Origin of the sequence: Flavobacterium sinopsychrotolerans (assembly GCF_900110375.1) — a bacterium.
Lineage (GTDB): Bacteria > Bacteroidota > Bacteroidia > Flavobacteriales > Flavobacteriaceae > Flavobacterium > Flavobacterium sinopsychrotolerans.
Map to the genome: position 1 here is coordinate 113,933 of NZ_FODN01000005.1, position 115,343 is coordinate 229,275.

111 protein-coding genes and 3 tRNA genes (2 of these 114 running past the window's edge) are annotated in these 115,343 nt (G+C 33.8%); 61 read left to right on the forward strand and 53 right to left on the reverse strand.

All coding sequences use genetic code 11. The features are described from left to right. Positions 1–135, forward strand: partial view of an ABC transporter ATP-binding protein gene (locus BMX64_RS10460; RefSeq protein WP_091171570.1) — the final stretch only. The gene continues 1,716 nt to the left of window position 1, outside the view; 135 of the gene's 1,851 nt are visible here — the last part of the coding sequence; its start codon lies beyond the left edge, outside the window; the stop codon is at positions 133–135. A gap of 87 nt (positions 136–222) precedes the next feature. Then, positions 223–924 carry a hypothetical protein gene (locus tag BMX64_RS10465; RefSeq protein ID WP_091171574.1) on the forward strand — a complete coding sequence of 234 codons (702 nt, stop codon included), beginning with the start codon at positions 223–225 and terminating at the stop codon, positions 922–924. An 11-nt stretch (positions 925–935) separates the two neighbouring features. On the opposite strand, the gene BMX64_RS10470 is transcribed toward BMX64_RS10465, so the two are convergent. From BMX64_RS10470 to BMX64_RS10480, 3 genes are all read right to left on the reverse strand, one after another. Next, positions 936–1,658, reverse strand: coding sequence for a hypothetical protein (locus BMX64_RS10470; RefSeq protein WP_091171577.1), 723 nt, complete (start codon positions 1,656–1,658; stop codon positions 936–938). 110 nt (positions 1,659–1,768) lie between these two features. After that, positions 1,769–4,237, reverse strand: coding sequence for a TonB-dependent receptor (locus BMX64_RS10475; RefSeq protein WP_091171581.1), 2,469 nt, complete (start codon positions 4,235–4,237; stop codon positions 1,769–1,771). A gap of 12 nt (positions 4,238–4,249) precedes the next feature. Further along, a complete protein-coding gene (locus BMX64_RS10480) occupies positions 4,250–5,947 on the reverse strand; it encodes a M23 family metallopeptidase (RefSeq protein ID WP_091171586.1) in 1,698 nt (565 codons plus the stop codon). 174 nt (positions 5,948–6,121) lie between these two features. Here BMX64_RS10480 and BMX64_RS10485 point away from each other — a divergent pair, with 174 nt between their 5' ends. From BMX64_RS10485 to rny, 3 genes are all read left to right on the forward strand, one after another. Then, positions 6,122–6,412, forward strand: coding sequence for a hypothetical protein (locus tag BMX64_RS10485; protein WP_091171590.1), 291 nt, complete (start codon positions 6,122–6,124; stop codon positions 6,410–6,412). A gap of 8 nt (positions 6,413–6,420) precedes the next feature. Next, on the forward strand, positions 6,421–6,714 hold the full coding sequence (locus BMX64_RS10490) for a cell division protein ZapA (RefSeq protein WP_091171592.1): 294 nt from the start codon (positions 6,421–6,423) through the stop codon (positions 6,712–6,714). 207 nt (positions 6,715–6,921) lie between these two features. Further along, positions 6,922–8,487, forward strand: a complete 1,566-nt coding sequence (gene rny / locus BMX64_RS10500; RefSeq protein WP_091171595.1) for a ribonuclease Y — start codon at positions 6,922–6,924, stop codon at positions 8,485–8,487. A 107-nt stretch (positions 8,488–8,594) separates the two neighbouring features. Here rny and BMX64_RS10505 read toward each other — a convergent pair whose 3' ends face one another. The 5 genes from BMX64_RS10505 to BMX64_RS10525 form a co-directional block, all read right to left on the reverse strand. Further along, positions 8,595–10,082, reverse strand: a complete 1,488-nt coding sequence (locus BMX64_RS10505; RefSeq protein ID WP_244273282.1) for a PAS domain-containing sensor histidine kinase — start codon at positions 10,080–10,082, stop codon at positions 8,595–8,597. Positions 10,083–10,308: 226 nt separating this feature from the next. Continuing rightward, positions 10,309–11,205 (reverse strand): site-specific tyrosine recombinase XerD, encoded by an 897-nt coding sequence (gene xerD / locus BMX64_RS10510; protein ID WP_091171818.1) that lies wholly within the window; start codon positions 11,203–11,205, stop codon positions 10,309–10,311. Between the two features lie 80 nt (positions 11,206–11,285). After that, a complete protein-coding gene (locus BMX64_RS10515; RefSeq protein WP_091171598.1) occupies positions 11,286–11,858 on the reverse strand; it encodes a porin family protein in 573 nt (190 codons plus the stop codon). A gap of 401 nt (positions 11,859–12,259) precedes the next feature. After that, complete coding sequence (locus BMX64_RS10520; protein ID WP_091171601.1) at positions 12,260–12,868, reverse strand: porin family protein; 609 nt, start codon at positions 12,866–12,868, stop codon at positions 12,260–12,262. A 419-nt stretch (positions 12,869–13,287) separates the two neighbouring features. Further along, on the reverse strand, positions 13,288–13,815 hold the full coding sequence (locus tag BMX64_RS10525) for an outer membrane beta-barrel protein (protein WP_091171603.1): 528 nt from the start codon (positions 13,813–13,815) through the stop codon (positions 13,288–13,290). Positions 13,816–14,141: 326 nt separating this feature from the next. Here BMX64_RS10525 and BMX64_RS10530 point away from each other — a divergent pair, with 326 nt between their 5' ends. The 3 genes from BMX64_RS10530 (at position 14,142) to BMX64_RS10540 (ending at position 17,863) form a co-directional block, all read left to right on the forward strand. Continuing rightward, positions 14,142–14,705 carry a porin family protein gene (locus BMX64_RS10530; RefSeq protein WP_091171605.1) on the forward strand — a complete coding sequence of 188 codons (564 nt, stop codon included), beginning with the start codon at positions 14,142–14,144 and terminating at the stop codon, positions 14,703–14,705. Positions 14,706–14,868: 163 nt separating this feature from the next. After that, complete coding sequence (aroQ, locus tag BMX64_RS10535) at positions 14,869–15,282, forward strand: type II 3-dehydroquinate dehydratase (RefSeq protein WP_091171607.1); 414 nt, start codon at positions 14,869–14,871, stop codon at positions 15,280–15,282. A 94-nt stretch (positions 15,283–15,376) separates the two neighbouring features. Continuing rightward, a complete protein-coding gene (locus BMX64_RS10540) occupies positions 15,377–17,863 on the forward strand; it encodes a DUF5686 and carboxypeptidase regulatory-like domain-containing protein (protein WP_091171609.1) in 2,487 nt (828 codons plus the stop codon). Between the two features lie 142 nt (positions 17,864–18,005). On the opposite strand, the gene BMX64_RS10545 is transcribed toward BMX64_RS10540, so the two are convergent. The 4 genes from BMX64_RS10545 to BMX64_RS10560 form a co-directional block, all read right to left on the reverse strand. After that, complete coding sequence (locus BMX64_RS10545; protein ID WP_091171611.1) at positions 18,006–18,875, reverse strand: cation diffusion facilitator family transporter; 870 nt, start codon at positions 18,873–18,875, stop codon at positions 18,006–18,008. Between the two features lie 114 nt (positions 18,876–18,989). Continuing rightward, the gene (gene murA, locus BMX64_RS10550; protein WP_091171613.1) at positions 18,990–20,300 is read right to left on the reverse strand and encodes a UDP-N-acetylglucosamine 1-carboxyvinyltransferase; all 1,311 of its coding nucleotides are present in this window, start codon (positions 20,298–20,300) and stop codon (positions 18,990–18,992) included. A gap of 101 nt (positions 20,301–20,401) precedes the next feature. Next, entirely contained in the window at positions 20,402–21,127 is a 726-nt protein-coding gene (locus BMX64_RS10555) for a DUF4290 domain-containing protein (RefSeq protein WP_091171614.1), read from the reverse strand. Between the two features lie 88 nt (positions 21,128–21,215). Then, on the reverse strand, positions 21,216–21,500 hold the full coding sequence (locus BMX64_RS10560) for a DUF493 family protein (protein WP_091171617.1): 285 nt from the start codon (positions 21,498–21,500) through the stop codon (positions 21,216–21,218). A gap of 147 nt (positions 21,501–21,647) precedes the next feature. Here BMX64_RS10560 and BMX64_RS10565 point away from each other — a divergent pair, with 147 nt between their 5' ends. From BMX64_RS10565 to BMX64_RS10585, 5 genes are all read left to right on the forward strand, one after another. Continuing rightward, on the forward strand, positions 21,648–22,187 hold the full coding sequence (locus tag BMX64_RS10565) for an AAA family ATPase (protein ID WP_091171620.1): 540 nt from the start codon (positions 21,648–21,650) through the stop codon (positions 22,185–22,187). A 59-nt stretch (positions 22,188–22,246) separates the two neighbouring features. After that, complete coding sequence (locus tag BMX64_RS10570; RefSeq protein ID WP_091171623.1) at positions 22,247–24,142, forward strand: RecQ family ATP-dependent DNA helicase; 1,896 nt, start codon at positions 22,247–22,249, stop codon at positions 24,140–24,142. Beyond that, positions 24,142–25,089, forward strand: a complete 948-nt coding sequence (gene fmt, locus BMX64_RS10575) for a methionyl-tRNA formyltransferase (protein WP_091171625.1) — start codon at positions 24,142–24,144, stop codon at positions 25,087–25,089. Before BMX64_RS10570 ends, fmt begins: the two co-directional genes overlap by 1 nt. A 167-nt stretch (positions 25,090–25,256) precedes the next feature. Then, entirely contained in the window at positions 25,257–25,529 is a 273-nt protein-coding gene (locus tag BMX64_RS10580) for an HU family DNA-binding protein (RefSeq protein WP_091171627.1), read from the forward strand. 118 nt (positions 25,530–25,647) lie between these two features. Next, positions 25,648–26,208 carry a YqgE/AlgH family protein gene (locus BMX64_RS10585; protein WP_091171629.1) on the forward strand — a complete coding sequence of 187 codons (561 nt, stop codon included), beginning with the start codon at positions 25,648–25,650 and terminating at the stop codon, positions 26,206–26,208. Here BMX64_RS10585 and BMX64_RS10590 read toward each other — a convergent pair. Together BMX64_RS10590 and BMX64_RS10595 are read right to left on the reverse strand one after the other, a co-directional pair. Next, positions 26,205–27,044, reverse strand: a complete 840-nt coding sequence (locus BMX64_RS10590) for an aminotransferase class IV (RefSeq protein ID WP_091171631.1) — start codon at positions 27,042–27,044, stop codon at positions 26,205–26,207. The two genes, BMX64_RS10585 and BMX64_RS10590, sit on opposite strands and share 4 nt — an antisense overlap. A gap of 54 nt (positions 27,045–27,098) precedes the next feature. Next, a complete protein-coding gene (locus BMX64_RS10595) occupies positions 27,099–27,491 on the reverse strand; it encodes an START-like domain-containing protein (RefSeq protein ID WP_091171633.1) in 393 nt (130 codons plus the stop codon). 154 nt (positions 27,492–27,645) lie between these two features. Here BMX64_RS10595 and BMX64_RS10600 point away from each other — a divergent pair. Further along, a tRNA-Met gene (locus BMX64_RS10600) sits at positions 27,646–27,722 on the forward strand. A gap of 515 nt (positions 27,723–28,237) precedes the next feature. Beyond that, the gene (locus tag BMX64_RS10605; protein ID WP_091171636.1) at positions 28,238–28,447 is read left to right on the forward strand and encodes a hypothetical protein; all 210 of its coding nucleotides are present in this window, start codon (positions 28,238–28,240) and stop codon (positions 28,445–28,447) included. 108 nt (positions 28,448–28,555) lie between these two features. Here BMX64_RS10605 and BMX64_RS10610 read toward each other — a convergent pair whose 3' ends face one another. Continuing rightward, positions 28,556–29,008, reverse strand: coding sequence for a DUF4442 domain-containing protein (locus BMX64_RS10610; protein WP_091171638.1), 453 nt, complete (start codon positions 29,006–29,008; stop codon positions 28,556–28,558). 196 nt (positions 29,009–29,204) lie between these two features. On the opposite strand from BMX64_RS10610, the gene BMX64_RS10615 reads away from it, so the two are divergent. The 6 genes from BMX64_RS10615 (at position 29,205) to BMX64_RS10640 (ending at position 36,153) form a co-directional block, all read left to right on the forward strand. Beyond that, positions 29,205–29,660, forward strand: coding sequence for a DUF4870 domain-containing protein (locus tag BMX64_RS10615; protein ID WP_091171640.1), 456 nt, complete (start codon positions 29,205–29,207; stop codon positions 29,658–29,660). A 240-nt stretch (positions 29,661–29,900) separates the two neighbouring features. Continuing rightward, on the forward strand, positions 29,901–30,230 hold the full coding sequence (locus BMX64_RS10620) for a PadR family transcriptional regulator (RefSeq protein ID WP_073210148.1): 330 nt from the start codon (positions 29,901–29,903) through the stop codon (positions 30,228–30,230). A 5-nt stretch (positions 30,231–30,235) separates the two neighbouring features. Next, a complete protein-coding gene (locus tag BMX64_RS10625; protein ID WP_091171642.1) occupies positions 30,236–31,960 on the forward strand; it encodes a PspC domain-containing protein in 1,725 nt (574 codons plus the stop codon). Between the two features lie 2 nt (positions 31,961–31,962). Beyond that, positions 31,963–32,703, forward strand: coding sequence for a head GIN domain-containing protein (locus BMX64_RS10630; protein WP_091171644.1), 741 nt, complete (start codon positions 31,963–31,965; stop codon positions 32,701–32,703). A gap of 227 nt (positions 32,704–32,930) precedes the next feature. After that, positions 32,931–35,201 (forward strand): M1 family metallopeptidase, encoded by a 2,271-nt coding sequence (locus BMX64_RS10635; protein WP_091171646.1) that lies wholly within the window; start codon positions 32,931–32,933, stop codon positions 35,199–35,201. Between the two features lie 118 nt (positions 35,202–35,319). Further along, the gene (locus BMX64_RS10640; protein ID WP_091171648.1) at positions 35,320–36,153 is read left to right on the forward strand and encodes a GIN domain-containing protein; all 834 of its coding nucleotides are present in this window, start codon (positions 35,320–35,322) and stop codon (positions 36,151–36,153) included. Between the two features lie 128 nt (positions 36,154–36,281). On the opposite strand, the gene trxB is transcribed toward BMX64_RS10640, so the two are convergent. Both trxB and BMX64_RS10650 read right to left on the reverse strand, forming a co-directional pair. Next, positions 36,282–37,229, reverse strand: coding sequence for a thioredoxin-disulfide reductase (trxB, locus tag BMX64_RS10645; protein WP_091171650.1), 948 nt, complete (start codon positions 37,227–37,229; stop codon positions 36,282–36,284). Positions 37,230–37,359: 130 nt separating this feature from the next. After that, positions 37,360–37,434 (reverse strand) — tRNA-Pro (locus BMX64_RS10650). A gap of 419 nt (positions 37,435–37,853) precedes the next feature. On the opposite strand from BMX64_RS10650, the gene BMX64_RS10655 reads away from it, so the two are divergent. The 6 genes from BMX64_RS10655 to BMX64_RS10685 all read left to right on the forward strand — a co-directional run bounded on the left by BMX64_RS10655 (position 37,854) and on the right by BMX64_RS10685 (position 43,332). Beyond that, positions 37,854–38,618 carry a ParA family protein gene (locus BMX64_RS10655; RefSeq protein WP_091171652.1) on the forward strand — a complete coding sequence of 255 codons (765 nt, stop codon included), beginning with the start codon at positions 37,854–37,856 and terminating at the stop codon, positions 38,616–38,618. 7 nt (positions 38,619–38,625) lie between these two features. After that, positions 38,626–39,525, forward strand: coding sequence for a ParB/RepB/Spo0J family partition protein (locus BMX64_RS10660; RefSeq protein WP_091171654.1), 900 nt, complete (start codon positions 38,626–38,628; stop codon positions 39,523–39,525). Further along, positions 39,525–40,085, forward strand: a complete 561-nt coding sequence (locus tag BMX64_RS10665; protein WP_091171657.1) for a DUF5683 domain-containing protein — start codon at positions 39,525–39,527, stop codon at positions 40,083–40,085. The genes BMX64_RS10660 and BMX64_RS10665 overlap by 1 nt, the downstream gene beginning before the upstream one ends. Before the next feature lie 237 nt (positions 40,086–40,322). Beyond that, positions 40,323–41,024 (forward strand): 4-hydroxy-tetrahydrodipicolinate reductase, encoded by a 702-nt coding sequence (gene dapB / locus BMX64_RS10675; RefSeq protein WP_091171661.1) that lies wholly within the window; start codon positions 40,323–40,325, stop codon positions 41,022–41,024. Between the two features lie 58 nt (positions 41,025–41,082). Then, positions 41,083–42,636 (forward strand): signal peptidase I, encoded by a 1,554-nt coding sequence (lepB, locus tag BMX64_RS10680; RefSeq protein ID WP_091171663.1) that lies wholly within the window; start codon positions 41,083–41,085, stop codon positions 42,634–42,636. 69 nt (positions 42,637–42,705) lie between these two features. Next, on the forward strand, positions 42,706–43,332 hold the full coding sequence (locus BMX64_RS10685) for a WbqC family protein (protein WP_091171665.1): 627 nt from the start codon (positions 42,706–42,708) through the stop codon (positions 43,330–43,332). Positions 43,333–43,346: 14 nt separating this feature from the next. On the opposite strand, the gene BMX64_RS10690 is transcribed toward BMX64_RS10685, so the two are convergent. From BMX64_RS10690 to BMX64_RS10715, 6 genes are all read right to left on the reverse strand, one after another. Further along, the gene (locus BMX64_RS10690; protein ID WP_091171667.1) at positions 43,347–44,393 is read right to left on the reverse strand and encodes an endonuclease/exonuclease/phosphatase family protein; all 1,047 of its coding nucleotides are present in this window, start codon (positions 44,391–44,393) and stop codon (positions 43,347–43,349) included. A gap of 46 nt (positions 44,394–44,439) precedes the next feature. Continuing rightward, positions 44,440–45,309: a rhomboid family protein gene (locus tag BMX64_RS10695; protein WP_091171668.1), complete on the reverse strand. Its 870-nt coding sequence runs from the start codon at positions 45,307–45,309 to the stop codon at positions 44,440–44,442. 60 nt (positions 45,310–45,369) lie between these two features. After that, positions 45,370–46,116, reverse strand: a complete 747-nt coding sequence (locus tag BMX64_RS10700; RefSeq protein WP_091171671.1) for a rhomboid family intramembrane serine protease — start codon at positions 46,114–46,116, stop codon at positions 45,370–45,372. Continuing rightward, on the reverse strand, positions 46,113–47,954 hold the full coding sequence (gene mutL / locus BMX64_RS10705) for a DNA mismatch repair endonuclease MutL (RefSeq protein ID WP_091171674.1): 1,842 nt from the start codon (positions 47,952–47,954) through the stop codon (positions 46,113–46,115). The genes BMX64_RS10700 and mutL overlap by 4 nt, the downstream gene beginning before the upstream one ends. Before the next feature lie 163 nt (positions 47,955–48,117). Beyond that, complete coding sequence (gene ribH / locus BMX64_RS10710; RefSeq protein ID WP_091171676.1) at positions 48,118–48,690, reverse strand: 6,7-dimethyl-8-ribityllumazine synthase; 573 nt, start codon at positions 48,688–48,690, stop codon at positions 48,118–48,120. Positions 48,691–48,782: 92 nt separating this feature from the next. Further along, entirely contained in the window at positions 48,783–49,556 is a 774-nt protein-coding gene (locus BMX64_RS10715) for a tetratricopeptide repeat protein (protein ID WP_091171678.1), read from the reverse strand. A 232-nt stretch (positions 49,557–49,788) separates the two neighbouring features. Here BMX64_RS10715 and recF point away from each other — a divergent pair, with 232 nt between their 5' ends. From recF to BMX64_RS10760, 9 genes are all read left to right on the forward strand, one after another. Beyond that, positions 49,789–50,868, forward strand: coding sequence for a DNA replication/repair protein RecF (gene recF, locus BMX64_RS10720; protein ID WP_091171680.1), 1,080 nt, complete (start codon positions 49,789–49,791; stop codon positions 50,866–50,868). Between the two features lie 79 nt (positions 50,869–50,947). Next, a complete protein-coding gene (locus BMX64_RS10725) occupies positions 50,948–51,646 on the forward strand; it encodes a thioredoxin domain-containing protein (RefSeq protein WP_091171682.1) in 699 nt (232 codons plus the stop codon). A 6-nt stretch (positions 51,647–51,652) separates the two neighbouring features. Continuing rightward, positions 51,653–52,324, forward strand: a complete 672-nt coding sequence (locus tag BMX64_RS10730) for a DUF2461 domain-containing protein (protein ID WP_091171685.1) — start codon at positions 51,653–51,655, stop codon at positions 52,322–52,324. Positions 52,325–52,329: 5 nt separating this feature from the next. Then, on the forward strand, positions 52,330–53,406 hold the full coding sequence (locus tag BMX64_RS10735) for a glycosyltransferase (RefSeq protein ID WP_091171687.1): 1,077 nt from the start codon (positions 52,330–52,332) through the stop codon (positions 53,404–53,406). A 97-nt stretch (positions 53,407–53,503) separates the two neighbouring features. Further along, complete coding sequence (murB, locus tag BMX64_RS10740; RefSeq protein WP_091171689.1) at positions 53,504–54,517, forward strand: UDP-N-acetylmuramate dehydrogenase; 1,014 nt, start codon at positions 53,504–53,506, stop codon at positions 54,515–54,517. Positions 54,518–54,611: 94 nt separating this feature from the next. After that, positions 54,612–55,226, forward strand: a complete 615-nt coding sequence (locus BMX64_RS10745; protein WP_091171691.1) for an FMN-binding negative transcriptional regulator — start codon at positions 54,612–54,614, stop codon at positions 55,224–55,226. An 86-nt stretch (positions 55,227–55,312) separates the two neighbouring features. Further along, positions 55,313–56,419 carry a glycosyltransferase gene (locus BMX64_RS10750; RefSeq protein ID WP_091171693.1) on the forward strand — a complete coding sequence of 369 codons (1,107 nt, stop codon included), beginning with the start codon at positions 55,313–55,315 and terminating at the stop codon, positions 56,417–56,419. Next, positions 56,410–56,961, forward strand: coding sequence for an RNA polymerase sigma factor (locus tag BMX64_RS10755; RefSeq protein ID WP_091171695.1), 552 nt, complete (start codon positions 56,410–56,412; stop codon positions 56,959–56,961). The genes BMX64_RS10750 and BMX64_RS10755 overlap by 10 nt, the downstream gene beginning before the upstream one ends. A 267-nt stretch (positions 56,962–57,228) precedes the next feature. Next, complete coding sequence (locus BMX64_RS10760) at positions 57,229–58,050, forward strand: energy transducer TonB (RefSeq protein ID WP_091171697.1); 822 nt, start codon at positions 57,229–57,231, stop codon at positions 58,048–58,050. Positions 58,051–58,145: 95 nt separating this feature from the next. Here the strand turns inward: BMX64_RS10760 and BMX64_RS10765 are convergent, their stop codons facing one another. After that, positions 58,146–59,354, reverse strand: a complete 1,209-nt coding sequence (locus tag BMX64_RS10765; protein ID WP_167543055.1) for an OmpA family protein — start codon at positions 59,352–59,354, stop codon at positions 58,146–58,148. Between the two features lie 278 nt (positions 59,355–59,632). Here BMX64_RS10765 and lipA point away from each other — a divergent pair, with 278 nt between their 5' ends. The 3 genes from lipA (at position 59,633) to BMX64_RS10780 (ending at position 63,767) form a co-directional block, all read left to right on the forward strand. Then, positions 59,633–60,502 (forward strand): lipoyl synthase, encoded by an 870-nt coding sequence (lipA, locus tag BMX64_RS10770; protein WP_091171698.1) that lies wholly within the window; start codon positions 59,633–59,635, stop codon positions 60,500–60,502. A 79-nt stretch (positions 60,503–60,581) separates the two neighbouring features. After that, positions 60,582–61,586 carry a type I glyceraldehyde-3-phosphate dehydrogenase gene (gap, locus tag BMX64_RS10775; RefSeq protein WP_091171700.1) on the forward strand — a complete coding sequence of 335 codons (1,005 nt, stop codon included), beginning with the start codon at positions 60,582–60,584 and terminating at the stop codon, positions 61,584–61,586. A gap of 15 nt (positions 61,587–61,601) precedes the next feature. Next, positions 61,602–63,767, forward strand: a complete 2,166-nt coding sequence (locus tag BMX64_RS10780; protein WP_091171702.1) for a tetratricopeptide repeat-containing hybrid sensor histidine kinase/response regulator — start codon at positions 61,602–61,604, stop codon at positions 63,765–63,767. A 2-nt stretch (positions 63,768–63,769) separates the two neighbouring features. Here BMX64_RS10780 and BMX64_RS10785 read toward each other — a convergent pair whose 3' ends face one another. Both BMX64_RS10785 and lpxK read right to left on the reverse strand, forming a co-directional pair. Continuing rightward, entirely contained in the window at positions 63,770–64,582 is an 813-nt protein-coding gene (locus BMX64_RS10785) for a purine-nucleoside phosphorylase (protein ID WP_091171704.1), read from the reverse strand. After that, positions 64,554–65,579: a tetraacyldisaccharide 4'-kinase gene (gene lpxK, locus BMX64_RS10790; RefSeq protein WP_091171706.1), complete on the reverse strand. Its 1,026-nt coding sequence runs from the start codon at positions 65,577–65,579 to the stop codon at positions 64,554–64,556. Before lpxK ends, BMX64_RS10785 begins: the two co-directional genes overlap by 29 nt. A gap of 149 nt (positions 65,580–65,728) precedes the next feature. Here lpxK and BMX64_RS10795 point away from each other — a divergent pair, with 149 nt between their 5' ends. From BMX64_RS10795 to rluF, 4 genes are all read left to right on the forward strand, one after another. Then, positions 65,729–66,823, forward strand: coding sequence for a Nif3-like dinuclear metal center hexameric protein (locus tag BMX64_RS10795; RefSeq protein ID WP_091171708.1), 1,095 nt, complete (start codon positions 65,729–65,731; stop codon positions 66,821–66,823). 3 nt (positions 66,824–66,826) lie between these two features. Then, positions 66,827–67,606 (forward strand): zinc ribbon domain-containing protein, encoded by a 780-nt coding sequence (locus BMX64_RS10800; RefSeq protein ID WP_091171710.1) that lies wholly within the window; start codon positions 66,827–66,829, stop codon positions 67,604–67,606. Positions 67,607–67,644: 38 nt separating this feature from the next. Beyond that, positions 67,645–68,493 carry an alpha/beta fold hydrolase gene (locus tag BMX64_RS10805; RefSeq protein ID WP_091171712.1) on the forward strand — a complete coding sequence of 283 codons (849 nt, stop codon included), beginning with the start codon at positions 67,645–67,647 and terminating at the stop codon, positions 68,491–68,493. Positions 68,494–68,582: 89 nt separating this feature from the next. Then, entirely contained in the window at positions 68,583–69,395 is an 813-nt protein-coding gene (rluF, locus tag BMX64_RS10810) for a 23S rRNA pseudouridine(2604) synthase RluF (RefSeq protein ID WP_091171715.1), read from the forward strand. 16 nt (positions 69,396–69,411) lie between these two features. On the opposite strand, the gene BMX64_RS10815 is transcribed toward rluF, so the two are convergent. From BMX64_RS10815 to argS, 8 genes are all read right to left on the reverse strand, one after another. Beyond that, positions 69,412–70,821, reverse strand: a complete 1,410-nt coding sequence (locus tag BMX64_RS10815; protein ID WP_091171717.1) for a DUF4153 domain-containing protein — start codon at positions 70,819–70,821, stop codon at positions 69,412–69,414. Positions 70,822–70,875: 54 nt separating this feature from the next. Next, entirely contained in the window at positions 70,876–71,169 is a 294-nt protein-coding gene (locus BMX64_RS10820; RefSeq protein WP_091171719.1) for a winged helix-turn-helix domain-containing protein, read from the reverse strand. 2 nt (positions 71,170–71,171) lie between these two features. Beyond that, positions 71,172–71,786 carry a hypothetical protein gene (locus BMX64_RS10825; RefSeq protein ID WP_091171721.1) on the reverse strand — a complete coding sequence of 205 codons (615 nt, stop codon included), beginning with the start codon at positions 71,784–71,786 and terminating at the stop codon, positions 71,172–71,174. Between the two features lie 355 nt (positions 71,787–72,141). After that, positions 72,142–73,068: a magnesium transporter CorA family protein gene (locus BMX64_RS10830; protein WP_091171723.1), complete on the reverse strand. Its 927-nt coding sequence runs from the start codon at positions 73,066–73,068 to the stop codon at positions 72,142–72,144. Between the two features lie 225 nt (positions 73,069–73,293). Continuing rightward, complete coding sequence (locus BMX64_RS10835; RefSeq protein WP_091171725.1) at positions 73,294–74,175, reverse strand: bifunctional 5,10-methylenetetrahydrofolate dehydrogenase/5,10-methenyltetrahydrofolate cyclohydrolase; 882 nt, start codon at positions 74,173–74,175, stop codon at positions 73,294–73,296. A 77-nt stretch (positions 74,176–74,252) separates the two neighbouring features. Then, on the reverse strand, positions 74,253–75,602 hold the full coding sequence (ffh, locus tag BMX64_RS10840) for a signal recognition particle protein (protein ID WP_091171727.1): 1,350 nt from the start codon (positions 75,600–75,602) through the stop codon (positions 74,253–74,255). 128 nt (positions 75,603–75,730) lie between these two features. Then, the gene (locus tag BMX64_RS10845) at positions 75,731–76,201 is read right to left on the reverse strand and encodes a hypothetical protein (RefSeq protein ID WP_091171729.1); all 471 of its coding nucleotides are present in this window, start codon (positions 76,199–76,201) and stop codon (positions 75,731–75,733) included. Between the two features lie 67 nt (positions 76,202–76,268). After that, the gene (gene argS / locus BMX64_RS10850) at positions 76,269–78,047 is read right to left on the reverse strand and encodes an arginine--tRNA ligase (RefSeq protein ID WP_091171823.1); all 1,779 of its coding nucleotides are present in this window, start codon (positions 78,045–78,047) and stop codon (positions 76,269–76,271) included. A 293-nt stretch (positions 78,048–78,340) separates the two neighbouring features. Between argS and BMX64_RS10855 the strand changes: the two genes are divergently transcribed. Continuing rightward, a complete protein-coding gene (locus BMX64_RS10855) occupies positions 78,341–80,740 on the forward strand; it encodes a TonB-dependent receptor (protein ID WP_091171731.1) in 2,400 nt (799 codons plus the stop codon). A 97-nt stretch (positions 80,741–80,837) separates the two neighbouring features. Here BMX64_RS10855 and BMX64_RS10860 read toward each other — a convergent pair whose 3' ends face one another. After that, the gene (locus BMX64_RS10860) at positions 80,838–81,845 is read right to left on the reverse strand and encodes a 3-oxoacyl-ACP synthase III family protein (protein WP_091171733.1); all 1,008 of its coding nucleotides are present in this window, start codon (positions 81,843–81,845) and stop codon (positions 80,838–80,840) included. Positions 81,846–82,128: 283 nt separating this feature from the next. Between BMX64_RS10860 and BMX64_RS10865 the strand changes: the two genes are divergently transcribed. Next, positions 82,129–84,540 carry an alpha/beta hydrolase family protein gene (locus BMX64_RS10865; RefSeq protein ID WP_091171735.1) on the forward strand — a complete coding sequence of 804 codons (2,412 nt, stop codon included), beginning with the start codon at positions 82,129–82,131 and terminating at the stop codon, positions 84,538–84,540. Positions 84,541–84,599: 59 nt separating this feature from the next. Here the strand turns inward: BMX64_RS10865 and BMX64_RS10870 are convergent, their stop codons facing one another. The 3 genes from BMX64_RS10870 to BMX64_RS10880 all read right to left on the reverse strand — a co-directional run bounded on the left by BMX64_RS10870 (position 84,600) and on the right by BMX64_RS10880 (position 86,838). After that, positions 84,600–85,547, reverse strand: coding sequence for an ABC transporter ATP-binding protein (locus BMX64_RS10870; protein WP_091171736.1), 948 nt, complete (start codon positions 85,545–85,547; stop codon positions 84,600–84,602). A 104-nt stretch (positions 85,548–85,651) separates the two neighbouring features. Next, positions 85,652–86,347: a YiaD family glycine zipper/OmpA-like lipoprotein gene (locus BMX64_RS10875; protein WP_091171738.1), complete on the reverse strand. Its 696-nt coding sequence runs from the start codon at positions 86,345–86,347 to the stop codon at positions 85,652–85,654. Positions 86,348–86,361: 14 nt separating this feature from the next. Next, complete coding sequence (locus BMX64_RS10880) at positions 86,362–86,838, reverse strand: lipocalin family protein (protein ID WP_091171740.1); 477 nt, start codon at positions 86,836–86,838, stop codon at positions 86,362–86,364. Positions 86,839–87,017: 179 nt separating this feature from the next. On the opposite strand from BMX64_RS10880, the gene htpG reads away from it, so the two are divergent. The 3 genes from htpG (at position 87,018) to BMX64_RS10900 (ending at position 91,061) form a co-directional block, all read left to right on the forward strand. Then, positions 87,018–88,919 carry a molecular chaperone HtpG gene (gene htpG / locus BMX64_RS10885; RefSeq protein ID WP_091171742.1) on the forward strand — a complete coding sequence of 634 codons (1,902 nt, stop codon included), beginning with the start codon at positions 87,018–87,020 and terminating at the stop codon, positions 88,917–88,919. A gap of 398 nt (positions 88,920–89,317) precedes the next feature. After that, on the forward strand, positions 89,318–89,803 hold the full coding sequence (locus tag BMX64_RS10895) for a hypothetical protein (protein ID WP_091171745.1): 486 nt from the start codon (positions 89,318–89,320) through the stop codon (positions 89,801–89,803). A 604-nt stretch (positions 89,804–90,407) separates the two neighbouring features. Then, positions 90,408–91,061, forward strand: a complete 654-nt coding sequence (locus tag BMX64_RS10900) for an FEKKY domain-containing protein (protein WP_244273283.1) — start codon at positions 90,408–90,410, stop codon at positions 91,059–91,061. A gap of 292 nt (positions 91,062–91,353) precedes the next feature. On the opposite strand, the gene BMX64_RS10905 is transcribed toward BMX64_RS10900, so the two are convergent. Genes BMX64_RS10905 through BMX64_RS10920 form a run of 4 tightly spaced genes read right to left on the reverse strand, consistent with a single transcriptional unit; the run spans position 91,354 to position 94,442 of the window. Next, a complete protein-coding gene (locus BMX64_RS10905) occupies positions 91,354–92,319 on the reverse strand; it encodes a sodium-dependent bicarbonate transport family permease (RefSeq protein ID WP_091171747.1) in 966 nt (321 codons plus the stop codon). Between the two features lie 29 nt (positions 92,320–92,348). After that, positions 92,349–93,308 (reverse strand): L-threonylcarbamoyladenylate synthase, encoded by a 960-nt coding sequence (locus BMX64_RS10910; RefSeq protein ID WP_091171750.1) that lies wholly within the window; start codon positions 93,306–93,308, stop codon positions 92,349–92,351. A 3-nt stretch (positions 93,309–93,311) separates the two neighbouring features. Beyond that, positions 93,312–94,148 (reverse strand): DUF6671 family protein, encoded by an 837-nt coding sequence (locus BMX64_RS10915; protein WP_091171752.1) that lies wholly within the window; start codon positions 94,146–94,148, stop codon positions 93,312–93,314. A gap of 3 nt (positions 94,149–94,151) precedes the next feature. After that, positions 94,152–94,442: a hypothetical protein gene (locus BMX64_RS10920; RefSeq protein WP_091171754.1), complete on the reverse strand. Its 291-nt coding sequence runs from the start codon at positions 94,440–94,442 to the stop codon at positions 94,152–94,154. Between the two features lie 266 nt (positions 94,443–94,708). Between BMX64_RS10920 and BMX64_RS10925 the strand changes: the two genes are divergently transcribed. Further along, on the forward strand, positions 94,709–95,650 hold the full coding sequence (locus BMX64_RS10925; RefSeq protein WP_091171756.1) for a LysR family transcriptional regulator: 942 nt from the start codon (positions 94,709–94,711) through the stop codon (positions 95,648–95,650). A gap of 154 nt (positions 95,651–95,804) precedes the next feature. Here BMX64_RS10925 and BMX64_RS10930 read toward each other — a convergent pair whose 3' ends face one another. Together BMX64_RS10930 and BMX64_RS10935 are read right to left on the reverse strand one after the other, a co-directional pair. Continuing rightward, positions 95,805–97,355: a DUF2254 family protein gene (locus BMX64_RS10930; RefSeq protein WP_091171758.1), complete on the reverse strand. Its 1,551-nt coding sequence runs from the start codon at positions 97,353–97,355 to the stop codon at positions 95,805–95,807. A gap of 250 nt (positions 97,356–97,605) precedes the next feature. Continuing rightward, on the reverse strand, positions 97,606–99,711 hold the full coding sequence (locus BMX64_RS10935; RefSeq protein ID WP_091171760.1) for a TonB-dependent receptor domain-containing protein: 2,106 nt from the start codon (positions 99,709–99,711) through the stop codon (positions 97,606–97,608). Between the two features lie 292 nt (positions 99,712–100,003). Between BMX64_RS10935 and BMX64_RS10940 the strand changes: the two genes are divergently transcribed. From BMX64_RS10940 to BMX64_RS10980, 9 genes are all read left to right on the forward strand, one after another. Continuing rightward, a complete protein-coding gene (locus BMX64_RS10940) occupies positions 100,004–100,900 on the forward strand; it encodes an EamA family transporter (RefSeq protein WP_091171762.1) in 897 nt (298 codons plus the stop codon). 66 nt (positions 100,901–100,966) lie between these two features. Continuing rightward, positions 100,967–101,320 (forward strand): DoxX family protein, encoded by a 354-nt coding sequence (locus tag BMX64_RS10945; protein WP_091171764.1) that lies wholly within the window; start codon positions 100,967–100,969, stop codon positions 101,318–101,320. 4 nt (positions 101,321–101,324) lie between these two features. After that, the gene (locus tag BMX64_RS10950) at positions 101,325–101,933 is read left to right on the forward strand and encodes an alpha-ketoglutarate-dependent dioxygenase AlkB family protein (RefSeq protein WP_091171767.1); all 609 of its coding nucleotides are present in this window, start codon (positions 101,325–101,327) and stop codon (positions 101,931–101,933) included. A 45-nt stretch (positions 101,934–101,978) separates the two neighbouring features. Next, positions 101,979–102,797, forward strand: a complete 819-nt coding sequence (locus BMX64_RS10955) for a sterol desaturase family protein (protein WP_091171769.1) — start codon at positions 101,979–101,981, stop codon at positions 102,795–102,797. Between the two features lie 128 nt (positions 102,798–102,925). After that, the gene (locus tag BMX64_RS10960) at positions 102,926–103,204 is read left to right on the forward strand and encodes a DUF2805 domain-containing protein (RefSeq protein WP_091171771.1); all 279 of its coding nucleotides are present in this window, start codon (positions 102,926–102,928) and stop codon (positions 103,202–103,204) included. Between the two features lie 200 nt (positions 103,205–103,404). Continuing rightward, positions 103,405–104,259 (forward strand): hypothetical protein, encoded by an 855-nt coding sequence (locus tag BMX64_RS10965; RefSeq protein ID WP_244273284.1) that lies wholly within the window; start codon positions 103,405–103,407, stop codon positions 104,257–104,259. A gap of 121 nt (positions 104,260–104,380) precedes the next feature. Next, the gene (locus BMX64_RS10970) at positions 104,381–104,728 is read left to right on the forward strand and encodes a hypothetical protein (protein WP_091171773.1); all 348 of its coding nucleotides are present in this window, start codon (positions 104,381–104,383) and stop codon (positions 104,726–104,728) included. A 90-nt stretch (positions 104,729–104,818) separates the two neighbouring features. After that, a complete protein-coding gene (locus BMX64_RS10975; RefSeq protein ID WP_091171775.1) occupies positions 104,819–106,681 on the forward strand; it encodes a M61 family metallopeptidase in 1,863 nt (620 codons plus the stop codon). 198 nt (positions 106,682–106,879) lie between these two features. Continuing rightward, positions 106,880–107,590, forward strand: a complete 711-nt coding sequence (locus BMX64_RS10980) for a DUF4369 domain-containing protein (RefSeq protein ID WP_091171777.1) — start codon at positions 106,880–106,882, stop codon at positions 107,588–107,590. 135 nt (positions 107,591–107,725) lie between these two features. Here the strand turns inward: BMX64_RS10980 and BMX64_RS10985 are convergent, their stop codons facing one another. From BMX64_RS10985 to idi, 7 genes are all read right to left on the reverse strand, one after another. Continuing rightward, positions 107,726–108,190, reverse strand: a complete 465-nt coding sequence (locus tag BMX64_RS10985; RefSeq protein ID WP_091171779.1) for a hypothetical protein — start codon at positions 108,188–108,190, stop codon at positions 107,726–107,728. 128 nt (positions 108,191–108,318) lie between these two features. Then, positions 108,319–108,392, reverse strand: a tRNA-Thr gene (locus BMX64_RS10990). Positions 108,393–108,470: 78 nt separating this feature from the next. Further along, positions 108,471–108,737 (reverse strand): hypothetical protein, encoded by a 267-nt coding sequence (locus BMX64_RS10995; RefSeq protein WP_091171781.1) that lies wholly within the window; start codon positions 108,735–108,737, stop codon positions 108,471–108,473. Positions 108,738–108,805: 68 nt separating this feature from the next. Continuing rightward, a complete protein-coding gene (locus BMX64_RS11000) occupies positions 108,806–109,768 on the reverse strand; it encodes a type I phosphomannose isomerase catalytic subunit (protein WP_091171783.1) in 963 nt (320 codons plus the stop codon). A 134-nt stretch (positions 109,769–109,902) separates the two neighbouring features. Then, positions 109,903–110,361: a peroxiredoxin gene (locus tag BMX64_RS11005; protein WP_091171786.1), complete on the reverse strand. Its 459-nt coding sequence runs from the start codon at positions 110,359–110,361 to the stop codon at positions 109,903–109,905. Further along, a complete protein-coding gene (locus tag BMX64_RS11010) occupies positions 110,361–110,771 on the reverse strand; it encodes a 6-pyruvoyl trahydropterin synthase family protein (RefSeq protein ID WP_091171788.1) in 411 nt (136 codons plus the stop codon). The genes BMX64_RS11005 and BMX64_RS11010 overlap by 1 nt, the downstream gene beginning before the upstream one ends. A 12-nt stretch (positions 110,772–110,783) precedes the next feature. Next, positions 110,784–111,344: an isopentenyl-diphosphate Delta-isomerase gene (idi, locus tag BMX64_RS11015; protein WP_091171790.1), complete on the reverse strand. Its 561-nt coding sequence runs from the start codon at positions 111,342–111,344 to the stop codon at positions 110,784–110,786. A gap of 286 nt (positions 111,345–111,630) precedes the next feature. Between idi and msrB the strand changes: the two genes are divergently transcribed. Then, the gene (gene msrB / locus BMX64_RS11020) at positions 111,631–112,191 is read left to right on the forward strand and encodes a peptide-methionine (R)-S-oxide reductase MsrB (RefSeq protein WP_091171791.1); all 561 of its coding nucleotides are present in this window, start codon (positions 111,631–111,633) and stop codon (positions 112,189–112,191) included. Between the two features lie 84 nt (positions 112,192–112,275). After that, a complete protein-coding gene (gene msrA, locus BMX64_RS11025) occupies positions 112,276–112,902 on the forward strand; it encodes a peptide-methionine (S)-S-oxide reductase MsrA (protein ID WP_091171793.1) in 627 nt (208 codons plus the stop codon). A gap of 61 nt (positions 112,903–112,963) precedes the next feature. Here the strand turns inward: msrA and BMX64_RS11030 are convergent, their stop codons facing one another. Next, a complete protein-coding gene (locus tag BMX64_RS11030; RefSeq protein ID WP_091171795.1) occupies positions 112,964–114,526 on the reverse strand; it encodes an NAD(P)/FAD-dependent oxidoreductase in 1,563 nt (520 codons plus the stop codon). Positions 114,527–114,722: 196 nt separating this feature from the next. Here BMX64_RS11030 and BMX64_RS11035 point away from each other — a divergent pair, with 196 nt between their 5' ends. Further along, the gene (locus BMX64_RS11035; protein WP_091171797.1) at positions 114,723–114,962 is read left to right on the forward strand and encodes a hypothetical protein; all 240 of its coding nucleotides are present in this window, start codon (positions 114,723–114,725) and stop codon (positions 114,960–114,962) included. A gap of 79 nt (positions 114,963–115,041) precedes the next feature. On the opposite strand, the gene recQ is transcribed toward BMX64_RS11035, so the two are convergent. Then, on the reverse strand, positions 115,042–115,343 hold the 3' end of the coding sequence (gene recQ, locus BMX64_RS11040; protein WP_091171799.1) for a DNA helicase RecQ. 1,894 nt of this gene lie beyond the right edge of the window; only the last 302 of its 2,196 coding nucleotides appear in the window; its start codon lies off the right edge, out of view; the stop codon is at positions 115,042–115,044.

Sequence of the window (115,343 nt, forward strand, 5' to 3'; positions counted from 1 at the left end):
TCCACCATTCAAAAAGCAGATTTAATTGTGGTAATGCAAAAAGGAAAAATTGTTGAACAAGGAAAACATGAAGAACTCATTGCAATGAATGGCACGTATAACAAATTAGTTACCATGCAATCTTTTGAATCATAATTTATGATTGTAGGTTTTTGATTTAAGATTTTTTTTCAAGTGTAAATCTTTGAATAATTTTATTTTTAATTTCTTTAAATCTAAAAAATGTATATCAACAATCCAAACATAAAGCTTCCTGAAGATCCAAATACTGTTGTTTGGAAATACCTGGACTTATCTAAGTTTTTAGATTTATTAATGTCTGGAAAATTATTCATGTCGCGATCCGATAAATTTGAAGATCAATATGAAGGTACTTTCAGCGAACCTACTTTTGAGGAAATAAAAAAACTTTCCATTGACAATCCTGACTTTTTAAACTATTATAAAACACATCGGGAAAAAGTAGCGATTAGCAGCTGGCATATCAATGAATACGAATCGTTTGCCATGTGGCAGATTTTTACGCAAAACACTGAAGGTTTGGCTATTCAATCCACAATTGGACGTTTGCAGCAATCGCTTGTTCCTGAAATAAATTTCAAACAATATATCGGAGAAGTAAATTATATTGATTACAAAAAAGAATACATTCCGTTTGACGATATGTTTTTTCCTTTTTTATTCAAACGAAAAAGTTTTCAATATGAAGGCGAAGTACGCATCATCACAGACATTGGCAAAAGCGATATAAAAATCAATGAGGGATTGAAAATCAATGTAAATATCAATCAGTTGATCGAAAAAATATACATTCATCCCAAATCCGAAAACTGGTATAAAAATCTGGTCATCCAATTAGTAAAGCAACTAGGATTTGATTTCACTATAGAAAAATCAGATTTAGAAAGTGATATTTTGATATAAAATTAATGCTGCTAAACTGGCTCGTAACCAATTATTTTCCATTCCTTTTTTGATAAATCGATATAGTAATAATTCACCACATCTTTCTTATCAAACTCTCCGTTTTTATTGGTATCCTCAACCGTTCTGTAGTACAAACGATTATTAGAACCAATCAATTTCCAGTCGATTAATTCCTGAAAATCATACGATATCTTCGTGAATTTCTCGCCGCTGATTTCGCTTAAATACAAGGCTTTAATATCACTTGTGTCTAATTTTCCGTCTTTATTCGTATCCATATCAACCATCGTATACACCATAATCTGGTTATTGGTTTTATCAGCAACCGACTTTAAATACGTAGCTGTTTGAATCAAAACAGGTTTGTCTGTCAATTTTCTGATGGAATCCGAATCAACTTTTTGAAATTTCAAATTCTGCAAAAAACCGGTGATTTCAAATTCGCCATAATTAGATATAGTAAAACTCAAATCATTCACGCTGGAAGAACCATATCTCGATTTTATTCCTTTCTCACGAATGCTTAAATCCGCAATAGGATGAATCAAATAATCCGTTCCTTCCATTTGAAGTGGCAAATCGGAAATTTGTATCTGACTTGAATCAGCTTTCGCAATTTCTTTTGCTCTGCTCGTTCCATCGTAAGTAACTTTTGGTTTTTCAACTTCTTCCTTACAACTCGTTAAAAACAAAATTGCGATTCCTATTAATGTAATATGTAGCTTTTTCATGTTGTTGTACTATTAAAATTCAAATGTAATCATTTTTAAAAATGGTAATGGCATTCGATACTTGATTTTAACGAATTAAAATTGGGTTAAACTTTAGTAATTCTTAACGATTATAACTTCGCAGTCAATTTTACATTAAAAACTCTGGTGGTCATATAATTGGGAATTGCATATTGATTTTTAGAATATACATCCCGAACCCAAGTATTTGTAATGGCATTTTGATTGTCAAAAAGATTAAAAATTTCCAATCCTATCGCTAACTCTTTAAAGTCCTTGAACCAACCTGTATCCTTTTTTATTGTAGTGTTATCTATAAAAACTTTAGAGAAACCCACATCCACTCGGCGGTAATCATTCAATCTGTTTTGGTACAAATAAGGATCAGCATACGATGGCGAACCGCCCGGCAATCCAGTATTGTACACCAAATTCAAATACAATTTTATACTTGGAATATTAGGCATGTAATCTTGAAACAAAAGCCCAAATTTCAATCTTTGATCTGTAGGTCTGGCAATATATCCTTTATCATTACTGTTTTCTTCTGTTTTCAAATAGCCAAAACTAAACCACGATTCTGTTCCGGGAACAAATTCCCCATTCAAGCGAACATCTAATCCTTGTGCATACCCTGTTGCACTATTGTTGGCTGCATATCGAATGCGAACGTTGTCAATCGTGTATGTATTCACATCGGTCAGCGATTTATAATACAACTCCGAAACCAACTTGAAAGGACGATCCCACATCTTAAAACTATACTCATTCCCAAAAACAAAATGTACCGATTGTTGCGCTTTGGTATTGGGCTGTACCACCCCATCCGCATCTCTCAACTCTCTGTAAAATGGCGGCTGATGGTACAATCCCCCCGAAAGTCTAAAAACCATATCTTTCTGCCAATCTGGTTTTATGGCAAATTGTGCTCTGGGACTAAATGTGATTTGGGACTTCCCCGATATAGTGGAACCTATAACCTCCCAGTTATGAAAACGTACTCCGGCATTATACCAAACTTCATTTGCACCAATATTCGATTTTAAACTCCACTGACCATATCCTGAAAATCTATTGATGGAGTTAAAATTTGTCGCTCGTATATTTTGGTACGGAACAAGCGGACCAGTGTAAGGCGAATACGGCTGATCATTTTTAGGCAAATCAATAATGGGTGGATTCAATGAAAAACCGGCCGAATCAATAACCTCCCACTCTATTATTCTGTCACGAATAGATTCTCGTGTATATTTTACTCCCCATTCAAATTGATTTTCTTTCCAATCGTGAAATCCTTTTATCTCTGTATTTACAATCAAGGCATCCAAATCGTTTCTGGCATGACTCAGCTGCGATCCAATTCCTCTCGTAAAAGCAACTTCTCCAAAAGTTTCGGAACCAATACTGGAATCCACTTCGCCTAGACGATATTGTGCAAAAATATCAAAATATTCTTGTTCCAAAGTCTGAAAAACAGAACCGATAAATTTCAAAGTGAAATTATCAGAAACATTAAAGGTTGTTTTTAAAGCTCCAAAATACGTATCGTATTTGTCCTTTTCCTGACCTTCATAAAAAACAGTCAGTGCCATAGGATTATCTATGGTTCCAAAATTAGTCTGTCTCGTTAATGGCTGATATTGGTATTTATTTTGAGAAATATTCCCCAGAAAACTCCATTGCCATTTGGCCGAAGCTTGATAGTTTATATTGGTTTGAATATCCGCAAACGACGGTGTAAAATTCGTTTGAGTTTCTTGGCTGTTCACCAGAAGACTGTTGTTGCGGTATCGAACTCCTGTAACCGCAGACCATTTTTTATCTTTAGAAACAGCATCAACAGAAAGGCTTCCGCCAAGGAAACTCGCTTCAAGGCTTGCGCCAAATTTAACCGGTTTTCGATACGTAATATCTAAAACAGACGATAGTTTATCTCCAAACTTCGCTTGAAAACCTCCCGCCGAGAAATCAACATTTTGCACTAAATCCGTATTGGTAAAACTCAACCCTTCCTGTTGTCCCGAACGAATCAGAAACGGACGATAGACTTCAATTTCATTTACATAAACCAAATTTTCGTCATAATTTCCACCACGCACAGCGTATTGCGTACTCAATTCATTATTAGAATTTACTCCAGGTAAGGTTTTTAAAATGTTTTCAATTCCGGCATTTGCTCCAGGAATTTTTCGAATCATTTCGGGCTCAATTGTAGCAACACCCTGAATCAACTTTCGGTTATTCGATGTCACAATAACTTCTCCCATTTGTTCCTCATGATCACTCATAACAGTATTGAACTCCTTTTGTTCATTGGAATCCAAAGAAAAAATTATCGTTATTTTTTTTAACGAGACATGTGTAAAAACTAACGTTACATTTTGGTTCGCGGGAACTTTTATATCGTAAAATCCATTTTGATTGGATTGAGTACCAATACTCGAATAAGAAACATTTACGTTTTCTACCGGTTGATTGTTTTTGTCTAAAATAACTCCTTTTATCCTAGCCGTTTGGGCCAATAAAGCTAGCCTTGCGAAGCAAAAAAAGAAAACAAAAATTAATTTATTAGTATTCAAGTGATTTGGTTTTTATTTTTTTTGACTTCTAAAAAAACGAGTTTCAAAGGTAGTTGAATTTCCTACATTATCCGTGACAACAACTTTTAATTCATTGGCACCATCAACAGCAATTCCATCAGTGAAATAATGGGTTAGTTTTCTGGTTTTGTTATCATATTCAAATAAGATCCATTTTCCGTTTAAATAGCCATTATATGATTTTATACCTGACACGTCATCGTAAATAGAAAGCTGAATTGTTTTTTGCTCGCTGATCCATTTCCCTTCTACAGGAATGGCAACACTTACTTTTGGCGCAACCGTATCAGAAACCAAAGCATATTTGCCTAAAATTTTAACCTTTGTATTAAAGACGCTGTCTTTTCTATAGGTTGGATTGTAACTTACTTTTTTTCCTTCGATTCTACCAATGAACATTTTTTCTCTTTGCGCTTCAGTCGATTTTGTATCTTCAATTGAAACCGTAAAATTAGTGTGAGCAGGAACCGTATCGTCGTGTAAAAACAAGGTGTCATTTTTTACATCAAAATTCAAATCAAAATCTTCATAAAAAGTTCCTGCAGGAAAGAAAACCGACATATTCGATAAAGCAAAATTGCTATCTTTATTAGCTTTCACAAAATAGTTCGATTGCACTGGCTCAGGACTTATTATTGTAGTCAATAAATCATATTGAACAGGAATGGCTATTGTTTTTTTATTTCCAAAGAAATCAGAAACTTCTATGCGATACAGCGAGGCTAAATTTGGCGTTACCTGCAAAACACCTTTGTTTTCATCGGCCTGAATAAAGCTCAAATTATAAGGTGTTTTCATGAATAATTTCTGAACGCGTTGTTGCATTTTCTTATATCTCGAATAATCAATCAGCGCATTGATGTAGCGCATATCGTCAAATGAATACGTATTGAATTCATAACCGAAATTTGGTTTCCCATTATAAAAAGACTGCACTTTATACACCCCGTTATTATTAAACGAAACATCATCAGTATCATAAGCGGAGATACCAAAACCGATTGAACCATTTGTTACTACTTTATCCGATAAATAGGTACCGTCTTTTTGTAAAGAAACATTCAGTAATAAAGGTCGTTTCGAATGATTGACCGTAGTTTTTGCATCCAAAGGATACACATAAACTCCTGAAACAATTGGCTTCTTAGTGTCTTTTAAAAATTTATTGAATCCAAAAAGCATTGGATTGATTATAAATTCTGTTTTAGTATCACGAAATTCAAAATGCAGATGTGGTCCTTCTGAAGCTCCTGAATTTCCAGAAAAAGCAATAATTTCTCCTTTTTTTACCACCATTTCATCAGGCTTCAAAAACATTTCAATTTCAAATGATTTTTCTTTGTAATGCGTTTTCTTGATGTAGTTTTCTATTTCACCGTTGGCTATTTTTAAATGCCCATAAACGGAAGTAAAACCATTCGGATGGTTGATGTAAATTGTTTTTCCGTTGCCAAAAGTAGATATCTTTATTCTTGACACATAGCCATCGGCCACGGCATACACTTTTAATCCTTCTTTTTGTTGGGTTCTTAAATCGAAACCTGCATGAAAATGATTGGGTCTCAATTCCCCAAAATTCCCGGATAATTGCATCGGAATATCTAAAGGAGATCTAAAATAATCTTTTGGATAATCAACTTGTGCAAAAACAGTAGTACAGAAAAATAAAAAATATACAGAAAATCTCATGGTTTACATTTTTGCTAAGATAAAAAAAAGTATTGAAAACATGCTTGAAAAAAAAATTCATAACCATTTGTCCAACTGATATTTAATTTATTTAATGCAAAAAAAATAATAAAATATTGCAAAATTAAAAAGGAATACTAACTTTGTATGATTATGTAATGAATAGGATATATAATGAGTGCAATTGCAGAAATTATTGATACTCTTGAAAATAAAGTCGAAAAACTTTTTATTAAAATGAAAAGTTTAGAGAAAAATAATCAAGATTTGACAAACGAATTAACAAAAACTGCATCCATAATACAAACTCAGTCACAAGAGATTGAAGCGCTAAAAACGCAGTATGAAACACTCAAAGTAGCAAATACATTACTAGGCAGTGACGATAATAAAAGAGATACGAAGCTTAAAATAAATTCATTAATTCGCGAAATTGATTACTGTATAGCACAGCTATCAGATTAATAAAAGATATGGACGAAAAGCTTAAAATTAAAATATCAATAGCAGACAGAGTCTACCCATTAACGGTTGATCTATCACAGGAAGAAGGCCTTAGAAGCGCTTCAAAAAAAATTGATAAGATGATAAAGCAATTTGAAGAAAATTATGCTGTTCGTGACAAACAAGATGTTTTGGCAATGTGTGCCTTGCAATTTGCCTCCCAAACAGAACAAAAACAAATTGACAATACCATTGATGGAGAAGCAACCATTGAAAGAATTAAAAAAATCAATGCGATTTTAGATCAATATCTCGACAAATAAACGTTCTTTACAAAAACTAAGATACTGCCTACATTAGTTCACATTTGGTAAACTCAACACTAACAATTTAGAATGAGCAAATCTTCGTTACTATAGCAAGCCAATTCAGTTTGGAAGCTTGAACAACGAGTTAGCTCAAAACTTGTCTTTTCGAGTTTATTCAATTCACTCTAATGTAGGCTTTTTTATATATAAATTTTAACAACCATGGACAACATATTAACGATTATTATTTCAGGAATTATAGGTATTGCGGGAGGTTTTGCTATCGCCAAACTGATAGAAAAAAGCAATATTTCAAACTTAATTAAAAATTCAAAAAAAGAAGCAGCATCCATTTTGAAAGATGCAAATCTAGAAGCTGAAAACATAAAAAAAGATAAAATTCTTCAAGCAAAAGAGAAATTTATCGAATTAAAATCAGAACACGAACAAGTTATTTTATCCCGTGATAAAAAAGTTGCTGAAATAGAAAAGAGAGTTCGCGATAAAGAATCTCAAATTTCAAACGAATTATCAAAAGCTAAAAAAGTAAATGATGATTTTGAAGCAAAAACTTTAGAATACAGTACTAAAATTGAAAATTTAGATAAGAAACAAGCTGAAGTTGACAAATTACATAAAAGTCAATTGCAACAGTTGGAAGTTATCTCTGGTTTATCTGCTGAAGAAGCTAAAGATCAATTAGTAGAAGGACTGAAAGCGGAAGCAAAAAGCAAAGCAATGTCTCACATTCAAGACACTATTGAAGAGGCGAAATTAACGGCACAACAAGAAGCTAAAAAAATCATCATCAATACCATTCAAAGAGTTGGTACAGAAGAAGCAGTAGAAAACTGTGTTTCGGTATTTAACATTGAATCCGATGACGTAAAAGGTAGAATCATTGGTCGTGAAGGTAGAAATATCCGCGCACTGGAAGCAGCTACCGGAGTAGAAATCATTGTTGATGATACCCCTGAAGCTATTATCCTTTCTTGTTTTGATCCTGTACGTAGAGAAATTGCGCGTTTAGCATTACATAAATTAGTAACTGACGGAAGAATTCACCCGGCTCGTATTGAAGAAGTAGTTGCAAAAACTGCTAAACAAATTGACGATGAAATTATAGAAGTTGGTAAACGTACCGTTATCGATTTAGGAATTCACGGATTACACCCTGAATTAATTAAAGTGGTAGGACGTATGAAATACCGGTCTTCTTACGGACAAAATTTATTGCAACACTCGCGAGAAGTTTCTAAGCTTTGTGGAATCATGGCTGCTGAACTTGGCCTAAACGTAAAACTGGCTAAAAGAGCTGGTTTATTACACGATATTGGTAAAGTTCCAGATGCCGAAAGCGATTTACCACACGCATTATTAGGAATGCAATGGGCTGAGAAATACGGTGAAAAAGAAGAGGTTTGCAACGCAATTGGAGCACACCACGATGAGATTGAAATGAAATCATTATTGTCGCCAATTATTCAGGTTTGTGATGCTATATCAGGAGCAAGACCAGGAGCAAGAAGACAAGTATTGGATTCTTACATTCAACGTTTGAAAGATCTTGAAGAAGTAGCTTATGGATTCAGCGGTGTGAAAAATGCTTATGCCATTCAAGCCGGTAGAGAACTTCGTGTAATTGTGGAAAGCGAAAAAGTTTCGGATGAAAATGCCGCTAACTTATCTTTTGATATCTCACAAAAAATCCAAACGGAAATGACCTATCCAGGACAAGTTAAAGTAACTGTAATTCGTGAAACAAGAGCAGTGAATATTGCTAAATAATTTTTTGAATTTTACATATAAAAAAACTTCTCAGTGATGAGAAGTTTTTTTTGTACTATAAGCGAATCACTTTAAAAGATACTTTGTTGTCTATAGAAACCTTTTAATTAATCATTCAAACTGTCGTTAAAAGTGATTTTAAAAGTAGTTCCTACTCCTACTTCACTTTCGACTGAAACCGTACCTTTCATCGATTCAATCTGGTTCTTTGTTATGTACAAACCAAGACCATGGGCTTCCTTATGATTGTGAAATGTTTTATACATCCCAAAAAGAGAATCACCATGTTTTTTCAAATCGATGCCCAAACCATTGTCGGAAATTGATACCGTTTTCTTTCCGTTTTCTAATGAAAAAGTAAATTTTATAACAATTGGTTTTTCTGGATTTGAATATTTTATGGCATTTGTTGTTAAATTCAACAAAATACTTTCTAAGTAGGCTGGATTAAAATCAACAAAAACACCATCCGGAATATCATTTATAATAGTGACCTGATTCTGATTCTTTAAATCTCGAATCAAATCCAATGTCTTATTCAAATATAAATTCAACTCTAAAGATTTAATTGGAATATTCGAATTGCTTTGTATTTGGACTAATTGAGTTAAATTTACTATCGTTTCGTTTAAGTCATTCGATACTGTTCTCAGATAAGACAACATTTCTTTATTGGTCTCTAAATCATCCTCAGAATCAATAAAATCTAATATCGATTTGATGTTTCCCGCCTGAGTATTTAGATTATGGGATACAATATGTGAAAAATTCAATAGCCTACTGTTTTGCTGACTATATAATTCCATTGTTTTTATTAACTCTAATTCTTTTTCTTTTTGGGAGGAAATATCAGTGTGCGTACCTATAACTCGAAGTGGTTTCCCATTATTGTCACGTTCAATGACTTTCCCTCTGTCCAAAATCCATTTATATTTTCCACTTGAAGTTAAAACACGATGGTAATTTTCATAAAAAGGTGTTTTATTGTCTAAATGATCCTGAATTTCAGAATAATATTTTGCTAAATCATCTGGATGCACAATTTCATCCCAACGTTCCGGATTATCAAAAATGTCCAACGATTCCTGTTCGAGGATTTTCATCGATTGCGAAGAATAAAAAACTTTATTAGTTGTTAAATCCCAATCCCAAACTCCTGCTGTTGAAGCTTCAAGAGCAAATTTAAAACGTTCTTCAGATATTTTAAGTTTGGTTTCCTGTTCTTTTAAATCGGTTATATCAGAAATTCTTCCATAAAAAGCCACATTCCCATTCGGATATAATTCCGGTTTTGATGAAACTTTTAGCCATCGCAATCCCTTTTCAGGTAATAAAACCCGAAACTCAAAATCCCATCTTGTAATGTTTCTTTTTGCATCTACCAATGACTGAAAAAACGATAATCGATCCGCTTCAAATATCCTTTCATAGACTTTGAATTTGTCACTATCCGAAAAATGATCTGAAGACAACTCAAAAAAATCCATCACCGATTTACTCACTATCGGAAATAAATAGGTATTGTCAGGAGCAATAATAAATTCAAAAATCAAATCTGGAATTTCTTTAAATAATTTAGTGTAAAAATTATTCATCTCTTGGCAATTTTCGTTTTGGGAAAAATCAAAAACCATAGCAACTTATTATATCATTTATATAAAATAACAATTTATAGGATATTTTTAATTAAACCATTAAAAAAACTATATAATAACAAAAATTTAATGAGATATTAAGACAAATAGTTAGAAATGCCATTTTAAGTTCAATCCGTGACTCTTTTCATTCTTCAATAACTTGAAATATAAATGAACCAAAATGTTATTTTCTGGGATGAAATGAATTTAGAACTTGCGTCAGAAATGTTCTGTCAAGATGCACATATATTTCTGTTGTAGTGATGGATTCATGACCGAGCATCAACTGAATAGAACGTAAATCAGCTCCATTTTCTAAAAGATGAGTTGCAAAAGAATGCCGTAAAGTATGTGGACTTATCCTTTTATTCAATTCAATTTTTACCGCTAAGTTTTTAATAATGGTAAAAATCATAGCACGTGTCAGTTGTCTCCCTCTTCGATTTAAAAAGAGCGTATCTTCAAACCCTTTTTGTATAGTAGTATGTGTTCGAATAGAATGCTGATATATCTGGATGTATTTTTGGGTTAAATCACCAATAGGCACAAAACGCTGTTTATTTCCTTTTCCGGTTATTTTAATAAAACCTTCCTCAAAGAATAAATCGGAAATTTTTAAGGCCACTAATTCGGAAACCCGAAGCCCACAACCATAAAGGGTTTCGAGCATGGCACGATTGCGCTCCCCTTCGTTAGTGGCTAAATCAATAGCCGCAATAAGATTATCAATCTCATCTACAGACAAAGTATCCGGAAGTTTTCGACCTGTTTTGGGAGTTTCAATTAGTTCTAAAGGATTGTCTGTTCGATAATCTTCAAAAATCAAGTAACTGAAAAAACTTTTAAGACCCGAAATTATTCTGGCCTGTGAACGCGGATTAACCTGTTTTGAAACATCATAAATAAACTGCTGCACTGTTTCTTCTCCAATTTGAACTGGCGAAACTTCTATTTCATTTGTACTCAAAAAAAGACACAACCGCTCGATGTCAAAAGAATAATTCTCTATGGTATTCTTAGACAATCCACACTCAATTTTTAAGTATGATTGATAGCTTTTTATGTAAGTGTTCCAGTTCATGATTACAAAGAAACGCTTTTTTTTAGGCATAAAAAAACCTCCTTTTTTAAGAGGAGGTTTAAAATTCATTTTTTATACTACTAGAATTTGTAAGCTAGAGAAAGAGAAAAAACAGAGTTCTGTACATTCACATCTTCTTGTAAAGCATCTTTAAATTCGTCACTAAAAATGTTTGAAACTCCCATGTTATAACGAACTCCAGCAGAAAATTTCTCAGTAAAATCATAACCAGCACCAAAATTAATTCCGAAATCAGTAGAGTTAAATAATCTTTTAGAATCTATAGAGTTTCCATCCATCTTTATTTTTGCAGATGTTAAAAAACCTATTTGAGGACCTGCTTCTAAATTAAATTTATCTGCTACATAATATTTTGCCATTAAAGGAACATTGATGTAGGTCAAATTAAAACTTCCTTCATCACTATCTGACCCTTGTCCTGAAAACAAAACCTCAGGTTGCAATGCAAATTTATCAGATAATTTAATTTCTGCAAATCCACCAATATTCACACCTGTTAAATTAGATCCATCCTCAATATCACCCGAGAAATTAGCAAGGTTTAATCCACCTTTAACACCAAATTTTGTTTCTTGCGCATTAGCAAATCCAAAAGCAAATACAGCCGCAACTGTTAAAATAATTTTTTTCATGTTTGTTAGTTAAAATTAATGCGGCAAATGTAAATAACATCGTATTAAAAAAAAATATTTTTAAACAAAAAATTAAAATTAATCTGACAATAAATAAATTTATTTTTATTTAAAAATAGTAAAAACAACTAATAATCAATATATTAAAAAATAACTTCTCACTAAATTTAGTGAGAAGAATTTCAATTAAAAAAATATTTATTTGAAAATTAATACTTATTAATTAATCATAAGAAGTGTTAAAACTAAAGGAGAAAAAAGTATTAGTTTATGAGTATGTAATTTAACCAGAAGATTTTTGTGAAAGAAAAATATTTCGGAAAAAATGAATTAAAACGGAAAGCACATCAAATAAAAAAACCTCCCAAATTGGGAGGTTTAGAAATCTATTTCTAGAAATATTAGAATTTATATCCTAATGATACAGAGAATACATTGTTTGAAAGTTTAAAATCATCTCCAGAATCTGTTTTAGCGATATTAGATAAACCAAGGTTGTATCTTAAACCTGCAGATAAATTTTCTGTAAAATCATATCCAGCTCCAAAATTAAAACCAAAATCAATTGATTCAAATTCGTCTTTAACATCTTCGTCTCCTGATACAGTAATTCCAGATTCAGTAGCTGTGAAATCACTTTTTGCTGTTGTTAAAAATCCAATTTGTGGTCCTGCCTCAAGACTAAATCCCTCTGCTACATAATATTTAGCCATAACGGGAATATTTAAGTAAGATAAATTCAGATTACTTTCATAAGAATAGTTAGTACCAGATTCCTCAAGCTTTGTCCCCTGAGTAGAGAACAATAATTCCGGTTGTACAGAAAATTTATCTGAAACCTTAATTTCTACAAAACCTCCAACATGGAAACCTACTTTTGAAGAATTATCTTCAATATCTCCAGAAAGGTTAGCAACATTTAATCCACCTTTTACTCCAAATTTTGTTTCTTGCGCATTAGCAAATCCAAAAGCAAATACAGCCGCAACTGTTAAAATAATTTTTTTCATGTTTGTTTGTTTGTTAAAATTAATGCGGCAAATGTAAATAAGATCGTATTAAAACACACTATTTTTTAGTAAAAAATTAAAATTAATCTGATACTAAAGAAATTTATCTTTATTTAAAAATGATAAAGTGCTTATAATCAATATATTAAAAATAAGCTTCTCACTAAATTTAGTGAGATGAATTTCAATCAAAAAAAACATTTATTTGAAAGTTAATACTTATTAATTTGATTGTAAGAAGTATTAATACTAAAAAAATATTTTAGTAAAACGTATTAATCCATGAGTAAAGCAATCCAACCAGAAGATTTTTGCAAACGAAAAAAAATATCTCGAAAAAAATGAATTAAAACGGAAGGCACATCAAATAAAAAACCTCCCAAATTGAGAGGTTATTTACTGCTATACTTTTAAAAACATTAGAAATGCAACACAAAACCAATGTTAAATTGAAATGTATCTTTGTTACTATAATCCTCATTCAAACTGATATTATATCGTATTCCGGGTTCAACACTTACATTAGAACCCAAGAATATGGCATACCCCGCCTGAACACCAAAATAGGAAGGATCTTCATCAAGATCTTCAATTATACCACCTGAATAATCAACCTGTACGGGAATCATACTTAGAATATAATATTTCAATCCAATTTTATAAGAGACAACATTTGTATCAAAAAGATCTGTATTTATTCCTCCGTACCCTAAACCTCCTTTTATGGCTAAATCATCAATTACAAAATAACCAACCTCAGCACCAATATTGTATTCAGAATCTCCATCAGTGTTGGAATAACTAAAACCGGTATTGGAACCCGCTGCAACTCCAAAATTAGTGTTGGCTTCTATTAACCATTTTCCAGCAGCTGTTTGTCCAGTATCCTGAGCGTTTACAAAACTAAAAGCAAACACCATTACTAATGTTATTATAACTTTTTTCATGACTTATCATTTAAAATTTATAAATCAAAGTTAAAAAAACCAAATATGGGATTCCATATTTATCTGAAATACTCGTCAATAAACAAATAAATCAGATTAAGAGCATCAAAACACAACAATCACAAACAATTGAACTTCAATGTAATACATTTTAAACCTCAAATAAACAACTTCAAAAATGCATTAAAAAAGCATTTATCAAAATTTTGGACTAATTTTTGTCTTTGGTTTATAGTAAAAAAACAAAACAATAAAAATTAAACAAAACAGTTTTAAGTACATGTTCTAATTCAATTAAATAATAATCAATATTAAAAAAACAAATTATGAAAAGAATAATTTTAGTAGCAGTAGTTCTACTCGCAGCGTCAGTAGACATGCAAGCACAATTGGTTAAATTTGGTATAAAAGCAGGTTTAAATTACGCTAATCAAACTGGAAGTGACATTACACTTAATAGCGATAATTACAATACAGATGCCATAACGAGTTATCACGCTGGTCTAGTAGCAGAGATTAAAGTAACAGATGGTTTTTCTGTTCAGCCCGAATTGTTGTATTCCACTCAGGGTGCAACATACAAAAATGCTGCTGAAGAATTCAAAAATGAATTGGGCTACCTATCTATTCCCGTTTTGGCAAAATTTCATTTGAACAAAACAGTTAGTTTAGATCTTGGACCGCAAGCCTCTTTTTTATTGAGCGAAAGAAATGAATTTGACGTAAAAAATGCTGAAACTTTTGAGTTTGGAGTAGCAGGTGGCCTTGGATTTAATATCACTAAAAACTTCTTTTTACAAGGTCGTTATGTATTAGGACTGACTGAAGCTTCAAAAGATGCAGAAGTTAAGAATTCAGTAGTTCAAATATCTGCTGGATTTACTTTCTAATCCCAATAAAAAATTAAATTACTAAAACCGTTCTATAAATTGGAACGGTTTTTTTATTTTTACCAAAACAGGAATTATGAAATGAGCATATCGAATATGTAATAAAAACCAGATAAGTCATATGCGAATTCCATATTCAAATAAAAACAAATATTAACTACGTATGAAAATCAGTATCATCAACGGACCAAACCTAAATCTTCTAGGCAAACGTGAACCAGAAATTTATGGAAGTCAAACTTTTGAAGAATATTTTACCACTTTACAAATAAAATTTCCCACTATAGAATTCTCCTATTTTCAGAGTAATATTGAAGGCGAATTAATTGATAAAATTCAGGAATTTGGTTTTTCATTCGATGGCATTATCTTGAATGCCGGAGCGTACACGCATACTTCCATAGGAATTGGCGACGCTGTCAAAGCCGTTACTACTCCAGTTGTTGAAGTCCACATTTCGAATACTTTTTCCCGTGAAAGTTTTAGACATCAATCCTATATTTCAGGAAATGCCAAAGGAGTTATTCTGGGTTTTGGTTTAAAGAGTTACGAGCTAGCGATTCAGTCCTTTTTATAATTTTAAAATATAATTATCTACCAAAGAAATCTTTAACAAATAATTAATACGCCCTTTTTAAACTTCTTCTATTTTTGTGAAAGAAAAAACTTTCATGAAAAAATATTACTTACTACTGCTTTTCTTAGTTTCATTTGTCAGCAATGCACAAATAAAAGGAACTGTCTCTGACGAAAAAGGAAATCCCTTGCCTTTTGTTACTATTTTTCAGGAAGACACCTATAATGGAACCACTTCAAACGAACAAGGAAATTACGAGTTCAACTTAAATAAAAAAGGAAAACAATCCGTTGTTTTTCAGTTTTTAGGTTTTAAAACCCAAAAAGCAGTCATACAAACTGATAAATTGCCTTATGTTTTGAACATCAAAATGATCGAAGAAAGTTTCTCGTTGAACGAAGTAATCATTAGCAAAAAAAACAATCCGGCCTTAGCGATTATAAAAAGTGCGATTGCCAGCAGAAAACGAAACACCGAAAAAACAAATCGATTCAACGCAGACTTTTATTCCAGAGGTATTTTTAAACTAAAAAATGCACCGAAAAAAATATTAGGGCAAAAAATTGGTGACTTGGATGGTGCTTTGGATTCAACCGGAACCGGAATTATTTCATTGTCTGAAACCTTTTCGAAAATAGCATTTGAAAAACCCAACAACTTAAAAGAAGTCGTTACTGCGTCAAAAGTAAGTGGCAGCAACAATGGCTACAGCTACAATACGGCTAGATCTTCGTTCTACGATTTCTATGACAACACTATCGATTTTGGCATCCAAATGATTTCTCCAATAGCGAATAACGCTTTTAACTACTATAATTACAAGTTAGAAAGCACGTTTAATGACGAGAATGCCAATATGATTAACAAAATAAAAGTGACTGCAAAGCGTGACAGCGAACCCGTTTTTGAAGGATACATTTATATCGTGGAAGATTCCTGGGCAATTTACGCTGTTGATTTGGATATAAAAGGCTACCGAATAAAAGAAGAATTTCTTGATGTGATGACCTTAAAACAAAATTTCGGCTACAACAACAGCAATAAAATTTGGGCCAAAAACACCCAAAGTCTCGAAATCACAGCAGGCGCTTTTGGCATAAAATTTAACGGAAAATACAATTACGTGTATAGCAATTATGAATTCGTAGATGCTTTTGCTCCGAAAACATTTACAAATGAAATTACGCGCATCGAAATAAATGCCAATAAAAAAGACAGCTTATTTTGGAATACCAACAGACCCATTCCGTTAACAATGGAAGAAAGCACGGATTATATTAGAAAAGACAGTATTTACAAAGTCCGAAATTCTGAAAAATACTTAGACTCAATTGATGCAAAAGAAAATAAATTCAAACTATTAAAGTTGCTGACGGGCTACACGTATAAGAATAGTACTGAAAAACACAGTTTTAGTTACGAGGGATTATTAAATCTTGGTTCGCTAAGTTTCAACACCGTTCAAGGTTATAATTTTGATTCGGGGTTTCGATACACCAACTGGAAAAATCAGGAAAGTAAAGGAATATACACTTCCATAAGTACAAAACTCAATTACGGTTTTGCTGAAGATCGATTGCGTGTCACCGGGCAATTTATCCACCGTTTCAACAATCAGAATTATGCCACTTTATATATGACAGGTGGTAGTTCCGTAAAGCAATTTAACCCAAATGAACCTATCAGCAAAGCGATAAACACGATAAGTTCCTTGGCTTTCAAGAACAATTTCATGAAATTGTATAATTTGGAATCGGCGGCAATTGGCTACAGCCAAGATATTGCAAATGGAGTGAATCTAAATGGAAAGATAGAATACCAGCAACGCAAACCATTATTCAATAACACTGATTTTTCTTTGTTTAGCAAAGACGATTTATACACGTCGAATAATCCGTTGGCACCAAACGATTTCACTACTGCAGCTTTTAAAAAACACCATTTGACAAAAATTAATTTGCTGGCAAAAATCAATTTTGGAAATAAATATTCTTCCCGTCCTGATGGGAAATTTAACATCAGAAATGAAAAATATCCAACTCTTTATTTAGGCTATGAAAAAGCAGTTGCTACTAACGAAAAGAAGTATGAATTTGACCATTTCAATACCCGATTAATGTACGATTTGACATTGGGAAATAAAGGAATTTTAGGGATGAATCTAAAAGCAGGAAAATTTCTGAATGCGGATAATATTGCTTTTATAGATTACAAGCATTTTAATGGCAATCAAACCCACATAGGACAAACAGCGCGCTATTTGAATGTATTTAACTTATTGCCGTATTACTCTAATAGTACGAATGACAGCTATTTTGAAGCACATACGGAATACAACGACAAAGGTTATATCATGAATAAAATACCATTGTTGAACAAACTCAAATCAACTTTAATATTGGGAGCTCATGCACTGTCTACGCCCAATAACAAACCTTATACTGAAGTCACAGTTGGGTTGGACAATTTAGGTTTTGGAAAATTTAAAATGCTCCGTGTCGATTATGTACGTTCCTATCAAAATGGTTTTCAAGGTGACGGGGTTGTTTTTGGACTAAAGTTTTTAAATATATTGGAATAAAAAAAGAATCTATTTGTCAGTTCCAATACAGTCGGAAAATATTACGGCATCTCGAATGCGCTCGATGTGACAAAATCATAACGAATTAAAAAAGGCACCAAAAATAATTTCGGTGCCTTTTTTAATTTTATTGGATAAAAATCTAGTCATTGGGTTCCACATGAATTAACACATGTCCCAATTCTGGAATCTCTTCCCGCAAGGTATCTTTTAGTTTATGAGCGAGATCGTGTCCTTCTTTCACGGTAATATTTGAATCAACCGTTGCATGTAAATCCACGTGATATTGCATACCGGCTTTTCGAATGAAACATTTCTCGGTATCAATAATTCCATCCACCTGAATAGAAACCATTCGAATTTGTTCTATTAAATCATCATATAAATGCTCATCCATTATTTCGCCCAAAGCGGGTCTAAAAATAAGGTAACTGTTATAAAGTATGAATCCCGAGGCAAAAAGTGCTGCCCAATCATCAGCAGATTCGTATCCATTCCCTAAAATTAAAGCAACCGAAATCCCAAGAAATGCCGCCACAGAGGTTATTGCATCGCTGCGATGGTGCCAAGCATCAGCTCTTAGTGAGGAACTATTGGTTTGAATGCTTCTTTTCATCACGATTCGAAAAGAATATTCTTTCCAAATGATAATTGCAGCCAGAACGATTAATGTCCACGGTTTTGGCAATTGATGTGGCGTTCCAATATTGATGATACTTTCATAGGCAATAATCGTAGCCGAAGTGATCAAAAAACCTACAACTAGAAAAGTAATCAAAGGTTCTGCCCTACCATGACCGTAAGGATGGTTTTTATCAGCTGGCCTGTTTGAATATTTGATTCCAAATAACACCAAAAAAGAAGCAAAAATATCAGTCGTTGATTCAATTGCGTCGGCAATTAGTGCATACGAATTTCCAAAAAAACCGGCTAAGCCTTTTATAATTGCCAGACAAGTGTTTCCTATGATACTAAAATAAGTCGCCTTGATTGCCGTTTGTTCGCTTGACATGTATTTTATTTATAGGTGAAGTAAAACTAAAATCGTTTAAGTAAACCGAATTGAATTTTAGATTTAAATCCTTTCTAGCTTACTTAAACGATATTTTTTTATGATTTATGTTATTTACGCGCGTACAATATTCGCTCCAATAGCTCTCAATCGTTCGTCAATGCGTTCGTATCCTCTGTCGATTTGTTCAATGTTTTGAATGGTACTCGTTCCTTTTGCAGAAAGCGCAGCAATCAATAAGGAGATTCCGGCACGAATATCTGGTGATGACATTGTTGTTGCTTTGAGTTGTGATTTAAAATCATGTCCCATAACAACAGCACGGTGCGGATCACACAACATAATTTTTGCTCCCATGTCAATTAACTTGTCTACAAAAAACAATCTGCTTTCAAACATTTTTTGGTGAATCAAAACATCGCCTTTTGCTTGAGTAGCAACTACTAAAACAATACTCAATAAATCCGGAGTAAATCCAGGCCAAGGCGCATCAGCAATTGTAAGAATAGAACCGTCAATATCCGTTTTTACTTCATACCCATCTACGTGAGCAGGAATGTAAATATCATCGCCGCGACGTTCCAGGGTAATTCCAAGTTTTCTAAATGTGTTGGGGATTAAGCCAAGATTATCCCAACTTACATCTTTTATCGTAATCTCTGATTTTGTCATTGCAGCCAGACCAATCCAACTTCCGATTTCAATCATATCAGGAAGAATTCTATGCTCGCAACCGCCTAAACTTTCAACCCCTTCAATAGTCAATAAGTTAGAACCAACTCCTGTTATTTTAGCTCCCATGGAGTTCAACATCTTACACAATTGTTGCAAGTAAGGCTCACAAGCAGCGTTATAAACTGTTGTTTTTCCTTTGGCCAAAACTGCAGCCATAACAATATTTGCAGTTCCGGTAACGGATGCTTCGTCTAATAACATATCGGCACCTTTCAATCCTTTTGGTGCTTCTACACCATAGAAATGATCTTCTCTGTTATAACGGAATTTAGCGCCCAGATTGATGAATCCTTCAAAATGCGTGTCCAATCTTCTACGTCCAATTTTATCACCACCTGGTTTTGGAATATATCCTTTACCAAATCGTGCCAATAGTGGTCCAACAATCATAATAGAACCTCTTAGAGAACCGCCTTCTTTCTTGAATGCTTCGGTTTCCAGATACTGTATATTCACCTCATCGGCTTGAAAAGTATACGATCCTGATCCTGTTTTTTGGATTTTTACACCTAAATTTCCTAAAAGCGTAATTAGTTTATTGATATCTATAATATCGGGAATATTATTGATAATCACTTTTTTAGGCGTTAAAAGAACGGCACATAAAATTTGTAACGCTTCATTTTTAGCTCCTTGTGGCGTGATTTCTCCTTTTAGACTAATGCCTCCTTCTATTTTGAAAATTCCCATTTTTTACAGTTATGAGTTATAAATTATTAGATATAAGTTAAAAATTGACGAGTTAAAAGTTACTAAAATTCATAACTAAAAACCCCTGATTGATAACTGATTTACAAAGGTTTTCTATTTTGGTTTTTGTGAACTGGATTTGGTTTTCCCGTTTTTATATTCTTATTGCTAAGAATTTTGGGTTGACCAACCGGCAAGATTTTATTTGAAACCCGTTTGTTGGTTCGCAATAAATCTGTGGTATTTAATAATTCCTCTGTACTTTGAATCAAATTCAATTTCCCATCGGACAGTTCGTATAAATGTTCGAAAATTACATCATCTTTCACCGTGTCTTTATTCCAACTCAAGTATGATTTTTTCATGTGATTCGCAATCACTTTCACCAAAGCACTTTTCATCTCGCCATCTTCCCATTTATTGGCCACATCAATCATATATTTGATGTTATTGCCGTAAAATCTGTATTTTGGAAAATTCTGTGGGTATTTTAAAACATCCGGTTTCAATTGCAACACTTCACGCGAAGGAATTGGATACGGTGAATCAGCCACTAATTTAAAATCAGACATAATAAAAAGCTGATCCCATAATTTGTGCTGAAAATCAGGAACATCGCGCAAATGTGGATTCAAACTACCCATCACCTGAATAATGTATTTTGCCGCTTTGTTGCGTTCTACATCATCTTCAATTTTAGTTGCCTGATCAATCAATTTCTGCAAATGACGGCCGTACTCCGGAATAATCAAATGCGATCTCTCGGCATTATATTCCAAATGATGCACGACATCGTTCGAGTTTTCTTTAATGTATTTTGAATTCATATTCGAAAGTATCTGTTTTGATTCCTAATGCCTTTTTTTCGAATCGTAATACCATTCGAGCTTAGCACACCAAAATCTTGTGTTGTATTTAAAGGGAAATAATACCTTTTATTGTAGAAACTTCTAGGTATTTATCTACTATTTCTTGTGAATCTTTCACAGTGACATCAACAGATATGCTCGTAAACTTTCCTGTCTTGGATTTTGTGGTTTTGATAACCGCCCCCATACAATCAAAAGCCAACTCCACTCGTTCTACATTATCACTTTCTGTTGGTACAATAAATTTAAATAAGTATTCTGCTGGCCATGTATTGCTCATATCCAACTCCACTTTTAATCTATCATAAAATTCTTCAGTCTTCTTATCCATTTTCTATTTAAAAATAAAGGCAAATATACGGTTTCAAACGTAAATTATGAATTTTGAATTATGATTTTTTGTCTAATCGCATTTTAACCGCAATGATTTTTTCAAATCCCGATAAGTTTAAGTAAATTTGCCCCTTATTTTTTAAAAGTGCAAAAAGAAATCATAGTTATCATTGGCGGTCCAGGAACAGGTAAAACCACTATTATCGACGGATTGGTCGCTAAAGGACATTGTTGTTATCCCGAAATTTCCCGAGAGGTGACTTTGGAAGCAAAAAAACAAGGAATCGAGCAATTGTTCCTTGAAAAACCTTTGTTATTCAGCGAATTACTTCTTGAAGGAAGAAAGAAACAATTTCAAAATGCTTCAAAAGAGCCACATGAAGTTGTATTTATCGACAGAGGAATTCCGGATGTTTTGGCTTACATGCATTACATTGGCGATAGTTATCCTGCTACTTTTGATGCCGCTTGCCGGGAACATACCTATTCAAAAATATTCATTCTTCCGCCTTGGGAAGAAATTTACATCAGCGATCACGAACGTTACGAAAACTTCGAACAAGCGAAACTCATCTACAATCATCTTACGGAAACCTATCAAAGTTATGGTTATGAACTTATAGAAGTTCCAAAAGACACCATGGATAACAGAATTCTTTTTATCTTAGATGAAATTTCTAAATAGTCTGCAGGTTTAGGATTTAAGCTTTGGACTGTTTTTCAATGAAATGAAATCTATACTTTATGCAAGAAGCAGTTGCTATTCTTCAAAAATATTGGAAGCACGACAAATTCAGGTCGTTGCAAAAGGAAATTATCGATTCCGTTTTAAGCGGACATGACACCTTTGCATTGATGCCAACCGGCGGCGGAAAATCAGTTTGTTTCCAAATCCCGGCTATGATGAATGACGGAATTTGTCTAGTCATTTCACCTTTGGTAGCACTGATGAAAGATCAAGTCGCCAATTTGCAAAAGCGAAACATCAAAGCCATAGCATTAACAGGCGGAATTCGATCCGAGGAGATAATTGATTTACTGGACAATTGCCACTTCGGAAATTATAAATTCCTTTATTTATCGCCAGAACGTCTTCAATCCGATTGGATTTTGGAACGAATAAAAAATCTCCCCATCAATTTAATCACCATCGATGAAGCGCATTGCGTCTCACAATGGGGACATGATTTCCGGCCAGCTTATTTAAAAATTTCGGAACTAAAAAAGCATTTTCCATCAGTACCATTTTTAGCATTGACCGCTACTGCTACGCCAAGGGTCAAAGAAGACATCATCAACGAATTGGGATTACATAAACCACAAGTTTTCGAAAAATCATTCGCTAGAGAAAATATTGCTTACATGATTTTTGGGGTCGAGGATAAACTTTTTAGAATAGAACAAATTCTGAAGAAAAACCCACAACCTTCCATAATATATGTGCGAAACAGAAAATCGTGTCTGGATATTTCTTCCCAACTGAATTCGTTAGGATTTAAAGCTACCTATTATCACGGCGGACTTTCGTCCAAAGAAAAAGACAAAAACATGCAATCCTGGATGAACGAAGAGGTGCAGGTTATTGTGGCTACGAATGCTTTTGGAATGGGAATTGACAAAGCCAATGTAAAAACGGTCATTCACATTCAACTTCCTGAAAACATGGAAAATTATTACCAGGAAGCCGGACGTGCGGGAAGAAATGGAGAAAGAGCCTTTGCTGTTTTATTGACCAGTCCTTCTGATGTTATTCAGGCTCAAAGCCAATTTATCAATATTCTTCCCGATAAAAAGTTTTTGAATCTCATGTATGTTAAGCTCTGTAACTATTTTCAAATCGCTTACGGAGAAGGAATCAATGAACAGTTCAACTTCAATTTGCATCATTTTTGTTTAAAATATGAATTCCCAACACTGAAAACGTACAACGCCATGCAATTTCTCGACCGACAAGGAATAATTAGTCTGTCCCAAGAATTTTCGGAAAAAATTACGCTGCAATTTCTAATTCCTTCCAAAGAAGTGATTCGGTATATGAGTTTAAATCCAAACGACGAGGAAATCATTTTAGCCATTTTACGCACATATCCGGGAATTTACGAAATGCAAACTGCTTTCAACCTCCAGCTGATTGCCAAAAAATCAAATCATAAGGAAACTGAAATCCAAGCAGTTTTACATAAATTAAAAGAAAAAGAAATCATAGATTACCATTCGAAAAATAATGATGCCACATTAATTTTCAATGAAGTTCGTGAAGATGACAGAACCATCAATCGGGTTTCAAAACATTTAGAGAATCAAAATCAATTAAAAAAAGAGCAGCTTCAATCCGTAATCCACTACATTAGTGAGAAAAAAGTGTGCAAAAACAAGTTGATTCTAAATTATTTTGGCGAAAAGACAACCGTAGATTGCGGTATTTGCTCCTTTTGCATTACCAAGAAAATAAAGAAAAAAGATGTATCGCTGCTTTCTACAGCAATAATTACTTTATTGCAAGCCGAAGATCTAAATTCGAGAGACATTCAAAATAAAACTAAAAATAGTCCGGACGAAGTTATTGGCGTACTTCAGGATTTATTAGAAAACAACACAATTTTGGTTAAACCAAATAACAAATATACTTTACGATCATAATGGAAAAATTACGAATTGTTTTTATGGGTACGCCCGAATTTGCAGTGGGAATATTAGACACAATAATCAAAAACAACTATGAGGTTGTAGGTGTCATAACTGCTGCAGATAAACCAGCAGGCCGCGGACAAAAATTAAAGTATTCTGCAGTAAAGGAATACGCGCTGGTTCATAATCTAACTTTATTACAGCCTTTAAACTTAAAAGACGAAACTTTTTTAGCTGAATTAAAAGCGCTGAATGCTAATTTACAAATTGTAGTTGCGTTTAGAATGTTGCCAAAAGTTGTTTGGGAAATGCCATCCTTAGGAACTTTTAATCTTCACGCTTCACTCCTGCCGAATTATCGCGGTGCCGCACCAATAAATTGGGCAATCATCAATGGAGAAACTAAAACGGGTGTCACCACTTTTTTTATCGATGATAAAATTGATACGGGGGCAATGATTTTAAGTTCGGAAATTCCAATTGATGAAACCGAAAATGCAGGACATTTACACGACCGATTAATGGAATTAGGAAGCAAGACCATTATTGACACTTTGAAAATGATCGAAACAGGAAACGTATCGACAGAAATCCAAAAAGATACCGCTGAAATTAAAACAGCCTACAAACTCAACAAAGAGAATTGCAAAATTGACTGGACAAAATCAGCTCAGGAAATAAACAATCTGATTAGAGGTTTGAGTCCCTATCCAGCAGCTTGGTGTTTCTTTAGCGACAACAATGAAGAATGGAATGTAAAAATATATGAAGCCAAAATAATTTCTGAGGAGCACTCCATCGCGATTGGAAGTTTAATTTGCACCAAAAAAGAAATGAAAATTGCAGTAAAAAACGGATTTGTCCAAATACTTAATTTACAGTTTCCGGGTAAAAAGAAAATGAGCACACCAGAATTATTGAATGGGATTGCATTTTCAGCAGATGCAAAAGTCTATTAACATCAATAAAAACGGGCTTTTTTAAATTTTGACATTGATTTATCAACAAAAAAATTAAGTTATCAACAAAACAAACTAAATTAACACAAAACACTTGCAAGGAACGTATTTCCTACTAAATTTGTGTATTAACAATTTTTTTTAACCAACAATTAATAACTTTTATTATGAACAAATCAGAATTAATCGATGCTATCGCTGCTGATGCAGGAATCACAAAAGCTGCAGCAAAATTAGCTTTAGAGTCATTTTTAGGAAATGTAGGAGATACTTTGAAAAAAGGAGGAAGAGTTTCTTTAGTAGGTTTCGGATCATGGTCAGTTTCTGCTAGAGCTGCAAGAGATGGTAGAAACCCTCAAACAGGTAAAACTATCCAAATTGCTGCTAAAAACGTAGTGAAATTTAAAGCAGGTGCAGAATTAGAAGGTGCGGTAAACTAGTTTTAACCCCCTTAATATAATCAAAACCTTCCATCTGGAAGGTTTTTTTATACATTTAGACGATTTTATTTGGCACTATTATAATAAAAAACTTAAATTTAATAAAAAATAAAATCCAATGATTACAGAAAAATTAAAAAAAGGATATTTGCTTATTGCAGAGCCTACGATAATTGGGGATTTATCATTTAATAGATCGGTAATTTTATTAGCTGATTATAATCAAGAGGGATCCGTTGGTTTTATAATTAATAAACCTTTGAAATATACCATCCATGATTTAATTCCAGATATTGATGCTAGATTTAAAATTTACAATGGAGGCCCTGTAGAACAAGACAATCTTTATTTTATTCATAATAGACCAGATTTGATTTCTAATAGCATTGAGATCTCAAATGGGATATATTGGGGAGGTGATTTTGAATCTACGAAAGAACTCATCAATGAAGGAAAAATAAGCAAGAATAATATCCGATTCTTTTTAGGATATACGGGTTGGGATGAAAAACAATTAGAATCCGAGATGGAAAACAACTCATGGATCATTACTGCAAATAGCTATGAAAATAAAATAATTGGAAAATCAGCCACTCATTTCTGGAAAGAACAAATCATGGAATTAGGTGGTGAATATCTGATCTGGTCGAATGCTCCAGAAAATCCATACTTAAATTAAGTACTACTTATCATTTCGTTGAGTTTCGCCAACAGTTGAAGAGATATTTTAGTGGCGAAAGTTTTTTTACGATATTGTGTTATTGGTTGTATCCCTTTTATAACATTAGTTATAAATAATTCATCTGCTTTTTGAAGATCAAATGGAGAGATCACCTCTTCTACAACGTCTAAATTTTCTATCTGTTTAGCTAAACTTAGGATCTGCTTCCTCATAATCCCATTTAAGCAGCCTTCAGAAACCGGTGGCGTAATCAATTTATTACCCATTAACATAAAGATATTTCCTTGCAGTGCTTCAATTATATTCTTACTGTCATTAAGTAACAAACAATTATCTAACCCATTTTCATTTGCAAAAATACTTCCTGTTATATTGATGATTTTATTAGTTGTTTTGATAGAGGATAACAATTGTTTTGTGACATAAAAGTCTTTGTATAAATCTACTTCATACTCCTTTTTTTCGAAGGAATACAAGCTGTTTTCGAGCGCTAAAGCATGAATTAAAAAAGACACAGTATTATCTTGCGGCAAATAATAACCACCGTCGTTTCTATACACTGTAATTCTGGCACGAGAAGAAGACGTCAATCCATTTTTATTAACTAAAGCAAGGATTTGTTCTTCCAGAAACTCCATGGTAAAATTCATTGGAATTTCCATTCGAACCACACGCATAGAAGACATTAATCTAAAATAGTGATCCTCCAGAAAAAGAATTTTATTGTTTATTATTTTAACTGTTTCAAAAACTCCATCACCATATAAAAAAGCACGATTTTGAGTCAATATATTGGCATCCTGAGACACTATAGTTCCATTAAAATTAATCATAAAAAAAGCCCTAAATTTTATTCAGGGCAAATATAAGTTATAAAAAATGATTTTCTATACAGAACCAATCAGATGTTTCAAATCAGAAATTTGATTTTCCCACAGTAGTGTTGCTTCATCGACTTCATCTTTATGAGCAAAATCAACTACCATTAAAGAAACGTCTTTCGTGAGCTCATCGACTAAGATATGCAATTCAAAAAAGTACTCGGTATCTTTACTATTTTCATCTACCCACTTGAATTTTACTTTTTCACCGGTTTTCTTAGAAGCTAGTCTTGCTTTTTCTTCAGAGTCATTCCAAATAAAAGTAAAAAATTCACCACGAGAATTGACATTGTCGGCAAACCATTCAGACAAACCTGATGGTGTCGATATATATTGATACAACAATTGAGGCGAGGAATTTATGGGGAACTCGATTTCGTAACGTACTTTTTGATCCATGAGCTACATTTAATTTTTCGGAAATATATAGAATATAACTACAAAAAAAAAGCATTTTTAAAAATATTTTTTTTTATTAAAAATATGCTTGCAAGCTCTAATATTATTTTTATATTTGCACCCGCATTCAGGGGTGGATTTCCACCCTAATCATGGCGAGATAGCTCAGTTGGTTAGAGCGCAGGATTCATAACCCTGAGGTCCCGAGTTCAAATCTCGGTCTCGCTACCAAAGCAAAAACCCTAACATCAATATGTTAGGGTTTTTTATTGGAATTATATTTCGAAAATAAAGACTTTAAAACGCTCAAGTGAGGACTTCAGTGAGGAAAGGGAGTGAGGAATTTTATAAATTGAGATACAGATATTACTAAGCATTAAACAGAAAAGGTATAAATGAAATGTAGTTTTTCATTAATTCTTTTAAACTTTAGCCAAATATTTTAATTTCCGCTTCAGTTTTGGTGGCGATTTGTAGCTCTAATTAAAGCTGAGTACATCAAATGATTTTTATTATTCAAATTATAAAGCCCCAGAACTTTACGTGTTTTGTTTAACAATTAAAAATTCTAGAAATACTTAATAACTAATTATAAAGTTGTTTACGAAACATCCCACAAAAATCAAAGTAAAAAATTAAGTAAAAATTAATACAGCTATTAAATTTGATTTAAATTATTCTTTATATTTGAATTCAATTTTAGATTTATATCTAAAATAAAAAAACAAATTTAAACTTTATAGAAAATGAAAAAAATAGTAACATTTGCAGTAATCGCTTTATTTACCATTAATTTAAGTGCACAGGAATCAAAACCTGTTGTAAAAGAAAAAGCTAAAAAAGAATCCTGTTGTGCAAAAAAAGACACAAAAACTAAAGCGATGACTGCCGCTGAAGTGGCTAAGTGTAAAGCGAAATGCAAAGCAGAAGGAAAAACTTGCAAAACAGCTTGTTAAGTAAAAGCTGATTTAAAATACATTTAAATTACCTTTAAATAGAAAACGCCTCTAAAATTTAGAGGCGTTTTCTATTTAAAGGTAATTCATGGGAAAATTGAGCTTTTATTATTTTACCCTAACACTCCATTCAAAATCCATTTCAGATACCTGAACTCCAGTTTCGTTCATTCCGATAGATTTCATCCAAAACGTTTGTCCTTCTCCGGTTGCAATTGTTTCTTGAATTGCTTTTTCTATTAAATGGCCGTCATTACAGGTAAAAGTTATTCTGCCTGTCGCTTTTTTTGTGAAATTTCCTTTATTATTAGCTACCAGCATCGAAATTTTCCGTCCGCTTTTTGCAATTTGATACATGACCAGAGCACCTGTCGAAAGTTCAGCTGCCATGGCTTGCACTGCAAAATACATAGAGTTAAACGGATTTTGATTAATCCACCGGTGTTTTACTGATACTACACATTTGTTTGCATCAATTTCTTTTACACGTACACCACAAAAAAATGCCGACGGTAATTTGAAGAGTAAAAATTTATTGAGTTTAGATACGGTAAGTTTCATTATTACAGGTTTTTTTGCTAAAATACAAAAAAATAGTATGCGTACATATAAAATTAATTTGTTAATTTTATGTTAATATTTGGTACTATGCGAAACAAGATACTGTCTTTTAGACATATATTTGCATAAGAAATTACTAGGTAGCACATTTAGTAAACAATCTAAAAAGTTTTAATCATCATCAAAATCAAAAAAAATGGAAACAACTACTGAAAAAAATATTGCAACATTTACACATTTGAGTTCCTTAACGCAATACTTCATTCCTTTTGGAAATTATATTTTTCCAATAATTCTATGGAGTAGCAAAAAAGAGGAATCTGAATTTGTAGATCACAACGGAAAGCAAGTCCTGAATTTTCAATTAAGTTTATTACTGTACTCTTTAGTACTGATTATGATTGCAATTCCTTCATTTATTATTTCGGTGTTTAAGGATACTTCATTTGAAACATTAGTGCATCATCATGACATTACGCTTTCAAATTTCAACATTGAAAATAATATTGGAATGTTAACAGTTGGATTAATTTGTGTTTTGCTTTTTGGACTTTTGAAAGTGGCTGAATTCTTTTTGATTATTTACGCTTCAATCAAAACATCAAATGGAGAAAGATATAAATATCCAATAACGATTCCGTTCATTAAATAAGGAAGCAATAAGGTTAAAAAAAAATAGACGTAATAGGTAAAGCGAACGAATTAGCCCTGACTGAAACGACATCCTTTACTTGCTTTCTTTAAGCAAGTAAAGATAAAGTGGAAAGCAGGAATAAGCTTCAAAAAATAAAAAGAGTATCAGGCAATACGAGATTGCTTCGTTTCTCGCAATGACAAATCATCAATCAAAAAATGAACTGTTTAATCAACACAAAATCAAAAAAAAGAAATTATGAACATTGAAAACACAAAAGCCCAGATGCGAAAAGGTGTTCTCGAGTTTTGCATCCTATCTGTTTTAAAAGAAAAAGATGCCTACACATCGGAAATACTGGACACTTTAAAAAATGCAAAATTATTAGTCGTGGAGGGAACCATTTATCCGCTGCTAACACGACTAAAAAATGATGGATTACTGAACTACCGTTGGGAAGAATCCACATCAGGACCACCAAGAAAATATTACGGTCTAACCGAAATAGGACAAACTTTTTTAAATGAACTAAATGGTACCTGGACTGAATTATCCGATGCCGTAAACCTAATAACCAACCAAAAATAATAGTCATGAACAAAACTGTAAATATAAACCTAGGCGGAATGTTCTTTCATATCGATGAAGATGCATACCAAAAAATGACACGCTACTTTGACGCTATAAAACGTTCTTTATCCAATTCATCAGGACACGATGAAATTATTAAGGACATTGAAATGCGTGTTTCGGAATTATTGAATGAGAAGCAAAAAACCGACAAATATGTTATTGGTTTAAAAGACGTAGATGAAGTGATTGCTGTCATGGGACAACCGGAAGATTACATCATTGAAGATGAATTGAAAGGAACCAATTCCTATAGTAACAATACAAACCGAAGAACAAAAAAACTATACCGTGACAGGGAAAAAGGGATGATTAGCGGTGTTTCAGCAGGATTAGGACATTACTTTGGGATTGATGCTGTATGGATCAGAATCGCACTTATTTTATTAGTTTTTGCTGGATTTGGAACTGGAATTCTGATCTACATCATTCTTTGGATTGTAACTCCTGAAGCGGTCACTACGACAGAGAAACTGGAAATGACAGGAGAACCTGTTACCATTTCAAACATTGAAAAAAAAGTCCGTGAGGAATTTGAAAATGTTTCTGATAAAATAAAAAATGCTGATTATGACAAATATGGAAATCAAATAAAAACGGGAGCTGAAAAATTGGGCAGTTCTTTTGGAGATTTTATCATAACAGTTTTCAAGATTTTTGCAAAATTCTTAGGAGTGATTTTAATCATTACCGGAATAACAGTATTATTTTTTTTGCTAGTAGGTATTTTCACATTAGGATCCGGATTATTTATTGATTTTCCTTGGCAAGGTTTTATAGAAGCTGGTAATTTCACGGATTATCCTATCTGGGCTTTTGGACTTTTGATGTTCTTTGCTGTTGGAATTCCTTTCTTTTTCCTTGCGTTATTAGGGTTCAAGCTTTTAGCTCCAAATATGAAATCTATTGGAAATATTGCAAAATACACGTTGTTAGCACTTTGGTTAATTGCAGTTTCAATAGCGATATCAATTGGAATAAAACAAGCCAGTGCGTTTGCCGTAGACGGACGAGTGGTTAAGAAAGAAATTATTACTTTGAATCCAAATGACACGCTATTCATCAAATTCAAACACAATGATTATTTTGCAAAAAATGTTGAGGACCGCAATGATTTCATGGTCACCCAAGATTCTACAGGAACTGATATTATTTATTCAAATGAAGTTAGTTTTAAAATAGAAAATACTGATGAAAAACTACCTTACATCCAAATTGAAAAAGAGGCAAGCGGAAAATCATTATCAGAAGCCAAAAAAAGAGCCGAAAAAATTAAATATGCTTATAAAATAATTGGAAATCAATTAATTTTAGACAACTATTTAGTAACCGATTTAAAAAACAAATACAGAGATCAAGAAATTGAAATAACATTATATTTGCCTAAAGGGACTCTGATAAAACCAGATGCTTCCATGAGACATTATGATCGTACTGATGGAGATTACTTCTTATGGAATCCAGATTCCAACAACGACATCTACAGAGTTGAAGATAATAAAATAAAATGCTTAAATTGTCCTGCTGATGAAAATGAATATAACGACAATGAAAACGACAGTACTGAAACGTCAGTTACCATCAATGAAGACGGGGTTTCTGTAACAAATGACACTTTGATTAATTCAAAAAATAACATTAAAGAATTAAAAATAAATAAAGACGGTATCATCATTAAAACGAATTAGTTATGTTAAAAATCATCACGTTAATCACAAAATTCATTCTGGTTGCCTTAACAGCTTTGTTATTCGCTTCGTGCAACCACTCCATTAATTTGAATTCAATAGAAGGAAGTGGCAACATAACCACGGAGAAACGTACTGTTGAAGGTAATTTCAAAAGCATAGAAGTCAACAATTCCATTGACCTTGTCATAGAACAATCAGATAAAATGGAAATAGTGGTTGAAGCTGATGATAATTTGCAAAAACACATCACTACCAAAGTTGAAAATGGAACTCTTGTTATTTCATTTGATAAAAATTCTTTTTCAAATGCAGGTTCTAAAAAAGTAACGGTAAAAATGCCTGTAATTGATGAATTAGAAGCGACAAGCAGCGCAACAATCACGAGCAAGAATACACTGAAAGGCGAAAACATAAGATTGAATACGTCCAGTGCCGCCTCAATTGATATCAATATTGAATCTGATATTATTACGTGTGATTCCAGCAGTGGAAGCAGCATCACCATCAATGGAAAAGCATTAAAGATGGAAACAACCGCATCAAGTGGAAGCGAAATTAATGCTACAAAATTACTAGCCAACGAAATAACAGCTGATGTTTCCAGTGGTGCCTCTATAAATGTTCACCCAATTGTGAGCTTACTTGCCGAGGCTTCCAGTGGTGGTGAAATAAGCTACGACATACAGCCAAAATCGATTCAAAAGAAAACGAGTTCAGGAGGAACTATTAGCCAAGAATAGAATCCTAATTTTACTTAAAGCAAAAAAACATCCACCAATCATGGGTGTTTTTTTTGACCTAATTTTATTGAAAAAAGTATAATTAACCCGCTATTTATTATAAAAAAATTAATATGAATTTACAATTAACATCTTTTGCAAACCACTAAAACATAATAAAGCAAAATCACTAAATAGTGAATCATAAAACTGCACTTTTAAAATCATCAATCAAAATCAATCAAATTATGAAAAAAAAATTCTTCAAAGCTTCAGCCTATTTAGCTTTATTTTTCGGAGTTACATCACTACAGGCACAACAAAATCCAGTTGCTGTCCCATCAAACAGGTCAATCTCAAAGTATAATTATCATGATACTTTTGGCCCTAATTTTTATACTAAAAACGGGACTGATTCGCATTCAGCAAGTGGTCAACCCGGAGCAAAGTACTGGCAAAACAGGGCTGACTACCAATTGACTGCAGTATTAAATGAAAAAAACAATGAAATTATTGGTTCCGAAATTTTAACGTACACCAATAATAGTCCTGATAAAATTTCGTTTTTATGGATGAATGTCGATCAAAATTTGTTTAAAAATGATTCTCGTGGAAAAGCTATAATCCCAATAACTGGCAGTCGTAATGGAGACAAAGGACAAGTTTTTGACGGAGGCCATAAAATAAAATCGATCAAAATAGTTACTGGTAAAAACGGTAAAACTGTTGAAAATGAAGCTAAATTTCAAATAATCGATACGCGGATGCAAATTTTTCTTCCTCAGGATTTGAATCCAAACGGAGGAAGTATCAAACTTAAAATTGATTTTTCATTTATTTCTCCAGACTTTGGTTCAGACAGAATGGGCGTTTTAGAAACTAAAAACGGTAAAATATTTACCATGGCACAATGGTATCCAAGAATGTGTGTTTATGACGATGTAAAAGGTTGGAATACCTTACCTTATTTAGGCGCAGGTGAATTCTATCTTGAGTTTGGTGACTTTGATATCAACATCACTGCTCCAGCAAATCATATCGTAGTAAGCTCCGGTGAATTAATGAATCCTTCCGAGGTATACACCGCTGAACAACAAAAACGTTGGACAACAGCTTCACAAAGTGACAAAACAGTAACAATTCGTTCTGCAGAAGAAGTAACGAATACTGCTTCAAGACCTACCGGAAAATCTACATTGAACTGGCATTTTAAAATAAAAAATGCTCGTGATGTTTCCTGGGCCTCATCGGCTGCTTTTATTATTGATGCCGCAAAAATCAATTTGCCAAGTGGTAAAAAATCATTAGCCATTTCAGCATATCCTGTTGAAAGCGCGGGTCAAGATGCTTGGAGCCGTGCAACGGAATACACAAAATCATCCGTTGAAAATTATTCTAAAAGATGGTTCGAATATCCTTATCCTGCAGCGACCAATGTAGCTGGAAACGAAGGCGGAATGGAATATCCTGCAATTGTTTTTTGCGATTGGAAATCAAAAGACAGAGAGTTATGGAGAGTTACGGATCATGAGTTTGGACATGGATGGTTTCCAATGATTGTGGGCTCTAACGAACGATTATTTGCCTGGATGGATGAGGGATTTAATACTTTTATCAACTCACTGAGTGCCGAAGATTTCAATAAGGGAGAATATAAACCCAGACGACCTTCAGATATGCAAAGAATGGCGAATATGTTAACCAATCCGAAATTAGAACCCATTATGACCGCTCCTGACGGGATGAAAGAAGGCAGTTTAGGATTATTAGCTTATGAAAAACCATCCTCAGGATTAATTATGTTGCGTGAGCAAGTGCTAGGCAAAGAACGTTTTGATAAAGCCTTTAGAGTGTATACGGAACGTTGGGCTTTTAAACATCCAACGCCAGATGATTTTTTCAGAACTATGGAAAATGTTTCCGGAGAAGATTTAAATTGGTTTTGGAGATCATGGTTTGTAAACAATTGGAGTTTAGATCAAGGGATTACGAAAATCAAATATTTAAAAAATGACCCGAAATTAGGAGCACTTATTTACATTGAAAATTTGGAAAAAATGGCTATGCCTGTGGTATTAGAAATTAAAACCAAAAGTGGAATGACTAACCGTGTACAACTCCCTGTAGAAATCTGGCAACGCAATACGAATTGGACATTTAAAAATGCTTCAACGGAAGAGATTGAATCGATTACTATAGATCCAGACCATGCTTTCCCTGATATTAATCCTGCAAATAACGTTTGGAGTTCAGACAAAAGTGAATTGGAAAAAGCAGTAATTTTAGATCGCTATCTTGGTAGTTTTTCCAGCAAACAAATTCCGGTAGAAATTATTTTAACGGAGGATAATGGAAATCTTACTGCAAATGCAACAGGTCAACCGACGCTTACTTTTGACTCAATCGGTAAAGACAAATTTAGTTTTGAACCAGCAGGAATTGAAATTCATTTCAATGAGGCTAAAAATGAATTTACATTTAAAGTAAATGGTCAAGAATTCTTGTTTACCAAGGTATAAAGAAAATACGTTAAGAAAGAAGTTGTCCATAAATAAAAACATTTTACTAAAATAAAGAAATCATCCATCACAAGTGGATGATTTCTTTATATTTGTGTATACTCTAATCCAAATGACTATGAAAAAATATACAGTAATACTCCTACTCCTTTTATCAACCACATTAAGTTTCGCACAGAAAAAGGAAAAAGTCAAAGGTTCAAAAACAGTTACTGTAGAGCTAAGAGAAATTGGTCCTTTCGAAAGTCTTGAAATAGAGGACAATCTTGAAATATATTTGGAAAGAGGTGATAAAAACGAAATCAAAATTGAAGCCGATGAAAATCTTCAGGACCTTATTATTTTAGATTTAAAGGATAAAACACTTCGCATTTACACATCGAAACATGCAGTCAATTATAAAAAACTGATTGTAAGAGTAACCTATACCAATGATTTAAATCTGGTAACTTCAAAAAATGAAACGACAATAAACGCAATACAAGAGATTTTATTAGAGAACATAACCTTTAAATCTCATGATTATTCCCAACTTTTTTTGAATGTCAATGCGAAAAATTTCATACTACAGGCTGATGACAAATCAAAAACGGAACTTAATTTAAAGTCCGAAAATACAAGTATAGAAATGAGTAAAAATGCTACACTTAAAGCTTTAGTCAGTACAATAGATTTGAAAGTGGATTTGTACCAAAAAGCTACTGCAACTATCGAAGGTACTGCAACTAATGCTATAATACGATTGGACAACAACTCGGAATTAACAGGGAATAAATTAACTATAAAAAATATTGATGTTACCGCGGAAAGTTATTCCAATTGCAGTATAAATGCGGTAACAACAGTCATTATAGACGTTGCAAATAAATCAGAAATCCAACTTGTGGGCGCCCCAAAAATTGAAATTAGAAGATTTGCCGATGAAGCAAAATTGATAAAAAAGTTGAAATAATCCTCTCCCCGACCCTCTCCAAAGGAGAGGGAGAAAAACTGGATTGATACTATATATAATAACCAACAAAAAGTCCCACTTGCTAAAGCAAATGGGACTTTTTTTATATTGAAATTTTCTAACTAAGATTATTCTTTAGCAGCCAAATATCTTTCGGCATCAAGAGCAGCCATACAACCTGTTCCGGCTGCTGTTATCGCTTGACGATACACATGATCCGCAGCATCACCTGCTACAAAAACGCCATCAACATTGGTCTTTGAAGTTCCTGGAGTATTGATAATATATCCTGTTTCGTCTAACGTGATATACTCTTTGAAAATATCTGTATTGGGTTTGTGACCAATAGCCACGAAGAAACCAGTTGCAGGAATATCAAAAACTTCATTAGTAGTTTTATTTAAAGCCTTTACCCCAGTAACCACTTGTTCGTCCCCTAATACTTCAACAGTATCGTGATTCATCAATATAGTGATATTCTCTGTTTTGCGAACGCGCTCTTCCATGATCTTAGAAGCTCTGAATTTTTCGCTACGCACTAGCATTGTTACTTTTTTACAAAGTTTAGATAAATAGTGTGCTTCTTCACAAGCTGAATCTCCAGCCCCAACAATTACGACTTCTTGATTTCTATAGAAAAAACCGTCACAAACAGCACATGCTGATACACCACCACCCATTTTTAAATAATGTTGTTCTGATGGCATCCCTAAATATTTAGCCGATGCTCCGGTAGAAATAATAACTGTTTCACAATGCAATTCTTTAGTATCATTAATCCATACCTTATGAATATCCCCCGAGAAATCAACTCTTGTAGCCCAACCATCACGCACATCAGTACCAAAACGTTGTGCTTGAGCTTGTAAGCCCACCATCATTTCCGGACCAGTTATTCCTTCTGGATTACCAGGCCAATTTTCTACTTCATTAGTAGTTGTCAGCTGCCCACCAGGCTGCATTCCTTGGTACAAAACTGGATTCATGTTTGCTCTAGCGGCATATATTGCTGCAGTATAACCTGCTGGACCAGAACCTATAATAAGACATTTAATTTTTTCGATTGTATCAGACATAACAAGTGTGGATTATAATTTTTAACAGTGCAAAAATAAGATATATTTACCGCACAACAGAAGATGTTGCATCAGTTTTAATTATTCGGTAATAAAAAAATCCTTTCTGTAGATACAGAAAGGATTTTTGTCGGGGTGGCAGGATTCGAACCTGCGGCCTCCTGCTCCCAAAGCAGGCGCGATAACCGAGCTACGCTACACCCCGAAAGCGGGTGCAAATATAGTACTATTTTTGGCTTATGCAAAACTATTACAGAAATAAGAACTAAATTTATTTCTTGCGAAAATAACTTCAGAAATTTAAAATAAATTTATTTTTCATAGCATTATTCAGCCACAACTCCCCTAGCCCAGATGGCAGTGAAAAGCTTCACCGAGCTGCTCCCGATTTTTTCTTGACAGAAAAGAGCGACCAAAGGAAGCTCCTTTTATGGCTTTAGAAAAAACTGGGACCAGCTCAAGAACTTGAAGCGCACAGCTGGAATAGCTCCTATGCAATAAAATCCATTTTAAAAATGGGAATTGTCAAACTGCCACTAATCAGTCTTTAACAAATGTTAACAAAATAGATTTTCAAAAACCATAAATAATTGTATTTTTACGGTTCAAAATTTAGAAAAATAAATGGGCAAAATCATCGCGATTGCTAATCAAAAAGGTGGAGTTGGTAAGACTACAACGTCAGTAAATCTTGCTGCTTCATTAGGGGTTTTAGAAAAAAAAGTGTTACTAATTGATGCCGATCCTCAGGCAAATGCCACCTCTGGCTTGGGAATTGATGTTGAAACTATCGAAATAGGAACCTATCAAATTCTCGAACATAGCCATACTCCAAGAGAGGCTGTCATAAAATGTTCTGCACCAAATGTTGATGTTATTCCGTCGCATATTGATCTTGTTGCCATAGAAATCGAATTGGTTGATAAGGAAAACAGAGAATATATGCTCAAAAAAGCATTGGAAAGTATCAAAGATGAATACGACTTCATTATAATCGACTGCGCTCCTTCACTTGGTCTACTTACATTGAATGCTTTGACTGCCGCTGATTCAGTAATTATTCCTATTCAATGCGAGTATTTTGCATTAGAAGGTTTAGGGAAATTATTAAATACAATAAAGAGTATCCAAAAAATTCACAATCCTGATTTAGACATTGAAGGATTATTATTAACCATGTTTGATTCCAGACTGCGTTTATCAAACCAGGTTGTTGAGGAAGTTCAAAAACATTTCAACGATATGGTTTTTGATACCATTATTCAACGAAATGTAAAGTTAAGTGAAGCCCCAAGTTTTGGTGAAAGTATCATTAATTATGATGCTACAAGCAAAGGAGCAATCAATTACTTGCATCTCGCTCAAGAAATTATAAAGAAAAATAGCTAAATTAGTTATGGCACAAGCAATAAAAAAACAAGCCTTAGGAAGAGGATTATCGGCATTATTAAAAGATCCGGAAAACGACATTAAATCAGTTAATGATAAAAATGCGGATAAAGTTGTAGGAAATATTATCGAGCTTGAAATAAATGCGATTGAAATAAATCCGTTCCAACCAAGAAGCAATTTCAATGAAGAATCATTGAGAGAATTAGCTACTTCTATTAAAGAATTAGGAGTTATCCAACCCATTACTGTACGTAAATTAGATTTCAATAAATACCAATTAATTTCCGGTGAGCGTCGTCTTCGTGCGTCGACTCTTGTAGGATTGACAACTGTTCCCGCTTACATTCGTATCGCAAATGACAACGAGTCACTGGTTATGGCCTTGGTTGAAAATATTCAGCGTCATGATTTAGATCCAATTGAAATTGCACTTTCGTACCAACGCTTGATTGATGAAATTCAATTAACACAGGAACAAATGAGTGAGCGTGTAGGAAAAAAACGTTCTACTATTGCCAATTATTTGAGACTTTTAAAACTGGATCCAATTATCCAAACCGGTATTCGTGATGGTTTCATCAGTATGGGTCATGGTCGTGCGATAATAAATATTGAAGACTTAGATATCCAAACCGATATTTATCAAAAAATCGTGAGTCAGAATCTCTCAGTACGTGATACCGAAGCATTGGTGAAAAACTATCAGGAAAGTTTAAAGCCTAAACCTGCAGGTAAACCAAAAGCGGCGTCGTTTGAAGTTGCAGAGACTCAAAAAAGCACTTTTACAAATTATTTCGGAACCAAAGTTGATGTAAAAGTAGCCGGAAACGGTAAGGGAAAAATCACTATTCCATTCCACTCTGAAGAAGATTTCAACAGAATCATTAAACTAATAAACGGATAGTGTACAAAATCATTTTCATCGGTCTGTTCCTTTTTATTTTAGGAAACAACACTGTTTTTGGGCAATCGAAAACAGAGGCGGTGCTGATAGCTAAAGATACTTTGAAATCGAATGATATTGATCCGCTAACGCCTGCAAAAGCTGCTTTTTATTCAGCAGTTTTACCGGGACTGGGTCAAGCTTACAATAAGAAATACTGGAAAATACCGCTCGTGTATGGAGCGTTGGGAACAAGTATTTATTTTTATATTGATAATAACAAAAAATACCATCAATACAGAGACGCTTACAAAAGCAGGCTGGAAGGCTATACCACTGACGACTTAGCTTTCCTAGACAATAACCGTTTGATTGCAGGACAGAAATTTTACCAACGCAACCGCGATTTATCCGCTTTGGTCACTTTGGCATTTTACGCATTAAATATTCTAGACGCCAATGTAGATGCCGCTTTAATTCAATTCAATGTGGATGAAAACTTATCTGTAAGACCTGTTCTTTATCCAAATGATGTAACATTAAAGACTAATGTAGGACTAACTTTTAATTATAGTTTCTAGTTTAAAAGATTAAATAAAGAAAACAAAGCAGTATGTCATTAATCAATAGAATTGGGAAGAAATATTTTTTTATTGGAACTACAATTTTATTACTAATCACTTTAGTAAATTATTCAGAAAATAAAACGTTCGATCCAATCCGAATGAACTCCTTCTTTTCAGGATTCATTGCGGGATTTTTAATAGCATTATTAGTTGCAGGTCTCGTTAATTATTCGAAATTTAAAAAATAAACAAATGAAAATTGCGCTTTTAGGATACGGAAAAATGGGCCAGGTAATTGAAAGAATTGCGCTGGAAAGAGGCCATGAAATCGTTTTGAAAAAAGACGAGACTAGTTCTTTTGAAGGTCTTTCAAATGCTGATGTGGCGATTGATTTCAGTGTTCCGACAGCAGCCGTGAGTAATATCTCCAGTTGTTTTCATGCAAATGTCCCTGTGATTTCAGGTACAACTGGCTGGTTAGAACATTATGATGAAATAGCAACACTTTGCGCAGCAAAAAACGGTGGATTTATCTCTAGTTCCAACTTTAGTTTAGGTGTAAATATTTTCTTTGAACTCAATGACTATTTAGCTAAAATAATGTCAAAATTTGACAGTTATAAAGTAGAAATGGAAGAAATTCATCATACCCAAAAACTGGATGCCCCAAGCGGTACTGCGATTTCATTAGCCAAAGGTGTGATAGAAAATAGTTCGTACAACGATTGGACCATAGAAAACCCCGAACAAAACCAGATTCATATTGAATCTAAAAGGATTGGGACTGTGCCGGGTACTCATACCGTGACTTACAACTCTTCAGTAGATGCAATAGAAATTAAACATACCGCTCACAATCGAGAGGGTTTTGCTCTAGGAGCCATAATTGCAGCAGAATGGATTGTGGGTAAGCAAGGTATTTTCACAATGAAAGATGTTTTAAATTTAAAATAAACTTTATAAAGTTTGAGGTTCTATTAAAGAGCTTTAACTTAACTCTAAACAAAAATTTATGTCAGTATATCAATGGTTTGTTTTTTTTCTGATTGTCCAAATAATTCACTTTTTAGGAACCTGGAAATTATACGAAAGTGCAGGAAGAAAACGATGGGAAGCAGCCATTCCTGTTTATAATGCAATCGTTTTAATGAAAATTATCGGTCGCCCTACATGGTGGACGATTTTATTATTTATTCCCATTATCAATTTAATCATCTTTCCGGTTATCTGGGTAGAAACGTTACGAAGTTTTGGAAAACGATCTGGATTAGATACATTTTTAGTACTAATAACTTTGGGCTTGTATCTGTATTATATCAATTATACACAACAATTAAATTACATTTCGGATAGAAGTTTAAGCCCACAAAACAAAGCTGCTGACACCGTTAGTTCTTTACTTTTTGCTATTGTTGTAGCTACAATCGTGCACACTTATTTTATTCAACCGTACACAATTCCAACTCCTTCATTGGAAAAATCATTATTGGTAGGGGATTTTTTATTTGTGAGCAAAATGAACTATGGTGCGAGAGTTCCCATGACAACTGTTGCTTTACCAATGGTGCATGACTCCATTCCTTTGACAAAAAGCAAATCCTACCTGACTTGGCCTCAATTACCTTATATGAGATTGCCAGGAATTCAAAATATAAAACGTACTGATATTGTTGTGTTCAACTGGCCGGTGGATACTGTTTACAGGTTTTTTGACACTTCAAAAAGACGCGCTTACAAACCTGTCGACAAAAAATCGAATTACGTAAAGAGATGTGTTGGAATTCCGGGAGATAATTTATCCATAAAAGACGGGATGGTTTATATCGATGGAAAACTGTTGCAGTTACCTGAAAGAGCTAAACCTCAATTCTCGTATAAAGTGGCCTTGGATGGAAAAACACCAATCGATTTTGAATCTCTGTTTAAAGATTTAGATGTGACGGATCCTGCTGGCTTTATGGATCAGACGAAAAGAGACACACTTTTCATGAGTGCCTTGACCGAAGCCGGAGCAGAAAGATTGAAAAACATACCTGGCATAACTGCTGTAATCCGACAAATATCAAAAGAAGTTGATAATGGAGTCTTCCCGCATATCAACAAATGGAATCGTGATAATTATGGACCTGTATATATTCCAGAACAAGGAAAAACAGTTCCTTTAACTATAGAAACATTGCCTTTTTACAAAGCAATCATTACTGATTATGAGAACAATGATTTAAAAACTAACGGTTCAGAGATTAGAATAAATGGTAAAATTGCCAATACGTATACTTTTAAGCAAAACTATTACTGGATGATGGGTGACAACCGTCACAACTCCGAGGATAGCCGTTATTGGGGATTTGTACCTGAAAACCACATTGTAGGAAAACCTATTTTTATATGGCTAAGTATCGATCCAAATGGAAAAGGAATAAATAAAATTCGTTGGGACAGAGTTTTCACAACAGTTAGCGGTGAAGGTCAGCCTCAATCTTATTTCAAATTATTTTTACTTGGATTGGTTATCTTCTTTGTAGGAGAATATTTTTGGAAAAAAAGAAAAGAGCAAAAAGTTTAAATAAAAAAGGTTTAAAGTTTAAGGTTTAAAGTTTACTGAGCCTTAAACTTTAAACCTTAAACTATCAATATGAATACAATATTACATCCCTCCTATTTCCCATCGATAAGTCACTTTGCAGCGATCGCACAATCCGAAAGCATAACTTTTGAGGTAGAAGATAACTTTCAAAAACAGACCAATCGCAACCGAACTTATATTTATTCTCCTAACGGGATTCAGCTATTGAATATCCCTGTAAAACATTCGAAAGAAACCCACCAGAAAACAAAAGACATCAGAATTGAAACTGATTTTGACTGGCAAAAGCAACATTTCAAATCTCTTGAAGCTGCATACAGAAGCTCCCCCTTTTTTGAATTTTTTGAAGATGATATCCGAATAATTTTCGAAAAAAAACATGATTTTTTATTGGATTTAAATTTTGAAACTTTAGCTATTGTGACTAAATGTTTTCGGATGAAATTAGAATTTGATACCACATCAGAATACGTTCATGACGTAGATACAAATAAAACGATGGACTTCAGGTCTTTGATAAATGGAAAAAAAGATCTATCCATTTTTGAAAGCTACAAACAGGTTTTTGATGACAAACATGGCTTTATCAACAATCTGAGTGTTTTAGATTTACTATTTAACGAAGGAAAATATGCTATGGATTATTTAAAAAAACAAGCTTTAATTATGAAGTAATTTTTACAATCTGCTTATTCATAAGACAACCTTGCCATGATAGGAAAATGATCTGAGTTAATAAATTTCGGGAAATTTTCAAATTTCTTAACGGTCATTTTTTCATCAGCAAAAATATAGTCAATTCTGGCAGGATAATACCTAAATTTATACGTCTCTCCAAAACCTTTTCCTGCTTCTTCAAAGCTATCTTTCAACTTTCCTTTAATACTTCGGTACACGTAAGAAAATGCGCTGTTATTCATGTCCCCGCAAATGATAACTGGGTATGTACATTTCATTTTATGTTCCTTAAAAATCTCTGCTTGTTGTTGTTGTTGTTTGAATGCCTTACTGATTCTTATAAAAAGCATTTGTGATTTCTGCTGATTAATGGCGTCAATGTTTTCATCAATTTCATTTACATCCGGAGAAATCTTGATCGATTGCAGGTGCATATTATACACTCTGATAATGTCTTTTCCTTTTTTTATATCTGCAAATACTACGTTATTGCTAGAATTTGGAAAAATAATATTTCCTTGATCAATAATGGGAAATTTAGAAAAAATGGCTTGTCCGGTTTTAATTTGGTTTCCTTCTGTAAAAATATAGCGATGCGGATATACTTTCAAATCAATATTGGCTGAAGGAGAATATTCTTGCATGCATAATATATCCGGATTCTTTTCATTTATAAAATTTAAAATATCCGAAGGAACATCATCTCTCTCAATCCATTTAAACACATTGAGCAAGCGCACATTATAGCTCATTATGGTAAAATCCTTTTCTTCTTTAGGTAATTCAGGAGAAGAAAATTTATAGAATTTATTTATAAAAGTAATTCCAATCAATAAAACTAAACCTGAAACTATTAATTGCTTTTTGAATTGCAGCATCCAATAAATAAAAAACATGCCATTAAAAATAAAAAAAAGTGGCATGAAAAGTGTCAAAACGGACAAAAGAGGAAATGATTTTGGCGCTAAAAAAGGCAAAACATAGGCGATAAAAGTGACAAGTGTAAGAACGATATTCAGAAGAAACATTCCTTTATTAAACCATGAAAGATTTTTCATTTACTATATTTTTATTTTGGCAAACTATTAAAAGACCTGCAGTTATTTATTTACCTACTTTAAACAAGAATTCTTTTTCTTCTTTCGTCAAACTATCATAACCCGACTGACTGATTTTATCTAAAATCTCATCGATTTGTTGTTGAGATTTATCCTTTGTAATTATCTTCGAAATATTTTTTTCTACCGGTTTTTGGTAGTTTTTATGTACTTTTTTAAATGGAGTTGATGGGCTTTTCTTAAATATATTGGCAAAAAAATCTAAAACACGAGATACTATTTTACTTAAATCTGTTCCATTTTGAAGCAATTTAATGAAAATAAAACCAAAAAAAGCACCTGCAAGATGAGAAATATGTCCGCCCATGTTCCCGGAACGCAATTGCATCAAATCCACAATAATAATAACGGCAGTTACATGCCATAATTTCACATTTCCAATAATTAATAATCGAAGATTCATCAAAGGATAATACGTAGTAGTAGCGACTAAAATAGCCATAATCGCAGCAGAGGCGCCTACAATTGGAGCATTTATATTTAAAACATAGAATACCAGAACATAACAAATTCCAGCAAAAATAGCACTCAACACATACAAGCCTAGCAATTGCTTAGACGTAAAATACGTCATAAATAATCTACCCGAGAAATTCAAAACAATCATATTAAAAACGATATGCATGATTCCACTGTGAAAAAAAGCATACGAAAGCAACGACCAAGGTTTCCAAAGCAAATGTGCCGGATTAGAAGACAAACTCACATAATGCATATAATCGATATCGACACCCAATAAAGATAACAGAGTAAAAAACAACCACGGAAGAACAAACAAAGCCGCATTCCAAAAGATTAGCTGAGTCACTATTCCTCCCATTTTGTATTGTAATTTCAGGTCGTCAATAATATTCATAATTTAATTGGGATTTAAAAGCTGCTATTTAGGTCGTACTACTTTAAAAGGCGTTAGATTTTAATTCCAACGATTTTGATTAAACTGGTTTTTCTTCCAATACCACATAATAATAAAACCGAAGAAAGCACCGCCAACGTGCGCAAAATGGGCAATTCCACCACCGCCAAAAATTGATTTTCCAGAAATTCCTAAATACAAATCGACTAAGACTAAACCAGGAACAAAGTATTTGGCCTTTATTGGAACAGGAATAAACATTAAAGCCAATTCAGCGTTAGGAAACATAAAAGCAAACGCTACAATAATGCCATAAATTGCCCCCGACGCACCAACAGCAGTTCCCATAAATGCACTTGTAAAATTCTGAAAATCAGAAGTTGATAGAATCTCCTGCCATCTTGTATCGATTTTACCCTCATTTAAAAGTTGTAAAATCTCCTGTTTTTCAAATCCATTGCCAATAAGTGTATTCAAGCTATCTTGAAAATAGTAATAATTAACTCCGGTATGCAACAAGGCAGCTCCTAATCCACACGAAATGTAGAAAAACAAAAACTTCTTGCTTCCCCACATTTGCTCTAAAGCAGATCCAAAAGAATACAAGGCAAACATATTGAAAAAAATATGCATAAAACCTCCATGCATAAACATGTGCGTCAGTGGTTGCCAAAGTTGAAAATCTGAATTTTCTGGGAAATACAATGCCAATATTTTATAGGCAACATCGCCTATTACCAGAGTTCCTACAAAAAACAATATATTTATAATAATTAATTGTTTTACGGTTTCAGTTACGTTTCTCATATTGCAAATTTTTTATCTAAGTCTTCCACACGCATGGTGATGAAAGTGGGTTTATGAAATGGGGAAACATTTGGGTCTTTACAGGCAAAAAGTCCGTTTACCAAATTTTCCTGTTCTTTTTCTGAAAGATGCGTTCCTGTTTTCACGGCTAAACTTTTGGCCATGGATTTAGCAATAGTATCATTCTGACTGAAACTACTTTCGGGAATTCCGTCTTGTAAATCACTTAATAATTGTTCTAAAACCAATGAAACTTCACTCTCCGTAACATTTACAGGTATTCCAGAAATAACGATATGATCAATATTATTTTCTTCAAAAACAAATCCAGTGTTCATCAACGAAAGTTGCAACTCACCAATAAGTTCCATTTCGCTTGACGAGAAAAATAAGTTCAAAGGAAACAATAACTGCTGGCTTGATGCTTGATGAACTGTCATATTTACCAAAAACTGTTCATACAAAACACGTTGATGTGCCCGTTGCTGATCGACAATTACCATCCCAGATTTGATCGATGAAACAATGTATTTTTTATGTATTTGATAGGTTTTATGAACGGAGTGTTCCACTTCCTCATCATTAAATAAAGAAGAAGTTACTTCTTCATTTTCAAAAGTGATATGCCCTATTTCATCCGTATCTTGTTTCAAGCCTACGTATAAACTTTCCCAGTTTGCTGTTGGTTCCGGTTTTCTATAACTTGAAAATTGTTTGCTTGGTTTTTCTTCAGAGAAAGGATTGAAATTCCCATCAACTTGAATTGTTGGCGTTTCTCCCGTTAAATCTTTGTAATGATACGGCGTGTCTAAATTAGAATCGCGATCAAAATCCAAAACTGGCGCTACATTAAACTGACCCAAACTGTGTTTTATGGAAGCTCTTAAAATAGCATATAAAGCGTGTTCATCATCGAACTTGATCTCCGTTTTTGTCGGATGAATATTGATATCAATTGTATTTGGCGGCACCGTTAAATATAAAAAATAACTGGGCTGAGCACCGTCTTTCAAGATTCCGTCATAGGCGGCCATAACAGCATGATGCAAATAACCACTTTTTATAAATCGGTCATTGACAAAGAAAAACTGTTCCCCACGATTCTTTTTGGCAAATTCAGGTTTGCTGACAAATCCTTGAATGGCCACTATTTCTGTTTCTTCCTGAACGGGTATTAATTTTTCATTGGTTTTACCCGAAAAAATATTGACAATTCGTTGTCGCAAAGTAGAAGGCGGCAAATTGAACATTTCACTACCATTATGATAAAACGTAAAATGTATTTTTGGGTGAGCCAAAGCCACACGCTGAAACTCATCAATAACATGACGGTATTCCACGGTATCTGATTTGAGGAAATTGCGTCGCGCCGGAATATTAAAAAATAAATTTTTAACGGCAAAAGAAGTTCCTTTTGGCAAAACAGCAACATCTTGGGACACGAACTTACTACCCTCAATAATAATATGTGTTCCCAACTCCTCTTGCTCTTGCTTGGTTTTCATTTCTACGTGCGCAATCGCGGCAATAGATGCCAAAGCTTCTCCTCGAAAACCTTTTGTATCTAAAGAAAATAAATCTTCTGCCTGACGAATTTTGGAAGTGGCATGACGCTCAAAACACAAACGAGCATCGGTTACACTCATCCCCAAACCATTATCAATTACTTGTACCAATGCTTTTCCTGCATCTTTAATAATTAACTTGATATCTGTAGCCCTGGCATCCACTGCATTTTCAAGCAGTTCTTTAACAACTGAAGCTGGTCTTTGAACGACTTCTCCAGCAGCAATTTGATTGGCAACATGATCAGGAAGTAATTGAATTATACTCGACATTAAAAAATTTATTTGATGTTTAAGGTTTAAAGTCTATAAAACCAAGAAATACAAATTTAATGAATTTCTATTGGGAATGGTAGCTTATTTAATCATAAAAAAAACAAAAAACCTATACTATTTACGAGACAGTATAGGTTTTTAAATTATTTATTTTAAATTTTTATTCTTCTAATTCCAAAGGCAAATTTTCAATTTGTAATGCACCGGAAGACAACAATTGTTGGTTATTAAATTGATGACTAAGAGAAGCCTGCTGACGAATATAAGCCATCTTTATGGCAGCAATTGCGGCTTCAGTTCCTTTATTTCCGTGAATTCCTCCACTTCTATCAATAGATTGTTGCATGGTATTATCCGTTAGAACACAAAAAATAACCGGGATATCCGTTTGAACATTCAAGTCTTTAATACCTTGCGTTACACCTTCGCATACAAAATCAAAATGTTTGGTTTGCCCTTGAATGACACATCCAATAGCAATTACAGCATCAACATTTTGAGTTTGCAACATTTTTTTGGATCCATAAATAAGTTCAAAGCTTCCAGGAACATTCCAACGTAAAATATTTTCAGCTGGAACTTCGTTCTCTAATAGTGTTTTGAATGCACCATCAAAAAGTCCTTCAGTAATTGTCTCATTCCATTCAGCAACAACAATTCCAAAACGAAAATTTTTCGCATCTGGAACAGCGTTTTTGTCGTACTCGGATAAATTTTTATTTTCGGTAGCCATTTGATTTTAAAGTTTTCATTTCAGACATTAAAGGTAGAATTTTCAAATCAAAAATCTACAATCTTAAATCAGTAATCTTAAATCATTTTTTACTATTGCGCTAATCCTATCAAAACGTCAACTGAAGCAGCTTCTGGAGTTCCTTCATAATTTTCTTTAATATCTGTAAAATATTTCAATGCATCCGCTTTATTTCCAAGAGCCAAAGCCGTTTTTCCAGCTTTCAATAAGAAACGTGGCGTTGTGAAATCATTTTTATTTGATTCAGCAGCTTTTACGTAATTCTCTAAAGCTTCTTTCGGCTGATTTTTTTGAGAATAAGCATCTCCAATTGCTCCTTTTGCTAAAGCGCCTAAAACAATATCATCTGATTTAAATTTGCTTAAGTAATCAATAGCTTCTGCATATTTTCCTGTGTTCAAATAAGCAATTCCAGCATAATAGTTCGCTAAATTTCCTGCATCAGTTCCAGAATATTCATCAGCAATTTTTAAGAATCCAAATTTTCCTTCTGAACCATTCAAAGACAACTTATATAATGAGTCACTTGCAATACCATCAGTTGCTTTTTGAAAATTTTGTTGTGAAACAAACATTTCATTTGCTGCTTCATCTTGTTGTGGAGCTGCAATAAATCTTTGGTATGCTAAATATCCAATCGTAAAGATGGCGGCGGCGGCAACTAACCCAATAATGATTTTTTGATTTTTGGCAACCCAATCCTCTGTTATTGTAGCGGTTTCATCTAATTTTGAAAACACTTCTGCTGTTGTGCTATCCTTATCATCTACAATTACCGTTTCAACTCCGTCTTTTACTTCTTTTTCTTTTGGTGCTTTATATCCTCTTTTATTGTAAGTAGCCATTTATTTTTAATTTAGTGAGTCGCAAAAATAAAATTTTTATTCAAACCCACACAAAAAATATGCTTTTATATTCAAAAAAAATATCATTGGGTATTCTTTCTTTCCAAAGGCAAAATAATCAACATAGAAAAAATGGAAAAGTCATTTTTATCAATATTTTTCAATAATTTGCACCCACTTTAGAAAACCCATTCTAAAAGTTTAAAGTTCTCAATACCAGCAAGCCTTACCCATGTATTTAAAAAAGATTTCATTATTCAATTATAAGAATTTCTCCGAAGCAAATTTCGATTTTGACAGCAAAATAAATTGCTTTGTAGGCAAAAACGGAATTGGAAAAACAAATGTTTTGGACGCTATTTATCATTTATCCTACGGAAAAAGCTATTTCAATCCGTTAGCGGTTCAAAATATCAAACATGGAGAGGAATTTTTCGTGATTGATGCTGAATTTGAAAAGAACGAAAGAACGGAACAAATCGTCTGCAGTCTTAAAAAAGGCCAAAAAAAAATATTGAAACGCAACGGCAAAGCGTATGATAAGTTTTCGGATCATATTGGGTTTATTCCATTGGTAATTATTTCTCCAGCTGACAGGGATTTGATTGTGGAAGGCAGCGAAACCAGACGAAAATTCATGGACAGCGTCATTTCGCAACTGGATCCCCATTATTTACAGCAACTCATTCAATACCAAAAAGTAATGAGCCAGCGTAATGCATTACTAAAATATTTTGCGTTGAATCATGTTTTTGAAAACGACACCTTATCTATATATAATGAGCAACTTAATGGTTTTGGAAACTATATTTTCGAAAAAAGAAAAGAATTTATTGACCAGTTCATTCCTATTTTCAACACGCATCATCAAGCCATAACCGGCTCACAAGAAACCGTTCAACTGGTGTATGAAAGTCATTTATTTGAAAAAGACCTGTTGACCCTTTTGCAGCAAAACATCAATAAAGACCGTGCTTTACATTATACCAGTGTAGGGATTCATAAAGATGATTTAGCCTTTGAAATTGATGAGCATCCAATAAAGAAATTTGGATCACAAGGACAACAAAAATCATATTTAATCGCTTTAAAACTGGCACAATTTGAATTTTTAAAAAAACAAAGCGGTGTAAAACCAATTCTGTTATTTGATGATATTTTTGACAAATTAGACGAAAGTCGGGTGGCCAAAATAATCGAAATGGTCAACAGCGATACTTTTGGACAACTCTTTATTTCGGACACGCATCCGGAGCGCACGGAAGTTATTGTAAAATCGACCCATCAGAGCTATAAAATTTTTAACTTATAACTTTTATTTAATAGTTTTTATAGCGTTCAAAAATCGAAAAAAAACTAATTTAGCCTATTCAAATTTAAATCAAATCACAATGAAATTCAGTTCAATATTCCTATTAATCATATCTTTTGCTTTTTTGTCTTGTAACGGACAAGTCTCAAAAGAAAGCCAAACTATCGATGCAAAAGCGTTTAGCGAAAAAATTGCAGCAACACCAAATCCACAAATTCTGGATGTACGAACGCCTGCGGAATTTTCGTCAGATCATATCGACAAAGCCGTAAATGTAGATTGGCTCGGAGATAGCTTTGTTGCAGGCACCGAAAAACTGGACAAAACAAAACCTATTTTCGTATACTGCAAAAGCGGTGGAAGAAGTCAAAGTGCCGTTAAAAAACTGGAAGAACTTGGCTTTAAAAATGTTTACCAATTACAAGGCGGAATTTTAAAATGGGACGCTGCAGGACTGTCTAAACCAAGCAACAAAATCACAGGAATGACGTTGCAGGACTATAATAAATTAGTAGATTCTGATAAAAAAGTATTGGTTAGTTTTTATGCAGAATGGTGTGCGCCTTGCAAAAAAATGACACCTTACATCACAAAAATGCAAACTGAACTAGCAGATAGCGTAACCATCATTCGATTGGATGCGGATAAAAACAAAACCTTAATGACCGAAATGAAAATCAGTGAACTTCCTACTATATTATTGTATGAAAAAGCAGCAGTAAAATGGAGAAAATCCGGTTTCATTAGTGAAGAAGAATTAAGAAAACAAATACAATAGTACAAGATGCTTTCAAAAGAAACACTGCAATTTCTGAATGATTTAAAAGCCAATAACAACCGGGACTGGTTTTTAGAAAATAAAAAACGCTACGAAGCTTTCAAGAAAGACTACCAACAATTAGTTGCTGATTTACTGGATGCCATGAAACCGCTTGATCCATCGCTGGAAATGCTGGAAGTTAAAAATTGTACGTTCAGAATCAATCGCGACATTCGGTTTTCTAAGGACAAAACGCCTTACAAATCGCATTTGGGAATCTGGCTTTCGTCTGGTGCCAAAGGACTGAATCGTTCCGGTTATTACATTCACTTAGAAAAAGGCGCGAGTTTTATCGCAGGAGGATTGTATTGTCCGGAATCCGATGATTTAAAAAAAATGCGCAAAGAAATTGCTTATTTTCATGATGATTTGGAAGCTATTCTTGAGGAAAAAGATTTTAAAAGGGAATTTGGTGATTTTGATAGAAATGAAAAAGACACTTTAAAAAACCCGCCAAGAGGCTATGACAAAGAACATCCGGCGATAGAATTATTAAAACTAAAGAGTTTTGAGTCTTCACAGAAAATTGAGTTTTCAGCTGCTGCAAAAAAAGATTTTGTTGCCGTAATGAGTCAAAAACTGATTGTGCTAAAACCATTAAACGATTTTATCAATCGAGCCTTAACTTCCGAGTAATTCAAATGATATCGACAAAAAAGAGAAGGATACTTTTTTTGGGAGAAACCTACAGAGCCGATGCCATCACGTGGATAAATGGCCTTAAGGAATTTGGCGATTTTGATATTATCACTTGGGAATTAAAAACATCAAATAGTGGTATTTTTAACCGAATAAAGAGAATTTTCGAATTCAGTCTCGCTTTTTTTAAAATCAAAAAAATAATCCAACGGCAAAAACCGGATATGATTATTGCAGAAAGAACCACCAGTTATGGGTTCCTTGCTGCACTATCTGGTGTAAAACCAGTTGTTATAGCACAACAAGGCAGAACTGATTTGTGGCCTGAAAAATCAATTTCACTGCCGTTAAAAAAACTTATTCAGCATTACGCTTTCAAAAAAGCAGATTTAATCCATGCCTGGGGACCTGTGATGACTATTTCTATGATCGAGTCCAATGTTGACATGACTAAAATTTTGGTTTTACCTAAGGGAATTAATTTGACTCAATTTGGAGCTGAAAATAATGACAATCCCGAAAAAATTTGCGCTATTGTGACGCGTTCTTTATCGACAGAATACCGTCATGATATCATTTTGAAATCATTTGCAATTTTAAACCAAAAGGGAATTGATTTCACACTTACCATTATAGGAGATGGCGCTCAACTTTCTAAATTGAAAGATTTAGCAAAAGAGTTAGGCATTAAAAACAAAATTAACTTTACTGGAAGGGTTCCAAATACAGCATTACCAAAACTATTGCAACAAGCCAACATTTACATTAGTATGCCAATAACGGAAGGGGTTTCAGCTTCCTTATTTGAAGCGATGGCTACCAATTGCTATCCAATTGTAAGTGACATTGCAGGAAATCAAAGCTGGATCGAGCACAGAAAAAACGGCCAATTGATTCCAATTGACGATTATGAAAAGCTTGCAGAAGAATTAATCTGGTCCTTTGAGAATACAGAACACAGACAACAAGCCGTTTCTAAAAACAGAAAATTTGTTGAAAAAAATGTGGATTACAGTATTAATATGAAGATTATTGCCGACAAATACCATCACTTAATTGATGGATCAAAAGCAGAATAAGCTGTTTTAGAATTAATAGATTTTCTATGATCAAACAACCAATTTATAATTCTTACTTTTGACACGACATTAAACAATTCAAAAAGCACTTTCTTTTATGGAAATAGTACCTGATTTCTCTTTAAAAAAACACAATACTTTTGGCATTGAAGCCCAAGCAAAACAGTTCGTTGCTGTACATTCTGTACAGGAATTGAAAACTATTTTACAAGAAAATAAAACGCAGCAAAAATTTATTTTAGGCGGAGGCAGCAACATGCTTTTGACAAAAGACATTGATGCGCTTGTCATTCATATCGATTTGAAAGGCAAAAAAATCCTTGAAGAAAATGAAAATTTTGTTTGGGTCGAAAGTCAGGCTGGAGAGAGCTGGCATGAATTTGTGCTTTGGACCATCAACCAAAATTTTGGTGGTTTAGAAAACATGTCCCTTATTCCAGGAAATGTTGGAACAACGCCGGTCCAAAATATCGGAGCATATGGAACCGAAATAAAGGACACTTTTGTTTCCTGTGAAGCGATGACCATAGAAAGTCAGGAAATGAAAACGTTTACTAAGGAAGAATGCCATTTTGGGTACCGAGAGAGCATTTTCAAAAACGAAGCAAAAAATCAATACATTATTACTTCGGTTGTTTTTAAATTGACAAAAACAAATCATAAAATCAATACTTCTTACGGAGATATTTCATCTGAATTAGCCAAAAATAATATCACAAATCCTACTTTAAAGGACGTGAGTAATGCTGTAATTGCAATTCGACAAAGCAAATTACCCGACCCGAAAGAATTAGGAAACAGTGGTAGTTTTTTTAAAAACCCAATTTTATTGAAATCGGATTTCGAAAAAATTCATCAGCAATTTCCTGAAATGAAATATTTTGATATTTCTGAAACCGAAGTAAAAGTCCCTGCAGGCTGGTTGATTGAACAAGCTGGTTTCAAAGGAAAACGTTTTGGTAATGCCGGAATCCATAAAAACCAAGCTTTGGTTTTAGTGAATTATGGAAATGCGACGGGTCAAGAAATTTTGAATGTTTCAAAAGATATTCAAGAAACTATTTTTAACATGTTTGGCATCAATATCGAAGCCGAAGTGAATGTGATTTAATAAAAAAAAATTGTTCGGCTACTTATATTATTAGATAACTTATTGATTTGTTTTATCTTTAATTCTAATAGTAATAAATCTAAGTTATCAAACCATGTATACTCCAGAAATCTACAAAAACGAGAATCAAGAAGAAATCAAAAAATTTCTGCAAGAGAACAGCTTTGGTATTTTAATAAATCAAACCAATGGAAAATTGTGTGCCACACATATTCCTTTGGAATTAGACATTAATAAAGAAGGTAAGGACATTTTATGTGGACATATTTCTAAAGAAAATCCACAATGGAATGGTTTTACAGACAATGACCAAATTTTAGCAGTATTCTCAGGACCTCACAGTTATATTTCTTCCTCTTGGTACGATCATGAAAATGTACCTACATGGAACTATATTGCCGTTCATGTGTACGGAAAAATCAAAATTATTGAAGGAGAAGCCGTCATCGAATCCTTAAAAAAACTCGTGGATAAATACGAACAAAATTCTGAAAATCCGGTTCGTATAGAAAATTTATCTAAGAAAACCATGATGCAATCCCGTGGTATTGTGGCATTCGAAATTGAAATTACTGAAATCCAAGCCACGAAAAAAATATCTCAAAACAGAGACGAAAAAAATCATCAAAACATCATTTCCGAGTTAGAAAAAACCAATACAAATCAGTCAATTGCTATTGCGAATGAGATGAAGAAATGTCCAATATAAATTCTTTCGAAATTCACACATTGTATTTAACAATTCACAATTCTATTCATACCTTTGCACTCGATTTAAAAACTCATTAAACTCAGATGCTTATACTAATTCTTTACTTTTTTATTTTTATTGTTGTTGTTCAAATTTCGTATTATCTAGGTGTTTTTGGAAAATTTGCTTTCGCCAAAGCACAAAAAATAACACCAAAAAGAATCCCGATTTCGGTGATTGTCTGCGCCAAAAATGAAGAAGAAAATGTAGCTAATTTTATTCCTCTGCTTGCAGAACAAAACTATCCTGATTTCGAAATTGTTCTGATTGACGATGCTTCAAGTGACGCTACTTTGGATGTTTTTGAAAGTTTTGAAAAGCAATATACAAATGTTCGCTTGGTAAAAGTGAAGAACAACGAAGCTTTTTGGGGAAACAAAAAATACGCTTTGACATTAGGAATAAAAGCCGCCAAAAAAGAGTATTTATTATTCACAGATGCTGATTGTTACCCCACTTCGAAAGAATGGATAACAGCTATGAGTTCTCAATTTACCATGCAAAAAACTATTGTTTTGGGGTATGGCAAATATGAAAAAATCCCTAATTCGTTTCTGAATAAAATAATTCGTTTTGAAACTTTATTAACGGCAATTCAATATTTTTCATGGGCAAAAATTGGACATCCATACATGGGCGTTGGAAGAAATTTAGCCTATAAAAAAGAAGAATTTTTCAATGTAAATGGATTCATCGAACACATGCAGATTCGTTCTGGCGATGATGATTTATTTATAAACCAAGCAGCAAAAGCTAAAAACACAACTATCGCCTACACACCCGAAAGTTTTACGCTTTCTAAACCAAAAACTACCTACAAAGATTGGTTGATCCAAAAAAGAAGACATATAGCTACGGCAAATTATTACAAACCTCTTGATAAATTACAATTAGGAGCGTTTTATTGTTCACAATTACTATTTATTTTATTACCCATTATATTGTTAGCCTTCCAATTTCAATGGATATTAGTTTTAAGTTTAATCGCATTGCGTTATCTTGTGGCATGGATTGTGGTAGGATTCTCAGCAGGTAAACTTAAAGAAAATGATATTAAATTCTGGTTCCCTATCGTTGAGATAGTACTTATCTTAACACAAATCAATATCTTTATAACTAATATATTCTCAAAACCAGTACATTGGAAATAAACAAACAAATAGAAAAAGCAAAACAAGGCGATCAGGTTGCCTTTACTTTTCTATTGGATTATTATTGGAATGAAGTGTATGGTTTTATGCTGAAACGCACCGAAAACGAAACCAATGCCGAGGATATTACCATCGAAACGTTCTCGAAAGCTTTTGATAAAATAGCCACTTACAACTCGGAATTTCAATTTAACACTTGGCTTATTGCCATTGCAAAAAATGTACACATCGATTTATTACGAAAAAAGAAATCAAGTCTTTTTGTCGAAATTACCGATGAACAAGACCAGCAAGCCTACAACATTGCCGACACTACTCCATCTGCAGAAGATGAATTGATTACCGAACAAAATCTTTCTCGCTTACTGCAATTCATCAAAGAATTGAAACCACATTATCAAGAAGTGATTCAGTTGCGCTATTTCCAGGAAATGAGTTACCAGGAAATCGCCAATAAAATCGATGAACCTTTGAGTAATGTGAAGATCAAATTGCTTCGCGCCAAAAAACTTCTGGCAGAAATCATTCAGAATAGAAGGTAGCTTTATTTTTAACAAAATAATAAAGCTATTTACATACTCAACAAAGCGCATTCATTGATCTGGATGCGCTTTTTTTTGTGAATATTTAACCTTAAAATCAACAAAACAAACAATTAATCACCATAAAAGTTAAATAAACAAACATAATCTAACTAAAATCAAAAATGATTATTAAATTTATATACTAAAAATATTATTTTACACGTTATAAAATAAAAACAGCTCTGCTTATGATTTAATTGTACTTAACCTCTAAATCCATAAATTATGTCAAAACTAAGCATTTACGAAACCGGTTGGATTAACCTTGTTTTTCAAGACCGAAACAAAGAATATGGTGCGTATCAATTGCGTCAGGAAAGTACTAAAACAGCATTAACAGCACTTTTTATGGGTGTATTATTTTTATCAGCGGCTTTAAGTATTCCCGTAATCATTACCTATTTGAATCCCAATAAAGGAATCACGATAAGTATTCCTGAACTTACAAATACTGTCGTCCAACTTACTGACATAATTCCGAATCAGCTTGAAGAAAAAAAATCTCTTCCTGAGATAAAAACTAAAAGTGTAGAAGTCCCCGCTAAAAGCGACCAACTTGTTAATCCTGTAATTGTTCAGGCTTCGCAAGCAAATCAGGACATTGCAAAAAACACCGATAATACTAGCGTAACAAATACAAGCTCTGAAGGAACTGGAACTGTGGGTATAAACCCAACTTCTTCTTCGGGAACAGGAACTGAAACCGTAACGCCAGTTGACCTAGGAAATACTATTGTCAATAGCGTTTCGCTGGACAAACTCCCTGAATTCCCCGGCGGAATTAATAAGTTCTATACCTATGTGGGCAATAATTTTGAGAAACAAGAAATAGACGGCAGTGGTTCGATTCGAGTGTATGTTTCTTTTGTAATTGAAAGAGACGGAAGCATGACTGACATTCAAGTAAAAAGAGATCCTGGTTATGGCTTGGGAAAAGAAGCTGTTCGTGTATTGACATCCTTGAAAACTAAGTGGGCACCGGGAATGATTGCCGGAAAAGCAGTACGAACTGCCTATAATCTCCCAATTACGGTACAAATGAATTAAGTTCAAAAACAAAAAGCAGAATCGTTTGATTCTGCTTTTTTATTACATTAGTTTTACCAGAATTCGTTATTAAATTATACTCAACAACAAGTACATTATTTTTTGGTAACCCGAACTGCAATTCTTCTATTTTGAGCTTTTCCTTCTTCGGTATCGTTTGAAGCAACCGGAAATAGCTCTCCATATCCTTCTGATTCCAAACGATCTTTGGCAATACCCATTTTGATCATTTCATCCATGACTGATTTTGCACGGTCACCAGAAAGTTTCAGATTAAAAGCAGGATCTCCCACATTATCCGTATAACCACCTAATTTGAGTTCAACAGTTGGATATGCTTTTAAAATTTCAACCATGTTTTTCAATTGTTCTTGAGACTCCGGTCGTAAAGTCGCTTTTCCGGTATCAAACAACAAACGGTCAAAGTTAAACCAAGTCGTTTTATCAACCACTTTCGTTTCGTCCATTAACCAAGTATTTAATTTGTTTTCGATTCCAAATTCGGGTGCATTCAATTCTATTCCATTTGGTAATTTAAACTTGAAAAAATTACCCAAAGCATCTTTTGGTTCTTCTACAACTTCTTCGGTTTTTGTGGTTAGTGTGTCTACCGTTTCTGTGGCAACAGCAGGCAAAGCTTCTTTCCTATTACAACCTTTGCTGAAAAAAAATAATGCAAAAAGCCCTGCACCCACCAATAATAATGGTATTAACCATTTTGCAGAGGAACTTTCTGCTTTTCTAACGTCATGGATTTTTCCTCTGATGTCATTGTCTATAGTACTGCCAAAGCCTAAATTCAACCCTGAAGGTGCTGCAGATAGAATATTCTCTTTTTGCGAAGACAACAAACTCTTTAAACTAGATAATGTCATTCCAGATTTTGCAAAATAACTCAACAGCATTGGAGCAGCCATTCCTAATAAAGAAGCTGCAGAAGAGTCTTTTATTCCTGAAGTCCGCGCAATTACATCTGTAGTATCTGATTGCTTATTTTTAAACAATAAAGCCATTAATTTAGATCCTGAATCTAAGGCAGTAGAATTTCCATAACCTGTCAATAAAGAAGGAAGATTTGACAAAACATTATCGTAATTTGAACTATTCTCATTTATTAAATTCATTACACTTTCCATTGTGCTTGAGTCATTTGATTTATGAACTAATCCACTCAACAATGTTGGTATGGAGGCCGAAACACCTTTATAAACACCACTTTCTGATTCGCCTAACATAGTACTTGCTTTCGAAATAACATCTGGGGTAACATACCCTTTTAAAATATCCACTAAATTTGTTTCCATGATTTTATGATTTTAAATTCCTATCAAATTTAATAATATTTTTTACCAAATACCTCATTTTCAGTTAATTAGTTTAAAATATATTGTTTAAATAGAAATTATTTGATTAATACAAAACACAAATAAGATTTCATTGTACAACTTCAACCTCTTAAAACAAAGTCTATTTTATTGAAATTATTTTTTGGTTTAACCAAATCAAAAAAAATCAAACAAAACCAATACAGTCAAAATCTTCAGCCAACTTTGCTTATCTTTGTGCTTCGAAAAATTGATATATGGAAACTGTTTTAGAAAATACTTTACCTGTAGGAAAACCGAAATGGTTAAAGGTAAAACTCCCAATTGGCCAAAAATATACAGAGCTCCGCGGCTTAGTTGATAAATATAGTTTGAACACGATTTGTACTTCTGGAAGTTGCCCAAACATGGGTGAATGCTGGGGCGAAGGAACAGCAACATTCATGATTTTAGGAAATGTGTGTACGCGTTCTTGTGGTTTTTGTGGTGTAAAAACTGGAAGACCAGAAACGGTAGACTGGGATGAGCCTGAAAAAGTGGCGCGTTCTATTAAAATCATGAACATCAAACATGCCGTAATTACTAGCGTTGACAGAGATGATTTGAAAGATGGTGGTTCTATCATTTGGATTGAAACCGTAAAAGCCATTCGCAGAATGAACCCAAATACAACGCTTGAAACTCTGATTCCTGATTTTCAAGGTATCGAAAGAAATATTGATAGAATCGTGGAAGCGAATCCGGAAGTGGTTTCGCATAATGTGGAAACCGTTCGCAGATTGACACGTGAAGTACGAATTCAGGCAAAATACGACCGAAGCCTGGAAGTGTTACGTTACTTGAAAGAAAAAGGAATCAACAGAACAAAGTCGGGAATTATGCTTGGTCTTGGTGAACAAGAGGAAGAAGTGTATCAAACAATGCGAGATTTGCGTGAAGCCAATGTAGATATTGTAACGATAGGTCAATACTTGCAACCGAGCAAAAAACACTTGCCAGTGAAGGAATTTATAACCCCAGAACAATTTGCAAAATACGAGCAATTTGGTTTGGAATTAGGATTCCGCCACGTAGAAAGCGGACCATTGGTTCGTTCCTCTTACAAAGCACAAAAACATATATTGTAGTCGAATGTCATAAAGTCAGAAAGTCGAAAGGCTTGATATCTTGACTTTCTGACTTTGACACTTTAAGACTTTAAGACTTATGATAAGAATTGCCATAAATGGTTTTGGAAGAATCGGCAGGAATTTATTCCGATTACTTTTAAACCATCCCTCAATAGAAGTTGTTGCCATAAATGATATTGCTGATAAAAAAACAATGGCGCATTTAGTGAAATACGATAGTATTCACGGCGTTTTACCTTTTACAGTAAACGATGATGAGAAAGGAATTCTGGTAGATGGAAAACATTTTTTATTTTTTCACGAAAAAAATATTTCAAATCTGGATTGGAAAAGTCTAGACATTGATTATGTTGTGGAATCTACAGGGAAATACAAGACTTTTGAAGAACTCAATTCCCATATTATTGCTGGGGCAAAAAAAGTAATTCTCTCCGCACCATCAGAAGTTGACACTATAAAAACGGTAGTACTTGGTGTAAATGATTTTATATTGGATGGCTCGGAAACTATTATTTCGAATGCTAGTTGCACGACGAATAATGCAGCCCCAATGATTAAAGTAATCAATGAACTTTGTGGTATAGAACAAGCTTATATTACGACTATTCACTCCTACACAACAGACCAAAGTTTGCACGATCAACCGCATAAAGATTTGCGTAGAGCTCGCGGCGCAAGTCAATCTATTGTTCCTACAACAACAGGTGCAGCAAAAGCATTGACAAAAATATTTCCTCAGTTCGAAGGTAAAATTGGCGGTTGTGGTATACGAGTGCCCGTTCCTGACGGTTCTTTGACTGATATTACTTTCAATGTAAAACGTGCGGTGACCATTGATGAGATTAACGCAGCTTTCAAAATTGCCTCACAAACAAATTTGAAAGGTATTTTAGATTATACCGAAGACCCAATAGTTTCTGTTGATGTGATTGGCAATAAAAATTCATGTATATTTGATGCACAACTAACTTCTGTAATCGATAAAATGGTAAAAGTAGTTGGCTGGTATGATAATGAAATTGGATATTCATCAAGAATAATTGATTTAATTCTTTTAACAAACATGAAACACAACCAATAAAAAAATCGGCTACGAATGAAATATTTTTTCGTTTATGTACTTTTTTTTAATATGTTACTGTACTCTCAACCCAATGAGAAAACAGATAGCACTGCTTATTACAGCAGTTTGAGTAACTCCAATATTCAAAATAATAATTATAAAAATGCATTATCGTATACTCAAAAAGCCATTCTTTACGCTACGAAAAATAAAAACATTAAAGACCAAGCACATCAAAACTTAAACCTCGGCGAAATATATTACAGTTTAAAAAAGTATGATGACGCCATCGAATCTTTTCTCAAAAGCGCTACACTACTTAAAAATTTTGACCCCACTCCAGATCATGCTGCTGTATATTACCATCTTGGCTCCTGTTACATGAAAAAAGAAAATTTTGACAGTGCTTCAATGTACTTTCAAAGAGCCAAATCTGCAAATGACATATTAAAAATTCCCGATACTGCTGAATTATTCAATCTCCAAAAAGGGCTGATTTACAAATCAAAAAACAAATTAAATTCTGCTTTATCCGTTTTCAAAACCATAATAGTAAAACCTAATACTCTGGATTTATTGAATACCAAAGCAGAGGCGTTATATCAAATTGGAAGCATTGAAGCTACTAAAAATAGAAATAATTTAGCATTAAACTATCTCAATAAAGCGTTACAATTAAATGGTAAAACGCAAAATCCAGAACAAAAATCTAACATCTTGCTTGCCCTAAGTTCCATTTATGAAAAAATGTTAGATAAAAACAATGCTTATTCCTATTTAAAACAACACCTTAATCTGAAAGAGAGTATCACGATTTTGAACAATGAAAGACTCGGGATTGACGACTATCAAAAGTTTAAAGCTACCGAAAGGTTAAAGGAAATTGCCCAAACCAATTATGATAACAAGGAGCAAGAAAAAGCGAGTAAATTTTCTAAACTGATTAGTATCCTTGCTATTGCGTTGATTTCTATTTTATCCTTATTAAGTTTGTCTTTATACAAAAATAATATCATCCGAAATCAGTCCAATTTATTGTTAAAAGAAAAAAATAAAGAATTAGAAGTTGCGAAAGACAAAGCCGAAAAAGCTTCGAAAGCAAGATCCGAATTTCTATCAACCGTTAGTCACGAACTTCGTACGCCATTGAATGCCATCAACGGAATCACTCACTTATTATTAGAAGAAAACCCCAAGAAAACACAAATGGACTATTTGTCTTCTTTAAAATTTTCAGGAGATTATTTAACAAAATTTATTAATGAGATTTTAGAAATCAATAAAATCGAATCCAATAAATTTGAAATCGAATATACCAGTTTTAATCTAAAACAACTTTTAATAAACATCCAAAATTCGTTAAAAGAATTAGCCTTTATCAATAATAACAATTTCAAACTTGAAATAGATCCTGCCATACCCGATTATCTGATTGGCGACACCACAAAATTATCCCAGATCATATTAAATTTGATAAACAACGCACTAAAATTCACGAAAAATGGTGTTGTTACGGTAATTGCTAATCTGGACTCGATAGAAGACAAAAAAGCTACCATCTATTTTGAAATTACAGATACAGGAATAGGAATACCCGAAGATAAATTACTGAGCGTTTTTGATAGTTTTTCACAAGGCTCAATTGAGGTCAACAGAAAATACGGCGGAACTGGTTTAGGATTAACCATCGTCAAAAAATTAACTAAAATTCTAGGTGGACAAATAAACCTAAAAAGCACAGTAGGGAAAGGTTCTACATTTTCATTTCATTTACTATTTCAAATAAGCGCACAACCTTCACTCATTGAAGCAAAACCAAAGACAAACTATCAAGCAAAATTATTAAACAAAAAAATACTACTTGTAGAAGACAATAAGATCAATCAAATGATTTCTAAAAAAATGCTTGAGAGAAAAGGCATTAATTGTACTATAATAGATTGCGGAGAAGATGCCATTGAAATAGCAAAAAACAATAAATTTGATTTAATTCTGATGGATGTTCATTTACCGGGAATCAATGGAACAATTGCCACACAAGAAATAAGAATATTTGATCCTACAACACCAATAATAGCTCTTACAGCTATTTCATTGAATGAAAATCGCGACATGCTATTATCATTTGGCATGAACGATGTAATTACTAAACCGTTCATACCAGAAGAATTTTATACTGTGATTGCTGAATATATTTAGATTTAATAATTCAGAATCAATTCCTTTATAAGGCTTCTCACTTTTGGTTCCGCTTCTTTAGCAGCTTCCAAAACTTCATCATGAGAGATTGTTCCAATACTTTCTTCGTTACCCATATCGGTAATTACGGAAATACCAAATGTTTCCAAATCCATGTGACGTGCCACAATTACTTCTGGAACGGTTGACATTCCCACACAATCTGCACCCAGAATTTTCACCATTTTGTATTCTGCCAAAGTTTCAAAAGTTGGACCTTGTAACCCCAAATAAATTCCTTCATGAACCTCGATACTCAATTCTTTAGCTAATTCAGTAGCTTTCGCAATCATTTTTCTCGAATACGGTTCGCTCATATTTACAAAACGAGGTCCAAAACGTTCGTCATTTTTACCTCGCAAAGGATGTTCCGGCGTCATATTGATATGATCTGTAATCATCACAACAGATCCTACTTTGTAACTTGGATTTACACCACCTGACGCATTTGAAACTACCAGTTTCTCCACACCTAAAAATTTCATCACTCTTACCGGAAAAGTAACTTCGGTCATCGAATAGCCTTCATAAAAATGAAAACGTCCTTGCATGGCTACAACTTTCTTGTCTCCTATTGTTCCAAAAACTAATGCGCCTTTGTGTCCTTGCACTGTTGATACCGGAAAATTTGGAATTTCATTGTACGGCAGCGTAAATTCTACTTTCATTTCGTCCGTAAAACTCCCTAATCCTGAGCCTAAAATCACACCGTATTCTGGTGTAAAATCAATTCTTTCCTTAATATAACTAACGGTTTCTTGTACTTGTTCCCACATAATCTAAAATTGTTTTATTAAAATTTTCACTTCCTGAAATGAAAGAGCTTTGTATTGGCAAATAGAAAAGTTGTTCGTTTGGCAAACTTCCCTTTAAACGCACATAATCTTTTTCGGTAGTGATAATAATGTTGTTTTGAGCTAAATTTTTAATTTCTAAAATGTCTTTATCGGTAAAATTATGATGGTCCGGAAAAGACAAACAGACATCATTGGTATCTTGTAAATAAGCAAAAAACGGTTCCGGTTTTGCAATTCCTGCAACCAATACTTTAGCAGCAGCTTGAATTTCATTTACATTTATTTTTCGGTTTTTCCCGTAAATAAATTCTTCGTAAGCTATAAAAGTAAAGTACAATTCCTGATTTGCACTAACTTTTAACCTCTTTTTAATCATATTCTGTTCGTCAAGCGAAAGATTAAATGGACATTTGGTTACAATAATGGTATCAGCTCTTTTTGCTCCTTTTCGGCTTTCGCGCAAATTTCCGGTTGGCAACATCCAATCATCTGAATACAAATCGCCGTACGAAGTGAGTAAAATGTAAAAACCCGCTTTTACTTTTCGATGTTGAAAAGCATCATCAAGCAAGATAATTTCTGGTTTTTCTGTTTGCGAAAGCAATTGTTCTATCCCGTTCTTTCTATCGGCATCAACTGCAACTTTTATCGATGGGAATTTTTGAAAAAATTGAAAAGGTTCATCCCCAAGAATTTTTGCATTTGTACCGGCTTGCGCCAAAATAAAACCTTTTGATTGTCTTTTATAACCACGACTTAACGTGGCAATTTTATATTTATTCGAAAGCAACCGAATCAAATATTCGATTTGAGGTGTTTTTCCGGTTCCGCCAACGCTGAGATTTCCGACAGCAATAACAGGCAAATCAAAAGAGTACGATTTTAAAATCCCTTTATCAAAAAGAAAATTACGAATACTCGTTATGAGACCATATAAAATGGCAAACGGAAAGAGTATTTTTCGCAGTAAATTCATTTTACGAAGATAAATTTTTAGCTACGAATTACACGAATTACCACCAATTAATTTACGGTAAAATAATAAAGCTTTATCTTTGATTATAATTTAAAAATTGAATTTTCACTTTTTACTTCATGAAAATTCGTGTAATTCTTGGCTAATCTATGAAAATCAAAGAAATAATTTCCGTGCTCGAAGAAATGGCGCCACTCGCCTATGCTGAAGATTTTGACAATGTCGGATTGTTGGTTGGAAACCAAGATGAAGAAGCAACCGGAATTTTGGTTTGCCATGATGCTTTGGAAAATATAATTGACGAAGCGATTGTAAAAAATTGTAATCTGATGGTTTGTTTTCATCCGATATTATTTTCTGGTTTGAAAAAAATTACGGGAAAAAACTACGTGGAACGAGCCGTCATTAAAGCTATAAAAAATGACATCGCCATTTACGCCGTTCATACCGCACTAGACAATCATCAAGAAGGCGTGAATAAAATATTCAGTGACGCATTAGGATTAGTAAATACTAAAATCCTGATTCCGAAGCAAAACTTCATTCGGAAATTAGTGACTTTTACCATTACTGAAAATGCGGAAGAAGTGCGAAATGCACTGTTTGACGCCGGAGCAGGAAATATTGGCAACTATGAAAATTGTAGTTTTAATTCGAAAGGAATTGGAACATATATGGGAAATGAACACAGCAATCCGCAAGTTGGAGAGCGTTTTGAGTTTGTTCAGGGAGACGAAATTAAAATTGAAGTCACTTTCGAAAAGCATTTGGAAAACAAAATCCTGAAAGCATTATTCAAAAGCCACGCGTACGAAGAAGTCGCATACGAGATTTATGAGTTGCAAAACCAACATCAAAATATTGGTTTGGGAATGATTGGCGAATTAAAAAATCCCATGAGTGAAAAAGAGTTTCTGCTTTTCGCAAAAGAAAAAATGCAATGTGGCGGAATTCGACATTCAAACTTTATAGGAAAGGAAATTAAAAAAGTCGCAGTTCTTGGCGGAGCAGGAAGTTTTGCGATAAAAAATGCGATTCAGGCTGGAGCCGATGCTTATTTGACTGCCGATTTGAAATACCATCAGTTTTATGAAGCTGAAAACAAGTTACTTTTGGCCGATATTGGACATTTTGAGAGCGAACGCTATACAAAAAATTATATTGTAGAGTATCTTCGAAAAAAAATCCTTAATTTTGCAGTTATTTTATCAGAAGAAAATTCAAATCCAGTTAAGTACTTATAGAATATGGCGAATACGAAAGAATTAAGTGTTGAGGACAAGTTAAGAGCAATTTACGATTTACAACTTATTGACTCTAGAATTGACGAAATCAGAAACGTAAGAGGAGAACTTCCTTTAGAAGTAGAAGATTTAGAAGATGAAGTGGCTGGTTTAAGCACACGTTCAGAAAAATTGAAAGGAGAACTTGAAGTTATCGAGGATCTAATCAAATCAAAAAAGAATGCAATTGATGAGCACAAAGAAGCTATCAAAAAATATACTAAGCAACAAGAAACTGTTCGTAACAACAGAGAATTTAATTCGTTGACTAAAGAAATTGAATTTCAAGAATTAGAAATTCAATTGTCAGAAAAACAAATTAAAGAAATGAAAGCTTCTATCGAACACAAGAAAGAAGTAATTTCAAGTTCTAAAGAAAGATTAGAAGCAAAATCAAATCACTTAAAGCATAAAAAGTCTGAGCTAGATGCTATCATGGCTGAAACTGCTAAAGAAGAAGCATTCTTGTCTGAGAAATCAGCAGAATTCCAAGCTTTAATTGAAGAAAGATTATTGAAAGCTTACACAAGAATCAGAAGTAGCGTTCGTAATGGTTTAGCTGTAGTTTCTATCGAAAGAGGAGCATCTGCAGGATCATTCTTCACTATTCCACCACAGACACAAGTAGAAATTGCTTCTAGAAAGAAAATCATAACTGATGAACACTCCGGAAGAATATTAGTCGACAGTTCATTGGCTGACGAAGAAAAAGAGAAAATGGAACAATTGTTTTCTAAATTCTAATTACATTTAAGTCCCGATACACATCGGGACTTTTTTTTATGAAAAAAACAGCATTTTTTATATTCACTAAATCTATTGGTTTATACATTAACATTTTGAGTTTTGTATTTCCAAAAAAAGCATCGCAACTAGCGTATGCTTTTTTTAGTGAACCCCGAGAAGGGAAATTATCTAAAGACAAACTTCCGGGAATTCTGCAAGAAGCACAGTCTGAAATGTTCCAACTTCAAGAAGATTCCTTTCATACGTATACTTGGAAAGGAAATGATACTGTAATACTTTTGGTTCACGGTTGGGAAAGCAATGCCTCACGCTGGGAAAATTTACTTCCTTATCTTAAAAAATCAGGAAGCACCATCATTGCCATCGACGGTCCGGCTCACGGGTTATCCAGCGGAAAAGAATTCAACATTCCCCAATATGCTGAATTTATTCATATTGCTGTTGAAAAATTCAAACCACAATATCTTATTGGTCATTCTATAGGTGGAAAAACCTGTTTGTATTATCAATCCGTTTATCAAAATGATGCTTTAAAAAAAATGGTGATATTGGGAGCACCAAGTGATTTCAAAATTATCTTAAACAATTATATTACATTATTAAGCCTGAATAGTAAAATTTCTAAAGCATTAGAAAATCATTATTTAGATGCTTTTAAACTTAAGCTCGACCTTTTTTCAGGAAAATTATTTGCTTCAAAAATCAAAACCAAAGGCTTCATCGCTCACGATGTAGATGATACGGTCGTTTTATTTGAAGAAGGCAAGAAAATTGCAGGAGCTTGGGAAAATGCAATTTTTATAGAAACAAAAGGGTTGGGACATAGTCTGCACGATGATGAATTATACAAGAAAGTCTCCCACTTTTTATTTGAAGAAAAATAGACTCCTCCCATTTTTAGATTTCTTAGATCTAGAAATCCAAAAATCTAAGAAGTCTAAAATCTAACAAACAAATTCATTACTTTTGCAGTATGGAAGAAAATTTAAAACGCCTCAATAAATTCATTGGAGAAACTGGTTATTGTTCCCGCCGCGAAGCAGATAAAATCATTGAAGAAGGTCGTGTGACAATCAATGGAGTTGTTCCGGAATTAGGTACAAAAGTTTCACCGAATGACGAAGTGCGTATTGACGGTAAACTAATCCGTGAGCAAAATGAGAAACCTGTTTATCTTGCTTTCTATAAACCCGTAGGAATCGAGTGTACCACAAACCTTGATGTTCGCAATAATATTGTGGATTACATCAATTATCCGAAACGTATTTTTCCTATCGGACGATTGGACAAAGCCAGTGAAGGCTTGATTTTTATGACCAATGACGGTGATATCGTCAATAAAATATTAAGAGCCCGAAACAATCACGAAAAAGAATATACGGTAACCGTAAACAAACCCATCACCGATCGTTTTATAGAAAGAATGGGCAATGGAGTTCCAATTTTAGACACCGTTACCCGAAAATGTAAGGTGGAACAAATTAGTAAATTCACTTTCAAAATTATCTTGACACAAGGTTTAAACCGTCAAATTCGTAGAATGACAGAGTATTTAGGCTATGATGTTACAGCGCTAAAACGCATCCGAATCATCAATATTTCGCTTGATGTTCCTGTTGGAAGATACCGCGATTTGACCGATGCCGAAATCAAAGAACTGAACGAATTGATTGAACCTTCCAGCAAAACAGAAGAAGCGAGTTTGCCCAAAACGGAAGCACCAAAAAGAAGAACGGAATTTATAAAAAGAGATGATCCCAGATTTAAAGGACGAGGAGATTATTAAAAAATACAAATCCCATTCAGAAACGAATGGGATTTTGCTTTTTTTCACTAGGTAAAAATTCATAATACAAAGCTTTTGATAAAAAGGACCTTGATTGCATTCGACTAATCTCCTTCTCTCTTGAAATTTCAAAGTATTGTCCATCTAGTTTATTTTGTAAAAAATAGGCTCTACGCACTTCATCATTGAAGTTTAATCCGGATAAAAAGGTAGGCTCTACTCCTTTGTTTACCGAAATATTATAATTGGTAATCAGATTTCCCCAGTTGACAAAACTGCATAGTAAAATTGTTCCGTAGAAATACCAAATCATTTGATTGAAAAGAAAAGCATTTGTTTTTTGCTTGGTGATTTTTATAAAAGAAATAACCAATCCAATTATGGCTAGAATCAAGAAAGCATAAACACCCAATCTTTTATAAGTCAATCCGAAAAAAGAAACATATTCTGAGTTTTTAATAATTGTACTAAGGATTAAAACTCCGTTTAAGAAAATCCAAATCTTGGCTAACTTTTTAAGGTTTTTAGCTTTTTCATCAAAATTAAATCCTCCTTTAAAATAGAATAAAAGAACGCCAACCGCCATTATAATTGAAAAAATAACGGCAGTAACTCTTTCATGTGTATCAGAACTTAAGTTAGATTTTTTGACCACTTCAAAAAACTGTTCATAATTATAAGTTGCAATGAAAACCAAAAGAAGCACATTCAAAAGAAATAATGTAATTTCTCCACTTCTTCTTTCAAAATCAATATCCAGAAATGAAAATGAATTTTGATTTTGCGTTTTGGCTTCTTGCTTAAAATCATTATCCAATAAATCATTCTTTTCATAACAAACCTCAGGAATCCAATAATTCCAGAAAGTGAACGAAATGAAAAATCCTAAAGCGGTCAGTACAAATGCTTGCCACACATCAATATCTAAATAATAACCGGTAAACAAAGACGAAAAATGATCGCTTCCAAAAGAATATACGATTAAAAATAATCCAAAAAATAGGACTGGAATAACGAAATAAGCAATCAGTTTTTTAGCAAAACCGTTATTGACTTTTCGCTTAGGAAGATATTGACTGAACATCAATATGCGACCTAACGAAGCGATTCCGTTGATCAACACCAAAGGAAGAGCTTGTAACAATTTAAGTTTTGGTTCCTGGGTTTTGAATTGTAAAAATATAATTGACAAAAGCATGGCAAAAAAAGATGGAAAATCTCCGTACCAAGCAAACGCAAAGCAAGACAGAACCGATGTGACCACTAAAATCAAATGCAACCTACTGGTAAATTTCTCTTGAAAGAAATAACATATTAAGGCGGTTTGCATCATACCGAAAATGGCCCAATTGAGACCCAAATCTTGGTTGTAAAAAAGCAGCGTAAAAACCAAACTGCTGACTAAAATAAAATGTAGCTTTTTCATAATTAATAATTTAAAAGTACTTTGTATTTCAAAGTATAAAGTTAAAAAAAAGGGTTATTTCGATTTGATTAATTTTTCCAGACTATTCAAGTGTGAAACAAAAGCAGTTCTGCCAATATTGGTAACTCGATACGACGTTTTTGGTTTTTTACCAACAAATTCCTTTTTTACTTCTATGTATCCAGATTTTTCTAACGCCGAAGAATGACTTGCTAAATTTCCATCAGTGATATTCAATAAAGATTTCATTTCAGTAAAATCAATCCAATCGTTTACCATCAGAACAGACATAATGCCTAATCTAACCCGACTTTCGAAATCTTTATTTAATTTGTCAATGATTCCCATTTCTATTTGTATTTTTTGAACACAATTATTCCGTAAAGAATATGCAAAATTCCAAATCCAATTGCCCAAAAAACAAGACCAAAACCAAGATAAAAAAGGGAAATACATCCTAGAACAATCTCACAAGCGCCTAAATATCTAATGTCAGAAAAAGTATATTTCCCAGCATTAATAAGTGCTAAACCATAAAACAATAAAGTAACAGGAGCAATCAAAGCGAATAACTGGTGGTATAAGAGCGCCATGCAAAACACGCCTCCAACAAGTAAAGGAATTGCTAAATTCAGTAACATTTTTTTTGTAGTATTGGTCCAAACCGGTAAATCAAACTTTTTACTTTTTCTCAAAGTAAAAAATATACCCGACCCCAAAGCTAAGACTAAAATTCCGCAAGCAACGAAAACTAATTCGATTATCAAATCATAGCTATACATCTTTTGGTTACCATCAAAATATTCAATACCACTATTTTTAAATAATTGATACGCATAAATTGACCCGGCTAATGCGAATAAGCCCGCAAATACTCCCGAAAGACCACTTAACGAAATAAATCTGGAAGAGCGCTCCATCATGGAACGAATATGCGATAAATCTTCTTGAATTTTTTGACTCATATATAAAGTACTTTGAATTACAAAGTTATTTATTAATTTCAGATTTCAAAATAGAAAGGGAATTATTTTTAATAAATATTTATTAAAAATAATTCCTCATTTATTTAAAAGAAAAGATTGGTCTAAAAGATTAGTTTGCTCAGAATCTATTTTGAGCCTGCTTCCCAACCTCTTTGAATCTCACCAATAGTAGAATCCCAGTCGTAGATTGTTTGCATGATGAAAAGTGTAGCAAATCCTAAGAAAAATATTTTTATGTCTCTGTTTGAAATTTTTATTTTTATAGTATTTAATTATTTGCTTAAATATATAAAATTAATTGAATCAAAAACCAAAAAAGTAAGATTAATATTAATTAAAACCATCTTTTTCTTTTGAATAAAAACACACCAAAAGCAGATAACAAAACAGATACGGAAATGACAATCCATATTCCAAAGCGATTATCTTCTAAATCATTAGGAACGTTCATTCCATATAAACTGGCAATCAATGTTGGAATCATCAGAATAATCGAAATCGAAGTCATCTGCTTCATAATCGTATTCATATTATTTGAAATCACAGAAGCATACGCATCCATAGTTCCTGTTAAGATGTCACTGTAAATATTAGTGGTTTCCTGCGCCTGACGCAGTTCAATCTCAACATCTTCCAGCAAATCTAAATCAAAATGCTCTTTTTGGGATTTAATGTTCTTGATTCGGTGCAACAAAATATCGTTCCCTTTCAAGGAAGTCATAAAGAATACTAAACATTTTTCTATTTGAAGTAACGCCTGCAACTCTTCATTTTTAATTGACTTTTCTAAATTGTCCTCGGCTAATTTTATTTTTTGGTTGACTTGTTTTAAGTATTTCAAAAACCAAACACTGGACGACAGCAATAACTTCAACACTAAATCGAAGTTGTCTTTAATGTTGATATTCTTGCGCTTGGTATAGGTTACAAAATCGGTAAGCATTTCAGTTTTATGAAAACTAATGGTGATACAAACTTCACCTTTAAAAACAACTCCAACAGGAATCGTATGAAAAGGCAACTTCACATCGTTACTCTTCACAGGAATTCGCATGATGATCAAAGTCCAACCATTTTCAATTTCTATCCTTGGTCTTTCGTCAATATCTTCAATGTCGTTATAAAATGCTTCGGGAATTTGTAAGTCTTCGAGTAAATATTTTTTTTCTGCTTCAGTAGGACATTCAATATTGATCCAGCAGTTTGGAGTCCAATCAGCAGTGGCAATTAATCCGTTATTGTTTTTGTAAAAAGCTCTCATTTCAAAATTCTATAGGTTTATGTATAGCCTCTTGAAAAAGTCAAGTGCTATATTAGTTCAACATTTCCGAATAATAATCGTCCATTTTAAAGGTCTTTTTTAAGTGGTGCAAAAGTATTCTTTTAAATTCCATTTTAGCATCAATTACCAGAATTTTATGCGTTTATTAAGATAAAAAAAGCCTTAAACGTATGTTTAAGGCTTTCGATCAAAACTATTTTGTCTTTATTTATTTCTTTTCATTTCCCTTGCCAAAAGCGTGTTTTTCAACAACATTGCGATGGTCATAGGTCCTACTCCACCGGGAACCGGAGTAATAAATGATGATTTTTTACTTACATTCTCAAAATCAACATCACCGGTGATTACGTATCCTTTTTCGTTTGTTTCATCTGGAACACGAGTAATACCTACGTCAATAACTACGACTCCCTCTTTTACCATATTTGCTTTCAGGTAATTTGGAACACCCAAAGCCGTAATAATGATATCCGCCTGAATGGTAATTTCCTCAATGTTTTTAGTATAACTGTGCGTCAAAGTAACTGTTGAATTTCCAGGAAAACCTTTTCTACCCATCAAAATACTCATTGGTCTTCCTACAATATGACTACGACCAATAACTACGGTATGTTTACCTTTGGTTTCTACTCCGTATCTTTCTAACAATTCTAAAATTCCAAAAGGTGTCGCAGGAATAAAAGTAGTCATGTCTAAAGCCATTTTTCCAAAATTCTCAGGATGAAATCCATCGACATCTTTGCTTGGATCTACCGCCATCAATACTTTTTGCTCATCAATTTGTTCCGGAAGCGGCAATTGAACGATAAATCCATCAATAGCATCATTTTCATTCAATTCTTTAATCTTCTTTAGCAATTCAACTTCAGTAGTAGTACTTGGCATTTTTACTAAAGTTGATTCAAAACCTACTCTTTCACAGGCTTTTACTTTACTTCCTACATAAGTCAAACTAGCACCATCATTTCCAACAATCAGGGCTGCTAAATGAGGAACTTTCTCCCCATTGTCTTTCATTTTTTGTACTTCTACAGCGATTTCACTTTTAATATCCTCCGCTGTTTTTTTTCCGTCTAGTAGTTGCATTGTTATTGGGTTTAATATATTAAAGCCGAAAGTCTTAAAATCATTACAACTTTAAGACTTTCGACTTTTGACTCATTTTATTTCATTCCTGGCATTCCGCCTTTCATACCACCCATCATTTTCATTAGGTTTTTCCCTCCTGGACCCTGCATCATTTTCATCATCTTGCTCATTTGGTCGAACTGCTTCATCAATTGGTTGACTTGCTCGATTTTGGTTCCCGAACCTTTAGCAATTCTGGCTTTTCTTTTTACATCAATCAAAGCCGGCTTGCTTCTTTCAATTGGAGTCATCGAATGAATAATGGCTTCAATATGTTTGAAAGCATCATCTTCAATCTCTACATCTTTCATGGCTTTTGAAGCACCTGGTATCATTCCAACCAAATCTTTCATATTACCCATTTTCTTTACTTGTTGAATTTGAGAAAGGAAATCATCAAAACCGAATTCGTTTTTGGCAATTTTCTTTTGGATTTTTCGTGCTTCTTCTTCGTCAAATTGCTCTTGAGCTCTTTCTACCAAAGACACAACGTCTCCCATCCCCAAAATTCTTTCGGCCATACGAATTGGATAGAACACATCAATGGCGTCCATCTTTTCTCCTGTACCTACAAATTTAATTGGTTTATTAACAACCGATTTAATCGAAATTGCAGCTCCACCACGTGTATCACCATCTAATTTGGTTAAAATAACCCCATCAAAATTTAATCTTTCGTTGAAAGCTTTTGCAGTATTTACAGCATCTTGACCGGTCATTGCATCCACAACAAATAAGGTTTCTTGCGGCTGAATGGCTTTATGAACGCGTTCTATTTCGTTCATCATTTCCTCATCAACAGCTAAACGACCTGCTGTATCGACAATCACTACATTGAATCCATTTGCTTTCGCATGTTTGATTGCGTTTTGAGCAATTTCTACCGGATTTTTATTTTCAGGTTCTGAATAAACCTCAACTCCAATCGAATCTCCAACTACATATAATTGTTGAATCGCAGCAGGACGGTAAATATCACAGGCTACTAAAAGTGGTTTCTTGTTCTTTTTTGTAAGAAGATAATTCGCTAGTTTTCCAGAAAAAGTAGTTTTTCCTGATCCTTGCAAACCTGCCATCAAAATAACCGATGGATTTCCCGAAAGATTGATTCCGGCAACATCGCCACCCATTAATTCTGTCAATTCATCTTTTACTAACTTCACCAATAATTGGCCTGGTTGAAGTGTCGTCAATACATCCTGACCAATTGCTTTTTCTTTTACTTTGGTGGTAAAATCTTTGGCAATCTTAAAGTTAACATCCGCGTCCAGTAAAGCTCTACGCACTTCTTTTAGCGTTTCGGCTACATTTACTTCAGTGATTTTTCCGTGACCTTTAAGTATATGAAAGGCTTTATCTAATTTATCGCTTAAATTATCGAACATAGTATTGATTTATTTTGAAATGCAAATTTAAGCATTTGATTTTGAAGTTGTATTCATAATATTATAAAAAAAACAGCCTTTTTTGAGACTGTTTCTAAAGTTTTATGAAATTGTTAAACGATATAAATTTATTTTTTTTCGAAAGTCAAATAATTGATTCCATCGACATTGCCAGATTTACTTTTTAACCGAACCTTAGTTTCCGCAATTTCAGTAACATCCCAATGCTCCGATACCTCCATTAGTGTTTCAGGACTTGAAAATGAAATGGCAAAATCCAAATCATTATCCGGATTATCATCAATACTATTCGATTTTATAATGGACCAATTTCCAATGAAAGTATTTGAACCAGTGTCAGAAGTCAAAATTTCATTCGTTCCAAAAGTGAAATTATATCCTAAATATTCATTGGTCGTATTGCTGTTTTTATCAAGAAAATACGTCACTTCCCAATTGCCTTCACTTATAATAGCGTTTAATTGTGTCCAATCATTTTTTGCAATAGACACCACATCGGGATCATCAGCACAACAAGTTCCTGCTACATTCAGCAAAAAAACACCAAACAAAAGTGGATATAAAAACAACTTCTTCATGATTAAAATATTTATTTTATACTAAAAGTATTAAATAAATATTGTTTTCACAATAAATAAGCTAAAATTACATTCTCTCCGGAACGTTAATTCCCAACAATTTAAATGAAGCTGCAATTGTATCCGCTACTTTTTTAGACAATTGAACTCTGAAAATTTTCTTTTCTAAATCCTCTTCGCCAAGAATAGGAACCGCCTGATAGAATGAATTGTATTCACGAACTAAATCATAGGTGAAATTTGCCAGCAAAGCAGGACTGTGATGCTGCGCCGCATTTTGAATAACTTCAGGAAACAACTCTAATTGTTTTACCAATTCTTTCTCTTTTTCGTGCAGCGTTGTCATTTTTGATTTATTCGAAAAATCAAAATTTGCTTTACGAATAATAGATTGAATTCTTGCGTATGTATATTGAATAAACGGCCCAGTATTTCCAGCAAAATCTACCGATTCTTCCGGATTGAAAAGGATTCGCTTTTTAGGATCTACTTTTAGAATATAATATTTCAAAGCACCTAAACCAATCGTGTTGTATAATTTTGCTTTTTCATCAGCAGAATAAGAGTCTAATTTCCCTAAATCTTCGGCTATTTTTTGTGCAGTATCGGTCATTTCCTGCATCAAATCATCGGCATCAACAACCGTTCCTTCACGGCTTTTCATTTTCCCGGAAGGCAAATCTACCATTCCGTAAGACAAATGGAATAAATTTTTAGACCAGTCAAAACCTAATTTTTTCAAGATAAGAAACAACACTTTAAAGTGATAATCTTGCTCATTTCCTACCGTATAGACCATTCCGCCTACATCCGGATAATCCTTCACACGCTGAATTGCAGTTCCAATATCTTGCGTCATGTAAACCGCAGTTCCATCTGAACGCAAAACAATTTTACGGTCTAAACCTTCGTCCGTTAAATCAATCCAAACAGAACCGTCAGGATCTTTTTCGAAAACGCCTCTGTCCAAACCAATCTGAACCACATCTTTCCCTAATAAATAAGTGTTACTTTCGTAGTAAAAACAATCGAAATCAACACCAAGATTTTTATAAGTTTTTGCAAAACCATCGTAAACCCATTGGTTCATGGTTTTCCAAAGCGTGATTACCGCATCATCTCCAGCTTCCCATTTTAGCAACATTTCCTGTGCTTCCAAAATAATTGGCGCTTGTTTCTTGGCTTCTTCTTCCGTTTTGCCTGCGCTCATTAATTGCGCTATTTCTTCTTTGTATGCTTTATCAAAAGCTACGTAATAATTTCCAACTAATTTATCTCCTTTTAAACCTGTACTTTCCGGCGTTTGTCCGTTTCCGAATTTTTGCCAAGCCAACATCGATTTGCAAATATGGATTCCTCTATCATTAATGATTTGAGTTTTATACACTTTCTTACCCGAAGCTTTGATAATTTCCGCTACTGAATATCCCAAAAGATTATTACGTACGTGACCTAAATGCAAGGGTTTATTAGTGTTTGGCGAAGAATATTCCACCATTACCGCTTTATCTTCTGGATTTGGAGTAACGAAACCAAATTTAACATCATCTTTTATTTCTCCGAAGAAATCCAAATAGTAGTCATCTGAAATAACAATATTCAAAAATCCGGAAACTACATTAAAACGACTTACCTCAGCTACATTTTCAACTAAATAGTTTCCTATTTTATTTCCCAATTCTACTGGATTACTTTTAACAACTTTCAACAAGGGAAAAATAACCATTGTAATATCCCCTTCAAATTCCTTGCGTGTAGTTTGAAATTCAACTTTATCAATCGTAACGTCGAACAAGACTTTTACAGCTTTTTCAATAGAGGGCGTAAGAATTTGTGGTAATGTCATTTCGTGTATTGGTTTTAAGGCTGCAAAGATAGTCATATTGCAGTAATTTGAAAATTGGAAAACAAGATAATTTACACCTAAAAATGAAGTATTTAACCTTGTTCAAGGTTGAAATCCATATTTTTTTCAAAAATCCATGTAACAAAATCCATGTTCAGAAGTCTATTAAGTAAATTTTAATATTTCGTATTTGTTAAAAAATGTTAAATATTATTAAAAAAGGTATTATGTTTAACATAGTATTATATAAAAGGATATATTTGCATTATCAATCAATTAAATCAAACTCAATCATGAAACTTAAATTACTTTTAATCTGCTTTATTGGAACGTTGTTTTCGATGCAGGCCCAAACTTCTGTCAAACCGACAACTCTGGAAAACACAGGTACAATTTCTGGAAAAATCACTGACAAAAATACTAACGAACCGTTGCCGTATGTAAATATTGTGGTAAAGGAAAATAACAAAGTCATTACTGGTGACATCACATCTGACAAAGGAACTTTTCAAATAAAGAATTTAGCCTTAAAAGATTATATTGTTGAAATCCAATTTATGGGTTACAAAACAATTTCAAAATCAGCAAAATTATCACAAAATAATAGCATCAATTTTAATACAATTGCATTAGAGGAAGATGCTGTTCAGTTGGCTGGAGTTGAAGTTGTAAGCGAAAAATCAACCATTGTACAAAAAATCGACAGAAAGATTATTAACGTGGGTAAAGATTTAATTTCTGCCGGAGCAACTGCCGGAGAAATCATGAATAATATTCCTTCGGTGAGCGTGGATCCGCAAACGAATGCCATCAGTTTAAGAGGAAATTCTAATGTTCGCATACTAATCGACGGAAAACCAACTACAATGGATGCCGCGCAGGTTTTGCAACAAATCCCATCAGCTTCTATAAAACAAATTGAATTAATCACCAATCCATCGGCAAAATACAATCCCGAAGGAATGAGCGGAATTATCAATATTGTTTTGAATAAAAACAGTAAACTTGGATTTAACGGAAGTATTAATAATGGTGTAACCTTTGGTAAAACTCCAAAAGTAAATTCATCTCTTGACTTAAATTACAGATCTGGAAAGTTTAATTTCTTCGGAAATTATGGCATTAATCATGGGAAATATTCAAACAACGGCTTCATAAACAGTAAGGAATTGAATAATGAAAACACGCAGATCTTTGACATGAATTCTAAAAACACGTCTCATTTAGCAAAACTTGGATTTGATTTCAACATTAATGACAAAAACACATTCTCTTTTTATACCAATCAAAATATTTCTCAAGGCAAAGATTTTGGAAATACCAAAGTTGATTACGTTTCTTCGGGTACCAATGACCGCTTCCAATTATTTGACAATAAAAGCGAAAACCATTCTGAAACTTATAATTTTGATTACAAATTAGATTTTAAAAAAGAAGGACATAATTTAGAATTAGAAGTAAATTACAATAAAAATGACAGCCCTGAAAACGCATTGTACACCAATGTAAATGGCGCTACAAACTCTTTTACAAATGATGTAAAAACGTTTGGCAAAAATACAATTGTAAATCTTGATTATGTAAATCCACTTTCTGAAACGACTAAACTGGAATTAGGATTGGAAAGCAGAAATGAAAATACGGACAACAACTTATTTTTGAATGACGCCTACAACTCTGATTTCACTTATGAAAGAACATTATATTCAGCGTATGCAACCCTTGGAAAACAATGGAAAAAATGGAATTTTCAAGCTGGAGCTCGTTTAGAACAATATAACGTTGAGGCTTTATTTAGAAAAGTAAATGAAGTAGATTCAAAATTTGAAGATGATATTCTAAGTATTTATCCATCTGCTTTTATCACTTTTAATCCAAGTGAAAACAACTCTTTCAACTTGAATTATTCACGAAGAGTGGACAGACCAAGTATTTCACAAGTAAATCCGATTAGAGAATGGAGCACACCAACGATTGATTCTGAAGGAAATCCATTTCTAGTTCCTCAATTCACAAATTCATTTGAATTAAATTATACTCGAAAAACTAAAATTGGTTCTATTACTTCCGGAATTTTTTACAGAAGAATTCAAGACGAAATAACACGAGTGATTTTTACAAATCCAAACGATTCCAACAGGCAAATCATATCTTACGATAATTTTGACAATAACAATGCCTACGGGATCGAAGTTTCCGGAAACTTAGATTTAAAAAAATGGTGGAGTGCGAATGTAAGTTTCGATGCATACAATAAGAAAACTAAGGGAACTATTGAAGACACTCCCGGAAATTACGAATTTGTAGAAATAGATGTTACAACCTTTAATGCCCGAATCAACAATACGTTTAAAGCGACAAAAGACTTGCGTTTTCAATTATTTGGAATGTATAGAGGAAGAGATTTGAGTCTTCAGTTTGACAGAAGCCCAATGTGGAAAATGGATATTGGAACCAGTTATAATGTATTGAAAGGAAGCGGAACTATCAGCGCCCGATTCAGTGATATTCTCAAAACCATGCGATTTGCTTTTGATGGCGAACGTCCTTACAGAACAAACGGAGAATTCAACTGGGAAAGCAGAACCGTATATTTAGGCTTCAATTATAGATTTGGAAGCGGAAAAAACAAAGCAGCCGTAAGAAAGCAAAGAGATAAAAATGAGACCCAAGGAGGCGGTGGTCTTTTATAATATTAGTTTTAATAATTTGTTACCAAAGAAAAACCCGGAGTATGCCAACTCCGGGTTTTTTGATTTTAAAAATACTTTTTTAATCTAGAGAATTATTTTACCATTTAATAATAGCACTTCCCCAAGTAAAACCACTTCCAAATGCGGCTAATACAACAGTGTCCCCTGATTTTATTTTGCCTTGCTCCCATGCTTCGGTTAAAGCAATTGGAATGGAAGCTGCGGTAGTATTTCCGTATTTCTGAATGTTATTATAGACCTGATCATCTGTCAAGTTGAATTTCTTTTGGATAAACTGAGAAATTCTCAAATTAGCCTGATGCGGAATCAACATATCAATATCCGAAACCTGTAAATTATTCGCTTGTAATCCTTCATTAATTACTTCGCTGAAACGAACCACTGCATTTTTAAATACAAACTGTCCATTCATGTACGGGAAATAACTTTCATCATCCGGATCATTGTCAGCCAAAATATCCGTTACCCAACGGCCTCCCATTCCTGGAGCTTTTACAATTAGTTCTTCAGCATGTTGCCCTTCAGAATGTAAATGTGTGGATAAAATCCCTTTGGTCAAATCCTCTTCTCTACTCAAAACAGCGGCTCCTGCTCCGTCTCCAAAAATTACCGAAACACCTCTTCCACGTGAAGTCATATCCAATCCTGATGAATGAACTTCCGATCCAATAACCAATATGTTTTTATACATTCCGGTCTTGATATATTGGTCTGCCACAGATAAAGCGTAAATAAATCCTGAACATTGATTTCTTACATCCAATGCACCAACGGTTCTTAAACCCAAATCACGTTGCACTAAAACTCCAGGACCAGGGAAATAAAAATCAGGACTTAATGTCGCAAAAACTACAAAATCAATATCGTCCTTAGCAACACCAGAACGCTCAATCGCAATCTTAGCCGCTTTTACGCCCATCGAAGTGGTTGTATCTTCTCCTTTTATGATGTGTCGTCGTTCTTGGATTCCAGTTCTCTCTTGAATCCACTCGTCATTGGTATCAATAATTTTTGATAAATCGTCATTAGTGACCACGTTTTCGGGAACATAATAACCCAATCCTGCTATTTTTGAATGATACATAGTAATGTTATTTTATTAAAATAAGAATGCAAATTTAAATATACTTTAAAATATTAGGCCACAAAATACTATTTTTTTATCAATTTACAATTATTACATCTTTTACAGTAATTTAGAACACCCATCCTAAATAAAATTTACTGGATAAAAATTAAATCACAATCGAGCAAACTAGATTAATTTCAAACGTTAAAAAGAAGTATTTGTTTTCAAATGTAACAACATTGAATTATGTTAGACCAATAATTAAGAATATAGTTGCTAATTTAAAATCATTCAAACTATGAAATTAAAAATTCCGTTTTTTCTTTTTCTGGGCCTAAGCTTAACCACTTTTGCACAAGAAAACCTAACCTATCAAAAACCATCTCAATCCATATTGGATTTGGCGGATTATGAAAGAGCCCCTTCGGTATCGATGGACACCAAAAAAGAATACATGCTGTTGACGTACAGAAATACTTATAAATCACTGGACGATTTAAACCAAGACGAACTGCGTTTGGGCGGATTGCGGATTAATCCAATTACAAATATTTCCAGTACAGTTACGTATGTAAACAACTTGAAATTACGCAAAATAAAAGACTTGAACGAAGTACAGGTTGCAGGTTTGCCAACAAATCCTCGCATCAGTAATATCGCTTGGTCACCAAATGATAAAAAAATATCATTTTCCCACACTACCGCTTCCGGAGTTGAACTTTGGTTTATTGATGTTGCTTCGGCGAAAGCCACAAAATTAACGGAGGCGACAGTGAATGCAAATTTAGGAAGTCCGTTCAGCTGGATGAATGACAACGAAACTATTTTGGTAAAAATGTTACCGAAAAACAGAGCAGCACTTTTGGATGCCAAAAAAGATTTGCCAACCGGTCCAATAATTTCGAATGCCGATGGTGTAAAATCCCAAAATAGAACCTATCCGGATATGTTGAAAAACAAGAATGATGAAATCAATTTTGAGAACATCATGACTTCTGAATTGTACAAAGTAAACCTCAACGGAACTATCACTTTGTTCAAAAATGCGGATATGTATGCCGGAGAAAGCTTCTCTCCTGATGGAAATTACCTAATGCTGACTACCATCCAAAAACCATTTTCATATATTGTCCCATTAAGTCGTTTTCCATTAAAATCAGTAGTCTACGACAAAGCTGGAAACGAAGTAAAAGTAGTGAATGAAGTGCCGCTGACTGAAATTATCCCTAAAGGTTTTATGGCCGTTCGAAAAGGAAAAAGAAACATGAGCTGGAGAGCAGACAAGCCTGCAACATTAGCGTATGCTGAAGCTTTAGATGGTGGAGATCCAGTAAATAAAGTAGAATTCAGAGATGAAGTTTTTCTTTGGAACGCACCATTTGATACAGCAGCCACTTCATTGGTAAAAACTCCACAACGCTACGACCGAATGATTTGGGGAAATGACAACGTTGCCATAATTTCAGATGAATGGTATGATACGCGTAATACAAAAACATATATTATCAATCCATCAAATCCAAGTCAGGCTCCAAAAGTAATTTTCGACAGAAACTCACAGGATGTATATTCTGATCCGGGGAATTTTGAAACCAGAAAAAACCAATACAACAGGTATGTTTTGGCTATCGAAAATGACAATGCGTATCTTATTGGGGACGGATTTACAAAGAACGGTCAATTCCCTTTTATCAGTGAATTTAATTTGAAAACAGTACAAGCAAAACGTTTGTACACTTCAGCTTATAAAGATAAAAAAGAGGATCTATTGGAGATTGAAGACTTCAAAAAAGGAACTGTTTTAGTACAAATCCAGTCTAAAAATGAGTATCCGAATTATTACCTTAGAAACATCCAACAAAAAAACAAACTGACTCCAATTACAGCATTCAAAAACCCTTTTGAAAGCATCAAAAACGTGAGTAAGGAAGTGATTAAATACAAGCGTAAAGATGGTGTTGAATTATCCGGAACGTTGTATTTACCTGTTGGTTATGATAAGGCTAAAAAAGAGAAAATGCCATTGTTGATTTGGGCGTATCCAGCAGAATACAAAGACAAAAATTCAGCGGGACAAAGTACACAAAACCAAAATGAATTCACCTTTCCTAGTTATGGTTCGTTCGTATATTGGGTAACCAAAGGCTATGTTGTTCTTGATGATGCTGCTTTTCCTATCATTGGCGAAGGAACAACGGAACCAAATGATAATTTTATGACCCAATTAGTTGACAATGCTGAAGCGGCTATAAATGCCGTAGATGCTTTGGGATACATCAACAGAAAAAAAGTTGCCGTGGGTGGTCACTCGTATGGTGCTTTTATGACGGCAAATTTATTGACGCATTCTAATCTTTTTGCTTGCGGAATCGCTCGAAGTGGTGCGTACAACAGAACGTTGACTCCTTTTGGATTTCAAAGTGAGCAACGCAATTACTGGGAAACTCCTGAAGTATACAACACGATGTCGCCATTCATGAATGCGGACAAAATGAAAACGCCAATGCTTTTGGTACACGGGGAAGCCGATAACAATCCGGGAACATTTACTTTGCAAACCGAACGCTATTTTCAAGCTTTGAAAGGTTTAGGCGCTCCGGCAAGAATGGTAATCCTTCCAAAAGAAAGTCATGGTTATGCTGCCAAAGAGAATATTTTGCATTTGCTTTGGGAACAAGACCAATTCTTAGAAAAATATTTGAAGAATTAATTCCAACTTCAAATAAAAGCAAAACCCCGAAATCAATATGATTTCGGGGTTTTCTATTTTTAAGATAACATCAAGAACACTTCCTGATTGAGTTCTAATTCCGAATCGTGTTCAAAGAAAATCGCTCTTCGTTCAAAAGCTGCTTTAACTAAATAATGACTTCCTTTGAAATAACATTGTTTCACGACTGCTTTCATAAGAGCGTTGTCCACTACTTTCAATTGATGCGGATACAATAAAAGTAAGGCATCTTCATCGCCTTCAATGTCTATTAACTGCGATAATTTCAATTCGTTTACTTCCCCAAAAAGAGACGCAATGTATTTATTAGCCGGGTTTTCATACAAGGATTTGGAATCTCCTTTTGCCACTACTTTTCCGTTTTGAACCACAATTGTTTCATCAGAAAAAGACAAAGCATCGGTGCTATCATGCGTAGCAATAATACAGGTAACGCCTTTGTCTTTTAAGTATCGGAATAAATTGCGGCGCAACGAATTCTTTCGGAAAGAATCAATTTGACTGAATGGTTCGTCCAGCAAAATAATTTCGGGTTCCAAAGCCAAAACTCTAGCTAAAGCCACTCGTTGTTGCTGTCCACCGCTTAGGAATTTTGCTTTTACTTTTGCAAAAGCGGTCATTTCGACCATATCCAATAATTCTTGAACACGGGCTTTCTTCTCCTCGGGATACATATTCGACAAGAACTTGCCTACATTTTCTTCAACAGTTATGTACGGCATCAAATCGAAATCCTGTGCTAAATATTTAATGTAATCTTCTCCCGGAACCAGATTGTATTTGGGACCCAAAATAGGGTTTTCATTATAGGTTATCGCTCCGCTATCCAAGTCATATAATCCGTATATCAGTTTCAATAAGGTGCTTTTACCGCAACCACTTTCGCCAATAATAGCGGTGTTTTGACCTTTGGCAATTGTGAAACTAACATTTTCAATAACTGGTTTGTCAATGTAAGTGAAGGAAATATCTTTTATCTCAAGCATCATCTGTATTTAAGAGTGCAAATTTACAATGTTTAATTCAAATTTAGACACAAAAAAAGGCTGCTTCTTGACGAAACAGCCTTTGTTTTTATGGTATTTTTTGCTTAGTTTTTCACTTCAGCTTCGGCATCTTTAATCATTTTTTCATTTGCAGTAATAGCAAATTCAACACGACGGTTTTGGCTTCTACCTTCAACCGTTTCATTGGAAGCAATTGGATCAGCAATTCCTAAACCAGTAACTTGAAATCTACTTGAAGAAACACCTTTGCTATTCAAATAGTTTCTAACAGATGCTGCTCTTTCTCCTGAAAGTTTTAAGTTATAATCAGCTGGACCAGTACTGTCTGTATATCCGTAAATGGTAATATTAGTATCTGGATATTCAGCAAAAACAGGAACTAATTTATCTAAATTTGCTTTTGCAGCAGCAGTCAAAGATGATTTATTAGTATCAAAACGCACAGCGTTTTCATTCAAAACTAATTTAATACCTTCCCCTACACGAACTACTTCAGCTCCTGGAAGTGCAGCATCAATTTCTCTTGCTTGTTTGTCCATCTTGTTACCGATAACTCCACCGGCAACTCCACCAATAACACCACCTAACACAGCTCCCATTGCTCCTTTACCACCTTTACCAAGATTGTTTCCAAGAACTCCTCCAAGAACAGCTCCGGCAACAGCACCTATTCCTGCACCTCTTTGTGTTTTATTTGTGTTTTTTACTGCTTCACAACTAGTAAACATTGAACCTATAATCATTATTGTTGCCATTGCAACTATTGAAATCTTTTTCATATCTATATTATTTATTAATTAACTTTTTGAAATTGGTACACTACATCAGTCATTTTTCCTCCAACATCGATTTTATCAATCAACTGAAAAGAAGTCTCAGTTTGATTTTTCAGATATAAAATATATCCTTCTCTCACTTTTCTTGCTTTTTCACCCGCATCAAGAATTTTTAAAATAAATTGCCCATCATTATTGACAAACCAAGTAATTGGTGAACTGAATGAAACACATCCTGATTTTGTCAAAGCCATTTCTCCCTTGTTGTTATTTGAAACAAACTTCCATGTACTTCCTATAAAACACTCGGAGTCTGCAAGTTGAAAAGTATTCACTTTGATATACTGTGAACCTGGATACGTAACTGAACTGATTACCCAATTTCCTTTCATGGCAACCTGAGATTTTCTATCGGTGTTTGTACTTGTTGCTGATGTTGACTTACATGCAAACATCAAAACTGCTAATGTGCATAATAAAATAACTTTTTTCATTTTCTTAAATTTAATGAATTAATACTTACACAAATATACGAAGCAATTAAACACGTTTGTTTCAGAATTAAATTATTTTATATCATAATTAACGCTTGCGACAATTTGTCACTCCCATTATAATTGGTATTACATTTGAAAGAATTATAACCATCAAAACAAACTAAAAAATTCATAATATGACAACAGGTAAAATTAATGTTTCGGTAGAAAACATCTTTCCCTTAATCAAGAAATTCTTATACAGCGATCACGAAATTTTCTTGCGTGAATTGATTTCGAACGGAACAGATGCAACGCTTAAATTAAAGCATTTAACAAGCATTGGCGAAGCCAAAGTAGAATACGGAAACCCAATTATCGAGGTAAAAATCGACAAGGAAGGCAAAAAACTGCACATCATCGATCAAGGTCTGGGAATGACGGCTGATGAAGTAGAGAAATACATCAACCAAGTAGCGTTTTCTGGTGCTGAGGAATTTTTGGACAAATACAAAGATTCTGCTAAAGATTCTGGAATTATTGGACATTTTGGTCTTGGTTTCTATTCTGCTTTTATGGTTGCCGAAAAAGTGGAAATCATCACTAAATCGTTCAAAGATGAACCTGCTGCACACTGGACTTGCGATGGAAGCCCAGAATTTACATTAGAGCCAGCTGACAAAACTTCCCGTGGAACAGAAATCATTTTGCATATCGCCGAAGATTCTTTGGAATTCTTGGAAGAATACAAAATAAAAGAACTGTTGAACAAATACAATAAGTTCATGCCGATTCCTATTAAATTTGGAACAAAAAAAGAAAAAATAGAGCAAAAAAAGGGTGAAGAAGTTGCTGAAGAAGATAAAGACAAAACTTTTACGGAAGTTGAAGTAGACAACATCATCAACAACCCAAATCCGGCTTGGACGAAACAACCAACAGAATTATCTGCGGAGGATTACAAGAATTTCTACCATGAATTGTACCCAATGCAATTTGAAGAACCGTTATTCCACATTCATTTAAATGTAGATTATCCGTTCAACTTAACTGGTATTTTGTATTTCCCAAAATTAGGTTCTGATTTACAAATTCAGAAAGACAAAATCCAATTGTACCAAAATCAAGTGTACGTAACGGATAATGTAGAAGGAATTGTTCCTGAGTTTTTAATGATGCTAAAAGGTGTTGTGGATTCCCCGGACATTCCATTGAACGTGTCTCGTTCTGGATTGCAAGCTGATGCTGCAGTGAAGAAAATCTCGAATTACATCACGCGTAAAGTTGCCGATAAATTAAAATCATTATTCACTGAAAACCGTGAAGATTTTGAACAAAAATGGAACGACATCAAAATCGTTTTAGAGTACGGAATGCTATCTGAAGATAAATTCTACGAAAAAGCAGGTGCGTTTGTTTTGTACCCAACAGTTGACGGTAAATATTTTACCTTAGAAGAATTAAAAGAAAATCTTGCTGCAAATCAAACTGACAAAGACGGAAAATTAGTGGTTTTATACGCTGGAAACAAAGAAGCACAACACTCGTATATCGAAATTGCAAAAGACAAAGGATATGAAGTATTGTTACTGGATTCTCCAATTATCTCGCATTTAATTCAAAAAATTGAAGGCGATAACAGCAACATGACTTTTGTACGTGTGGATTCAGACCATATTGATAATTTAATCAAGAAAGAGGAAACGACTATTTCTAAATTATCCGAGGAAGAGCAAACCAACTTGAAAACAGTTCTGGAAGCTATCGTTCCTAAACAAACCTATTCCGTTCAACTGGAAGCTTTAGACAGCAATGCTTCGCCATTTATCATCACGCAACCAGAATTTATGCGTAGAATGAAAGAAATGAGTCAGTCAGGCGGTGGTGGAATGTTCGGAATGGGAAATATGCCGGAAATGTATAATTTAGTGGTGAATACGAACTCTGAATTGGCAACAAGCATCCTAAACAACAAAGACAAAGACGCTCAGGAAAGTTTGGTAAAACAAGCACTTGACTTAGCGAAATTATCTCAAAACCTATTAAAAGGAGAAGCATTAACCGCTTTCGTAAAAAGAAGTTTTGAGATGATTAAATAAGCAGAGAACCCATTTTATGAAGTAAAATGGTGTGAATCGCTTATTCCGAACTTGCTTCGGAATATCCAACATACTAAAGCTGTCCAACCTTGGGCAGCTTTTTTTTTGGAGCAGAACGATTATTTTCCAGAATCCCTTTCGTCCCGCTATGCGCTGCAATCTTTGCTTTTGACTCCTGCCACAGCAAAGGATTTTCACTCCTATCGGGGCTATTAAGGATGTTTTTGTTTTCATAATAATATTCATCAAAACCACTCAAACCAGTTCACTTATTAAATAATCCTTTTAACTATTTGTAAAGAATTATTTATATATTTGAATTAAATAAAGTATGACTGTTATCATACATATATACTAGTTAGCAAACATATTACTAAAAACTAAACGCCGAATTAAGTATGGAAGAGAACTTAGTCCAAAATTGGATTGATACTGATAAAATGATTTACGATATGATTGTAGAGATTGAATCTACGGGTAAATCTTTCCCTGAACAAGCTGAATTAGCCTTTGAAAAATTGTCCAAATTATATAATATCCCAAGAATGCCGAATGATATTGACGATGAGGAGCTTGAAGATGACGAAGAACTTGATGGTGTGACTGATAAAAGGTCTCTTTTCGAGGAACACGCATTGATTAAATATCTTGCAGAAGAAAAAGAAGATCCACGTAGCCTTGTATTATCAGCAGCTTTTCATTTACTAAATGATTACCGAGTTGACTTATTCCAAGTTGCTGAAAAGGAGTTTGGAGAAAATATCCCTGAAAAATGTAAAATTGCAATAAAAGGGGAAGGATTTAACGGAGAAGTTGTTTTTCCTCAAAAGGAATCTAAAAGTTGGTTCGAACTTGGTTGCAAAATAATGAAACAAATTAATTAAATACGTTTGCTAACAGCGGTTTTGAGCTAGCTTGATTTTCCTATCTTTGAAAAGTCAAAATACTCAACTAATCGCAGATTGGGTTTGGGAAAAAAGTTTTTATTTTTAAAACATTATGCTTTTGAATTTGAACAATATACGGCAGTTAACCCCGCTCGTGAACATTCTCAAGAGTAAAAAACTATAAATTGCAATAGGCACAAAAAGAAATTAATTATATCATACTAAAAACAAATAAATTTTGTCAAGAATTGTAATGGCAATAGGTTTAGTAATCGCTTTTATAGGTTGGATTTTATACCGACTAATAATTAAAAAAGACTTAAGTAAAAATTTAAATAACTTGTACCTTGGACTATTTTTTATAATAATATGGGCATTATTTTATTTTTTTATTGTTGAATATTTTTAAAAATCGTTTGTTAATGGCTATGCACTCTGATAAGCCAGATCGCGAGGTATATTTGTTTCCATAATGAAATCCGGCAAATGCGATAACAAGTGTAAGTTGTACAATATTCGGAATCAACTAATAAACTGTTCTACTATCTAAAAATGGCAAGTAATCATTTACGAATTGTAAAAAAAAATAAAAATTAAATATATGAAAAATATAAAACCAATACCGATGAAAAAAATAATGTTAACTCTGATTTTAGCTTTGACTTTTACAATTTCTAAAGCGACTGAAAAAGAAATAATAGCAGAAGTAGTTTTTGAGAATTTGACGGGTGAAGAATTAAGGGTTGGCGAATTTTTCATAACCGAAACTAATGAGAGAATCGAAATTAATAACACTAAAAGTTTCCAAATAACCTTGCCTAGTAAAGGCAAATATCAATTCGGATTCTCAACAGAGGATTTTACAGCATACACCTATTATCCGTCGAGAATTACAAACAAAAAAAACACAATAACAATACGTTTAGTAAAGAAGAAGGAATTGACTTTGAACAGTGGAATTTTCTCTCTTCCTATGAATTTGGACACAAATCTAACAGATGAACAAATTGAGAAAAGAATTTCTACAGGCAACTTAAATTTCATTAGTCACGGAATTGACAGCTCAATACCTCAAGAATTTTCTGATTTCAAAGAAAAATATGGTATTGGCCTTATAAAGGAAAGTTGTGTAATTGACCCTATGTCTTTTAAAAAAGCTACTGAAAACAATATAATGATTGCAGATTATTTAAATAAAAAATACGGAGAGGATTGGCTGAAAGAATTACCGACAAAACCTTTTGGAATAAAATAAAAAAACTTTCTAAAAAGTGTATTAAAGCTATGGTTTCTTTGGAACTCCTTAACACATCAACACAAGAAATCTGCAATTCAAGAAGAGGATTATAAAATATATTGCAATTGATTAATGGGATGGGAATGTAATGCAAATCTTCCATTTATTAACAATAGCTTTTTAAACAAAAAACCAAACCTGCAAGTTTACGCTTGCAGGTTTGGTTTTTTTGTAAAACAATATAAAAGGTCTAAAATATTTTTTTAATTAAAAGCAATTAGTCGGAATCTCAATTCCACAACGCAACTATTTAAAGATGACACAATACAATTGAAAAATAAATAGGCATCCCAAAAGTAATATTAAAAGGAAACGTAACTGCCAAAGCCATGGGCAAAAAGATACCTGGATTCGCCTTTGGAACTGCTATTTTCATGGCTGCCGGAACTGCAATGTAAGAAGCGCTTGCCGCTAGTACAGCAAAAATAAAACGGTTCCCAACATCATCTGTAATAAATTGACTCAAAAAAGCGACGATACAACCATTGATCAGCGGAAAAACAACTGCAAAGAAAATGCTGAACCAGCCACTCTTGAAAAAATCATTTAATTTTCGGCCACTTACAATTCCCATATCCAATAAGAATAAGGCTAAAAACCCTTTGAAAATATCAGTCGTAAAAGGCTTAATTCCTAAGGCTTGTTGTTCGCTCGCTAAAAACCCAATTACCAAACTACCCAAAATCAAAAGTACACTTCCATTAGTGAACGAATGTTTAATAATAGAACTCATCTTGGTTTTTTGAACTTCTTCCTTACTGAATAACCGTATTAAAATTACTCCTATGATAATCGCAGGAGCTTCCATCAGCGCCATTACTGCAACCATGTGCCCACTAAAAGTATAGTTTTGAATTTCTAAAAAGGAAATAGCTGTTACAAAAGTTACGGCACTCACGGAACCATAAGCCGCTGCTATAGCCCCAGAATTCTCAATGCTAAACTTCCTCTTCAAAATAAAAAAAGTATATAGCGGAATTAATCCTGCAATAATTATCCCAAATGCAATAGACCAAAGTATGTCTATGGTAAAATGACTGTGAGCCAATTCCTGTCCGCCTTTAAAACCAATTGAAAAAAGAAGGTATAGCGATATAAATTTAGAAGTGTTTTCCGGAATTTCTAAGTCACTTTTTACATAAACGGCTACAATTCCCAAAACAAAAAATAATAAGGCTGGATTGGTTAAATTCTCGAACAATAAACTGAAATTCATCTATTTTTTTATTTTAAAAAATTATTATTTTATTTTTGAGTGGCTCTTTTTAATCGGTCATTTATTGTTTTACCCAAGCCAAAATCTGGAAATCGTTCGGCAATAATGCAATCGAGATGGGAATTATCCAACCGATGCAAAGCAGCGTACAATTGTGAAGCTGCTTCTGCTAAATTTCCTGTCGGAGATAAAACTTCTTGTTGCGCAATATTTGAATCCTCAATCCTTTTTTGGAATACTAGCACTCCTATTTTTTGATTCGGAATCGATATCAGTTTCTTTTTTACATCAGCTGCCAAAAAAGTCGTAGTCAAAGGAGCATAATGTTTCGAAAGCATGCCTGGTGCCACTGGAGCGATATCATCATGGGTAATCATTTTCACCGACCCCACAACTGCTTCAATATCCTCTACAGCCAAAGAACCCATGCGATATAAAATAGGCTCCCCATTTTCAAATCCTATGATAGTTGACTCTATTCCTCTTTGACAAGCTCCCCCATCTAAAACCATCGGCAATACCTCTTCAAAATAGTCCGCGACATGTATTGCCGTAGTGGGACTTATAGAGCCAAAAGGATTGGCACTTGGAGCCGCTAAAGGATAGGCTAACTGATTCAGCAGGGCTAAGATTACTGGGTGATTTGGAACTCTCACCGCCACTGTATCTTTACCACCGGTAACTAAATCCGGAATAGTAATATGCTTTTTTAAAACCAAAGTTAAAGGTCCTGGCCAGAAAGCTTTTGCTAACAAGGCCGCTTTTTCAGGAATGTCTCTCGCAATTTCAAAAAGGACGTCTGCGGATTTTATATGAACAATCAGCGGATTAAAAAATGGTCTTTGTTTCATCGTAAAAATACTCTCAATGGCTCTTGAACTATAGATATTTCCTGCTAATCCATAAACCGTTTCGGTAGGAATTGCTATGATTTGCTCCTGATTTAAAAGCGTAACAGCTTTTGGAATCGAATTACTAATTATACTCATAAATTAAGGGTTACAGGAATCACAAAATCCTGGATCTTCGGTTGTTTTTTGACGGGGATACATTTTTTCGGAACTAAAAGAACACTTCTTGCAGCTATAAATAAAACTCAATGTGGAACGAGTAGGCGCTGCACACCAAGAACAGGGCAAGCCCTGTTTCGCATCTGTCACACAAAAACCAGGCGTTTTACAGCTTGGGCATTCGCTTTTTATCGCGTCTAATAATTTTTGTGCAGCAATTTTGATGACGCCCATTCGAGTGGGATTATACATCGCACGCATATCCGTTTCTGCATAGACACTTCCATGAGCAGACATCAAAAGCTGGAATGAATCCTCCAAATGACTTTTTGTCGTAATTCCTTTAACTAGTCCTATGACGTCATCTGGCTTGATCCTCAATAGTATGGCATGAGACGGGAATTGTACTTTATTTGCAAAATCCAAGAGCATTTCTGTATTGAGGATGTTTTCTCCATAAAAATTAGTATCCAGACTCAGTTCGCGGACCACTATTTCCAAATCATTTTTTTTATCGATAAAAATTAAAAATTCGTCGTCTGCTTGTGCAAAAAAAATAGAAGGATGTGAACCAAAAGAACCTTCACTGGCAATGCCCAGATTGCAATCAAATTGTTCCATAGCTGCTAGACACTTTGCCCTAACAGTTGCCAATACTGTATCTTTTCGCTCTATTTCTCCGGAAAAAGTTCCAAAAATATCCGAGTCATAGTTCTCAGGTACAAAGCATTGTACTCCTAGTCCTTCCTCTAAAATTGGAGTGATCACTTGTTCTTTTTGATGCTTTGTTGCAATCAATAATCGTCTGCCTTCAAACATTGCTTAATCCTTATTTCTTGGTTTAAGTACGAGTTGAATAACACCTTCAATTTCTAAATCCATATCCTTTAGTGCCGCTTCCTTTATAAGCTCCTTAATGTAGGCCGATGCATCTAAAAGTGTCTCTTGTCTTATTTTTGAATGTGGATTCTCTTTATTGAACCGAATCTGATTGCTAAATATTTCTAAATTATGATAGTTAATCTTACTATTTATCAATGAAAACAGTACTTTGCCTGCTTCTGATGGCGAAAACTGCCCTTCAACCAGCTTAAATTGATATTCTTTCTTCATAGCGTTTTATAATAAAATTTTATTTTTTTGTAATGTGTAAGTCGTAAAAAATATTCCTGAACCAAGAAACAGGGTAAAAAACAAATTGTTAGGTTCTAGGAATGTCAATAGTATTCCAACGATTAGCCAAATCACCGCAACGAGTAAACTAATTCCTTTATTTTTGATTTTATGTATCATAGCGACTAATTTAATTTCTCCAAAGGTAAAATCACTGATTCATAAATTTTTATTTATATTTGTAATGATATACATAAAAAATATTTATGAATTATACACTCCATCAGCTACAAGTATTCTTAAAAATAGCACAAAACGAGAGCATTACTAAGGCTGCGGCAGAACTTCATCTTACGCAACCCGCAGTTTCCATTCAATTAAGAAATCTTCAAGATCAATTTGATGTTCCATTAACGGAGGTAATCGGAAGAAAGCTTTATGTGACCGATTTTGGAAAAGAAATTGCCATGGCAGCTGAAAAAATTCTTAATGAAGTACATGCCATCAATTATAAAACAATGGAATTCAAGGGGCAACTCACCGGGAGATTGAAAATTTCCGTCGTATCCACAGGCAAGTATGTTATACCCTATTTTTTATCTGATTTTCTAAAAAAGAATCAAGGTGTGGAATTAAGTTTGGATGTAACTAATAAAATTAAAGTACTCAAAAATTTAGAAAGAAATGAAGTAGATTTCTCTTTAGTATCAGTATTACCTGATTCTCTGCAAATTGAAAAAGTGGAGTTAATGCCAAATTCGCTGTACCTTATTGCTAATAGTGACCAAAAAACAGCAACAGGAATTCAAGATAAAAGTATTATCGAAACCCTATCCATAATCTATCGGGAAGAAGGATCAGGGACACGTTTCGTAATGGAAAAATTCATTGAAAACAATCAGTTGACGGTTCCAAAAAAAATGGTGCTCACTAGTAATGAAGCTATAAAACAAGCTGTATTGGCTGGACTTGGATGTTCTATTATGCCTTTAATTGGAATTAAGAATGAACTCAACAATCGTGATTTACAAATAATCCCTGTAAAAGGTTTACCAATTCAGTCCAACTGGAATTTAATATGGTTAAAAGGCAAGAAGTTTTCACCGGTCGCTGCTGCCTATTTAAAATTCATACAAGAAGAAAAAATAAGAATTATCGAGCAAAAATTTAATTGGATAAATGTAATAAAGGATGTTAATCACGCATAGAACAAAATGATTTTGCACCTGAGAACTTTGGCATTTTTTTAGTTTTAAATTTGTATTTCTGTCTCAAAATCGATTTTGGCTATCGCAGCTAGTTAAGACCATAGAATAGGCACCAATCTCGCTAATCGATAGCAGCTTTCTTCATCTAAACTTTTTATGTTAATTCATTTCCATTGTAATAAATAGTATCGGCTACCGTTTTGTAAGCTTTAAGATAATCAATAGCTTCAATTTCAGCAGTTGTAATTTCTAAATTATCCGAATAATGATTTGTCTCGTAATGATTTAAAATTCCTTTTAGTTCCAATGCTTTAATTTGTAACTGAGCTTTTTGTCTAAATCGAGACAATTCCTTTTCAACAATTACTAATTTTTCTTTTGATATTTTTAGCTTCCCTTTTTTGTATTGTGTCAAGTTATAAATTTCAAGTAAATCCATTTCTTCAACTTGCTGAATTAAAATTTTCAAATTGAAAGGATTTTCAACTAATGGTAAAACAATCCGGATTGATCTAATAATTCTCTTCACAACAGTAGGATCTTCTTTTCCCCACTGAAAAATCTGATCGTAGCAAAAGTCAATGAATTCCTCAAAATTAAATTCATTTACCTGTATTTTTTTGGAACCCAAAGTCCTGGAATCCGAAGAAGGAAATTCTCGTATGGCTAATTCTTTTGCTATTTCCCCTATTTGGTCTATACAATTCAAACAAGTCGTTGGATCATTCACCGCAGGAGAAATGGCTTTTATCGCAATATCTACTAGTTTCCTAACACCAAAATTCACATCTTGCGTGTGACTTCTGAACAACTTAACTTTAAAAGTAGTACTGACAATCGCTCCTATTTCATTCTTCAAACGAAGTATCTGATTCATTTGGAGTTCCTCGTTAAAAACTAATACGATAAGCGTAGTAGTATCTTTCATAATAAATTCCCCTACAATAGGTTTTTGATAGGCGTTTTCAAAAAGAACGCCCACATCAGAACTACTGATATATTCCGTTATTTTTTCTAGTTTTTTATAATTTACGCTATCCAAATAACCGGTTTCAAAGGGACTTACAATTTTTACTTGAAATTTATCCGGGTTAATTTTGGAACGTTTGTAGAGGAGATTCTTTCCCACACTCCAATTTTCCTGATACAAATCATTGATTTCTTCAACCATTTCCGATTTGATTCCATTTGTAATACTGGAAACATTCATGTTTATACTTAAATAGCTGATCATATTAGGATAAGACCATACCAGACAATAAAAAGCAAGCAGAGAACCAGTAGTAAGTGTTAAAAGAAAAGAAGTTTGGTAAAAAACGGAAGCCAATTGAGGTAATACACACAACGAAATAGTACCCACAAACAATCCGATAAATTGTTGCATCTTGATATTATTTGACAAAAAATGTCTTAAAATTCGGGGTGAAAACTGAGAGGATGCCAGCTGCATCACAACAAAAATAACAGAGAAAGTAGTTAATGAAATTCCAATAAGAATAGAGATTAGAATAGCAGAAACCGGAATCAGCCGATTGTAAATTTCCATTTCATTGATTTTGAATTTCATTCCAAAATCAACATAATAGTCAATTGTCAATAAAACAGAACCAATAATAAACGCATAAATACCACTGGTAAAGGTACCCATATGTTTTATCTGATGTTCCAATATATTTTTGACTCGCTGTCTTAATTTTTGTATCATAATTTAAATTTCAATAGGTAAATTTAGCTTAAATATGTCTTTTTCAGAATGATTTAGCTTACTTTATACATCAAACAGAAAAGTAGTTGAGACAGTAAACTTAGCAAAAACTTATCAGAACTCATAAAAAGGGAAAATATTGGCGTATTTCGTAAAGAGAAGTTTCCAGATTATTTGATTAAATTTTAAAGCATAAAAAACCTGCAAGCGTAAACTTACAGGTCTTTGTGTTTAGGAATAAAATTGTACGTTATTGATTCAAGATATTTCCTTCTTCTTTTTTCTCTTTATTTAATAAATTAGGATCCTCTTTTGCCAATTTGTTTTTTGTTGGAATTTTGTAATTTACACTGAATCCAAAACGACGTGTATCGTTTTTATTTGCCAATAACAAAGGCGTACCAACAGAACTAAACACAAATCGGTTCGAATTAAGGATATCATCCGCACTTATTGAAACCGACAATTGGTCCTTGAAAAATTTTTTAGAAAACGTTAAATCAAGCGTATTATTAAAAGGTTTCTCAGCAATGAAATAAAAATAATTCCCCTTCGGCATGATGTAATTAAAGTTAGCTACAAACTTGATGTCTTTTGGCAACAGAATTTGAGACATCAAATTAAACATCCAAAAACCATTGGTCTTAATTTCGGGAATTTGATGAAACTGATACGCCGTATACACATATAAAAAGTTCATTTTATCCGGATTAATATTCATTTTCATAGTTTCTTTAAGTCCTTCTGTAAAAAGCATATACGGAATTGGCAATCCCACATTAAAGTTATGAATTTTTATTTGAGGGACATTTATATTGGTATTTGCAACACCATCGTCTGTTAGCAATACTCTGTTGATTACCTGATTTTGAGCAGAACTTACATTGTATCCGATAAAAGCATAATCAAAAGCACTCAATTTTGCTTCGTAATTATCAAAAATAGTAGGTTGCAAATTCGGGTTTCCGGAATATTCAATATTTGGATTTTGATAATTGGTGTTGTTTGGATTTAAAGCAGAAGTGCTTGGCAAACTTATTTTCTTATTGTAATTGACATTAAAATAAACAGAATTACTGAAATTATATTGAGCACTTGCATTTGGAAAAAAACGGAATTGTTTAAACGGAATTAAATCCGCAGTGTCGGTTTTTCCAGTAATGTTGTAATCCTCGGCTCTACCGCCCACAATAAAATTGAACTTATCAAATTTAGTTTGTAACTCACCGTAAGCTGCTGCTGTTTTCCGTTGATAATCCAAGTTCACAATTTCCATGTTTTGGGTTTCAAAAAGAAGCGCTTCATATAAACCACCAAAGCTTATTTTCCCTTCATCAGAAAATGCAATGGGTTGCGAATAATCAAATTTAGCGTTATACAATTGCTGTGTCGAAGCATTATCTAATAGTGTAGCATTATTAGTTCTAGAATTCAGTGTGAAATCGTTTTGGTTGTTATTGTAATTGAATCTAAAATCCAATTTTTTAGATTTATCCTCAAACTTTTTTTGGAAAGTAACAACAAAATCCTGACGCAAAGCATCCGTAAAGGAATCATCATTGGTACTAAAACTGGGACCATTTCCTAATGTATTGCTATTATTGTTGCTGTAGTTCACATCGTAATTAAATAACAATCGGTCGTTGCCAATATCAAACGTAAGTGCAGATTTTGCAAAATTAGTACGTCCGAAGCGATCTGCCTCAGTTGTGGAAAGTAACGAAGTCGTATTATTTTCATTTTTAGTCAGTGAAGTCCACACCGCTGATTCTCTATAATTTTGTCCAACATTCAATTGCCATCCAAAATATTTATTCTTAGCGCTCAACAACAGACTATTATTTATTCTCCATCGCAAATGATCGTAACTAGTAATATTAGTACTATTGGTATACGTAGCGCTTAGATAATTTTTAGCGTTTTTATTCGTGATGATATTCATGATCGCACCACCGGAAGTAGCTGGAAACTCTGCTCCTGGTTGCGTGATGATCTCAATTTTTTCAATGGCATTCGCAGGCATTCCTTCTAGAAAAGAATTTAGTTCATTTGAAGTAATATTAAGCGGTCTTCCGTCCATAAAAACATCCAACTGTTTGCCTTGATACATCATCCCAGCCACATCTGAAGCGATAAGTCCAGGTAGTTTTTTAATCCCTTCTAATACGGATCCGGAATTCAAACTGGGCTGACTGGAAAAATCAAATATGGTTCTGTCCGCTTTTTGCTCAATAGCTTTTTTAGTTTTTACAATTGCAACTTCGTTCAATTCTACTGCTTTTTTGGGTTCTTCTTGAGCCGAGAGTGTGAATATCGCTCCCAAAAAAAACATACTCAATAAATGATTCTTTTTCATCGTTTCTATTTGTGTTACTCCTTTAGTAGTGCAAAGGTTCTAAACGTTACCAAAAAACGAAATGATTTTAGAAATGATTGTTTCCGAATCAAGTTTATACCTTAGACAACTCAGAAAAAAGAACTAAAATTTTAAACTTTATTTCAATCGAACATCCTATCCATTTAGCCTTAATCTCCTCATTGCAAAGCAAAATCAAAACAGAATTAAAGTCTTAAACATTAACTCCTCTTTTAGTAGCCAGAACTAGGAACAAAATCCTATCTTTGCCCGCTTTTTAAAATTGAAAAAAATGATAAAGAATAACGTATTAAAAGGAGTTTTCCTGGTAGGTCTTGGCGCAACGAGTTATGGAATGCTGGCTACTTTTGTAAAAATAGCCTACGGAGAAGGTTTTACAACACCCGAAGTTACCATTGCGCAATTCGTATACGGAATCACGGGAATGCTGCTTATTAATATGTTTCAAAAAGCTAAAAAGGGAAATGACGTTATAAAAGCATCCAAGAAAAACATTACGCAACTAATGCTGGCGGGAACTTCGCTGGGAATGACGAGTATTTTTTATTATTTGGCCGTTAAATACATTCCCGTTTCAATTGCAATCGTTTTATTGATGCAAACCGTTTGGATGGGTGTTTTATTCGAAATGATTTTAGAAAAGAAATTACCTTCCACTCAAAAAATCATATCGGTAATCATCGTATTATTTGGAACGGCGCTTGCCACAAATCTGATTCAAAGCAAAGTAGAATTAGACTGGCGCGGCATCGTTTTGGGACTATTGGCTGCAACTTCCTTCACCACAACCATGTTTACCGCTAATCGAGTAGCCACACATGTTTCCTCAGCGCAACGCAGTTTATACATGCTTCTTGGTGGTGCTGTTATTGTAACCGGATTTGCAATTGCGACACAAACTACTCCTTTCAATTTTGAGATTTTCATGAAATGGGGAATCATACTGGCTCTTTTTGGAACCATAATTCCACCTTTATTGTTCAATGCTGGTTTCCCACTTACCGGAATTGGTCTGGGAAGTATTGTTTCTGCACTGGAACTTCCCGTATCAGTACTTATGGCATACTTTCTTTTGAGCGAAAATGTGAGTTTAATCCAATGGATTGGAATTATTTTAATCATCTTGGCAATTGTCATTATGAATGTGAATTTTAAGAAATCAAACTAATTTGTATTCAAATATTTGTGTTGATTATATCAAAATTTTTATAAATTCGTAACAAATAATTTTATTATGAATTTACCTTGGCATTTATATGTGATGGCTTTTGTTTACTTTATTGCAGGATTAAACCATTTCAGAAACCCGAGATTGTACCTGAAAATCATTCCGCCTTATTTCCCGAATCCCAAATTACTAAACCAGATTAGTGGTTTAGCGGAAATAATTTTGGGAATTGCATTGTGCATTCCGGTGCTTTCAAGCTACGCCGCTTGGGGAGTAATCGCTTTATTGATTGCTATTTTCCCGACACATTTGTACATGTATTTTGATGAAAAAGCAAGAATGGGTTTGCCAAAATGGGTTTTGCTTTTGCGAATGCCTTTACAATTAGTTCTCATTTTCTGGGCGTACCAATATACATAATCCGGTGAAATCACTTTTCGAATCCACATCCGAACCCCTATTTCTTGATTTGCCGGATGCTAAAATCATCTATTATCCTCAGTTTTTTGACAAAGAGCAAGCGGATATTATTTTTTCCGCATTACTAAAAGATATTCCTTGGCAACATGACGAAATTCGGGTATATGGAAAAATTCATCCGCAACCCCGTTTGACGGCTTTGTTTGGAAACGAAGGAAAACCCTACACCTATTCGAACATAACCATGCAACCGCATCCTTGGAATTTGCTTTTGCAAAAGCTGAAAACAGAAATCGAAAGAGTTTCGGATACCATTTTCACAACCGTTTTACTCAATCAGTATCGCGACGGAAAAGACAGCAACGGCTGGCATGCCGATAACGAAAAAGAATTAGGGATAAATCCTGTTATAGCTTCGTTGAGTTTTGGTTCAGAACGCACGTTTCAGCTGAAACATAATTTAGACAAAGACCAGAAAAAAAGCATCGTTCTGGAACACGGAAGTTTACTCCTGATGAAAGGAACCACACAACATTTCTGGAAACATCAAATTCCAAAAACTGCAAAGCCCATTGGTCCCAGAATAAATGCTACTTTTCGGGTAATCAAATAGATATTTTATAAAAAATTTATTAGATTTGGAACAAATACTCAAATTATGGATGCTATCATTGCTTATTTTTCTACGATTCCGTCTTCACACCGAAGTTTAATTCTTGTGGGTGGAATCACTTTTTTTTGGCTGATTGAAAATGCTTTTCCGCTTTTTAATTTCACCTATAAAAAATGGCATCATGCGGGTATTAATATCTTTATGACGTTTACGACTATTGTAGTGAATTTTTGTTTGGCCTTTATATTGTTGAAATCAGCCGACTGGACAATTGCCAACAATTTTGGAATTCTACAATGGCTGCCGGAAATGTCCTTGTGGCTTTACGCATTAGTCGGATTACTTTTATTGGATTTTATTGGCGCCTATTTGGTACATTTAGTAGAACATAAAACCAAATTCTTATGGCGTTTCCATTTGATCCATCACACGGATACATGGATTGATACCACAACAGCAAACAGGCATCATCCGGGAGAAAGTATAATTAGGTTTGCATTTACTGCTTTCGGAGTTTTGATCATAGGAAGTCCCATGTGGATGGTTTTCCTGTACCAAACGCTATCCGTTGTGGCAACCCAATTCAATCATGCGAACATTTCGCTTCCAAAAAAAGTAGACACTATTTTGAGTTATTTTATTGTTTCTCCGGACATGCACAAAGTACACCACCACTATGTTTTGCCATATACGGATAGTAATTATGGAAATATATTCTCAATTTGGGACCGACTTTTCGGGACTTTCATGACGCTTCCAAAAGAAGAAATCATTTACGGAATTGACACGCATCCGAAGCCCGAAGAGCACAATGAATTAAAAAATTTATTGAAAATACCGTTTCAAAAAGCACCATTAAAATAAAATAAACAAAAAGCATAAAAAAAATGACCTTTTGAGAAAATCTAATTATTTTTTTTCTTAATATTGGTATCAAATTAGAAATGTAATTTATTAATCATTAACAACTTATTTGAATTAATTTTCACGTGATGAAAAAGAGTAACCGAAAAGAATTGAACTGGGAGCAAACAGAAAAACTTGTTACATTGGCTTTAGAAGAAAAAAATCCTTTTGAAATCATAAAAAAAGAATTTGGTTTGGTCGAAAAAGAAGTTCTTGAGATCATGAAAAAGAAGATGCCGGCAGAAAAATTCGAAATGTGGAAGAAGAAAGCTACTGCAAATAAACCAAAACCAAAACCCGTTAAAATTGATGATTTTGATGAAGACTTGGATGGTAAGTATTATATAAAAAACAAACTAGATTAAAATGAAACTCCTGAAATTCGGGAGTTTTTTTTTAATAATTAATTGAGAAGATCAGAAAATCAAAAGTCCAACTTTAAGCTCTAACTTTAAAAATTAATTTTAAAAGATTGAAATAAGAATCTGCACTTGGCAAAAACAACTTTTTTTATTTCAAAGTTTAAAACAGTAATTAAAAATAATTATTCATAAATTTTACGAATATGTTACCATCATTCAATAGAATAATTCAACCAACAAATAGATTAAAAAAGAGAACAAACAATACGATTAAAAAGAAATTTAATCGTATTGTTTGTTTTTTGTTAATGAGTACTTATTTTATCAATGCTCAAAACACTGACAATGCCCTTCAAGGCTATTACGTTGCACAATCGGACACCTTAATGTATTCTCATTTTGAGTTTGATGGAAACGGAAAAGTTGACATCATGGGAATGGGAAAAGGAGATTATTTTACAAAAGGAGATTCCTTAATTATTTTTCCTGACAAAAGTATTTTTAAGTTTAAAATTAAAGAAAACTCATTAATTGGCACATCTGATTGGGTCAGCAATGGGGTTTGGACTAAAAAAGACACCTTAGTAATCAATAATAGAAAAAATGAAAATTCAGCAAAAAAAACAGCGGAATTACTTCATGAATATTATCGTATCAATAAAAACATGAACCAGTTAGAATTACTACTGGATAACAATATAACCAACCATACTGCTAAAATAAAAGACCTATGCGACAGAGGACTCGGAAAAGCTTGTTTAGATAATTTTGGACTAATTCTCGTGAATGATTATGGAGGTATCGCTTCATTATTAAACACTGACAGTAATAATGAATTTAAAAAAATAACCGAAAACCCTGAAATAATTGCTTTAGGAAATAAAATTATAGCAATGGGGGAAATGGAAGGACACACCGTTTTAGGATCCTATTATTATTTAATTGGAGAAAAGAATAAAGCTAAATTAGAATGGGAGAAAGGGGCAAAAAAAGGGAGTATGAAATCTTCCTTAGCCATTTACGAAGTAGAATTTGAAAAGGAAAACAATGAAAAATAAAATTTCAAAAACTAAACCCCGTAATCAGCAGTCCTAATTTTTAATATAAATTCTGAACACCTTGTATTTTGCAGTCATCGTATAAAACGAACTCAAAACAATTTAATCTCTTGAATTAATTATGGTTTCATTAACATCCGAAGACGGTACATTTATTTTCGAAATTAAAGGCTGGCATAAAATATGGGCACTAGAAAGTAAAATTAGGGTTACCAAAGAACAAATCATTAAAGCGTATCAAAACAAAGAGGAACTTACCTTTTGGAAAGGCTTTAGAATGCCCGGTACAGAAATTCCAGGTTATATAGCTGCTGGAACATTTTACAAAAAAGGCAGGAATTTCTGGGATGTGATGAATAAAAACAACGCTATAATTATCAAATTAAACAATCATTATTACAAAAGACTGATTATCGAAGTTGAAAATCCGGAAGAAATACTGCAATTATTAAATACATCATATAAATAACGCATAGCAGAAAAACCTTCTCATAAAAACACAATAACTGTAACAATTTAGTAGTCTGAAAGACTTATCTAAAAATAAAATTAACAAAAAATGAAAAGAATACTTTATTCACTGGCATTTGCTTCGATTCTTTGGAGCTGTAAAACTGCAAGCCCAGCTGTTACTGCTGTTGCAAAAGAACAGGTAGGCGTTGCTATTAATTTGAATGATGTAAAAGAAGACAAAGTACTTGTCACGATTACTTCTCCAAAAATTAACATAGATGAAATAACATACAGCATTCCTAAAATTGTTCCCGGAACCTATTCTGTAGATGATTATGGAAAATACATCGAAGATTTCAAAGCATTTGACAGCAAAGGAAACATGTTGCCAGTTACTAAAACAGATGACAATACCTGGAATATTAAAAATGCAAAAACATTGGTGAAAATCACTTATTTGGTAAACGATACATTCGATACTGAAAAAGGAGGCGGTTTTGGTCAAAATGATATTTTTTCTCCAGCTGGAACAAACATTGATGCAGGCAAAAACTTTATGCTAAACATGCATGGTTTTGCAGGTTATTTTCAAGACAGAAAAGACCTTCCCTACAATGTAAGTATTTCGCATCCGGAAACGCTTTGGGGAGCAACCTCAATGACAGATCAGGATGCCAGCACTACTAACGATGTATTTACAACGGCTCGATATGCTGAATTAGTTGAAAATCCAATTATGTACGCAAAACCGGACTATACTACTTTTACTGTAGATGGTATGGAAATCCTGATTGGCGTGTATTCCCCAACCGGAAAAGTGACTGCCGAAAGCATCACTCCTGAGATGAAAACGATGATGATTGCTCAGAAAACGTTTTTAGGAAAAATCAATGCAACAAAAAAATACACCGTATTATTGTATTTATCAAGCATGACACCTACAGATGCGAAAGGATTTGGAGCATTAGAGCACCCAACTGCAACCACTGTTGTTTTACCTGAAATGATGCCAAAGGAAGAATTGGTTAAATCAATGAAAGATGTAGTTTCACATGAATTTTTTCATATTGTAACGCCATTAACGATCCATTCTAAAGAGATTCATTATTTTGATTACAATACGCCTAAAATGTCAGAACATTTATGGATGTATGAAGGCGTTACAGAATATTTTGCAAATCTTTTTCAGATCAATCAAGGATTAATCACTGAAGAAGAGTTTTATAAGCGTATGGCAGAAAAAATTGAGCATGCAAATGCCATGAATGACACGATGCCTTTTACTACGATGAGCGCAAATGTGTTGACAGAACCATACAAAGCCCAATACTTGAACGTGTATGAAAAAGGTGCACTAATTGGAATGTGTTTGGATATCATCATCAGAGAAAAAAGTAATGGCGAAAGAGGAATTCTTGATTTGATGCAAAAATTATCTAATGAATATGGCGCTTCAAAACCATTTAATGACAATGAACTTTTTGCAAAAATAACTTCATTTACCTATCCTGAAGTAGGCGCTTTTTTGACTACTTATGTTTCTGGTGCAACTCCAATTCCTTACGGAACTTTTTTGGCCAAAGTTGGGGTGACAAAATCTATGGAAAAAGTACCTGGAAATGTATTCTTAAAAGGACAAACACCATACATCACCGTAAACCAACAAACAAAAGAAATCTTTGTAATTCCTAATATGGAGTTGAATGCTTTTTACACCAATTTGGGTTTAAAAGGAGGTGATATTTTAGTCTCCATTAATGATAAACCGTATTCATTAGACAACATTTATGAAATGATTACGGAAAGCCAAAACTGGAAAGAAAACGACGCTATCACAATTAAAATAAAACGTGATGGTAAAGAAGAAATAATCAAAGGAAAAGTAAAACTTCCTTATGAAGAAAAAGAAGGGCTTAGAGCAACTGATGCAACAAAAAAAGCGTTGAAAGAAGCTTGGTTCAAAGCATAAATTAGAAATAATTCCTGAAATCCCAATTTAGAAATAGATTGGGATTTTTTTTGTAAAATTTGAATGTTTTTACCTAAATCATTCCAACAATTTTCTTTATTTTGCGCCAAAATAGAAACACTAATAAAATCGCAATCGTTCTAATAAAATTAGAACAAGAATGGCGATTCCCTATCCAAAAACAAATTTTAACTACTCATGAAAAAAACTATTATTGCATTCGTTACGCTTATCGTGTTAGCATCTTGTAACCAGAATGAATCTAAAGGCAATGTGCACATCACCGGAAATATTAAAGGATTAAAAAAAGGTACCTTATACATTCAAAGAATCGTGGATACTACATTGGTAGCTATTGACACAATCAATATTGATGGAAGTGCTGCTTTCGAAAGCGATCTTGATCTTACATCACCAGAGATGCTTTATTTATTCTTGGATAGAGGCGTGAGCAATTCTTTAGACAACAATCTGCCTTTTTTTGCTGAACCAGGTAACATAACTATCGAAACCAGTTTAGATCATTATTTATCGGATGCCAAAATTACGGGGTCAAAAAATCAGGAAATATTTGAAGAATACAAAAAAATCAATACTCGTTTCACAGATGAAAATCTCACACTGATTGAAAAAAAATTCAATGCCATCAAAAGTCAAAATACAAAAGCAATAGATAGCTTAACTGCAAAACAAGATTCGAATATAAAACGAAAGTATTTATTTGCTACCAATTTTGCCTTAAACAACAGAGATTACGAAGTGTCACCTTTTATCGCACTATCTGAGATTTACGATATCAACGTGAAATACTTAGATACAATCCAAAAATCAATGTCTCCAAAAGTGGCAAAATCACTTTATGGAAAAAAATTAACGGAATATGTAGCCAAAGTTAAAAGTCAAAAATAATTCATTAGGAGATTTATTTTTAAATTAAGCCGTAGAATAAAAAAACCATCTTGTTGTTAACAAGATGGTTTTTTTGGTTTAGATCCTATTATAAATAGATTAAAATATCAACCTCAATCTAATTAGCTGCACTGTCTATGCATTATTAAAAGCAATTGCTGTAACAATCATCCCTACAAACATTAAAAGGTATAAAGAAAAAACTACTAATGTCATAATTCCAATATATTTATAATGCGATTTTAGATATCCTAAAGAAGCAGTCAATGTTTCGGAATCGTTATTTTTGAATGCCGCTTTAGCATTTGAAGCAAATTTATTTAAGTAATATACCGGAAAGAAATAAAGCACCGCAATTAAAAAGTAAACAAAAGCCATTACCACCCCAAAAGAAGATCCCATGGCTCCCATGGCAGGATTCATCTTGCCCATAGCTGAGAACAATGTCCCGGCAAATAAAGCAGCAAAAATAATAAAGCCAATTCCTATGTAACCAAGAATCGATAAAAAATAGGCCCACTTTGCTGTTTCCTTCAAAAAGTCTTTTGCAGACTCACTTAGTTTCATCTCGAAACTTTCAATAACTGAATGCTCTTCCATTATGTATTAATTTTAGGTTAGATTTCAAATTTAACAAAAAAATTAGCACATTACGTAAAAACACAATTAAATTGTTATTTTGTTTAAAACAAAAAACCACCTAACAAAAGTTAGGTGGTTTTATTAAGAGCCGGCGGAGGGACTCGAACCCACGACCTGCTGATTACAAATCAGCTGCTCTAGCCAACTGAGCTACGCTGGCGACTCATTACGGGTGCAAATATAAGTCTGAATTTCTATTTTCCAAAACAAATTCAAACTTTTTTTGCTTTTTTTTTAACTACAATTCGTTGATTTTAGCAATCAATTGATTAGCAGTTTGTTCCAATTCAACATTGATTTGTTTGAAGTGAGCTTTTATATCTTCTACCTTTTTTGCGTTCACTTTAGTGATCAAAGCGTCAAAAGCAGCGATAGCTTCGTCGATTAGAGCATTAGTTTCTGTTGTTGGTTTTCCTGTAGTAGAAATTTCGAACAAGTAAACTGCTTCAATAATATCTCCTAAAACGTAGTTGATGTCTTTTTTTAAATTCTTAACGTTTGCCATTTTTATTTTTTTAAAATTTGAATTTTAATTTGCGTCTGCAAAAGTACAAATAATCTTTCTATTACCGACTATGAAATGTAAATTTCTAAAATTGAAGCTTTTCCATTGAGAATGAATGAATTCATTGCAGCAGGAATTAAAACCGTATCCCCTTTTCCATATTGCACTTTTGAATTATTGAATTCAATCTCAAATACACCTTCCACGCACATATAAACAGTAAAGGTTTTTCCGGATTTAGAGATAGAAACTGCGCCATCTAAAGGAATGAAATTAGTCGTAAAGTAAGGACAATCGACCACTGCGTTGGATTCATTGACGTTCTTAGAGTATTCTTTTTTAGTTTCTACGGCATTATAATTAATAGCTTCCAAAGCCAAATCAACATGCAATTCCCTCGTATTCCCATTTGCATCTACGCGATCAAAGTCATAGAGACGATACGTGACATCCGAAGTTTGCTGAATTTCAGCCACTAGTAATCCCGCACCAATAGAATGGACTGTTCCCGTTTCTAAGAAAAATGCATCTCCTGATTGCACTTTTACCTCGTCAAGAATGGATGGAAGGGTTTTATTTTTTAGATTTTCTAAATATTCATTAGCATTTGAATTCCCTTTGAAACCAACAATTATTCGGGCATTTTCGTCAGCCTGTAGGATGTACCACATTTCGGTTTTCCCAAAAGTATTATGGCGCTTTTTAGCTAAAGCATCATTCGGATGTACTTGTATTGACAAATCTTCACGAGCATCAAGATACTTAAAAAGCAACGGAAATTGTTCTTCAAACCTTATATAAACTTGCGTTCCTAATATTTCGTTTGGATACTCCTTAATAAGAGTTGTTAATAATTTCCCTTTCCATTCTCCGTTAGCTACAACACTAACATCCCCTTCTACAGTAGACAATTCCCAACTTTCACCAATACGATTTGATGTAATTGGTTTATTAAGTATTGTTTTCAGTTTTTCGCCACCCCAAATTTTTTCTTTGAAGATATGTTCAAATTGCAATGGATAAAATTTCATTTTACTGTTTTTTGATATTGCAAATTTGCATAATCTATAGCATACTCACAAATTTGTATTCAGCTCAGTTATTTAAAAAGAGGTTTAGCTATGCCAATTAAGATAAAATTACAAAATGTAGCTAATATAAAAACCTACAAAACTAACTTTTTAATGGCTGAAAGTGCTTTAGGGATGTGTTTGGTCGCTAACATACTATCAAAAATCATTTGGACAACCCCGTTTTTATCTGTTATATAAGTTACTCTTCCAGGAAGTAATCCGAACATTCCGGTGGGAACACCAAAAAGTTTTCTGATTTTTTTATCACTATCTGACAGAAGAATAAAAGGCAGTTGATACTGTTTAGCAAATTTTTGATGAGAATCTGCACTATCACTGCTAATTCCTATTACTTCAGCTCCCAAATCTTTAAAATCTTCATATTGATCTCTAAAACTGCAAGCTTGTGCGGTACAACCCGGCGTATTGTCTTTTGGATAAAAATAAATAACAAGCGGTTTGTGTCCTACTACGTTTTTACTGTCAAAATCGTTTCCATTGGTATCTTTTGCCGTGAAATTGGGAATTGAATCCCCTACTTTTAGTTCCATTATTCTCCTTTGTAGGTTACAAAATTCCGAGGCGTTTCATAAAGAACCACTTCTAGTTCAAACTCTGGCTTGATTCTTTTTCTGATTTTATTCCAAATCACTACCACAATATTTTCGGCTGTAGGATTCAGATCCTGAAATTCCGGAACATCCAGATTCAGGTTTTTATGGTCAAACTGATCTTCGACATCTTCTTTAATAATATCACTTAAAAATTTAACATCCATAACATAGCCCGTTTCCGGATCAATTTGCCCCGTTACGCTTACCGTCAGTTCATAGTTATGACCATGAAAATTTGGATTGTTGCACTTACCAAAAATCGCATCATTTTGTTCGAAAGTCCAATCTTTCCTGTATAATCTGTGGGCCGCATTAAAATGAGCTTTTCGTGAAATGGTAACTTTCATAAGTAGTATGTATTAGAGAGTATGTGTTCCCGCATTTGGAGACAAAGGGCTTTTATGTTCTTCCAGAAAATGATAAAACTCGTCAAAAATTATTTTGAACCAAACAGTATACAATTCAGGGTGAAATTCCATATCATTTTTCACGTCCTCAATTTTCATCCATTTCCAGTCTTCCACTTCCTCCGGATTGATAACTGGCGCATCATTATAATATCCAATCATCACATGATCGAGTTCATGTTCTGTCAAACCATTATCAAAAGGAGCTTTGTAAATAAAATGAAAAAGTTCTTTGAGTTCTGTTTTAAAACCCATTTCTTCAAATAACCTTCGGCTTCCTGCCTCAATATTTGTTTCTCCCTCTCGCTGATGACTGCAACAGGTATTGGTCCATAGCAAAGGAGAATGGTATTTTTGATGTGCCCGTTGCTGTAGCATGATTTCATTCTTACTGTTTAAAACAAAAACCGAAAAAGCACGATGCAAAACTGCTTTTTCATGCGCTTCAAGCTTAGGCATCAATCCTATCTGCTCATCATTTTCATTAACTAAGATTACGTTTTCTTCTGACATATGGATTTATTATTAGGTCAAAAATACAAAAAAAGAACTGGTATCTATGCCGTTTTTGAATTTGTGAAAAGTTTAACGAGTGTTGAATATCCTAATATTCTAATTTTATATTGTTCAAAATAACCTTCTAATTTACATTTTATTATACTTTACAAGAACAAAAACTAAAAGTCCTATTCTCTCGTAAATGTAAATAGGTTAAAACTTAAATAAAAAAATCAATTGCAAAGTAGGCGACATTTTAAAATTTAAAAGCGCTTTACATTTGTAATGTAAATAAAAAAAGATGAAAACAAAAAATCAACTCGTAAGCATATTATTTTTAATGCTATTATTCATGTTCACTGCCTGTGCACAAACAACAAAAAAACAAGGAAATACAAAAAAAACTATCATAATGGAAAATACAATCAAAAAAACCGGAAATCCGTATTATTCCAATACGGATACAACAAAACTCAATGTTAATGATGCCGAATGGAAAAAAGTATTACCCGAAGATGTCTATGAAGTAACCCGTAATGCGGATACAGAAAGACCTTTTACAGGAAAATATTGGAATACAGATGACAAAGGAACCTATTATTGTGCGGCTTGTGGTAACAAACTATTTCGTTCCGGTGCCAAATTTTCAAGCAATTGTGGCTGGCCAAGCTTTTTTGAGCAGGAAAACAAAAACAGTGTGGTTTATAAAACTGATAATTCTCTCGGAATGGAAAGAATTGAAGCACTTTGCGGAAGATGTGATGGTCATTTAGGACATCTTTTTGATGACGGACCAGAACCAACCAAAAAAAGATACTGTATGAATTCTATCGCACTTGACTTTATTCCTGATACAAAATAAGATGAAATCGCCAAGATTCAAAATCAAAATAATACCAAAGAATGGCGATACCATATTCCAATAAAAAATAAATATTATCTACGTATGAAAAATATATTTTTAATTATACTATTGGTCTCATTTGGTATGTTTGGACAAAATAGGTCAACTGATAAAACTAAAAAACAATCCAATCTTGAAACCATCACTCTAGCCGGCGGGTGTTATTGGTGTGTAGAGGCTGTTTATGAGAATCTTATTGGAGTACAATCAGCAATCTCAGGATTTGCAGGTGGCAAAAATATGAATCCTACCTATGAAGATGTGTCGACCGGAAGATCCGGTTATGCCGAAGTGGTCCAGATTACTTATGATAAAAACGTAACGAATCTGGATGAGATTTTCAAAGTCTTTTTTACAGTTCATGATCCAACCACGCTAAATCGTCAAGGCGCGGATGTAGGAACACAATACCGTTCTGTCATTTTTTATAAAAATGAAGCACAAAAGAAAGCTGCACAAACAGTTATCAATGACCTGAAAAAAGCTAAGATTTATGACAGCCCAATAGTGACCACTTTAGAACCGCTGACAAAATTTTACAAAGCCGAATCTTACCATCAAAATTATTATGAAAATAATAAAACGCAACCCTACTGCAAAATGGTTATTCAACCAAAAATGGAGAAATTTGAAAAACTATTTAAGAGCAAAATAAAGACCAAAAAATAGAATGTCCAGTCCTGAAAAAACGACAAAAAGGCCTCTAATCTGACTTCAATTTCTGCTTGCTCTATTTATTCAAAATCGCACCAATCATCAACGCACATTTCTCGCCATCAATAGCGGCAGATATAATTCCGCCTGCATAACCTGCGCCTTCTCCGCAAGGATATAAACCTTTTATTTGAACGTGCTCATAAGTCAACGGATCTCTGGGAATACGCACCGGTGATGATGTTCTTGATTCTGGAGCATGAAGTATGGCTTCATTGGTCAAATAACCACGCATCGATTTTCCAAATTCAGTAAATCCTTCTCGCAAAATTTGCGTTAAAAATCCAGGAAAAACCTGTCCCATTTCTACTGAAGTCGTTCCGGGAACATATGACGTTTTAGGAATATCCGATGAAACTCTGTTTTGTGTAAAATCAACCATGCGTTGCGCAGGAACCTTTTGGCTTTCACCGGCCAAGTGCCAGGCGCGTTGCTCGATACTTTTTTGAAATTCCATTCCGGCCAAAGCACCAAATTTAGCAAACGGTTTAAAATCTTCCAGTTGCAATTCGATTACAATTCCGGAATTGGCAGTAGCCTGATCTCTTTTGGATGGTGACCAACCATTGGTAACCACTTCGCCGGGACTCGTAGCACAAGGCGCAATCACGCCACCGGGACACATACAAAAGGAATACATTCCCCTTCCTCCTACTTGTTTGACGATCGAATACGGAGCGGGAGGTAAGAATTCCCCACGATAATCACAACTGTACTGAATACTGTCAATTAACGATTGTGGATGTTCGGCTCTAACGCCCAAGGCAAAAGGTTTAGCTTCGATAAAAATCTGTTTCCGATCCAACAATTCAAATATATCACGCGCAGAATGGCCTGTGGCCAAAATGAGTTTATTGGCAAGAATCGTTTCCCCTTTGTGAGTGACGATGCCTTGCACTTCATTATTTTTTATTAAAATATCGGTTAATCGGGTTTCAAACAAAACCTGTCCACCACATTCGATAATTTTCTCTCGAATGTCCTGAATGATTTGTGGTAATTTGTTGGTACCAATATGAGGATGCGCTTCAATCAAAATATCTTCCGAAGCTCCAAAAGCGACAAACAATTCCAAAACGCGCGTTACATCACCTCTTTTTTTAGAACGGGTGTATAGCTTCCCGTCTGAATAGGTTCCTGCTCCGCCTTCGCCAAAACAATAATTGGAATCTTCATTGACAAGATGATCCACATTGATGGCTTTCAAATCTCGACGTCTGCCGCGAACGTCTTTTCCACGCTCAACAACAATTGGTTTCAACCCCAATTCTATCAATTGCAAAGCAGCAAAAAGTCCGGCAGGTCCAGCGCCAACAACAATTACTTCTTGAGCTCCAGCCACATTACCATAATCTGGAAGTTGTATTTTTTGCTCTTGAAAAGGTTCTCCTTTCAAATAGATTGCAACCTTAAGATTTATTTTTATCGCTTTTTGACGGGCATCAATCGATCGTTTTAAAATAGAAACATGCTGAATTTCATTTACAGAAACGGTAATTTGTTTCGATAAATGATTTTTCAACAATAAATCATTTGCTGCAATTTCTGGAGAGACTTGTAATAATAGTTCTTGAGGCATTTTTTTAGATTATTCGATTTTTAGATTATTTGACTTTTAAAAAGGTCTAAAATAATCCAGGTACAAAAGTAGTATTTTGTACTGACTTCTTGTTATTGAAAGAAGAATCCATTTTCAAATTTTCAAATTTGCCTATTTTCGAATTAGACTTTGTAACTTTGGTGCTTTAAATCTATGAACCATAGAACCTAATAAAATGTCTAGAAAAATAAAACTGATTTGGGATTTCCGTGGACCAGCATCCGCAAAAACGGCTGAACACCATGAAATTCATTTGAAAGAATACATCGCTATTGAAAAATTACCATTGAATATAACAGGCTTCGAAATTCAGAGCGAGATGCAAGCCATTGCTTTTATGGTTGTCACCGATGAAAATATGATTCAGGTTCGCGATGCTTTGAAACCGCATCGAGGAGAGTTGTATACAGCCTAAAGTCATAAAGTCGAAGCTCTAAAGGTAAAAAACACCAAACCGGCTAAAACTTTTGACTTTAAGACCTTAGACTTTATGACTAATTTGCCACTTCGCTGATGAATTTAATTCGCATCAAACGCAATTCATCAATATCATAATCCCCTTCAAATTCCTTGAGTGCGTTTTCTATATTATCGGATTCGGATTCCATGAAATAATCGTGAATTTCTTCCTGCTGATCATCATCAAGCATATCATCAATCCAATATTTGATATTCAGTTTGGTTCCGGAATACACAATTTGCTCCATTTCTTTAATTAGAGCATCCATGTTAATTCCTTTGGCGGAAGCGATATCATCCAATGATAATTTTCTGTCGATATTTTGAATAATATAGA

Coding starts and splice junctions, on each gene's coding strand:
- BMX64_RS10465 (WP_091171574.1), top strand. CDS start 223: ATGTATATCAACAATCCAAACATAAAGCTTCCTGAAGATCCAAATACT.
- BMX64_RS10470 (WP_091171577.1), bottom strand. CDS start 1,658: ATGAAAAAGCTACATATTACATTAATAGGAATCGCAATTTTGTTTTTA.
- BMX64_RS10480 (WP_091171586.1), bottom strand. CDS start 5,947: ATGAGATTTTCTGTATATTTTTTATTTTTCTGTACTACTGTTTTTGCA.
- BMX64_RS10485 (WP_091171590.1), top strand. CDS start 6,122: ATGAGTGCAATTGCAGAAATTATTGATACTCTTGAAAATAAAGTCGAA.
- BMX64_RS10490 (WP_091171592.1), top strand. CDS start 6,421: ATGGACGAAAAGCTTAAAATTAAAATATCAATAGCAGACAGAGTCTAC.
- rny (WP_091171595.1), top strand. CDS start 6,922: ATGGACAACATATTAACGATTATTATTTCAGGAATTATAGGTATTGCG.
- BMX64_RS10505 (WP_244273282.1), bottom strand. CDS start 10,082: ATGAATAATTTTTACACTAAATTATTTAAAGAAATTCCAGATTTGATT.
- xerD (WP_091171818.1), bottom strand. CDS start 11,205: ATGAACTGGAACACTTACATAAAAAGCTATCAATCATACTTAAAAATT.
- BMX64_RS10515 (WP_091171598.1), bottom strand. CDS start 11,858: ATGAAAAAAATTATTTTAACAGTTGCGGCTGTATTTGCTTTTGGATTT.
- BMX64_RS10520 (WP_091171601.1), bottom strand. CDS start 12,868: ATGAAAAAAATTATTTTAACAGTTGCGGCTGTATTTGCTTTTGGATTT.
- BMX64_RS10525 (WP_091171603.1), bottom strand. CDS start 13,815: ATGAAAAAAGTTATAATAACATTAGTAATGGTGTTTGCTTTTAGTTTT.
- BMX64_RS10530 (WP_091171605.1), top strand. CDS start 14,142: ATGAAAAGAATAATTTTAGTAGCAGTAGTTCTACTCGCAGCGTCAGTA.
- aroQ (WP_091171607.1), top strand. CDS start 14,869: ATGAAAATCAGTATCATCAACGGACCAAACCTAAATCTTCTAGGCAAA.
- BMX64_RS10540 (WP_091171609.1), top strand. CDS start 15,377: ATGAAAAAATATTACTTACTACTGCTTTTCTTAGTTTCATTTGTCAGC.
- BMX64_RS10545 (WP_091171611.1), bottom strand. CDS start 18,875: ATGTCAAGCGAACAAACGGCAATCAAGGCGACTTATTTTAGTATCATA.
- murA (WP_091171613.1), bottom strand. CDS start 20,300: ATGGGAATTTTCAAAATAGAAGGAGGCATTAGTCTAAAAGGAGAAATC.
- BMX64_RS10555 (WP_091171614.1), bottom strand. CDS start 21,127: ATGAATTCAAAATACATTAAAGAAAACTCGAACGATGTCGTGCATCAT.
- BMX64_RS10560 (WP_091171617.1), bottom strand. CDS start 21,500: ATGGATAAGAAGACTGAAGAATTTTATGATAGATTAAAAGTGGAGTTG.
- BMX64_RS10570 (WP_091171623.1), top strand. CDS start 22,247: ATGCAAGAAGCAGTTGCTATTCTTCAAAAATATTGGAAGCACGACAAA.
- fmt (WP_091171625.1), top strand. CDS start 24,142: ATGGAAAAATTACGAATTGTTTTTATGGGTACGCCCGAATTTGCAGTG.
- BMX64_RS10580 (WP_091171627.1), top strand. CDS start 25,257: ATGAACAAATCAGAATTAATCGATGCTATCGCTGCTGATGCAGGAATC.
- BMX64_RS10585 (WP_091171629.1), top strand. CDS start 25,648: ATGATTACAGAAAAATTAAAAAAAGGATATTTGCTTATTGCAGAGCCT.
- BMX64_RS10590 (WP_091171631.1), bottom strand. CDS start 27,044: ATGATTAATTTTAATGGAACTATAGTGTCTCAGGATGCCAATATATTG.
- BMX64_RS10595 (WP_091171633.1), bottom strand. CDS start 27,491: ATGGATCAAAAAGTACGTTACGAAATCGAGTTCCCCATAAATTCCTCG.
- BMX64_RS10605 (WP_091171636.1), top strand. CDS start 28,238: ATGAAAAAAATAGTAACATTTGCAGTAATCGCTTTATTTACCATTAAT.
- BMX64_RS10610 (WP_091171638.1), bottom strand. CDS start 29,008: ATGAAACTTACCGTATCTAAACTCAATAAATTTTTACTCTTCAAATTA.
- BMX64_RS10615 (WP_091171640.1), top strand. CDS start 29,205: ATGGAAACAACTACTGAAAAAAATATTGCAACATTTACACATTTGAGT.
- BMX64_RS10620 (WP_073210148.1), top strand. CDS start 29,901: ATGAACATTGAAAACACAAAAGCCCAGATGCGAAAAGGTGTTCTCGAG.
- BMX64_RS10625 (WP_091171642.1), top strand. CDS start 30,236: ATGAACAAAACTGTAAATATAAACCTAGGCGGAATGTTCTTTCATATC.
- BMX64_RS10630 (WP_091171644.1), top strand. CDS start 31,963: ATGTTAAAAATCATCACGTTAATCACAAAATTCATTCTGGTTGCCTTA.
- BMX64_RS10635 (WP_091171646.1), top strand. CDS start 32,931: ATGAAAAAAAAATTCTTCAAAGCTTCAGCCTATTTAGCTTTATTTTTC.
- BMX64_RS10640 (WP_091171648.1), top strand. CDS start 35,320: ATGAAAAAATATACAGTAATACTCCTACTCCTTTTATCAACCACATTA.
- trxB (WP_091171650.1), bottom strand. CDS start 37,229: ATGTCTGATACAATCGAAAAAATTAAATGTCTTATTATAGGTTCTGGT.
- BMX64_RS10655 (WP_091171652.1), top strand. CDS start 37,854: ATGGGCAAAATCATCGCGATTGCTAATCAAAAAGGTGGAGTTGGTAAG.
- BMX64_RS10660 (WP_091171654.1), top strand. CDS start 38,626: ATGGCACAAGCAATAAAAAAACAAGCCTTAGGAAGAGGATTATCGGCA.
- dapB (WP_091171661.1), top strand. CDS start 40,323: ATGAAAATTGCGCTTTTAGGATACGGAAAAATGGGCCAGGTAATTGAA.
- lepB (WP_091171663.1), top strand. CDS start 41,083: ATGTCAGTATATCAATGGTTTGTTTTTTTTCTGATTGTCCAAATAATT.
- BMX64_RS10685 (WP_091171665.1), top strand. CDS start 42,706: ATGAATACAATATTACATCCCTCCTATTTCCCATCGATAAGTCACTTT.
- BMX64_RS10690 (WP_091171667.1), bottom strand. CDS start 44,393: ATGAAAAATCTTTCATGGTTTAATAAAGGAATGTTTCTTCTGAATATC.
- BMX64_RS10695 (WP_091171668.1), bottom strand. CDS start 45,309: ATGAATATTATTGACGACCTGAAATTACAATACAAAATGGGAGGAATA.
- BMX64_RS10700 (WP_091171671.1), bottom strand. CDS start 46,116: ATGAGAAACGTAACTGAAACCGTAAAACAATTAATTATTATAAATATA.
- mutL (WP_091171674.1), bottom strand. CDS start 47,954: ATGTCGAGTATAATTCAATTACTTCCTGATCATGTTGCCAATCAAATT.
- ribH (WP_091171676.1), bottom strand. CDS start 48,690: ATGGCTACCGAAAATAAAAATTTATCCGAGTACGACAAAAACGCTGTT.
- BMX64_RS10715 (WP_091171678.1), bottom strand. CDS start 49,556: ATGGCTACTTACAATAAAAGAGGATATAAAGCACCAAAAGAAAAAGAA.
- recF (WP_091171680.1), top strand. CDS start 49,789: ATGTATTTAAAAAAGATTTCATTATTCAATTATAAGAATTTCTCCGAA.
- BMX64_RS10725 (WP_091171682.1), top strand. CDS start 50,948: ATGAAATTCAGTTCAATATTCCTATTAATCATATCTTTTGCTTTTTTG.
- BMX64_RS10730 (WP_091171685.1), top strand. CDS start 51,653: ATGCTTTCAAAAGAAACACTGCAATTTCTGAATGATTTAAAAGCCAAT.
- BMX64_RS10735 (WP_091171687.1), top strand. CDS start 52,330: ATGATATCGACAAAAAAGAGAAGGATACTTTTTTTGGGAGAAACCTAC.
- murB (WP_091171689.1), top strand. CDS start 53,504: ATGGAAATAGTACCTGATTTCTCTTTAAAAAAACACAATACTTTTGGC.
- BMX64_RS10745 (WP_091171691.1), top strand. CDS start 54,612: ATGTATACTCCAGAAATCTACAAAAACGAGAATCAAGAAGAAATCAAA.
- BMX64_RS10750 (WP_091171693.1), top strand. CDS start 55,313: ATGCTTATACTAATTCTTTACTTTTTTATTTTTATTGTTGTTGTTCAA.
- BMX64_RS10760 (WP_091171697.1), top strand. CDS start 57,229: ATGTCAAAACTAAGCATTTACGAAACCGGTTGGATTAACCTTGTTTTT.
- BMX64_RS10765 (WP_167543055.1), bottom strand. CDS start 59,354: ATGGAAACAAATTTAGTGGATATTTTAAAAGGGTATGTTACCCCAGAT.
- lipA (WP_091171698.1), top strand. CDS start 59,633: ATGGAAACTGTTTTAGAAAATACTTTACCTGTAGGAAAACCGAAATGG.
- gap (WP_091171700.1), top strand. CDS start 60,582: ATGATAAGAATTGCCATAAATGGTTTTGGAAGAATCGGCAGGAATTTA.
- BMX64_RS10780 (WP_091171702.1), top strand. CDS start 61,602: ATGAAATATTTTTTCGTTTATGTACTTTTTTTTAATATGTTACTGTAC.
- BMX64_RS10785 (WP_091171704.1), bottom strand. CDS start 64,582: ATGTGGGAACAAGTACAAGAAACCGTTAGTTATATTAAGGAAAGAATT.
- lpxK (WP_091171706.1), bottom strand. CDS start 65,579: ATGAATTTACTGCGAAAAATACTCTTTCCGTTTGCCATTTTATATGGT.
- BMX64_RS10795 (WP_091171708.1), top strand. CDS start 65,729: ATGAAAATCAAAGAAATAATTTCCGTGCTCGAAGAAATGGCGCCACTC.
- BMX64_RS10800 (WP_091171710.1), top strand. CDS start 66,827: ATGGCGAATACGAAAGAATTAAGTGTTGAGGACAAGTTAAGAGCAATT.
- BMX64_RS10805 (WP_091171712.1), top strand. CDS start 67,645: ATGAAAAAAACAGCATTTTTTATATTCACTAAATCTATTGGTTTATAC.
- rluF (WP_091171715.1), top strand. CDS start 68,583: ATGGAAGAAAATTTAAAACGCCTCAATAAATTCATTGGAGAAACTGGT.
- BMX64_RS10815 (WP_091171717.1), bottom strand. CDS start 70,821: ATGAAAAAGCTACATTTTATTTTAGTCAGCAGTTTGGTTTTTACGCTG.
- BMX64_RS10820 (WP_091171719.1), bottom strand. CDS start 71,169: ATGGGAATCATTGACAAATTAAATAAAGATTTCGAAAGTCGGGTTAGA.
- BMX64_RS10825 (WP_091171721.1), bottom strand. CDS start 71,786: ATGAGTCAAAAAATTCAAGAAGATTTATCGCATATTCGTTCCATGATG.
- BMX64_RS10830 (WP_091171723.1), bottom strand. CDS start 73,068: ATGAGAGCTTTTTACAAAAACAATAACGGATTAATTGCCACTGCTGAT.
- BMX64_RS10835 (WP_091171725.1), bottom strand. CDS start 74,175: ATGCAACTACTAGACGGAAAAAAAACAGCGGAGGATATTAAAAGTGAA.
- ffh (WP_091171727.1), bottom strand. CDS start 75,602: ATGTTCGATAATTTAAGCGATAAATTAGATAAAGCCTTTCATATACTT.
- BMX64_RS10845 (WP_091171729.1), bottom strand. CDS start 76,201: ATGAAGAAGTTGTTTTTATATCCACTTTTGTTTGGTGTTTTTTTGCTG.
- argS (WP_091171823.1), bottom strand. CDS start 78,047: ATGACATTACCACAAATTCTTACGCCCTCTATTGAAAAAGCTGTAAAA.
- BMX64_RS10855 (WP_091171731.1), top strand. CDS start 78,341: ATGAAACTTAAATTACTTTTAATCTGCTTTATTGGAACGTTGTTTTCG.
- BMX64_RS10860 (WP_091171733.1), bottom strand. CDS start 81,845: ATGTATCATTCAAAAATAGCAGGATTGGGTTATTATGTTCCCGAAAAC.
- BMX64_RS10865 (WP_091171735.1), top strand. CDS start 82,129: ATGAAATTAAAAATTCCGTTTTTTCTTTTTCTGGGCCTAAGCTTAACC.
- BMX64_RS10870 (WP_091171736.1), bottom strand. CDS start 85,547: ATGCTTGAGATAAAAGATATTTCCTTCACTTACATTGACAAACCAGTT.
- BMX64_RS10875 (WP_091171738.1), bottom strand. CDS start 86,347: ATGAAAAAGATTTCAATAGTTGCAATGGCAACAATAATGATTATAGGT.
- BMX64_RS10880 (WP_091171740.1), bottom strand. CDS start 86,838: ATGAAAAAAGTTATTTTATTATGCACATTAGCAGTTTTGATGTTTGCA.
- htpG (WP_091171742.1), top strand. CDS start 87,018: ATGACAACAGGTAAAATTAATGTTTCGGTAGAAAACATCTTTCCCTTA.
- BMX64_RS10895 (WP_091171745.1), top strand. CDS start 89,318: ATGGAAGAGAACTTAGTCCAAAATTGGATTGATACTGATAAAATGATT.
- BMX64_RS10900 (WP_244273283.1), top strand. CDS start 90,408: ATGAAAAATATAAAACCAATACCGATGAAAAAAATAATGTTAACTCTG.
- BMX64_RS10905 (WP_091171747.1), bottom strand. CDS start 92,319: ATGAATTTCAGTTTATTGTTCGAGAATTTAACCAATCCAGCCTTATTA.
- BMX64_RS10910 (WP_091171750.1), bottom strand. CDS start 93,308: ATGAGTATAATTAGTAATTCGATTCCAAAAGCTGTTACGCTTTTAAAT.
- BMX64_RS10915 (WP_091171752.1), bottom strand. CDS start 94,148: ATGTTTGAAGGCAGACGATTATTGATTGCAACAAAGCATCAAAAAGAA.
- BMX64_RS10920 (WP_091171754.1), bottom strand. CDS start 94,442: ATGAAGAAAGAATATCAATTTAAGCTGGTTGAAGGGCAGTTTTCGCCA.
- BMX64_RS10925 (WP_091171756.1), top strand. CDS start 94,709: ATGAATTATACACTCCATCAGCTACAAGTATTCTTAAAAATAGCACAA.
- BMX64_RS10930 (WP_091171758.1), bottom strand. CDS start 97,355: ATGATACAAAAATTAAGACAGCGAGTCAAAAATATATTGGAACATCAG.
- BMX64_RS10935 (WP_091171760.1), bottom strand. CDS start 99,711: ATGAAAAAGAATCATTTATTGAGTATGTTTTTTTTGGGAGCGATATTC.
- BMX64_RS10940 (WP_091171762.1), top strand. CDS start 100,004: ATGATAAAGAATAACGTATTAAAAGGAGTTTTCCTGGTAGGTCTTGGC.
- BMX64_RS10945 (WP_091171764.1), top strand. CDS start 100,967: ATGAATTTACCTTGGCATTTATATGTGATGGCTTTTGTTTACTTTATT.
- BMX64_RS10955 (WP_091171769.1), top strand. CDS start 101,979: ATGGATGCTATCATTGCTTATTTTTCTACGATTCCGTCTTCACACCGA.
- BMX64_RS10960 (WP_091171771.1), top strand. CDS start 102,926: ATGAAAAAGAGTAACCGAAAAGAATTGAACTGGGAGCAAACAGAAAAA.
- BMX64_RS10965 (WP_244273284.1), top strand. CDS start 103,405: ATGTTACCATCATTCAATAGAATAATTCAACCAACAAATAGATTAAAA.
- BMX64_RS10970 (WP_091171773.1), top strand. CDS start 104,381: ATGGTTTCATTAACATCCGAAGACGGTACATTTATTTTCGAAATTAAA.
- BMX64_RS10975 (WP_091171775.1), top strand. CDS start 104,819: ATGAAAAGAATACTTTATTCACTGGCATTTGCTTCGATTCTTTGGAGC.
- BMX64_RS10980 (WP_091171777.1), top strand. CDS start 106,880: ATGAAAAAAACTATTATTGCATTCGTTACGCTTATCGTGTTAGCATCT.
- BMX64_RS10985 (WP_091171779.1), bottom strand. CDS start 108,190: ATGGAAGAGCATTCAGTTATTGAAAGTTTCGAGATGAAACTAAGTGAG.
- BMX64_RS10995 (WP_091171781.1), bottom strand. CDS start 108,737: ATGGCAAACGTTAAGAATTTAAAAAAAGACATCAACTACGTTTTAGGA.
- BMX64_RS11000 (WP_091171783.1), bottom strand. CDS start 109,768: ATGAAATTTTATCCATTGCAATTTGAACATATCTTCAAAGAAAAAATT.
- BMX64_RS11005 (WP_091171786.1), bottom strand. CDS start 110,361: ATGGAACTAAAAGTAGGGGATTCAATTCCCAATTTCACGGCAAAAGAT.
- BMX64_RS11010 (WP_091171788.1), bottom strand. CDS start 110,771: ATGAAAGTTACCATTTCACGAAAAGCTCATTTTAATGCGGCCCACAGA.
- idi (WP_091171790.1), bottom strand. CDS start 111,344: ATGTCAGAAGAAAACGTAATCTTAGTTAATGAAAATGATGAGCAGATA.
- msrB (WP_091171791.1), top strand. CDS start 111,631: ATGAAAACAAAAAATCAACTCGTAAGCATATTATTTTTAATGCTATTA.
- msrA (WP_091171793.1), top strand. CDS start 112,276: ATGAAAAATATATTTTTAATTATACTATTGGTCTCATTTGGTATGTTT.
- BMX64_RS11030 (WP_091171795.1), bottom strand. CDS start 114,526: ATGCCTCAAGAACTATTATTACAAGTCTCTCCAGAAATTGCAGCAAAT.
- BMX64_RS11035 (WP_091171797.1), top strand. CDS start 114,723: ATGTCTAGAAAAATAAAACTGATTTGGGATTTCCGTGGACCAGCATCC.